The following is a 114,521-nucleotide window of genomic DNA, read 5'->3' on the forward strand; positions in this document are numbered from 1 at the left end:
GAACGCGACCCTCGTGGTAGCGCTCGGTACGGGACATCTCGGCGCCGCCCAGACGACCGGACAAAAGGATCTTAATACCCTTGACCTGCGGCTGGCGCATAGCGGACTGGATAGCCTTGCGCATTGCACGACGGAATGCAACACGGTTAACCAGCTGCTCGGCGACGGACTGAGCAACCAGAGTTGCGTTGGCGTCGACCTGCTTGACCTCGAGGATGTTGAGGGCGACCATCTTGCCGGTGAGCTTCTCGAGCTCGCGGCGGATGCGGTCTGCCTCAGCACCGCGGCGGCCGATCACGATGCCCGGGCGGGCGGTGTGAATGTCGACGCGTACACGGTCACGGGTGCGCTCGATGACGACGTCGGCGATGCCGGCGCGGTCGAGGCCCTTCTCGAGGAACTGACGGATCTTGATGTCTTCGGCTACGTAGTTCGCGTAGTCCTTATCGGCGAACCAGTGGGTCTTCCAGTCGGAAGTGATGCCCAAACGTAGGCCGTGAGGATGGATTTTCTGGCCCATTACTTGGCCCCTTCCTTCTGGCTCTCGACCACCACGGTGATGTGGCTGGTGCGCTTACGAATCATGAATGCACGGCCCTGTGCGCGTGGCTGGAAGCGACGCATGGTCGGGCCCTCGTTGGCGTATGCCTCGGAGATGACCAGGGTGCGTGGGTCCAGACCGAAGTTGTTCTCAGCGTTAGCGGCTGCAGAAGCAACGACCTTAGCGACTGGCTTAGCAGCGCCCTGCGGAGCGTACTTCAGGATTGCAAGTGCCTCGGCTACGGACTTGCCGCGAACCAGATCGATGACACGGCGTGCCTTCATCGGAGTAACGCGGACGTAGCGGGCCGTTGCGGATGCGGAGGTGATGGTTTCACTCATCGCTTATCGACGTCCCTTCTTATCGTCCTTGATGTGACCCTTGAAGGTCTTGGTTGGTGCGAACTCACCGAGCTTGTGGCCGACCATGGAGTCCTCAACGAACACCGGCACGTGCTTACGACCGTCATGGACGGCGAAGGTGTGACCGATGAAGTCAGGCAGAATGGTCGAGCGGCGAGACCAGGTCTTGATGACCTGCTTGGTGCCGGCCTCGTTCTGAGCATCCACCTTGTTGAGGAGGTGCTCATCGACGAACGGGCCTTTCTTAAGGCTGCGTGGCATTGTTTACCTCCTCTTAGCGCTTCTTGTTCGGGCGACGACGGCGCACGATCATGTTGTTCGAGTAACGGTTCGGGTTGCGGGTGCGACCCTCCTTCTTGCCCCATGGGGACACAGGGTGACGACCACCGGAGGTCTTACCCTCACCACCACCGTGTGGGTGGTCAACCGGGTTCATGACGACACCACGGACGGTCGGGCGAACGCCCTTCCAGCGCATACGGCCGGCCTTACCCCAACGGATGTTCATCTGGTCAGCGTTGCCGACCTCACCCACGGTGGCGCGGCAACGGATGTCGACGCGGCGGATCTCGGAGGACGGCATACGCAGGATTGCGTACTTGCCTTCTTTACCCAGCAGCTGGATGGAAGCACCAGCGGAGCGGGCAAGCTTAGCACCTGCGCCCGGCTTGAGCTCCACAGCGTGGATGGTAGTACCGGTTGGGATATTGCGCAGCGGCAGGTTGTTACCAACCTTGATGTCGGCGTTAGCGCCGGCCTCAACGATGGTGCCCTGCTTCAGGCCCTTAGGGGCGATGATGTAGCGCTTCTCGCCATCTGCGTAGTGCAGAAGAGCGATGTTTGCGGTGCGGTTCGGGTCGTACTCGATGTGGGCAACCTTTGCCGGGATACCGTCCTTGTCCGTACGACGGAAGTCGATCAGACGGTAACGACGCTTGTGGCCACCGCCAATGTGGCGGGTGGTGATGCGGCCGTAGTTGTTACGACCACCAGTCTTGCTCAGCGGGCGCAGCAGGGACTTCTCCGGGGTAGAACGAGTGATCTCCTCGAACTCGGACACGGAGGATGCGCGGCGACCCGGAGTTGTCGGCTTGTACTTACGAATAGCCATAATTCTTCCTTTTCCTTTCGGCTCTCCGGTGGCGCTTAAGCGCCGCCGCCGAAGATGTCGATGGAGTCGCTGCCTTCACGAAGCGTCACGTACGCACGCTTGGTGGACTTGCGCTGACCGAAGCCGGTGCGGGTGCGCTTACGCTTACCTGCACGGTTAACGGTGTTCACGGAGTCAACCTTTACGCCGAAGATCTGCTCGATGGCATCTTTGATCTGGGTCTTGTTGGAGTCCGTGGAGACGTAGAACGTGTAAACGTTCTGCTCCATCAGGCCGTAGGATTTCTCGGAAACGACCGGGGCGATGATAATGTCACGCGGGTTAACGAGCTTAGCCATTACTTCTCCTCCTTAACTTCCTCGTTCGCACCCTGAGCGCGAGCGACGAAGGTGTGCAGAGCCTCAACGGAGAACACAACGTCGTCAGAGTAAAGAACGTCGTAGGTGTTCAGCTGGCCTGCATCCAGGATCTGGACGTTAGGCAGGTTGTTGGCGCTGCGGCGAGCGTTGATGTCCTCGCGGCCGACAACGAGCAGCACGTTCTTGCGCTCGGTCAGGCGCTCGATGAAAGCCTTAGCCGCCTTGGTGGACGGGGTCTGGCCCGGGACGAGCTCTTCGATTACGTGGATGCGCTCATTGCGAGCACGGTCAGACAGTGCACCGAAGAGAGCAGCCTTGATCATCTTCTTAGGGGTGCGCTGGGAGTAGTCGCGCGGCACTGGGCCGTGGGAGATACCGCCACCGGTGTAGTGAGGTGCGCGGATCGAGCCCTGGCGTGCACGACCGGTGCCCTTCTGACGGAAAGGCTTACGGCCACCGCCGCGGACCTCGCCGCGGGTCTTGGCCTTGTGGGTGCCCTGACGAGCAGCAGCGAGCTGAGCGTTGACAACCTGGTGCATCAAAGCAATGGATGCCTCGGTGTCAAAGATCTCGGCCGGCAGCTCAACAGAGCCGTTGGTCTTACCTTCAGCGGTTTGGACGTCTAGCTTGAGGTTGCTCATGCGTGTGCACCGCCCTTCACTGCGGTCTTAACGGTGACGAGGCCACCGCGCGCACCAGGGATAGCACCCTTGATGAGCAGCAGGTTGGACTCGGCATCGATCTTCTGAATCTTCAGGTTCTGGGTGGTAACACGGTCCTGGCCCATGCGGCCAGCCATGCGGGTGCCCTTGAAGACGCGAGCCGGGGTAGCGCAGGCGCCGATGCCACCGACGCGGCGGTGAGCAGCCTGGTTACCGTGGGCAGCGCCCTGACCTGCGAAGCCGTGGCGCTTCATTGCGCCTGCGTAGCCGTGGCCCTTGGTGGTGCCGGTAACGTCGACGAAGGTAATGCCCTCGAAGATGTCAGCGGTAACTTCCTGGCCAACCTCGTAAGCAGAGGTGTCATCCATACGGATTTCGGCAACGTGGCGACGTGGGGTTACGCCAGCCTTCTTGAAGTGACCTGCGGCAGGCTTGTTTGCCTTGCGCGGGTCGATCTCGCCAAATGCGATCTGGATGGCGTTGTAGCCATCGGTTTCTGCGGTGCGAATCTGGGTAACAACGCACGGCCCAGCCTCGACGACGGTAACCGGCACAACGCGGTTGTCCTCGTCGAAGATCTGGGTCATGCCGAGCTTCTTGCCCAGAATGCCCTTGATCTCGTTTTCACTCATTGTTAGTTCTCCACCAAATATCTATTCGTCGATCGCTTTACACTACTGAATGTTTACGTCGACGCTGGCCGGAAGGTCGATGCGCATAAGAGCGTCAACGGTCTTCGGGGTCGGGTCGAGAATGTCGATCAGGCGCTTGTGAGTGCGCATCTCGAAGTGCTCGCGAGAGTCCTTGTACTTGTGCGGAGAACGAATAACGGCGTATACGTTCTTCTCGGTTGGGAGCGGCACTGGGCCAACAACACGAGCACCCGTACGGGTTACGGTCTCGACGATCTTCTTTGCAGAAGCGTCGATAGCCTCGTGGTCGTAGGCCTTCAGCCGAATGCGGATCTTTTGTCCCGCCACGCTTATCCTCTTCCTCGCTTCCCCACTTACACATTCCCGGCGTATCCGGGGCGTGAAGCGGTGGGAAATTGCTTCTCGATTTCTCTATAACGTTGTCCGGACTCTAGGGCCTGGGCTCAACGCCAGTTGTCTGACTGTCATGACGACCAAAAGATGCGACCTGGCATAAACCTTGGGGCGCAGTGCTTTCGACGGGGTACAAGACCCGAAGTCAAAGTCAATAGGAAGAGGACGGTTCTTCACGCATTACACGTGCGAGTACATGTCCAATTCGTATACTGCCGCTGTTTATTTGCCATGCCCCTTCTCCGGTCCATTCTCTCGGGATGCCTCTACTAAAACGCGGACCTAGCCCGATTGAATGACCTTCCCAGTGCACGCCTTAAGACGCCCACCAACAAAGGTGTCATGTTCGCTTTACCAGCAACTTTGCCATTGATATTCGACTTAGAGCCGGAAGTCAGTGACGCCGCCATGTTAAAGCAACCCTTGTATTTAAGCATGTAATCACGCGTTTTCCAAACTTCTAACAAAACCGTGCCCAATATCACGTTTTCTAAAAGATCGACTACCGCACCCCACAATGTCCGCATTCAGTTATAGGCTCGGATGGGTAAGTTACTTTTAGCCTTCAAGAGAAGAGGAAATGCTCATGGCTGCTAACACCCCAGAAAACAATTCGACCACCCCAGCTACGGCCGCTACCGAGTCCAGCACCGCTAACTCCCCTGAGGCCGCCGCTACCCCTAAGGTAAACAAGAACCTCGAGACCGAGTTCGGTATCACCACTATTGACGACACCGTCGTATCCAAGATCGCCGGCATCGCTGCCCGCGAAGTGTCCGGCGTTGCTGCTCTCGGTGGCGGCGGCGCCCGCATGATGGGTTCGATCCGTGAATCCTTTGGCGCCTCCGAGGACGTTCGCCAAGGCGTCAGCGTGCAGGTTGCTAACGGTGTTGCCACCATCGAAGTCGCCATCATCGCCGAGTACGGCGTAGCCATCCACGAGCTGGCAGAGGCCATCCGCCGCAACATCATGAATGCCGTTGAGCGTATGACTGGCCTCGGCGTCGATCGCGTCGACGTTGTTGTTCATGATGTCAAGCTCCCGAAGGAAGACCTCGCCGCCGAGCAGTCCGCAAACAATTCCCTGCCGCAGGGCCAGGAATAGGACTAAGCCTTGATGTCTGACTCCGTCGAGTCCCCCACGACGCGCTTTGAGCTCGACGCCCCCGCTGCGCACCGCATAGTTGGAGCCGTGCTGGGGACGCAGGGCGTCGCCAAGCTACATGCCGGCTCCTTCGGTGAGGTGTCGCTGCTCTATCCGGGCGAGCGCATTGCTGGACTCAAGCGTCCGAATCCCCGCGATGATCGCCATCTGGAGGTACACATCGTGTTCGACGTGGCAGAGCAGGTGCCCGTCAAGGACGTCGCCGAAGGTGCTCGCGCGGCAGCGCTCGAGGCATGCTCCGAGCTTTCGCGAGTCGATGTTGTTGTAGCTGACGCTATCAGCAGCGCATTCAATACTAATAAGGAATAAGCATGAAGAATTACTCCACACTCGGCATCGTGGCCGGCCTAGTTTTGGCATTTTTCATCCACCTCGGCCTGTGGCCCACGGTTCTGGCAGTCCTCCTCGCCGCGTTGGGCGGGGTCATTGGTGCTCACTTTGATGGTCGCATCGATCTCTCCGCGGTGTGGAATGGAATCGTTGGCAAGGATAAAGGGCAAGGCTAATGCCCCATGATTCCTCCCTTGCACGCAGCTCAGGCTCTTTAAGATTTTCCATTAAGTCCCTCGAGCGCATCGTTGGCACTGCCATCGCCAGTGTGCCCGGCACCGTAGCCATCGACGCCAAACTCGCGGGCCTTGCCGGGCGCGCGTTTCCACGGCTGCTCATCCAGAGCGACCCAACCAAGGAAGTCGTGGCTGTCGATGCCAACATCGCCGTTACTTGGCCCAGTCCGGTAACAGCTGTCGCCGAGGCCGCACGCGCCGCCATCGAAGAAGCTGTCAGAACCTACACCGGCTACGCCACCACACGTGTCAACGTCACCGTGGGCGCCGCTGTCCCTGGCGAGCGCGTAACAGGGCTAGCAGTGGCATCACGGCGCGCCCCGAGCGTGACCCTGCCACACACGCGGCCGCAGCGCGAGCTCCAAGCGATAGAGACCACGCACCTAGTGCAAATCCGCAGCGTCTCACGCCCTGAGCCACAACCGGTACGGGCAGTTTCACCGCGCACGGCGCCCGTTTCCGTAGTGAGCGCTGCGACGCCGCAGCCGGCTGCGCTCACTCCAGTTCGCTCGCCCAAGTCAGCGGAGCTACGCCCAGTCGCGACTCCCCCAGCGCTCCAACTACGCCGGGTGGACACGCCACAGCCTGCGCCGCTGCGCCCTGTTCGAACGCCACAACCTGCTACGGCGTGGTCGCCGACGCTGCGGCCTAATGCCACAGTCCGGCGGCCCATGGCGCCACGGCCTGAACCACTTCGCGAGATAACCATCCAACCGCTCTTCCGAGGAGGTGCCCATGAGTAAAGAACGCAGCATCTTCCCGCACGGCTTTGGCCAAAAGCCTGCCGCCTCGCCAGCAGCCCGCACGTGGACTGTCATACTCGGGCTCGCCTGTCTTGGAGGCTCGGCATTTCTGGGCCGGGAGACCTGGGCGGTGAGCACGGGTGCAAGGTCATGGCTGCAACCCTTCATCGACGTCATGTCTCAGGACAAAATCGAAACCTGGATGCTAGTCAGCGGCGGGGCAGCTATTTTGGTTGGCCTGCTTTTACTCGTGGCGGCATTCAAGCCGCGAAAATCCACCCACACCCAGGTCGAATCAGAAGTAGCCTCCATGTGGTTACGGCCCGTTGATATAGCACGCGCTGCTTCCGCAGCAGCCCGTCGCGTTCCCGGCGTCGCAGCTGCGCGCAGTCGCGCGGTCATCTCCAAGAAGAGGATTACCGTCGATGTAACGGTCAACGGCGATACTGGGGATGAGGGTCTCATCTCCCGTGTGGAGGACGCAGTCGCGCAGACGCTGCAGCAACTCCACCGTCAGCCCCAGCTCACTGTTGCAGCCGAGAAACTCCCGGAGGTCGACGATCATGTCTAAAGGCTTAGCCGCTTTCGACCGAATGTTGTTATTCATTATTGCGGCCATTCTCATCGTGCTCGGCTTGTGGCCCATCCTCATCCACTTCGAGGTTCCCTTCGCGCTCTACCTTGCGCGGTGGGTCGACCACGACGAATGGGCAGCCCTTCCTCAGCAAGGCTGGTGGGCTGCCGCACTAGGTACGGCGACGGTGGTGCTAGCTGTGTCCGGCTTATGGCTAGTAATTGCTAACCTGCGCCACCACCGCTTTAACAATGTGGCTTCTGAGTCCTCGAACGACAAAGGCAAGATATCAACCAACATGCAGGCAATCGCCGGTGCAGTCGCTGATACCTTGGCTGCGGAAGACGGCGTGGAAAAAGTCACCCGCTTGGTGGCCTACGATCGCGCGCGTCCGACGCTCCAGTACACGGTTGAGGCGAACCCAGATACCGCTTTGTCTGCGCTTGTCGACGCTGTCGAGACCAACGAGCAGGACTTCCGCCTAGCGTTCCCCGACGCCGACCTCGATACCGTGTACAAACTCCACTTTGGAAAAGTGCGAGCGCTAAAGGAATAGGCCGGTTCAGCACTTAGCTTTCGGCAGGGGCGGATTCAGCGAGGAATATCTCGGTGACCGCCCCAAACTCATGCGTCGTGCCACGAGACAAGCCCACGAGCAGCGGCGCGCCCACAGTACATTGCTCGATCACTGTCCACGAATAGTCGGTACGGTCCACACCCCGGTTGGCCGATGTGTAAACGTGCAAGCCGTGGTCCAAGAGAATAACATCATCGGACGTGCGGAGCATCCAGACGCGTTCACCAACGCTGCGTCGCTTCAGCCCTTCAAGACTGCGGTTATCTGGGGTCAGCTGGGTAATCAGCTCCACCACGCCGTAGCGGTGCTCAAAGCCTTCGGCATCAGTCACCGCTAAAGGACGCCCCGGCCCCACTGCCCGTATTGCAGAATACTCCCACGAAACGGGCTGACCGGGTCCCGCCTTAGAGGTCGTACGCACGATGAAGCGCTCGGCGTCGACAGTGACCCGGTTGCTTTCCGTGACGATGAGCCACAAACCTCGGGTCACACGGGCGTCGTCAAGCGGCAGCGTGGGCGGATGAACCCTAGCCATCGACTCAAGCGCGGCACGCAGCTCCTCATCGTCGGCGCCCCAGCCCAAGCCCTGATTAGCGAGCATCGCAAAGATCGTGCCTAACGGCAGCTCCGGCTGTCCCTCCCACGCATCGCGAAGTGCGCGAAGGGTGCGGTCAATGCGGGTGGGATCAAGCATGGATCAAAGCTTAACGGAGACAGCAGGTAGACATACAAAAGCCACCGCCTTCCCAAGTAGGGAAAGCGGTGGCTTAAAAGGCGTTACTTTAAACGCTCAAGCAAGTGCTCTTACTTGATGATCTTGGTAACGCGGCCAGCGCCGACGGTGCGGGAGCCCTCGCGGATAGCGAAGCGCAGGCCCTCGTCCATAGCGACCGGCTGGATCAGCTCGACGGACATCTCGACGTTGTCGCCAGGCATAACCATCTCGGTGCCCTCAGGCAGCTTGATGACGCCGGTAACGTCGGTGGTGCGGAAGTAGAACTGCGGACGGTAGTTGTCCATGAACGGGGTGTGGCGGCCGCCCTCTTCCTTCTTCAGGACGTAGACGGAACCCTCGAATTGGGTGTGAGGAGTGTAAGCGCCCGGCTTGATAACAACCTGGCCGCGCTCAACCTCTTCACGCTTGGTACCACGCAGAAGCAGACCACAGTTGTCGCCAGCCTCGGTGTAGTCCATCATCTTGCGGAACATCTCGATACCGGTAACGGTGGTGGAGATGGACTTGTCCTGGATACCGATGATCTCAACGTCCTCGTTGACGTTCAGGGAGCCACGCTCAACACGGCCAGTAACAACGGTACCGCGGCCGGTGATGGTGAAGATGTCCTCGATTGGCATCAGGAACGGCTTGTCCAGCTCGCGCTCCGGATCCGGGATGGAGTCATCGCAAGCCTGCATCAGGTCAACGATAGCCTGTACCCACTTCTCGTCGCCCTCAAGAGCCTTCAGAGCAGAGATGTGAACGATCGGAGCTTCCTCATCGTAGTCCTGCTCTGCGAGCAGTTCGCGGATCTCCATCTCGACGAGCTCGATAATTTCCTCGTCGTCAACCATGTCGCACTTGTTCAGTGCAACGAGGATGTAAGGAACGCCAACCTGGCGAGCCAGAAGAACGTGCTCGCGGGTCTGCGGCATCGGGCCATCGGTTGCAGCAACAACCAAGATAGCGCCGTCCATCTGAGCAGCACCGGTAATCATGTTCTTGATGTAGTCAGCGTGGCCCGGAGCGTCAACGTGTGCGTAGTGGCGCTTCGGGGTGGAGTACTCAACGTGGGAAATGTTGATGGTAATACCGCGCTCCTTCTCCTCAGGAGCCTTATCGATCATGTCGAATGCGAAAGCGGTGTTCTCATCAGGGTACTGGTCAGCCAGAACCTTGGTGATCGCTGCGGTGGTGGTGGTCTTGCCGTGGTCGACGTGTCCGATGGTGCCGATGTTCACATGCGGCTTCGTACGCTCGAACTTCTCCTTTGCCACTGTTTGTCCTCCTGGACTCTATGGCGGCTGCAATTTCACAGCCACGTGGTTGGTTAATGCCATTGGCACTTGGAACGAAAATATCCCGAAGCGCTAATGACGCTTTCTTTACGTGCCAGTTACACGATCCTAGATTTATGCCGCAGTTTTTTCAAACTGCCTAAATAGGAGGTAACCCCGCGCATGTAGTGCGGACGTTGACCCTCGACAAGAATCTGATTATGGATCCTGGGAGGGTAACGGCCGGCTCAGCCAACACTCTTTGGTGCGAGTTCAGCCGACCGCTACCCCACCCAGTTCCTCACACGGGGTTACCCCGCCTGAGGCTGGCGTCTACTGGCGAAGACTACCAGCCCTTGCCAACGGGGTGGTGTGAGGGGGTTGGTTACAAAGCTTGTTTAAGCCTTGTTACCGGTACGCTCCTCGATGATTGCGGTTGCAACGGAGGAAGGAACCTCAGCGTAGGAATCGAAGACCATGCTGAAGTTTGCGCGGCCTGCGGTGGAGGAACGAAGGTCGCCGATGTAGCCGAACATCTCGGACAGCGGAACCTTAGCCTTGACGACCTTTGCGCCAGAGCGGTCTTCCATCGCGTAAACCTGGCCACGACGGGAGCTGATGTCACCGTTAACGGTGCCCATGTACTCCTCAGGGGTAACAACCTCAACGGCCATAACAGGCTCGAGCAGGACTGGCTTTGCCTTAGCAACAGCTTCCTTCAGCACCTGGGAACCAGCGAGCTTGAAAGCCATCTCGGAGGAGTCGACGTCGTGGTAAGCGCCATCCTCGAGGGTTGCCTTGATGTTAACCAGCGGGAAGCCAGCGAGGTAACCGTACTGCATTGCATCCTGGATACCAGCGTCGACGGAAGGGATGTACTCCTTCGGGACGCGGCCACCGGTGACGGCGTTCTCGAACTTGTAGGTTGCGGACTCGCCCTCCTCCAGCGTCTCTGGGTCCGGGTTGTAAGGCTCGATGGTGACGATGACCTTTGCGAACTGACCAGAACCACCGGTCTGCTTCTTGTGGGTGTAGTCCAGGGACTGAACCGTCTTGCGGATGGTCTCGCGGTAAGCAACCTGTGGGTTACCGATGTTTGCTTCGACCTTGAACTCGCGCTTCATACGGTCAACCAGAACGTCGAGGTGGAGCTCGCCCATGCCGCCGATAACGGTCTGGCCGGTCTCTTCGTCGAGCTCGACGGTGAAGGTTGGGTCCTCAGCAGCGAGCTTCTGGATAGCGGTACCCAGCTTCTCCTGGTCAGCCTTGGTTTTAGGCTCGATGGAGACCTTGATAACCGGATCCGGGAAGTCCATGGACTCGAGGATGATCGGGTTGTCCTTGTCGCACAGGGTGTCACCAGTGGTGGTGTCTTTCAGACCGATAACAGCATAGATGTTACCTGCGTCAGCCTGCTCGACCGGGTTCTCCTTGTTTGCGTGCATCTGGAACAGCTTGCCGATGCGCTCCTTTTTACTCTTAGTGGAGTTGAGCACCTCGGTGCCCGGCACAACCTGACCAGAGTAAACGCGGACGAAGTTGAGCTGGCCGAAGAACGGGTGTGCAGCAATCTTGAAGGACAGCGCAGAGAACGGGGACTCAACGGAAGGCTTACGCGTAACCTTCTCGTCCTCGTTGCCGACAGCGTGGCCGACAACCTCGCCCACATCGAGTGGGTTCGGGAGGAAGTCAACGACAGCGTCGAGAAGCGGCTGGACACCCTTGTTGCGGTAAGCGGTACCACAAAGAACTGGGTAGACCTCGGAGTTGATGGTCATCTTGCGGATGGCTGCCTTGATCTCGTCAAGGGTCAGCTCCTCGCCGCCGAAGTACTTCTCCATGAGCTCTTCGTCAGACTCAGCAACTGCCTCGAGCAGCTTCTCGCGGTACTCTTCAGCCTTCTCCTGCAGGTCAGCAGGGATCTCCTCGATGGTCGGCTCAGCACCGGTCTCCACCTTGCCGCGCCAAGTGATGGCACGCATGTTCAGCAGGTCAACGACGCCGTCGAAGTCGTCCTCAGCGCCGATGGGCAGCTGCAGAACCAGTGGCTTTGCGCCGAGGCGGTCGATGATGGTCTGAACGGTGAAGTAGAAGTCAGCGCCCAGCTTGTCCATCTTGTTGACGAAGCAGATACGCGGAACGTCGTACTTAGCAGCCTGACGCCACACCTGCTCAGACTGTGGCTCAACGCCTTCCTTGCCGTCGAAGACAGCAACTGCGCCGTCGAGAACACGGAGGGAGCGCTCAACCTCAACAGTGAAGTCAACGTGACCCGGGGTGTCGATGATGTTGATCTGGTTGTTGTTCCAGAAACAGGTAACAGCAGCGGAGGTAATGGTGATACCGCGCTCCTTCTCCTGCTCCATCCAGTCAGTGGTGGATGCACCGTCGTGAGTCTCACCGACCTTACGGTTGATGCCGGTGTAGAAAAGAATACGCTCGGTGGTAGTGGTCTTACCAGCATCGATGTGAGCCATGATGCCGATGTTACGGACCTTGTGAAGGTCCTTAAGCACTTGTTGTGCCACGGTTTTACCCCAACTTATTTATCGTGGACGCCTTGTCCTGGGCGCACGCTTCATCTTCACGTACCCCAGTCCATGCCGCCCGCATGGATAGGTCTTGTTTAATTTTGCCACGTCTTGGACTCGTTAGCAGCTTCAGGCCGCTAATTGCCCAGAAAAAAGGTCCGAGCAACGCTATTTAGTTTGTGTTTCCAGCGCTTCTCTAAGTACAAGAAGTACAGAAGCACTGTTAAGCGCGAACTTTTACGTTGCTCGGACCATAGGCATACGCCGGTATTACCAGCGGTAGTGCGCGAAGGCGCGGTTAGCCTCAGCCATCTTGTGAGTGTCTTCACGACGCTTCACGGAAGCACCAAGACCGTTGGAAGCATCCAAAATCTCGTTAGCGAGACGATCGATCATGGTGTTCTCACGACGCTGGCGGGTGAAGGTTACCAACCAACGCAGAGCGAGGGTGTTAGCACGAGCCGGCTTGACCTCAACTGGAACCTGGTAGGTAGCGCCACCGACACGGCGGGAGCGAACCTCGAGGTCCGGGCGGATGTTGCCCAGAGCCTTCTCCAGGGTGCCGACTGGGTCGGTACCGGTCTTCTCACGGCAAGCCTCGAGAGCACCGTAGACGATGCGCTCTGCGGTGGACTTCTTGCCATCGAGGAGGATCTTGTTCACGAGCATGGTGACCTGCTCGGAGTTGTATACCGGGTCCTTAACTACAGGACGCTTCGGAGCAGCATTCTTACGCATTGTTGATTACTGTCCCTTCTTTGCACCGTAGCGGGAACGAGCCTGCTTGCGGTCCTTAACGCCCTGGGTATCCAGTGCGCCACGGATAATCTTGTAACGAACACCCGGGAGGTCCCTAACACGACCGCCGCGGACGAGCACCATGGAGTGCTCCTGCAGGTTGTGGCCCTCACCTGGGATGTAGGCGGAAACCTCGATGCCGGAGGTCAGGCGAACACGAGCAACCTTACGCAGTGCAGAGTTCGGCTTCCTCGGGGTGGTGGTGTAAACACGGGTGCAAACGCCACGACGCTGAGGGGAACCCTTCAGCGCTGCGGTTGCAACCTTGGAGCGCTTATCATGGCGGCCCTTGCGGACCAGCTGCTGAATAGTTGGCATAAATCTAGTCTTTCTGTATGACTTCGGCTGAACTGACCGATGCTGCCCAAACACGCAAAAATAGGGGCTCTTTTCCGGGGCCCTTCCGCATGTCCAGAACATCAATCAGCCATTCAAGCCGATTAATCGATCAGACTTTTCACCCTACATGAAGGCGAAACCTCTTCGAACAATAGCAGCGACACGCAAAACGTCCAAATTTCGCCTACCCGGCTTTTCCTCCCATCACCACAGGCAGTCAATCGCACGACGCTTGACGACGCCGCCCCTCACTCGAGGCAGCTGTGACAAATTCCCCGGAACTTTCCACTCCACCCAAAATCGGGCTTTAAGTTTCACCTATAGAGGCAACAATCACAGGCACTAAATAGGCACATACCCTTTCGAACTTTCACCAAACAGGACACTACATATAGGGTCTCACACTCCAAGACCTCCCATATCTTGTATTTCGTCGACCCACCCCGCCACAAATTACAGCTATGTTATTCCGTGACGCCCAGCGCCGCGCGGTGGCTTTTCTGCCATCTCGGCTTACTGCAGGTTCTCCCAAATGAATGCGGTCGCCATTGCTTTCCCTATATGCGCGCCTGGGCATGCCATCAGAGCTGGAAAGGCAGCGAGCTTTTCGCTGTACCAGCGCTCCATTTTCATAACGAAGGGAAGAACTACATGGGTTCACGGACCATTAACGTCGCAGATTCCATCGAGGAGTACTTGGGCCGGCGTGATTGGCGCATAAACGCCAATGCCAATCAGGATTTCTCGTTGGGAGGATTGATTCTTAACAATGCGGGCAAAGTAACTGCCAATTACTGGCTGGATGAGGTCTTTTCGGAAGCTGCGGGTAATGCCCACCGAGCAGGTGATATTCATATCCACGATCTAGACATGCTCAGCGGCTATTGTGCTGGCTGGTCACTGCGCCGCGTCCTCGAGGAAGGCTTCGGTGGTGTTCCCGGCACGATTTCCTCGGCGCCACCGAAGCACTTCTCCTCCGCGTGCGGTCAGATCGTCAACTTCTTAGGCACGCTGCAGAACGAGTGGGCGGGCGCGCAGGCCTTTTCTAGCTTCGATACATATATGGCGCCTTTCGTGCGGCTGGATAACCTCAGCTACGGCCAAGTACTTCAATACATGCAGGAATTTATCTTCAACCTGAACGTGCCTTCGCGCTGGGGTACGCAGACGCCGTTCACGAATCTCACCTTCGATTGGCACTGCCCCACCGATCTGCGGGATCAAACCCCGCTCATCGGCGGCGAGCCCGCCGACTTCTGTTACGGCGACTTGGAGACGGAGATGGCCATCATCAACCGTGCTTTCATCGAGGTGATGTCGCAAGGTGATGCCGACGGCAGGCCATTTACCTTCCCGATTCCGACCTACAATATCACGCCGGATTTTGACTGGGATAGCAAGAACGCCGAGGCTCTGTTCACCATGACAGCCAAGTACGGTCTGCCCTACTTCCAGAACTTCCTTAACTCCGATCTTGACCCCGGCATGATTCGCTCAATGTGTTGCCGCCTGCAGTTGGACCTGCGCGAGCTATTAAAGCGCGGCAATGGCTTGTTCGGCTCCGCCGAGTTGACCGGCTCCATCGGCGTGGTCACGCTCAACTGCGCACGCCTGGGCTACCTCTACCGCGGCGACGAGGAGGCGCTGTTGACGCGCGTCGCGGAGCTGGTAGATCTCGGCGTCGACACGCTCGAGCGCCGCCGCGCCTTTGTTAACAAGTGCTTGGAGAAAGGTCTTTTCCCCTATACCAAGCGTTGGCTGCCCAGCTTGGATAACCACTTCTCCACTATCGGCGTCAACGGCTGCAACGAGATGATCCGTAACTTCACTGCCGACACCTACGATCTCACCGATCCGCGCGGCCGCGCTCAGGTATTGCGTCTGCTGGAGCGGGTTCGCGCACTGCTTGTCGACGCCCAGGAAAGAACCGGGCACCTTTATAACCTTGAAGCCTCGCCTGCCGAGGGCGCTACCTATCGCTTCGCACGCGAGGACCTGAAGCGCTACCCAGACATCCTGCACGCTGGCAGCGAAGAAGAACCGTATTACACGAATTCCTCGCAGCTTCCCGTCGCGCACACTCCCGATCCCTTTGCCGCACTCCAAGCCCAAGAGGATCTGCAGACCCAATACACCGGCGGCACCGTGCTGCATCTCTACATGGGCTCAGCAATGTCCTCCGGTAAGGCGTGCGCGAACCTCGTGCGCCGCTCGCTGGAGAACTTCCGACTGCCCTATGTCACCATCACGCCGACCTTTTCCATCTGTAACTCCCACGGCTATATCTCCGGCGAGCATCCGCACTGCCCCGACTGCGGTTCCAGCACTGAAATGTGGACGCGCGTGATGGGCTATTTCCGGCCAGTCTCCAGCTTCAACACGGGCAAGAAGGGAGAGTTCCATGAGCGCGAGTACTTCGACGAGAGGCTTGCGGCCGGCGTTTAAGACTGCGCCTTCGTTGCAAGCGCCGAAGCTAAGTTCCAGAACGCAGCTGCCGATTGGCGGGCTTATCCCCTTCTCGGCAACAGATTGGCCAGATCACCTGACCATGACGTTGTTCCTCAACGGCTGCCCGCTGCGGTGTAGCTACTGCCATAACCCGCAGCTGCAGGTCTTTGGGCCGGGAAGCTATAGCTGGCAGGACGCGCTTTCCTTGCTGTGCTCGCGCCGCGGGCTACTCGACGGCGTGGTTTTCTCCGGCGGCGAGCCACTTTCCGCGCCCGGGCTGCCGCAGGCGATAGCCGAGGCCCACGCGGCTGGCTTTAAAGTTGGCCTCCACACGAGCGGCTATCTACCGGGCCGGTTGGACAAGCTCATGGCCCATCCCGAAACACGGCCGGAATGGATAGGCATCGACGTCAAAGCCCTGCCGGAAGACCTGCCGCAGGTCACCGGCTGCAGCCGTGCCCAAGCGCAGCGGATGTGGGAGTCCTTCTATCTTTTGGCAGATTATGCGCGGACAGGGCGGCTATCGCTGCAAGCCCGAACCACATTGTGGCCAGGGTCGGGCATCGAGGCACGGCTTCCCGAACTGGAAGAACGCGTTGCGCAACAGGGGCTTAAGCTGGTGCGCCAGTGGGCGCACGACGTCGACAAGCACGGCGTCTACTGCGGGGCGGAAGCTACTGCCATACCCACGTAAAATCGGCGTCGGCGGCGTGCTCGGAGAAGTAAACCTTCTCCTGCGCCTCCCAGGTCTCGAACCACTCTGCGTAGTGCGGATCACGCTCGATGGCTCGCTCATAGCGCTTTTCGCGCGGGCCGTCGAGGCGCACCGTAATCACGGTGCCGCGCTCCTTAGCCGCAGCAATGTTTTCCGGAGTAACCGCACCGACGCCCTCCACGATGAGATCGTCGCGTGCATCCAAGCTCGCCCACTCACCCGGCGCACCGGCCTCCCAATCCCAGCGCCAATAGCCGGGATTGGTCTCGCGCAGCACCTGCTCGGCAACCATCCGGGAGCCCTGTTCAAGCCCGTGCCAACCGGGATAGAACTCGTCCAGGTGCACCACACGCCAGCCTGCTCTATCGGCGAGGGCGGCGCAGGCCCACGTCTTGCCTGCACCCGATGGCCCATCGATGAGCACCGTCACCGGCTTGAAGGGTTTCTTGCGCGTCGCGGCAGCCTTGATGACATCCTCGATGAGGCGGTCGAGCTGACTGTCGAAGTCCATGCTTCGTGGCCCTTTCGTCTTATAGACCGAAGAATCTCCAGGAATCTGTAACTACCGACGCTACCACCGGCACCGCTGCCAAAAGTGAACCGGCTAACATGATGAGCCAATCTTTCCTACTCACACGCGACTCGCGCGCCCACGTGCGTGACGGCGAGTACAGCGGAGTACGTCCAAAGCCGCGGGCCTCCATCGCCGTGGCCAGCTTGCCTCCGCGGCGCAGCGCAACTACCAAGAGACCGAAGGACATCGTAAGCAAATGCTTAACCTTGCCGCGATCCCCCAATCCCCGCGCCCTCCGAGCACGAGCCATGGAATCCCAGTCGTCTCGAAACAGCGTCGCCATGCGCACACCGGCGACCGCGCCAATAACAAAACGCGAAGGCAGGCGAAGGTTTTGCGCCAGGGCGTCGCCTAAGCGTGTGGGATCAATGTCGCGCGCGAGGACAATCATTGGCAGCGCTACCGCGAGCACACGCAGCATCATTGCCACTGAAAGGGTCACCGAGTTCTCCGAAACCACGATGAGCCAAAGCCGGAAGTAAACCTCTCCGCCCTCGGCGCCATACAGCAGCATCGAAACGCCAGACAGTGCGGCGAGGATAAACAGGAACCATCCGCTTCTTATGAGCTTTCCCCAACTGACTCCACACAGCGGCGCAAATACGAAGGTGATGACCAAAGAAACCGCGGCGGAGACCCAATCCACCGAGAGAAACAACGGCAAGGTCAGCGCCAGCATAAGGTAAACCCGCGTCAATGGGTTTACGTCGGACAAGATATTAGGCACGCGGCACCTCCACGCGGTTGTCGCCGAGAGCCGCGATGAAGAGGGGGTCGTGGGTTACCGAAGCAATGGTCACTCCCTCATCGCTTAACTCGCGCAGCATCCACACCAGTTCCGCGAAGGTCTGCGGATCTTGACCGAACGTCGGCTCATCAAGCAAGAGCACCGCCGGCGCGCTCACCAGTGCTGTTGCCACCGACAGGCGCCGTTTCTCTCCGCCCGAAAGTGTGAAGGGGTTGGCGCCAAGCAGCTGCCCCAAACGCAGGCGCTCCACTAGTTCCGCGATGCGCTTTTCTGGAACCTCCTCGCCCATCACTCGGGGTCCCACGCGTAGCTCATCGGCAACGCTGCGCGCGACGAATTGATGTTCTGGGTTCTGAAACACGTACCCAATGCGATGCGCGAGCTCGCGCGACTTCCACGTTGCCGGGTCTCCTTTGAGGCCGCGGCGCACGTGCTCGGCGACGCCCACCTCACCCGAGGTATAAGGAAGCAGTCCCGCCATGGTTTCCAGCCAGGTAGTCTTGCCAGCACCATTGGGGCCAGTCACCACGGTTGAAGCTCCCGCAGGAAGCTCAAAGGTACGCGGCGGACCAAAGCGGGTAGCCAAATCCTGCGACCACATCGCTGGCTCAAGGCTGGATACGTCTTGCGGAACGCGAGCCTGCGGCAGCGTGGGCATCACCTGGGCGCGGGCTTCTAGGACCTGCTCGATAGGCGCGTCTAATGCAACCTGCCCGTCCTCGATGAGTAGTCCGCGTTGCAGCAGGTGACACCATCTATCTGGCTGGTGCTCAACCACGATGAGCGTGGCCCCGGTGCGCTCCACCAGCTGGGTCACCGCACAAACCACCGAATCGGCGCCCTCTGGGTCAAGGTTCGCCGTGGGCTCGTCCAACAAGATGAGCCCGGCGCCCATCGCCATCACTCCCGCCAAAGCGAGGCGTTGCTTCTGACCACCAGACAGACGTGCGGTGGGATGGTCGTGTGGAAGATCGAGCCCGACCACCGATAAAGACTGATCGACTCGACCCCAAATCTCGGAGCGCTCAAGGCCGAGGTTCTCGCAGCCGAAAGCAACGTCGTCACCCACTCGCGAGGAAATTACCTGGGAATCAGGATCCTGCAGGACCAGCCCCACTGGCATGCCTTCGCCAGGCCACTCACCATTGCTCGCGGTAGCAGCTCCGAAGAGCTGGATCTCTCCTACCTGCTCGCCTTCTTCATCGCCACCGAGCACTCCGGCAAGAGCCGCCAAGAGCGTGGACTTGCCAGAACCGGAGTCGCCGCACAGCAGAATTTTTTCGCCCGGCTCGACGTGGAAAGTAACATCCCGCAGCGCCGGCTCCGCGCGCCCGGCATGGGTCCAGCCGAAGCCTTCTACGCGGATGCCTGTTCCAGAAACCATTCTTGAAAGCGCTTCTTAAGCCTCGCGGCCGGCAGCAAACCGGTCGAGCGCGCCAGTGGCTGCTAGCGCCTTAACCGTGAAGTAGCCCAGAACGCCGGCCAGGATCGCACCAGAAAGGCCGGTGCAGACCAAGTAGATAATGTTGTATTCAACGGAGCGGGCTAGGTGGCCGGACGTGAAGAGCTCCAAAGTCCATGCACCGACGCCGGCGGCAAGGCCAGCGATGGTGGCAACAAGCAGGTTAAAAGAACGGTAGGCAAAGATGGCGAAGACAATCTCCACGCCGATGCCTTGGGCGAAGCCAGAGAGCAAGGTTGCCGCGCCCCACTGGGAACCAAGAGCTGCGGAGACGCAGGCAGCGAGCAGCTCCACGAAGAGCGCCGCTCCCGGCTTGCGGATGATGAGCCCACCGAGCACTCCTCCCAGCAACCAGATGCCAGAGGCCAAACCGCCCAGGCCAGGGGTAAAGGCATCGAGAGCCTGGTAGCCGGCATAACCCGCGGTGTTCCAGAACAAGAAAATCAGGCCACACGCCACGGACAAGACCGCGGCCACGACGATGTCGACGACGCGCCAGCGGCGGTTGGACTTTCCAGCCGTGTGTGCAGTGCGTGCCGAAGATGCAGGTGTAGTAGACATTTTCCTCCCTCGCGCCGGTATTACCCGGATCAGGTGCAACGGTTCCCATATGTGGGGTCTCAGCCTTCTCCCTCGCAAACTACTGCGTTTGTTGTTCCTTAGTTACGGTCTAAAGAGGGAGAAAGCACCCGTGTTCGCTGTGTAATTAGATAATTTCGTCAACTTGGACCCACTAATGCTAGCAAAAGTAGAAAAGCCTCATGTAAATGAACTACGCCCCGCTTTCCGGACTGAGTTAACTCTAAATGGTTTGGGCCGTTGCAAGGGCTTGGTTCCGATATTGCATCGGGGCCAGGCCCTTGAATTGTTCCTGTAGTCGGGTCGTGTTGTACCACAGGATGTAATCATCAATAGCTTGGCAGAACTCCTCGACACTGTTGAAGTAAGCACCGTGGTACATCTCAGATTTCAAGTGACCGAAGAAGTTCTCCATCACTGAGTTGTCATAGCAATTGCCTTTCCAAGACATTGCCTGCACGCCACCAACGGTTGTAATCAAGTCACGACAGCTGGCGTGCTGGTACTGGAAGCCTTGGTCGGTGTGCACAATGAGTCCTTCACCTGGACTAAACAGGGCAATGGCATCCGATAACGATCTTGATGTGAACTTGGTGTTCGGTGATGTAGACAGCGTATGAGCCAAGATGGTTCGGTCAAACAGATCCATAATCGGCGATGAGGTTACCCTCGTTTACCACTATCTGACAATAGAAAACGATCGGCCGTTGGCCCTGGCAATCCTTGCGGACTGTCAGGGCCAACGGTCGATAGTGTTTTCTAATCGGTGGGAAGACTATGCCCTTCCCGTGGCGAGGAAGTGCGGGCCTTCAATCAGCCCCGCACTCACGACTACTTGGAGGAGCTAGAAGAGCCGGAGGAACCAGCGCCTGGAGCACAGGCGTTAACTAGCAAACCCAAAGCGAGTGCGCCAGCCGCGGCAAGTGCAATTGCGCCGCCGATTCGGCCGGCCTCTGGGCTAGCCTTCTTCAGCATCAGGTCGATCTGGCCTAGTTGCTTTGCCAGCGGTTCGTTATAGATTCCCAGCTGCTTCTGAAGCTCGATGTTCTTCTGAGCTAATTGGCGATTGATGCCATTAATCCTTGCAGAAACCTGCTCTACCATTGGGGACAGGCCCGGGATATGCATTTGGGAAGCCAAACCAATAGGCAACAGCAACAACAGTGGCAGGCCAATACCTGCAGCAGCCGGTGCGCAGCGCTGCCAATCAATGTCGGAGGAACCTCCTGGAACCTTGGTATCCGGGGTCTCAGCATCCGGTTTCTCGACTAGGTCAGCAACGCCATTGTTGTTCTTGTCGGTTACACCGGTATCGCCAAGGCCGTCACCGTCTTTATCAGTGACCTTTCCTTCAGGAACATCGGACTCGTCCTTGTTGGACTTGCCGTCACCGTCGGTGTCCTCATCACCATCATTGGTGCCATCACCATCGGTATCCGGGTTCAGCGGATCAAGGCCAGCTGCCTTCTCATCATCATTGGAAACCCCGTCGCCATCTGCATCAGGATCCTCTTCATTGATGATGCCGTCGCCGTCCTTATCGCCCTTCGGACCATCCTGGTCATCCTTATCGATGATATCCGGAATGCCATCACCGTCAGAGTCCTTGGACTTATCAACAGACGGGTCAGACTCCTCCTTGTTGGACTTGCCGTCACCGTCAGCGTCCTCATCACCATCATTGGTACCATCACCATCGGTATCCGGATTGTACGGATCAGTACCGGCAGCCTTCTCATCAGAGTTATTGACACCGTCACCATCGATATCCGGATCAACCGCATCCAGAATACCATCCTTGTCGGTGTCGTTGGTCAACGGACCGTCTGTGATGTCAGCGTTACCGTCCTCAGGATCCTTGTCGGTTACACCGGTATCGCCAAGGCCGTCACCGTCTTTATCGGTGACCTTTCCTTCAGGAACATCGGACTCATCCTTGTTCTTCTTGCCGTCACCATCGGTGTCCTCATCACCATCATTGGTGCCATCACCATCGGTATCCGGGTTCAGCGGATCAAGGCCAGCTGCCTTCTCATCATCATTGGAAACCCCGTCGCCATCTGCATCAGGATCCTCTTCATTGATGATGCCGTCATCATCCTTATCACCCTTCGGGCCATCCTCATCATCCTTATCGATGATATCCGGAATGCCATCACCGTCGGTATCGGTGGTCGCATCCGTGTCCGGGTCAGACTCCTCCTTGTTGGACTTGCCATCACCGTCAGCGTCCTCATCACCATCATTGGTGCCATCACCATCGGTATCCGGATTGTACGGATCAGTACCGGCAGCCTTCTCATCAGAGTTATTGACACCGTCACCATCGATATCCGGATCCTTAGAATCTGGGATTCCGTCACCATCGGTATCCGGATCTGCAATCATGCGCTCAGTCACGGTGAGCTTGAATTCATCCGTGGCATCCTTACCGTTCAAGGACGCCTTCACCTCAACATCATAAGAGGTCAGATCAGCATCCGCAGGAACAGTACCCTCAATGGCCTTGGTCTCCGGGTTGTACTTCAGGAAGTCAGGAAGACCAGTTACAGACACCTCAGAACCGTCAGTCGACTTGACCGGAATAGACACCTTTTCACCGCGCTGAACCTTGGTATCCGGGATTGCATCAATATTAACGTCGACTACGACGGTGACACTTACCTCAACGGTCTCCTTAGAATTATCCGGATAAGTAACCTCAACCGGAACAGTGATCTTGGAACCCGCCTTGGCATCCTTCGGAATCGGAACAGTGATCTTACCAGTGGTCTCATCAACCGTTACACCAACCGGAGCGCCTGCACCCGGAGCGAACTTAGTATCCTTCGGTGCCTCGGTCTCCTTACCTTCCTTGTCAGTAAAGGTCGGAGCAGGAACCGTCACATTATCGCCCGGCTTACCAGAACCATCCTTGTACTTAGGATCGAACTTATCCTTGTCCGCCTCAACAGGAGCATCCGGCTTCTCAACGGTGACAGTTACCTCAACGGTCTCCTTAGAATTATCCGGATAAGTAACCTCAACCGGAACAGTGATCTTGGAACCCGGCTCGGCATCCTTCGGAATCGGAACAGTGATCTTACCAGTGGTCTCATCAACCGTTACACCAACCGGAGCATCCGCACCCGGAGCAAACTTAGTGTCCTTCGGAGCCTCGGTCGCATTACCGTCCTTGCCAGTAAAGGTCGGAGCTGGAACCGTCACATCATCGCCCGGCTTACCAGAGCCATCCTTGTACTTAGGATCGAAAGATTCACTATCCTTCGAACCTGGTGCCTTCAGATCAAACTTCACAGGAACCTCACGCGATACTGGTTGAGCACCCTCAGCAGGGGTCCATGTGGCCTTTACGAGCACCTCGTTTTTACCTTCAACCTGTTTACCCGCAGGCCATGTAACTACGCCTGTCGAAGGATCGATCTTCAAGCCCAGTTTTTCAGCAACAGCAGGATCCGCGAACTCGAAGGTTGCACCTTGCGGCTTTTCTTCGACAACGTCAGTGTTCGGGTTGTCAAAAGACGGCTTGGCTTCAAGATCTTTTTCCTTGGCTGTGCCTGTGGTGTCGTCGTAACGAACGACGGTCGGGTCGGCTAGGAAAGAATCCGCCAGAAGCAGCGTGCCCGTGGGATTGCCCGAAGCATCGGCAGCGAATACCTGAGAAGAGTACACAGTCGGCTTGGAGAGATTCTTCGGGACCGTGAAGTCACAGGACTTCAACGCACCTAGCTCGTCAGCTTGAACAGTGCAAACCGTCTTATCAATTGGCTTACCGTCCGCAAACCACTGAATAGCATACGTCTGGTTAGGAACCAGACCGGCAGTCTTCGACTTGGCGGTATCACCAGGAGCTGCGGTGTGAGAAGCATTGTCGAAGTTGAAGACGTCATGATTTGGGCGCGGAGTCAGCAACGCGAAGTGCTGGACAGAAATGTTCGCTGACGCGAGCTCAATACCGAGGTTTCCGCCATGCGGGGGCTGGAACATGTTGTCCTGGTAATTACCCATCCATAGGTCGCGATTATCACCGACTACCGGATACAAGTACATATACTCCGTGTTGATGTGGCGGTGACGCTGGCCTACGGTGCCGTTCCACTGCATTAGGTTTCCGTGCGCTTCGTCTTCTTTGGAGACGAGCTTGCCCCATTCTTCGTCAGTGGTTCGGCCGCCCTTGTTGTAGCGGCCAATGCCATACAAACCAGCAAATGGAAGGTAGAAAGAACCGTCGTCTTTTACGTAAGCTACGCGAGACTCTGCGATATGGGAGCCTGTACCGTGCTCAGCTTGGTATTTCTCAACGATTTCCCCTTGGGCAACACGGAACTGTTCACGAGTGTAGTTCTTGTGGTCGTCCTTCCACTTGTCAAACTGACGTGCTACCTCATCGTTAACATAAGATCCGACGACTTTGACACCGGTAGCAGCTCGGTCTGAAGAACCCTTGAAGTATTGGTTTGCCAGGGAGCCCATGGACTCATTATTCTCCCACCAGACACTGCCACGAGCCGTGCCATAATTTCCACCTTCGGGCCACTTTTTATCGGTAGTCGGAGCTTCAGTCCAGTCCGCCTCAGGCTTCGCAAGCCAGTTGTCTACGTTCGGACGCTCTTGGAAAACAACCTTTGCCCCCACAATGCGATTAATGCCAGCCGCGAAATCCCAGCTCTCCCATTTACGAGTCAGACGATCATGGAAGCGACCGCTGTACATGTCGCCGCCGGCCGCCAAGGTGTACTTGTCCGGGTCTGGATTTTCTGCCCACGTGCGGACTTGAAACGCTCCATCCCCCGCCAACTGGAATTCAATAGGGTTACCCAGGCCGTCTTTTGGAGGATTAGACAAGTCGAAGACAAACTTGCCTTCAGAATCTGAGGTGGTGTAGTAGATGGGCGAAACTTGGCCCTTGCCATTGATGTACTGCAAGAAAACCTTGACACCAGGCATAGCCTCGTCAGGTTCATTCTGCGCTTCCGGCCCTGAGTCGCGATCCAAATAGACCGTACCCTGGTACCCCCGCTTTTGACCCCAGGTACCATCCGCTTTAATAGCAGTCGCTTCCGAAGTGCCTCGCGGATCAACACTGCGATCCTGCGCAGGTGCTGCGTCCTGAGCAACAGCAACCGGCGTAGCAGCCGGATTCACAACTGGATGGACAAATGGAGCCACGAGAGCCACAGAGAGAGCAGCGGCAGCGATGGAAGTGCCGCGACGGCGAGTCACGCCGCTAAAGCTTTTCATATTCATGAAACGCCTTCCTTATGAAAATTTAGAAACATCAGAGAACAGGTTCTCACCCTATAATCTGCAACTGGACGTACGGGAAGCTTAGTTTTAACTGAGTCCGCACTGTCCCCAACCTGAAACGCTATCGAATATCGCTGGGTAGCGCAACCGCTATCACCATTTAATACTGTTATCACTATCAATGACTAACAGTTTCTACATTCCGAAAGAGGGGGGATCTGCCTAGTCAGTGCACCTTGGTTTTCCACCTAGCTCGTATACGTGGCAAAACAGCTTAAGTTTATTCTTAGAAAGATACGCACCCTCTGTTAGCTTCGTCGTTTTCGCATAGAAAAAGCGTGTCTGGGGCCCAGACACGCTTTTTGTTGGGTCAGAAACTACGACGTTGCTGACCTCGCTTTTACCTAGAAGGTGAAGTCCTCATCCAACGGGACGGATGCGCCGGTGAACTCACCGAAGCCATCGTCGCCGTAGATGGAATCGCCGTAAGTCGGGATAGAGTACGCAGCGTTGCGTGCGGCCTCAGTCGGCTTAACGGAGATGTTGCGGTAACGCGAGATACCGGTACCAGCCGGGATGAGCTTACCGATGATGACGTTCTCCTTCAGACCAATGAGCTGATCGGAGCGCTTGTTGATAGCGGCGTCGGTAAGCACGCGCGTGGTCTCCTGGAAGGAGGCCGCGGACAGCCAGGACTCGGTAGCCAGCGATGCCTTGGTGATACCCATGATCTCGGAGCGCAGCTGAGCTGGCTCGCCGCCCTCGGCAACCTGTGCGGCGTTAACCTGCTTGGCCTCGGAGAGGTCAACCAGAACGCCCGGCAGGTAGTCGGTGGAGCCGGAGTCAATGACGGTGCCGCGACGCAGCATCTGACGGATGATGATCTCGATGTGCTTGTCGTGGATGGCCACACCCTGTGCACGGTAAACAGCCTGAACCTCGTCGATGAGGTGCTTCTCCACGCCACGGCGGCCGAGGACCTCAAGCACGTCGTGCGGGTCAGCCGCACCGCGCATGAGGCGGTCACCGGTGCTGACGTGATCACCATCACGGAGGGAGCGCTCGATCATTGCATCCGGGTTGGACTCCATCGGGCGGCGGACCTGTGCCAGACCCTGACGCTTCGACAGCTTCTCGTAAACCACGTTGTCCGAACCGTCGTCCGGAGTGATGGTCAGGGTCCAGAAGTTGCCCTCATCCGACAGGGACACGGTGCCGTCAACGGAAGCGATCGGCGCACGGTTCTTCGGGTTACGGGCCTCGAAGAGCTCCTGAACACGCGGCAGACCACCGGTAATATCGCCACCGACACCACCCTGGTGGAACGTACGCATGGTCAGCTGGGTACCCGGCTCACCAATGGACTGCGCAGCCACAATGCCGACTGCCTCGCCGATATCGACGAGCTTGCCGGAGGCCATGGACTTGCCGTAGCACTTCGCACAAACGCCGGCTGGGGTCTGGCAGGTCAGCACGGAGCGAACCTTAATCTCGGTAACACCAGCGCGCAGGATCTCTGCGGTGAGCGCCTCGGTCAGGTCGCTGCCAGCCTCAGCAACAACGGTGCCGTCCTCAGCCTTGACGTCAGAAGCGACAACGCGGCCGGAAGCGGAGGTTTCCCACAGCTCATCGAATACCGGGGTGCCGTTAACCAGCTCGCCCAGCGGAACGCGGACGCCCTGGCGGGTGCCACAATCCTCTTCGCGGACGATGACGTCCTGTGCCACGTCGACGAGACGACGGGTGAGGTAGCCGGAGTCCGCGGTACGCAGTGCGGTATCGGCCAGGCCCTTACGGGAACCGTGCGAGTTGTTGAAGTACTCCAAGACCGACAGACCCTCACGGAAGGAGGTCTTAATCGGACGGGTGATGTAGTCACCCTTGGAGTTCACGACCATGCCCTTCATGCCGGCCAGGGTCCAGATCTGACGCATGTTACCTGCTGCACCAGACTTAACGATCATCGGAATCGGGTTGTCATCCGGGTAGAGATCCTCGACTGCCTTACCAACGGTGTCGGTAGCGTCCTTCCAGAGCTCAACCAGGCGGTCGTAACGCTCACGCTCGGTAAGCGCACCCTGCTCCCAGTACTTGCGCTCGATGCGCTGTGCTTCCTTCTCGTAAGACTCGAGAACCTCGGTCTTGTTCGGAAGGACCAGAACGTCGTCCATGGTGATGGTCACGCCCGAGCGGGTTGCCCAGTAGAAACCAGCATCCTTCATCTTGTCCAGAACCTGGGCAACGGTGATCATCGGGTACTTAGCAGCGAGGTCGTTAATGACGTCACCGAGCAGTACGGAGTTCTTAGCCCCGCCCTTACGGACCATGACGCCCTCGAGGTACGGGTAGTTCCAAGGCAGCAAGTCGTTGAACATGATGCGGCCAAGGGTGGTCTCAGCCATCCATGCCTGGCCCTTCTGCCAACCATCAGGGAACTGCTCAGCCTCAACTTCTGCCGGCGGACGCAGGTGGGAGATGCGGACCTTGATCGGGGCCTGCAGGCCTAGAACGCCGCGGTCGCGAGCCATGATTGCTTCAGCGTAGGAGGAGTAAACGCCGGTAGCCGGACCGTTCTCGGTGGCCTCGGTGTAGCGACCCTCGCCGCCGATCTCGCCCTCAGCCTTGTCCATGGTCAGGTAGTAAAGACCGGTAACCATGTCCAGACGCGGCATAGCCAGTGGCTTACCGGATGCCGGGGAAAGAATGTTGTTGGAAGCAAGCATGAGGACACGAGCCTCTGCCTGAGCCTCAGCGGACAGCGGCAGGTGAACTGCCATCTGGTCGCCGTCGAAGTCAGCGTTGAACGCCTCACAAGCCAGCGGGTGCAGCTGAATTGCCTTACCCTCAACGAGCTTCGGCTCGAATGCCTGGATACCCAGACGGTGCAGGGTAGGTGCACGGTTCAGCATCACTGGGTGCTCGGAAATAGCCTCTTCCAGAACGTCCCACACCTCAGGGCGCTGGCGCTCAACCATGCGCTTAGCGGACTTGATGTTCTGTGCGTAGTCGTTTTCCACCAGACGCTTCATGACGAATGGCTTGAACAGCTCGAGAGCCATAAGCTTCGGCAAACCACACTCGTGGAGCTTCAGCTGCGGACCGACGATAATAACGGAACGGCCAGAGTAGTCAACACGCTTACCCAGCAGGTTCTGACGGAAACGACCCTGCTTACCCTTGAGCAAGTCAGACAGGGACTTCAGCGGGCGGTTGCCCGGTCCGGTGACCGGACGGCCGCGACGGCCGTTGTCGAAGAGGGCGTCAACAGACTCCTGCAGCATGCGCTTCTCGTTGTTCACGATGATCTCAGGAGCACCGAGATCGATCATGCGCTTGAGGCGGTTGTTGCGGTTGATAACGCGGCGGTAGAGGTCGTTCAGGTCGGAGGTAGCAAAGCGGCCACCGTCCAGCTGAACCATCGGGCGCAGCTCTGGCGGGATAACCGGAATTGCATCCAGGACCATGCCAGCCGGATCGTTACCGGAGCGTAGGAAGGCTGCAACGACCTTCAGGCGCTTCAGCGCGCGCATCTTCTTCTGGCCCTTGCCATTGTTGATGATTTCCTTGAGCTCTTCAGCCTCAGCCTCGAGATCGAAGCTGCGGATGAGGGTCTGGATAGCCTCGGCACCCATGCCGCCGGTGAAGTAATCCTCGTAGCGGTCGACGAGTTCTTCGTAGATGGTCTCGTCGATGATCATCTGCTTCGGAGCCAGCTTCAGGAAGGTGTTCCAGATTTCATCCAGGCGTGCGACCTCGCGCTCGCCGCGCTCGCGGATGTGCTGCATCTCCTTGTCTGCAGCGTTCTGGACCTTGCGGCGTGCGTCAGCCTTTGCGCCAGCAGCCTCCAGCTCAGCCAGATCCTGCTCGAGCTTTGCAGCGCGCTCTGCGATCTCTGCCTCGGTGTCATCCTCAACGTCCTTCTTCTCCAGAAGCATCTCTGCCTCCAGGGTGGACTGGTCGTTGTGGCGAGCCTCTTCATCAACAGAGGTGATGATGTTGGCAGCGAAGTAGATGATGCGCTCCAGGTCCTTCGGAGCAAGGTCCAGAAGGTAACCCAGGCGGGAAGGAACGCCCTTGAAGTACCAGATGTGGGTTACCGGAGCAGCCAGCTCGATGTGGCCCATGCGCTCACGGCGAACCTTGGACTTGGTGACCTCGACGCCGCAGCGCTCACAGATGATGCCCTTGTAGCGAACGCGCTTGTACTTACCGCAAGCGCACTCCCAGTCACGGGTTGGGCCGAAGATGCGCTCGCAGAACAGGCCGTCCTTTTCCGGCTTCAGGGTGCGGTAGTTGATGGTCTCAGGCTTCTTAACCTCGCCCTTGGACCAACGGCGAATGTCATCGGCAGTGGCCAGACCGATGCGGAGCTCGTCGAAGAGATTTACGTCAAACACGTAATGTCTCCCTTTCATCCCCACGAATAGTGCGGGGAACGTTGATGGCTTTTAAAAATCTTTATGCGGTGTGCCCGCCGCCCCATCGGACGGCGGACCAGAAAGCTTTAGTCTCTTGGCTCTTGAGTCTTAGGCGATGTCAGCGTCAGAACGCTCGTCGCGAGACAGGTTAATGCCCAGCGATGGACTATCCATGTCGTCATCGTCAGAGCCAGACAGCTCCATCGGGGTGCCGTCGGTGGAGAGGACCTCCACGTTCAGACACAGCGACTGCAGCTCCTTGAGGAGAACCTTGAAGGACTCCGGGATGCCTGGATCCGGGATGTTGTCGCCCTTCACGATTGCCTCGTAGACCTTGACACGGCCGACAACGTCGTCGGACTTGATGGTCAGGAGCTCCTGCAGGGTGTAGGCAGCGCCGTATGCCTGCATTGCCCACACCTCCATCTCACCGAAGCGCTGGCCACCAAACTGTGCCTTACCACCCAGCGGCTGCTGGGTAATCATGGAATAAGGACCAGTGGAGCGAGCGTGAATCTTCTCGTCAACCAGGTGGTGCAGCTTAAGCATGTACATGTAGCCGACGGAAACCGGGTACTTGTATGGCTCACCAGAGCGTCCGTCGAAAAGCTGTGCCTTACCGTGCTCGTCAACCATGACGTCGCCGTCGCGGTTCGGGCGAGAGGATGCCAGCAGGCGACCAATCTCTTCGTTGGAAGCACCGTCGAACACCGGGGTTGCGGTCAGGGAACCAGCCGGGACGTCGTAAAGCTCTTCCGGCAGGGTCTTGAGCAACTCAGCGTTCTTTGGATCATCAACGTCGACCTTCCAGCCGGCGTGTGCCAGCCAGCCGAGGTGCACCTCGAGAACCTGGCCGATGTTCATACGACGCGGAACACCGTGGGTGTTCAGGATGACGTCAACTGGGGTGCCGTCAGCCATAAATGGCATGTCCTCTGGAGGCAGGATCTTGCCCACGACGCCCTTGTTACCGTGGCGGCCAGCGAGCTTGTCGCCGTCCTGGATCTTGCGCTTTTGAGCGACGTAAACGCGGATCATCTCGTTGACGCCCGGTGCCAGATCGTCGTCGTCTTCGCGAGAGAAGCGCGCAACGCCGATGACCTTGCCGTTCTCACCGTGAGGAACCTTCATGGAGGTATCGCGAACCTCGCGAGCCTTCTCACCGAAGATGGCGCGCAGCAAGCGCTCCTCCGGGGTCAGTTCGGTCTCACCCTTCGGGGTGACCTTACCGACGAGGATGTCGCCTGCGCGAACGTCAGCACCGATGCGAACGATGCCTCGCTCATCCAGGTCGCGCAGAACATCGTCAGAGACGTTCGGGATCTCGCGGGTAATTTCCTCGGGGCCCAGCTTGGTATCGCGGGCATCGATCTCATGTTCCTCGATGTGGATGGAGGTCAAGATATCCTCTTCCACGATGCGCTGGTTCAGGATGATTGCATCCTCATAGTTGTGGCCCTCCCACGGCATAAACGCAACCAGCAGGTTACGGCCGAGGGACATCTCACCGTTGTGGGTACCTGGGCCGTCAGCCAGAACCTGGCCGGCCTCGACGCGCTGACCAAGCTCAACAAGCGGGGTCTGGTTGTAGTTGGTGCCCTGGTTGGTGCGCTCGAACTTACGCAGCATGTAGGTGTCGCGCTGGCCCTCGTCATCCATGATGGTGATGAGGTCTGCGGTGACATTTTCTACAACACCAGCCTTCGGGGTGATGATGAGGTCGCCGGCGTCGTAAGCCGCGCGCTGCTCCATACCGGTACCAACAAAAGGTGCCTCGGAACGAACCAGCGGCACAGCCTGGCGCTGCATGTTCGCACCCATCAGCGCACGGTTAGCATCGTCGTGCTCCAAGAACGGAATCATGGCGGTTGCCACGGAAACCATCTGGCGCGGGGAAACGTCAACGTAATCGACGCCGGAAGCGTCGGTAACTCCGATGTCGCCGTCCTTCAAACGGACCTCGATACGCTCGCCGATGATGGTGCCATCAGCATCTTTCTCGAGCTCAGCCTGTGCAATAGCGAACTTGTCTTCCTCATCCGCGGTGAGGTACTCGACCTGGTCGGTGACCTTGCCGTCAAGAACCTTGCGGTACGGGGTCTCGATGAAGCCAAAGGCGTTCACGCGAGCGTAGGAAGCCAGGGAGCCGATCAGACCAATGTTCGGACCCTCAGGAGTCTCAATCGGGCACATACGGCCGTAGTGAGAAGCGTGAACGTCTCGGACCTCAATGCCGGCGCGCTCACGGGACAGACCGCCTGGGCCCAGTGCGGACAGGCGGCGCTTGTGGGTCAGACCAGACAGGGAGTTGTTGTGGTCCATGAACTGGGACAGCTGCGAGGTACCAAAGAACTCGCGAATGGCGGCAGAAACCGGACGCACGTTAATCAGCGAGGTCGGGGTGATGGACTCAGCATCCTGGGTGGTCATGCGCTCACGCACAACGCGCTCCATACGGGACAGACCAACGCGGATCTGGTTCTGAATGAGCTCGCCCACGGTACGCAGACGACGGTTACCGAAGTGGTCGATATCGTCAGTATGGATCGCGATGGTCTCACCGTTAGGTGCGATCATCTCGCGCTCGCCGACGTGGAGGCGAACCAGGTACTCGAGGGTGACAGCGATGTCTTCTTCGGTGAGGGTCATGAGACCGTCGTGGTCGCCGCCCAGACCCAGCTTGCGGTTGACCTTGTAGCGGCCCACCTTTGCGAGGTCGTAGCGCTTTGCGCGGAAGAAGGAGTTGTCCAGCAGGGACTGAGCGAGCTCGCGGGTCGGCTGCTCGCCTGGGCGCTGCTTGCGGTAGATCTCCAGCAGAGCCTCGTCGGTGTTTGCAACGCCGTCGGACTCGAGGGTGGACATCATGAGCTCAGAGAAGCCGAAGCGATCCTTGATCTGCTGCTCGGACCAACCAAGGGCCTTGAGCAGAACGGTCACCGGCTGGCGGCGTTTACGGTCGATACGAACGCCGACGGTGTCGCGCTTGTCGACGTCGAATTCCAGCCATGCACCGCGGGAAGGAATGACCTTCACGGAGTGCAGCGGACGCTCGGTGGACTTATCGATGGTCTGATCGAAGTAGACGCCCGGGGAGCGAACCAGCTGGGAAACGACAACACGCTCGGTGCCGTTGACGATGAACGTACCCTTGTCGGTCATCATCGGGAAGTCGCCGATGAAGACGGTCTGAGACTTAATCTCCTGGGTGTCGTTGTTGATGAACTCTGCGGTCACGTACAGCGGCGCGGAGTAGTTAATGTCCTTTTCCTTGCACTCGTCGACGGTGTTCTTCACCGGCTCGAAGCGAGGCTCCGACAGGGACAGGGACATATTGCCCGAGTAGTCCTGAATCGGAGAGAGTTCCTCAAGGATGTCCTCAAGGCCGCTGGTGACGCGAGCCTCTGGACCGCGCTCGGCTTGCTCACGTTCACGCCACTCAGGCGTGCCGATCAGCCATGCGAAGGAATCGAGTTGTAGATCAAGGAGGCCCGGGACGGCGATCGGCTCGCTGATTTTGGCGAACGAGTATCGCTTCGGGGCTCCAGGGATATTGGCCACTGACTTGGTCTGGCGGGAGACTGCCAAGATGGGTCCTTCCAGCACCTCACGCGGATTGCCTCCTCGCCCTGGCCGACGAGGTGCAAAACCGCTGGTAATTTTAGCATTCGGTCTGCTGTGGAATTTCTGGGTTCAGAAAGCACAAAATCACCTTGTCAAGTCGGTTTTGCCATCACCTACTTGAAAGGCTAAATGTGCACTGAAGATCCAGATTCCAGCGCAACGATATAGCTTATATGAAAACTCTCACCATGTAAAGGCTGAATTTTGCGTGTCGTTACCCGCGGCGACGCGAGAAAGCACCCAGCGATCCAATCAGACCGATCAGTGCCAAGAGCGCTCCAAGGCCCAAGCTGCCCCAGCGGACAGCATTACCGACTGCCGGCTTCGGGAACTTTGCGGCCTCCGCTAGGAATGCTGAGCGATCCTCTTCGGAAGTCTTGCCCTCGAACATGAACTGGGTCTCGCGGCCCGCACCAGTGCGGTCGCCCCAATAGTCATCGATGGCCACGTCCATTCCTACCACCAAGCCGGTCGCTTGATCCACGTAGAAGTCGCGTGTCGCCTTGTGAAACAGGTAGCCCTGCTCAGTGGAGTCGTCCTCGTTGCGGAAAATGGTCGTGGTCTGCCCTGGGTACAGAGTTGCGAGATTAGTTGGCTCTACTTCTTGGTGAAAGCGATATACAGTACGGCCGTCGATGTCCATCTCCTCTTCAAAGACGGCGTCGGCCGCCTTGCGCAAGCACGGGTCGAAGACTGGGTAGGTCGTCTGCTCAGTCGAGGCTGGGAACTTCATCCAGTTGCCGTCCACCGTGACCTTCGCCGTGGGGCTGCCGAGGGTGTGCGTAAGGGTGGCGTCGTCAAGCGCCTGCCCGCTTAAGCGATCCATGGGGTAGCTCCACACCCGGGCCATGCTCAAGTCTGCGAGCTCGCCGCTGTCCCCGCGCATGGCGGACTCGCCGATGCGGACAGTGACCTTCTCATCGTCTGAAGGGTCCTGCATTTCCATGTTGAGCTGATAGGTCATGGGCCCTTCGTAGGCGCTGGTCCCCTCTCCGGTGACCACTTGCGACTTGGCAGAGTCATCGGTGAGCGTCCACGTGGTCTTCTCGAGGTCCAGCGGCAGGCGCGGTTCGAAGTCGAGGAACCTCGGTGCCGCGAGTCCGGCGGCGATCAACGCAACGCCGAGGCCGAGCAACAGGACGGAAAAGATACGGGATTTGGGCAGCATGGTGGCTTATTCTACAGGCCGTGGTCGCCTGCTTTGGAATTCGCGCGCGGGTCTGGATGGGTAAAGTGCAAAGCCTCCTAAAACGGGAACAACCCCGCCTCCCAAAAGGGAAACGGGGTCGTAGCAAGCTAAATTACTTGAGCTCGACGGAAGCGCCAGCCTCTTCGAGCTTAGCCTTTGCAGCCTCAGCGTCGTCCTTGGAAGCGCCCTCGAGGATAGCCTTAGGTGCGCCCTCAACGAGCTCCTTAGCTTCCTTCAGGCCCAGGCCGGAAACGATCTCGCGAACAGCCTTGATGACGCCGATCTTCTTTGCGCCAGCGTCGGTCAGAACGACGTCGAACTCGGTCTTCTCTTCCTCAGCAGCGCCACCAGCAGCCGGTGCGCCTGCAGCTGCAACTGCAACCGGAGCAGCAGCCTCAACGTCGAAGACCTCTTCGAATTCCTTAACGAACTCAGAGAGCTCGATGAGGGTCATTTCCTTGAAAGCTTCAATGAGCTCGTCCTTGGTGAGCTTAGCCATGATGGCCATCCTTTCTTTTGGGCCAGTTTCTGACCCAGATTGTGGTGTTTTAATTTGTGCGCCTTATGCGGCGACTTTAAGCTTCGGCAGCCTTCTTGTCCTGCAGGGCCGCAGCGGTGCGGACCATCTTGGTTGCAGGAGCGTTGAATACGGCCGCAGCCTTTGCCATAGAACCCTTCATAGCGCCAGCCAGCTTCGCGAGAGTGGTCTCGCGGTTGTCCAGCTCGGCAATGGCAGCAACCTGCTCTGCGGACAGAGCGTTGCCATCCATGTAGCCGCCCTTAACGACGAATGCCTTGTTGTCATCAGCGAACTTCTTGATGACCTTAGCGGCATCCACTGCCTCGCCCTTGATGAACGCAATAGCGGTCGGGCCAGTCAGCTTGTCGTCAAGACCTTCGATGCCAGCCTCGTTAGCGGCGATCTTGAAGAGGGTGTTCTTGGCGACGGAGTACTCAACGTCAAAGCCGAGGTTGTTACGCAGCTCCTGGAGCTGGGAAACGGTCAGGCCGCGGTACTCGGTCAGCACGATGGACTCAGCGCCAGCGAGCTTCTCCTTGAGCTCCGCGAGATCTGCGGTGTTCTTCGGGTTTGCCATGTTCTACTTCGCCTCCTTTCGAAACATCTCTGTAAATTTCCGTCGAGACATCTTCAATAAAAAATGCCCCGTGCAAGAGCACAGGGCGCGCGGCATAAGAAAATGCCGCGATTAATCGCAAAGTGTCTCCTGCGTGGGCCGCCCCATTGAGTTGGGAACCTTCGATCCGTTTCCGGATGACCGACGGTCTTCGGTGAAACTTGGTCAGACTTCTCGTCTGTTCAAACTTCGTTGGGTACTTTACTTCCGCGCTGCTCAAAAACCAAATCGCAGCCTTCACTTAAGCTTGCCACCATGACCACTCTGTATTGGATTCGCGATGATCTACGCCTGCACGACAACCCCGCGCTCACGTGGGCGGCTTCCCGCGGCGAGGTGATCACCTGCGTCTTAGATGAGCCCGCATACCCGGGCAGCCGCCCACTGGGCAGCGCGACTGCATGGTGGAGGGAGCGTTCTCTTTCCCGTCTAGCAGCTAACCTTGCTTCCTATAACGTGCCGTTGTACAGGCTATACGGCGACGCGCGCTCGGTCCTTCCTGCCTTCGCCGCCACCCACAAGGTCTCGGCGGTGTGCTGGAACCGGCGCTATCATCTACCGACAATCGACGCCACCGCCAAAGACACCCTCCTCGCTCAAGGCCTTGAGGCCCACTCGTTTGCTGCCCATTGCCTGGTAGAGCCACACGCCGTTAAACCCTTTAAGGTCTACAGCGCTTTTGCACGCGCTGCCCGTGCCGTTCTGCAAGACACCATGCAGCCGGCACTCGGGGTCCCAGACCTCCACGGCCCCGGTGCTATCGCCTGGGAGGAGCTCCCCTCGCCCGGCTGAGCCGCGTCTTTGGCGGAATACTGGACGCCCGGCGAAAAAGCCGCCCGCGACAGACTCGCATCGCTTGATCTCTCTGACTACGACAAAGGCCGCGACTTCCCCGCTCGCCCCGCAACCTCTCGACTTTCACCCCACCTGCGTTGGGGCGAGGTTTCCGCGCGGGAAGTCTGGCAATTTGCAAGTGCCCTGCCGACAGACGCCTCGAGCTTTCACTCTGAGCTGCTCTGGCGCGACTTCGCCTGGCACCGCCTCTACCACGTCCCCGACCTCGCAACAGAGCCTGTGCGGGAGAAGTTCCGCAACTTCGATTGGTACTGGGACGGCGGCGGAATCGACACCTCCGGAAAAGACTCGCGCCCGCATCCCCTGCCGGAGCTACAAGCCTGGCGCACGGGCGAAACGGGCATCCCGCTTGTCGACGCCGGCATGCGCGAGCTCTGGCAGACCGGCTACATGCACAACCGCGTGCGCATGGTCGTTGGCTCGTTCCTGACGAAGAACCTCGGCATCCACTGGCGTCACGGCGAGGAGTGGTTTTGGGACACGCTAGTCGACGCCGATCCCGCCTCCAACCCCTTCAACTGGCAATGGGTTGCCGGCTGCGGTGACGACGCCTCGCCCTTCTTCCGCATCTTCAACCCGCAGTTGCAGGCCAGCAAGTTCGACCCCGACGGCACCTACGTGCGCCAGTGGGCACCGCCGCTTAGCCCGCCGCCCATCGTGGACCTCAAGGAGTCGCGGCAGGCCGCCTTGGACGCTTACCAGGAAATCCGTTAGACAGGACTACCGCCCAGGCCCGGTCAGTATCCCATCGCAGCGACGTACACGGGCTCCGCTGCCAGCCAAGCTTTCGCACTCAGCGCAATGCCTATCTCCAATCCGCAGGGAATCTGGTACTGCATCGACAATATCCTGCCCCTGGGTTAGTATTTCGACACGAGTTGCGACATAGGGCACGGCGTCGCGTCGACGGCGGCACCGTCGCAATTTATTCTTCTTCGCGCAGGAACAGGCTGACAATCTCTGCACGCGGAGACGATGACCAGTACCGTTGAAATATGACCTTTTCTCGCGTCTACTCGTCAGCGCAACCGCCCATCGGCAGCACTCCCCTCATGCGGCTCGACCGCATCAATCCCCGCGACGATATCCGCGTCTTCGCGAAACTCGAGCAATTCAACCTCGGCGGCTCTGCCAAAGACCGCACCGCTCAGGCCCTTATCGAAGCAGCTCTCGACGCCGGCGAAATTCGCGCAGGATCCACGCTCATCGAGTCCTCCTCCGGCAATCTCGGAATGGCCCTGGCACGCCAGGCGCATCTGGCTGGCATGCACTTCGTCTGTGTCGTCGATCCACGCGTCAATCGCTCCACGGTGGCCACAATGGAAGCCTACGGAGCTCGCGTGGACATGCTCGAGCACCCTGATCCTGACAACGGTGATTGGCTCACCGCACGCCGGTCGCGCGTGCAGGAGCTCCTGCAGGAGATTCCAGATGCTTTTAATCTCAATCAGTACGCCAATCAGGCTGCATTCCACGCGCATTCCGAGGGCACCATGGCCGAGATCATCGAGCAGCTCGGTGCGCCGCCCAGCCATCTCCTGGTCGCGATGAGCACGACCGGCACGCTCGGCGGCTGCGTGCGCAAACTCACCGAGCTCGGCGCGGACACAGAAACCATCGGCGTCGACGCGGAAGGATCAGTTCTCTACGGCGGCGCGCGCGGTACCCGCCTCCTTCCCGGCTACGGCGCTGGTGTGGTCACGGAACTTTCCCAAAGTTTTGAGCCTTCTCTTATCGCGCGTGTTCCTGACCTCGAGGCGATCATCGGCGCACGTCGTTTGGCACGCTGTGAGGGCGTCCTCGCCGGCGCCTCGAGCGGAGCCGTCGTGGCCGCTTTGCTCGAGCGTGCAGCAGAGCTGCCCTCTGGTTCCACGGTGGCGATGGTGCTCCATGACGGCGGCCAGCCTTACCTCGACACCATCTACAACGATGCCTGGGTCACCGAACGCTTCGACATCTCTGCGGCCGACCTCGCGCGCGGAGTAGACGACTGGGGATCCGAATGACTCCGCCGCTCAAGATCGCCATCATTGGCGGCGGACCGCGTGGCCTCTGGGCCGTAGAGGAACTCAGTGAGCACACCTCGGTGCCCGTCGACATCACTGTCTTTGATCCCTATCCAGCGGGAGCCGGGGCCGTCTATCGCCCTGATCAACCCCGATGTTGGCGGCTCAACGTCACCTCCTCCATCGTCACCACTCAGCGTGACACGTTGGACGCCTGGCGCGCTCGCCACGGTGACCTGGACCTCGACCCGTTCCCGCCGCGCGCCGTGGTTGGCGAGTACCTCATCGATTGTTGGAACGACGCTGTGCGACGCTTTCCTCCGGACAGCTCCGTGCACCATATCGCTCGCCGCGTGGCCTCAGTACACCGCACGGACGCCGGATTCGCGGTCGACGGCGAGACTTTCGATCATGTTCTTCAGTGCACCGGCCATGCGCATGACCATCCCGGTGCGCTCACGCACCAGCGCAGCCGGGTTCCCGTCACGGGGCTGTATTGGGGCGCCACCGTTCCGTCGCAGCCGCGCCTGATCGGCGTCCGCGGTGCGGCCCTCACCTTCATCGATGTCTGCCTACGCTACGGAGACACTGCGGAGACGATTTATCCGGTAAGCCGCAGCGGCCGCTTCATGGAGGTCAAGCCGGATCCTGCGCGTCCTGCACCGACGTTTTCTCCGGCCCTCCATGCGCAGGCCCGCGCGGCACGGGACGCGGATGCGGTGCGGGAAGTTCTCGTCAACGCGGCTCAGTCACTGCGAGATTTCTCAGAAGAATCACTCGCCGAGGTGCTCGTTGGCGAGGATTTCACGGGTGATGCCGTGGCCGAGTTTCGGACTTCCCTGGCCGTGGCGCGTGGCGAGCACGCACTGACTCCGGCTGCTGCCGTCGGCGCCGCGTTTCGGGGATTGTTCCAAGAATTCGTCGACACGCATGCGCAGGCCGGTCCGATTCCTGGCTTCGTCGAACTCGCGCGGACGCTTGAGCGTGTGGCGTTCGGACCGCCGCCGGTGACGGCTGACGCGGTGCTTTCCCTCATCGACTCTAGGATTGTCGACACCACCTACCTGGGCCGCCCTGATGTCATCGACGCGTGGCTCGAGGGGCATGGCCCGCACATAGACGTACTCATCGACGCCACGATTGCGCCGCAGGGCCAACCCGCGCCGTTCCAAGACGTGCCTGGAGTCGTCACCATCGGGCGCATGAACGAGCGTGAGCTTCCGGGGCATGACTCGCTCAATCGCACCGTGCATTCAGATATCCCGCAGTGGGCGGAGAAAGTAGGACACCCATGACAGCCTCGTCGTCGCAGAAGCCAGGTCAGCCCACGGAGCCGCCGCGTCCGCTCGCCGTCCACGGAACGGTGCCGCTCGCGCCCCGTCTCGAGCCGTGGATGCAGGAACTTATCGCAGATCCGCACGCCGTTCGGGCACTTATCGAAAAGCACGGCTCGCCCGTCAACGTTCTTGATCCCCGGCCTTTGGCGCGGAATGCTGCCGAACTCGTCGACGCGGGGACAGCACTCGGCGTCGACACCCGTGTTTTCTTTGCGCGCAAGGCCAACAAAGCGCTCGCCTTCGTCGGCGCGGCGCGGGCTGCTGGCCACGGCGTCGATGTGGCGAGCCTCAACGAACTGCGCCAGGTCCTCGCCGTTGGCGTCCCACCGAAAGATGTCATTCTCAGCGCGGCCATCAAGGATGAGCGGCTGTTGCGCACGGCGGTGAAAGCCGGCGTGGTGATCTCCTGCGATAGCCGCGACGAGCTGGCACGTATCGCCGCCCTCGGTACCCCAGCGCGCATCGCTCCCCGCTTGGCACCGGATCCCACCGTATTGCCGCCAACGCGCTTCGGCGAACGGCTCGACGTCTGGCGCAGCATCGACTGGCCTGACACCGTCGAGGCAGTCGGCGTCCATGTTCATCTCCACGGGTACGCCGAATCCGACCGCCGTCTCGCTCTCGCCGAGGCCATCACGCTCGTGGAGGCGCTGCGCGCGGCCGGTCATCCCGCGAGCTTCATCGACATCGGCGGAGGCGTTCCCATGAGCTATCTCCTCCACGAGACACAATGGGAGCAGTACCGCGACCGCATCGAACGCCAGCGCGCGGGAACGGGCGAACCCTTTACGTGGAAAAATGATCCGCTCACCAACACGTATCCGTTCTGGCAAACGCCCACGCGCGGCGAGTGGTTCACCCAGTTGCTCAAGGGCAAGGTTTCCGGCTACGGCACCGCTGCGACCGCGCTGCGCGAACACTCCATCGCGCTTCACCTCGAGCCGGGACGCAGCCTGCTCGATGGGTGCGGAATGATTCTCGCAGAGGTGTCCTTCCTCAAAGAGCGCTCGGACGGGCTACCCCTCATCGGCCTCGCGATGAACCGCACGCAATGCCGCACGGCCGCCGATGACCTCCTCCTCGATCCCTTCCTCGTCCCCACAGCCGGAGAGGTCGAGCGCGCGCCCCGCACCGGGTTCCTGGTGGGCGCCTACTGCATCGAAGACGAAGTCATCCTGCGGCGTGCCCTGGATTTTCCAGACGGCATCGCCGTGGGAGATACCCTCGCTATTCCGAACACCGCGGGCTACTTCATGCACATCCTCGAGTCTGCCTCGCACCAAATCCCCTTGGCGCGCAACGTCGTGCGCACGGAGGCCGAAGCGTGGGAGCTCGACGCCATCGACCGCGAGTGGATTCGCGTGTGAGCTAGCGCCCCATCCCCGCTAGATAGCGCCGGGTAACGAGGTTCTGCGCGGCGGCCGCGAGGTGCGGAGCCAGCCGCGCGAACCAGCGATCGGGGCGGGAAAACGCGACGCACCTGCCTACGACGCTGCCATCGGCGCGATGCTCGATGAGGAACGCCTCTTCGCCACATTCAACGTGCCCGGGCAGCGTCCCATAGACGAGGACAGTCCGTCGCGGGGCGCGCTCCACATGCAGAATGCGGCACGGCGAGAGCGTCGGGCCCACGCGCAGCCACACCACGTCTGGTTCTGCGCCGTCGCGCCGCACGTGGACGCCGGCATGACGATGTGCACGAAACTCCAGCAGCGCGGCACTCGCACGAATGAAGCCCTCCTCCCCTGTCCCCAGAACGCGCGCTTCGTCGACAATCCGCCACGTAGCGCCAAGTCCTAGTTCCTCACGAGAGGCGCCGTCTGCCAAGGCCAGGCTGGCCAGATGCAGCCTTTTGGGATACGACATCGATGACTTTGCTGCCATACTGCGAGTATCCCATACGAGATTGACACTCCCGAACCGCGTTGTGGCTAACGCAGTAAGACAGTATCGCCGACGCGCATCGACTGTTGTCGCTTACGAAGCTGCATCCGCGCTCAGCGTCAGCTGGCGGATTCCCTGCCCGATGGCGCGCACCGTATTGTCCGAGAAAATGTCAACCACGTTGCCATATTCATCAAACGGTGGCCGCGTTAGCTCTGCTGTCTCAAGAACACCATTGCGCGCAATGTAACCCACCAGCAGATCCACGAATTGAATCTGCACAGAATTCAGCGTGGTATCTGCAAGAATGGCATCAAATTCAGCGCGCACGGTCGGCTCATCCATCCCCACGATTCCGCGCAAGAAGCGTCCGATCGATTCCTCGACATGAGATTCACGTAGCTGTTCAGCGCCTTCAACGTGGCACTCTGCCACCAGACGCTCAAGCTCATCAACATCGTACGTATTAATAGGCTTGCCCGACCGCAATTTACGCAAGGACAGGTTGGTCGCAGCTTCCGCCTCGAGGGCTTGGCGTAGGCGTTCCTCCACGACAGAAGCCTCGATTTCCGTACCGCCTGTCGCGGTCACTTCTACTGCCGTGAGACCGCCAAGCTCGTCCTCGAAGTCGGTGATGACTGCTTTTCGCTTACCACGGTCAATCGTCTTGATAAGTCCACGCAAGGCCCGACGCGCAAGCTCGAGCTCCTCGTAGGTAGCGTTCGTTGACCAATCCGGAGCAGACATTTCCTCCAGCAGCGGGGCCTGCTGCGCGACAGCAGGGATAGTGGTTTTATCGAGCAAGGCCTCAACGAGCACCGCCAGTTTCTTAAAATTCGGTACTTGACGTGGGTCTGGTTCGAACAAGCCAAGTTCGAGAGTCCACAACAACAAGTCGAAGCGTCGCGCCTGTTCTTCCTCACCGGCACGCGCCATGGGCAAATGCGCGAGGTGATCAATGGCAAGGCTGGCTGCGTCACCTCGGATGCCATTCCAGGCACCAGAGACTTTATACCTCGCTAAGTATGGTTTGGAGGCAGGAGGCACGAGCACGCTGTCTTCCGGAACCGAACGGAGGTCCGCAAGAAGGCTCTCCACTACTGCGGCCCGATCTTCTCCCTCGAGATACTGAAGCTGCAAAATACGCTTCGCGAAGCCCCGCTCAACTACTGAGGTTTGCTTTGAGCCTGTAGCTGAGCTGAAATCTTCTGTTCCTTCGAACTGATCGATGTTGTCGCAATAGTCGAAGATGAAGAACTCCTGCTTATCTGCGCCAGGACCAAAGAGGTCAGGACATAGTCGTGTGCCGCGCCCCACCATCTGCCAGAATTTCACCGGCGAATGGACGGGTTTGAAAAAGACCAAGTTGAGCACTTCAGGTACATCGATACCGGTATCGAGCATGTCCACGCTCACCGCGACATCGAGCCCACTCGCAGGGTCTTTAAACCGATCGATGAGTCCCTCGGCGTCCTTGACTCCATGCGTAATGACTTCACAGCGCGTTCCTGCCGCTGGAGGCAAAAGCGTCCTGAAGACTTCGGCGATAAGCTCCGCGTGACGCTGCGTACGCGCAAAGATAATCGTCTTACCCAGGCGATCAGCTCCGCCAACCTTGATTCCACGCTCAATGACCTGAGCGAGAACCTGTCGGATGGTGTCGAGGTTATAGAGCACCCGGTTCATCTCCGCCGACGTGATCTCACCTGGCGCCTCCAGAGGATCTCCTGACTCGTCTGAGCCCCAATCCTTCATATCCCATTCAAGCTGTTCTTCCGAGCTGAGCTCCGAATACTTCACGCCTTGCCGCATGAACAAGCTGTCACCCCGGAATAACTTCGGCGCCACAAGGTAGCCATCTTCGATGGCTTTATCCAAGCCGTAGTACCCGGTCGGCGCACCTGGCTCACACCCGAAAAAGCGGTACGTATTGTGATCCACGTTTGAACGTGGCGTGGCGGTAAGGCCCACAACCGCGGCATCGAAGTATTCGAAGAGACGCCGGTAGCGCTGATAAATCGATCGGTGTGCCTCGTCTACCACGATGAGATCGAAGTCAAAAGAACCGAAACGCTCGGTGGGCCCAACCATGTCAATCATGGTGTTGTAGGTGCTCACGTACACCTGACCCGTCGCCTCTTTGTTGGCAAGCAGATTCACAGGATTGGAGCCCGGCAAATGCTCCACAAAAGCCGAATGCGCCTGGCGTACCAACGCCTAGCGGTCAGCCAGGAAGAGCACATTGCGCACCCAACCGGCCTCCATAAGCATCTTCACCAACGAGATGGATACACGCGTTTTTCCGGTACCCGTGGCCATAACAAGCAGAGCCCTGCGATGCCCCGCCGCGAAGCGCTCGCTCACGGCTCGCAGCATTTGCTGTTGGTACGGCCGCGCCGCAATGTCGGATATCTCCGTTGTCTCCAGAGGCTGACGCTTACCGCGCCGCCGAATGAGCTCCTCCATGGCGGCCGCTGTGGGGTATTCCTCTACCTGCCGCGCTTCGTAACAGTAACCACCGGGCAGTTCCGCGTCCCGGTCCCAGAAACGCACGTCATGCCCATTCGTATAGAAAACCAGCGGGACTCGACCGAATTTGCGACCCAACGCCTCGGCATAGTCCTCAGCTTGAACGCGCCCATCGTTGATGCTGCGTTCCGTCTTCTTCGCCTCGATAATAGCCAGGGGTTGACCATCTGTGCCCCACGCAACGTAGTCAATGTAAAGATCTTCAATCGGGTACTCGACAGTAAGGTTCCCGCCCGCCACACTGAAACCAGCATCTGCGAGCATCGGATCGATGATGTCACGACGGGTATCCGCTTCGCTACGCGCGAGCGGCGGGAGGTCAACCGCGCTAGCTTCCTCAGATGCCCGAACAGCTTCTTGCTGCTCTAGATAGCGTTCGCGCAGCTCAGCTTCCAAGTGCTTGACACGCTCTCGCGCCTCACGTGCTTCTCGTAACGCATCATCTGCAGTCTCTTGCGCAGCGGCCTTCTCACGCGCCTGCTCGGCTAACTCTCTTTCTAACGCCAGCTGAGCAGCTTCTGCTTCAGAGAGCTGCAACCGGAAGCCATCCGACTCTGCCGCCAGGCGATCCAGTTCTCGCTGTAACGCGAGCAGTTGCTGCCGCGACTGTGCCGCCTGCTTGGGTGCTGCGCGCAAAATTGCAACGTCAAAAGGAGCGACGGGCGGCAGGGGCTTCGTACTAAACCTTTTTGCTACCCGCACAAGCACATCGAAGAGATGTCGGACAATACGTTCCGCTTGTTCCGGTGGAACGGGCTTGGAGTCATGCGCAGAGGCGTTACCTGCTTTGCGGATGACATGCATCTTTTCAGCAGATCATCTGGGAACTGACTCGCAAAATCCGGATGGACCATGGCATCGATGACGCGGTCCGTGTTGGGAATACCGAGGACCGTAGCCACGTGCCCCACCACCGATTCAAGCACGAAGCGCGCTTGGAACAGGGAACCGCACGGATTAGTGAGTGCACTTCGTTCCACCAATCGGCAGTCGTTAAGCAGGTTCGGCCACACCACGCCGACGAAGCCAAAGTTGCTGGATTGGGGTGTTCCACCACTCATCGTCGCCATGACGCTGGAGTTCCTCTCTACTAGTCCCGCATCTCATACTGCTTAGTTACAACCATCATGGTGTTTTTCCAGCGCAACGAAAGCAATTTCACCATCTAACTCGATTTACAAAGGTACTGAATTCGTACTGAATTTTCTAGCACAAGATTTCAGTCACATTTCAATCATATTTCAGTACGATTTCCGATCGAACTCGGGTACACTGCTCCCCATGAGCATCATCGACATCCCAGAACTCATTGCGCTCCTCCGCGATACGCAAAACAATACGTGGAATGTCGAGGCCAAAGAAGCCTCTCACCAGATGCCTGAATCAATTGACGAGACTCTCTGTGCCTTCGCCAATATGCCGGATGGCGGCACGCTCATCCTCGGGGTCGCTGAAAATGACGGCGCATTTGATGTCACCGGAGTCTGGGATCCGAAGGCTGCGCAGTCCGCCCTTGCTTCAAAGGCCCGCGAGCGAATCACGCCGCCCCTGCAACTCGGCGCAGTCGAGGCGACCATCGTGGAGGGGAAACCCGTCGTTGCTGCCATTGTTCCTCCCCAGCCCTCAGAGCATCGTCCCTTCCGAGTTGGTAAGTTTGGCAAGGCCTACATTCGTTCCGGCGACGGTGACTACTACTTGTCACCTCAGGAAGAGCTCTTTTTGGTCGGTGAGCGGCAGCAACCACATGCGGATCGCACACCAGTCGAAGGAGCCACGGTTCAACATGATTTGGTAGACGACCTGCTCCAGCAATACCTCAGCGCGAAGAAGCGCGACTCTCGCCGACTACGCGACCTCGATGAGCACACGCTCCACATCCGCACCAACGTTATTGACCCAGACACTGGTTTCGTCACGACTGCTGCACTCTACGCCTTCGGCGAGCAGCCGCAGCAGTTTCTACCCAACCTCGTAGTCAAAGCTCGCGCCATCAATCCTCAGCTCGACACCGCTCAACGGCTCGCCGATCGTCGCGAATTCACGGGACCCGTACCGGACCTCCTTGACTCGGCAATGGAATGGGTCTCTGCGCAGCTACGCGTCGGAGTGACCTTCCGCGATGGCAACGGGATCGATGTACCTGAGCTCCCTCCGGTCGCCATTCGCGAGATCATCGCCAATGCCCTGGTTCACCGCGATCTTTCTGCTGCTAGTTACGGCATGTATACGCAGCTCATCAAGCAGCCCACCAAGCTCATTGTGGAAAGTCCTGGCGGATTGTGGGGCATCACCAAAAATCAACTCGGTTACACCTCCCCTCGCGCCCGTAACGCGATCCTCTATTCCATGTGCGCCTCCCTCACGACGAGCAATGGATACCGCGTTATCGAGGCTCAAGCTACTGGCATTCCTGCAGCTCGGGCCGCCCTTGCGGACGCTTTCCTTCCCGCCCCGCACTTCGATGATCAGATTACGAAGTTCACCGCTATCCTCACGTCTTCGTCGCTCCTCAGCGATACCGACCTCCGTTGGCTTGGGCAACTCCCCGGCACCGATGCCCTCTCCGTGGCTCAAAAGCACGCGCTCATCGCTATGCGTCACGGCGAAGAAATCACCAATAGCATCTATCGAAGCGCCTTCCCCATGGACTCCGTTAATGCCCGTGCCGAACTCCAGCAGCTGGTGCAATACGGGCTTGCCGATGCCACCGGTTCCGGCCGAGGCACCACCTACCGGGCCCCATCCGATGATGACCACACCCCAACCGAAACCGTAGCCGCCAATACCGCTCAGACTGCAGAAACTTCCTTGGCCGACCATGCCAAACGCAGCGCATACCTGTCCGCAGCCGAGAAGGACGAGAGAATCTTAGCAGCGTTACGTGCCGCCGAGCACGGGCTCACGCGCAAAGAACTGGTACAGACAACGGGGCTCAGTCGTGGGCAGCTAAATCCGCGATTGACAGCCTTGAACGAAAACAAAACAATCCAAAGTATTCCAGACGAATCTGATGCCCGCGTTCAGAAATACTTTTTAAATATAGAATATTCCTAACATCGCCGCCGAAATTAATCGGTAGTTCCTCATTCTTCAGCACACAGCGGATCCGCCAAAAAATTCTGTCTTAAGGACACATCACCACTCACCACTTCACCGATCCACTAGGAAGCACTAAAATACCTTTGCTCAAGACCCTTGCCTAAGAGAGCTAGCGCATCATTCCTTTTTTCAAGAAGAGTTAGGATGCGAGTCGCTTCATTCATCTGCGCAACAAATCGTTGACGAATCTCAACAGCTGGCCAGGGTATACGAAAATCGCGAACCAACGAAAGATTCAAGTTGTCTTGGTTTCCGCCTCTCCCCAAAGAACGTAATTGCTCATACGAATTGCGCAATACGTAGAACAGAAAATCGGCATCCACCGCATCTTCGACGCAGATAGCTGCACAAGCTTGGTTCGTTGCCGCTGGCTCAGCTAGCCGGCCCACTTTTCCCGGACCTGACCCCCTTTTTTGGTGGACACCTGATATCCAGCCCGGTTGGGTTGGGAAGAAAGGTAATCTACCACCATGTCCAGGTACTCCGAACAGTTCAAACGTGATGCTGTGGCCCTCTATGAAAACAATGAGGACCTCTCGCTGAACGCAGCATCAACAGAGCTCGGTATCAACCGTGCCTCGCTGCATGCTTGGGTCAAGAAGTACGGCACCGGCAAACGTGCCCGCACGAAGGCCATGCGCGACAACGCCAAGGAGACGACTGATTCCGAGCGAATCCGCCAGCTCGAAAAAGAAGTCCCGAAGCTGCGCGAAGAACGCGATATCCTGCGCAAGGCCGCGAAATATTTTGCTTAAAGAGACACGCTGGTGATCCACTTCCAGTTTGTCTATGACCACCGAACCGAGTACTCGGTCAAGCGGATGTGCCACGTGTTAAAGCTCAATCGCTCCTCGTTCTATAAATGGCTCAACACCCGCGAAAAACGCAGGTTAAAGACGTGTTCCGATGCCCTTATTGGTGCAAGAATCAAGAGCATCTTTGATGATGAGCACGGGCTTTATGGTGCTAAACGCATCGCTGCAAGCCTCAACAGTGATACGGATTTCGGCCCGATAAATCACAAGAAGGTCGCACGCATCATGAAAGCCATGGGACTTAAAGGCTTTACCAAGCGCCGCCGATGTGTCACTACCAGGCGCAAGCCTGGACACCGCGTCATGCCGGACTTAGTAGGCCGTAAATTCACAGCCAACGAGCCGAACCGCGTCTATGTTGGCGACATCACCTACCTGCCCTGTAAGGGTGGCAAGAACATGTATTTGGCCACAGTCATTGACACGTATTCACGGAAACTTGCAGGTTATGCGCTCGCAGACCACATGCGCGTCTCACTGGTCGTCGATGCACTAGCCCACGCGCACGGTGTGCGTGGCAGTCTTGACGGGGCTGTATTCCATTCCGATCACGGCAGTGTGTACACCTCACAAACCTTTAGAAGCTATTGCTCGTCGTTGGGTGTGCGCCAATCCATGGGCGCGGTAGGAACGAGCGCGGATAACGCCCTAGCAGAATCATTTAACGCCACCTTAAAGCGGGAAGTCTTGCGTGATAGGAAAGTCTTTGACAATCCGATCGCCTGCCGGCAGGAAGTCTTCCGGTGGTGCATGCGCTACAACACACGCAGGCGACACTCCTGGTGCAATCTTGTAGCCCCCGATACCTTCGAAGCACTCACATCAGCTACACTGACCAAAGCAGCATAGCTAACCCCCGACGTGTCCACTTTCCGGGGGTCAGGCCCGTTCCTCTGGCGAGTCAATGGCAGCCATCTCGCTGAAGCGAAGGTGGCGATGTTCCGCATCATAGAACATCTGACTTGGATCGGGTTCCCCACCCAGCAGGTTCGCGGCCTTCTCAGCGGTGCGCTGACGGTCATCGAGTTGGCGCATAAACAGCAGGTAGGTGAACTGTTCAATGACGGTAATCGGATTCGAAACGCCACCCGGCCAAAAGGCATTCCAGATGGTGTCTACTTGAGATTTTACAGAGCCAGTAATCATGTTCACGAGTCTAAAACGAGGACCATACATTCTTGGGTTCCCGCTCCGGCGAAGCCTCGAACGGACATGCTAGGTCCTGGTTGGTCCTGGCGGGCGCTGGAACGGGCGGGACTAGTCTGGGCAGTGGGCTAATTGGCGCACCTCGTCACCAGACCGGCTTACAAAACCACGAAAACACCGTGGGCCCCGACCTTCTGGTCGGGGCCCACGGTGTCTCTCTATGCGCTTTGGCTATCGCAACGGTTTCTCAGGCCGTCGCGCCCTGCAAAGCTCAGGGTGTTCTCTCTATCTCTCATGCGCCTCTCTCAAACGCACTACATAAGTATGGGGCATGGAACTTGCTAGACAATAAAATAAACCTGTAAGTCGCCTGAGTGTTCCTGCGAGTTTCCTGGCATCTGGGACTCATAAGGGAAAATAAAGAAGGCTCCGACCAAGAGTCGGAGCCTTCGGCAGTCAGCGTCTCGCACAGTGGCGAGTGCTATTCACGCAAGAATTACTCTGCGTAGTTCTTCTGAACAGAAGCGTCAACCGGGATACCAGGACCAGAGGTGGTGGAGATGGTTACCTTCTTGACGTAAACACCCTTGGAGGAGGACGGCTTCAGACGCAGGATCTCGTCGTACAGAGCGCCGTAGTTCTCAGCGATCTTCTCTGCGTCGAAGGAAGCCTTACCCAGGATTGCGTGCAGGTTGGAAGCCTTGTCAACGCGGAAGGAGATCTTGCCGCCCTTGACGTCGGAAATAGCCTTTGCAACGTCAGCGGTGACGGTGCCGGTCTTCGGGTTCGGCATCAGACCACGCGGGCCGAGGACGCGAGCAACGCGGCCAACCTTAGCCATCTGGTCCGGGGTAGCGATAGCAACGTCAAAGTCGATATTGCCCTCGTTGATAGCAGCGATCAGCTCGTCAGTGCCGACGATGTCAGCGCCTGCAGCCTTAGCGGCCTCAGCCTTTTCGCCCTCAGCGAAAACTGCGACGCGAACGTCCTTACCGGTGCCGTTAGGCAGGGAAACGGTGCCGCGAACCAGCTGGTCAGCCTTACGTGGGTCAACGCCCAGGCGGAAGACGACGTCGACGGTAGCGTCGAAGTTCTTGGAGGAGGTCTCCTTGGCCAGTTTGGAGGCCTCGAGCGGAGTGTACAGACGGGACTTGTCGACGAGCTCTGCTGCTGCCTTGTAAGCCTTAGACTTGGTGCTCATTTAAGCAATTCCTTTTCTTGGATTGATGTGGTGTTGGCGGGCCGTAGCTGGCCCTACCACGAGCGACCACACGAGATGGCCGCTCACTTTTTGATGAAGTTGTTTACTTGGCCGGGATGCCATCAACGGTGATGCCCATGGAGCGAGCAGTACCGGCGATGATGCGTGCACCGTTGTCGATGTCGCGTGCGTTCAGATCCTCGAACTTGGTCTGTGCAATCTCCTTGCACTGTTCCCAGGTCACAGAGCCGACCTTGTCGGTGTGAGGAACGCCGGAGCCCTTCTTGATGCCAGCAGCCTTAAGCAGCAGCTTTGCAGCAGGCGGGGTCTTCAGCTTGAAATCGAAGGAGCGATCCTCGTAAACGGTGATCTCAACAGGCACAACGTTGCCGCGCTGGGACTCAGTCGCAGCGTTGTAAGCCTTGCAGAACTCCATGATGTTGACGCCGTGGGCACCCAGTGCCGGACCAACCGGCGGAGCCGGGTTAGCAGCACCAGCCTCGATCTGCAGCTTGATGAAGCCAGAAACCTTCTTCTTCGGAGCCATCGAATTACCTCTTTCCTGTGTTACCGGTGCGCTGCCACGATGAATAACAGCGCCCGTCCGGATGCTCACCTGCAGTGGGCCACCGGGGAGAAACGTTTAATTGTCCGTCACGCAAAAGGCGCACGGCGTTTTATCTTAGAACACCGTGCGCCCTGCTACCAAATCGCGTAGCATGCCATTTTCCCAGGCTACGCGGCAACTGGTTTTAGGAGATGCGCTCGATCTCGGTCGGGGAAAGCTCTACCGGAGTCTCACGGCCGAAGATGGAAACCAGGCCCTGCATCTTGCCAGTCTCTGGGTCGATCTCGGAGATGGTTGCGGAAACGGATGCGAGCGGGCCAGACAGGATGGTGACTGCCTCGCCGACCTCGAAGTCGTGCGCGTAAGCCTTCGCAGCAGCCTTCTCCGGCATTGCGACGACCTGCTCGCCGTCTTGGTCGCCCGCGGAAGACTTTGCCTCCGGTGCAGCCTCGTTAGGCATGAGGAACTTTGCGACGTCGCGGATCTTGACCGGGGTGGCATTGCCCTCGTTGCCCACGAAGGAGGTAACGCCGGGGGTTTCGCGGACGACGGACCAGGCGGCGTCGTTAAGCTCCATGCGGACCAGGACGTAGCCCGGCAGCAGCTTGCGCTTGACGATCTTCTTCTTGCCGTCCTTGTTTTCCAGGATCTGCTCGACCGGAACAACAACCTCGAAGATGGAGTCCTCAACCTCGAGCGTCTGCGCACGCATGTCGAGGTTGGTCTTCACCTTGTTCTCGTAGCCGGAGTAGCACTGGATGATGTACCACTGGCCCGGCTGCTTCTTCAGCTCGCGGGTGAACTGGCGTAGGCGACGGCGGTAGTCATCGTCCTCGGCAGGAGCGGCCTCGGTGGCCTCAGCAGATGCAGCTTCCTCCGCCGGAGCGGACTGATCCTCAGCCTCTGTGTATGCCTCTTCGGTAGCGGTCTCAGACTCAGCCACTGCTTCTGCTGCCTGCTCCTGGACGCTGCCGATAAGAGCAGCTTCGAGGGAGGTCTCTGGGGTTTCGACGTTGTTCTCGTCGCTCATGGTCTCTACTCCATCTTGTCGCGCGCGAGCTTGAAGCAAGCAGGCGCTCTCAATTTTCTGCGCCCCAGCCTACCTGTGGAATGCCGGCGCGACCGCCAGCACCCCGCAAGCACACAAGGGCAAAAAGTATCCCGCCGTTTCCCTCGCCTTTGCGAGTGAAATCAGCGGGATAAAAGCTTCTGCTAGGCAGGTTACTAAGGAGTGAGGATCTTCTCAACTCCGAGGCCTGTCAGCGTGTCGACGCCCCACACAAGGGCAGTCAGAACGATGAGGAAGGCGAAGGTAATGAGGGTGTACTGCACCATTTCCTTTGTGGTTGGCCAGACAACCTTCTTCATTTCGGATGCGACTTCACCCGGGAAAGCGGCCACGCCGCCGCCAACGGTGGCGTCATCTTTTTTGCCCTCTACGCGTACAACTCGCTTATCGGCATACGACTGGGAAGAGGTGGTAGCTACACCGGAGAGCTGACGCTTACCGGTGGGGCGTGCAGCGCCAGACTTAATCGGCTGCTGTTCATCGCTCACAGCTGGTTCCTCCTTGGAAAAGTTTTGGCAGGGGCGACAGGACTCGAACCTGCAACCTACGGTTTTGGAGACCGTTGCGCTACCAATTGCGCCACGCCCCTATGCATTTGTCTACCAAAGACAGCATGCACAACCCTACCAGAACGGCGATTTACTTAAGAAACCGCCAGCCCTTGGGCCGGAGTCGGTAGTAAAAAAGCACCCGCGCAATCACGGGCGCCTTTCTTTCCCGGTAGCGATGGCGAGAATTGAACTCGCGACACAGCGATTATGAGTCGCTTGCTCTACCACTGAGCTACACCGCCATAATCATGTGCACCAAGGTGCAGAAATGATTGGAGCCCCCTGACAGAATCGAACTGTCGACCTTTTCCTTACCATGGAAACGCTCTGCCGACTGAGCTAAGGGGGCACAGCCTCTTTGAGTAACGAAGTTTTCTTCGCTGCGCTCTCGTTGAAGCCTTGAAAAGATTAACCCGATTTACTCTAGTTACACAAATCGCCAGCTTAATCCACAAAAATGGGGCTTTTTAAAGCTTTAGATTGCACACTTTTCGCGCTTTCCATAGGCCTTGAACGAGCACTACGCTTGACGACGCCGCGACGGAAGAAGGCGCGGTCCCTGGATTCTGCTCCCTGGAATCTGCCCAGCGCTAGCAAAACCACGAAACCCCGTGGTCGAAACCACGGGGTTTATCTGTGCCAGGTAGAAGATTCGAACTTCTGAAGGCAATGCCGGCGGATTTACAGTCCGCTCCCTTTGGCCGCTCGGGCAACCTGGCGTGCACTTGAGGTGCGATTAGGTACTTTACTACGAAGCCCCCGTTGTCGTGCAAATCGGCAGGACACGGGGGCTTTCGTAGCGTTAATGCGAAGGCAGCTAGCCGACGCGGCGCACGGTGTAGTCAGCCAGCTGACGCAAAGCTTCGCTAGCTGCGCATTCCGGCAAGACGGAGAGCTGTTCCTCGACCACTCGCAGGTAACCGTGGACGTCGTTCATAGCCTTCTCACGGCCACCAGACTGACGCAGCAGTTCGATGGCACGCTCGACGGAAGCGTCGTCGCCAAGCGGACCCGTAAGCAGGCCGCGCAGCTCGTCACCCACGGTGCCCTCTTCCTCCAGCGCGTAGAGAACCGGGAGGGTAAAGACGCCCTCGCGCAGGTCAGTCCCCGGAGTCTTTCCCGATTCCTTGGAATCAGAGAAGATGTCGATGATATCGTCGACGATCTGGAAGATCATGCCGATGGCGCCGCCAATCTGGCGCAGAGCCGCGGCCTGCTCCGGCGTAGCACCCGCATGATAGGCCCCCAGGTAACCCGCGGAAGCAATGAGAACCGCAGTCTTCTCACGGATAACCGCCATGTAGTGTTCCACGGCGTTGGCCTCACCCGCACCGATGGTCTCACGCATCTGACCGGTCACGAGTTCCTCGAAGGTTTCAGAGAAATGCTCGACGGTATGTGTGTCCAGCTGGGACATCAAGCGCGAGGCGTGGGCGAGCAGGACGTCGCCAGCCAAGATGGCCACCGAGTTAGTCCAGCGGAAGTTTGCGGATTCCACGCCGCGGCGACGCTCGGCTTCATCCATGACGTCGTCGTGATAGAGGGTTGCAACGTGCACCATCTCCACCACCGTGGCGGCCTTAACCACCTCGGGGGAGCCCGGACGCGCGCCAAATTCCGAGGCAAGCAGCGCCATCATGGGGCGGAAGCGCTTTCCGCCGGCGCTCGAAAGGTGGCTGACCTTCTCTTTGACGAAGTCCTGCCCACGATCGATCTCGTGGTGCAGCAGTTCCTCGACGGCAGCTATTCCAGCACTAATGCGCTCGCTTAGCTGCGGGTCACCCAAGTCCACATGCGTGGCATGAGTTTGGCCGTGAGACATTAACAGCGTTCCTTTAACTCAAAAATGCGAGTGATAATCGATTACTTACCGTAGTCCATACCACGGCCCTAAACACACTTAAGGTGGATAACCCGTGCAATGATAGTGCGTATGTCGGAGCATATCGATAACGCAAAACTCGTAGACGTGGCCATCATCGGCGCAGGGCCAGCAGGTTCCGCGGCCGCTATCCACGCGACTAACGCAGGCTACGACGCCTTGCTTATCGACGCTTCCCCCTTCCCCCGCGACAAAACCTGCGGCGACGGCCTGACCCCGCGCGCTATGCATCAGCTGGATCTATTGGGCTTGGACGTCAATTCGTCTTATCGCAATAAGGGTTTGAAGCTCCATGGCTATGGCGGGTCCGTCACTGCCCCGTGGCCGTCCAGCTACCCCACGACTGTGGGAACGGCACTGCCGCGCCACGAGTTCGACAACCTGCTTTTCGAAGCCGCTCGCACGGCTGGGGCCACGGTATGGACGGGCACCCCCGCGACTGCCCCTGAGCTCGCAGGAAATCGCGTGACGAGTTTCCGCGTGGGCGAGCAGACCGTGCGCGCAAAGTGGGTCATCGTGGCAGACGGCGTACGCTCGACGTTTGGCAAGTTGTTGGGCCGCAAGTGGCATCAGGATGAGGTCTACGGAATCGCGGCGCGCAGCTATGCCACGTCCACCTCTGCGGGCGAGCCGTGGATGCACTCCCACGTAGAGCTCAAGGATCAGGACGGAAGTGTGCAGCCAGGCTATGGCTGGATATTCCCGCTTGGCGAGGAATTGGGTCAGGTCAACATTGGTTTAGGAGCTTTGTCTACCGCACAGCGCCCGGCCCGCATCAATACGAAGAAGCTTCTTACCCACTACGCCGAGAGCCAGCGCGCCGACTGGGGCTTGGGCGACATCGAGAAGGTGGCCTCTGCCCTGCTTCCGATGGGTGGCGCGGTGTCCAACGTGGCCGGCGCCAACTGGATGCTCATTGGCGACGCCGCCGCCTGCGTCAATCCCCTCAACGGCGAGGGCATCGATTATGGCTTGGAGACAGCCCAGCTAGCCGTCTCCCTGCTGGGCACCAAGGACTTCACGCTGGCGTGGCCGGATCTTTTGCGAGCCCACTACGGCGAGGCCTTCGTCCTGGCGCGCACCGCGGCGCGGCTTTTGACCTATCCGCAGTTCCTGCCCTTCGCGGGGCCGGTGGCGCTGCGCGGTCCGGTGGGCCGAATGCTCATGCCTGCCGCGGCGCGACTCATGGGAAACCTAGTCACGGACGAGGACCGCGACGTCATCGCCCGGGCGTGGAAGCTCGCTGGGCGTGGGGTTTCGGCAGCGCGCCGCGATACGCCGCTGTGGAACTCGCTCTAGGCCCGCGCTCCTTTCCAAATGGTCCCTTTGATCGGGTCCGTTTAGGGGGTAAAGAAACCATTTGGCGGCATTTTTAGCGCCTAAAACCGCCAAAGGGACCACCCCAAAGGGACCTTTTGCGGGGGAGCCTGGCGAAAGCTCAGCAGAGGGCTCAGTGAGTGCTCGGCAGAGAGCTCGGCGGGGCCGGAGCCAGCGTTGCTGGGGCCTAGTGCAGCGGCTTCGTGGCCGAGTGCAGGGCCACGATTCCGAGGGTCATATTCTTCCAGCCGGCGCCTTCCCACCCATTGCGGTTGATGGCGGCGGCCAACTCTTCCTGGTCCGGCCAGGCGCGGATCGACTCAGCGAGGTAGACGTACGCCTCTGGGTTGGAGGAAACCAGCTTGGCAATCGGCGGCAGCAAGCGGGTCAGGTATTCCTTGTAGACGGTGCCAAAGACCGGGATGATCGGCTTGGAGAATTCCGCCACTGCCAGGCGGCCGCCCGGCTTGGTCACGCGGGCCATCTCACGCAGGCCGAGCTCAAAGTCGTGAATATTGCGCAGACCATAGGAGATGGTCACCGCGTCAAAGGTATTGTCCGCGAAAGGCAGTTTCATGCCGTCGCCCGCCACCTTGGGCACGTCACGCGCAGCGCCAGCCGCCAGCATTCCACGAGAGAAGTCGCAGGCCACGCACCATGCGCCGGACTTGGACAGCTCTTCGGTGGACACCGCAGTGCCTGCCGCTAGATCGAGGACCTTCTCCCCTGGCTTAAGGTCCAAGCGCTCACGAGTGCGTTTGCGCCAAATCCTATCCTGGCCGAAGGACAACACCGTGTTGGTGATGTCGTACTTGGCACCGACGGCGTCGAACATCTGCGCAACGTCGAACGGCTTCTTATCGAGATCTGCCTTTGACATAAATAGCTAGTTTAGGCTACTCGCGCACCGAGGGCACGCGCCGCCCACCGCGGCAGCTCGGGGCGCTGGCCCAGGATGGTTAGCGGCACGCGGCGGGTGTCTTCCAAGACTTCCTCGTAGTAGCCAACAAGCTGCTCGCACAGTGCCTTCCACGTTTTATTCGAAATGGACTGCCGAGCGTTTTCGCGCAGCTCCGCGTGAATTTCTGGATTCAGCAGCGCATCGACGGCGTTGGGCAGATCCTCGACAAAGGTCGCGACGTCGAGAAGCAGCCCGTTGTAGCCCTCTTCAATGAGATCGACTGGGCCGCCCGCGCGCGGGCCGATGGTCGGAACGCCGGAAGCCTGCGCCTCCTGAATGGCCTGGCAGAAAGTCTCGAACTCACCCGCGTGCACAAAGACGTCGAGGGAAGCATAGGCCGCGGCGAGTTCCTCGCCACCCAGCGCACCGGTGAAAACTGCGCTGGGCAGCTGCACCTCGAGTAGCGGGCGCTCGGGACCATCGCCGACGATGACCAGCTGGATATCTTTTCTGTCGTTGAGCGAAGCCAAGCGGTGCACGCCCTTCTCCGCAGCCAGGCGGCCAACGAAGCCTACGACCAACTTGTCCCCCACTCCCCACTTCTGGCGCAGCGCTGCGGAGCGCTTCGCCGGGTGGAAGCGCTCGGAGTCCACGCCACGACCCCAGTGGCGCACGTTCTTGATGTGGTGATCTTCCAAGTCCTTGATGGTCAGGGAAGACGGAGCCAAGGTCATCTGGCACGCGTTATGAATGGTGCGCAGCCACTCCCATGTGGCATAGGCCAACGCGGAGGCGTGGTACTTGGTGGCAAAACCGGCAACGTCGGTTTGGTAGAGGGCCACAGAAGGAATGCGCAGCTGCCGCGCCGAGAAAGCTCCTGCCGCACCCAGCACGAAGGGGCTGGCCAGGTGGATGATGTCCGGCTTGAACTCGCGCAGGGCCTCATCCACCGCCGTGGTGGGCACGCCGACCGGGAGCGAGTCGATGAGAGGAATGCGCACGGTTGGCACGCGGACGATGGGAAACCCAAGGTAGTCTGCGATTTCTTCCTGGCCTTCACGGGCACCTGGAGCAATGACCAGAGCCTCATGGCCGGTGTCTGCTAAGTGCTCCAACACTCGCAAGACAGAATTTGTCACTCCATTGACGTTTGGAAGAAAAGACTCAGCCACGATCGCAACACGCATGCGTTCCATCATCCCCTATTCCACTGTGGTTTCTGGTGAAGCCTGCGGAAAATCTTGGTTAACATTCTCGTTTATTTGCATCCGGCGCTCAGCTGCACGGGTGCTCACGCCCACCGCCCACCATGCACCGGCGGCGATGAGGCTAGCCACAAACATCGAGGACAGAGCGGGAATCAGTGAAAGCGTCCACTCGCGCCCCTCCACCTTCACTAGGTCGGGGTTCGCGCGGGAGTACAGCACCCACACCTGCTGGCCCTCGCCCAGTCCGGTGGGATACAGCAGCCCCGATTGAGGCGAATGATAGATGCCCTTGTTGTCTTGGAAGTCCACGGAGGTACGCGTGATTCCGACGTCAGTAACCGTGGCCAGCGCGCGCCCTGGGTTTGATTCAATGGAGCGGTCGTTGAGAAACGCGCCCACAATCATTCCAAGCATGCCCACCAGCGAGGCCACATACAAAGCGATGATGAGCTGGTGCAGCCGGCGGCGATACACGGCTGGCGTATATCGCGGGACCACCGCCGCTTTGGGGGTCATCGGCAGCCTTGCTGGTGTAGCGCCCACCTACTTGCCGACCTTCGCGGTGATCTCAGCCTGCAGCTGGCGGCGCGTCTCACGGGTGGTGTGCGCCTCCACCACGGTCACGCCCGCGGAGGTCTCCTTCAGCTCAGCCAGGGTATCCAGCAGCTCCTGCGCGGTATTAGCCTCGCGGTAGTCTGCGCCAAAGGCTTCCGCCAGCTTGGCGACGCCCACCCCATGCGGCGTTCCAAAAGCCTTCTCGAAGGAGGCGCGATAGGGCTCCGCACCCTGCTCGAGCAGCTCGAAGATGCCGCAGCCGTCGTCGTTTGCCACGACGATGGTGAGGTTCTCCGGGCATGCCTCTCCCTGCGGGATGAGGAGGGAGGTGGCGTCGTGGAGGAAGGTGACGTCGCCAAGCAAGGCGACGACGCGCGGGGCACGCCAAGCGTCTGCCTCGCGGGACTGGGTGGCCAGCGCCACGCCCATTGCCTGTGCGACCGTGCCGTCGATGCCGGCGGCGCCGCGGGGCGAGTAGGTGTCCACGCCGTCGAAGGGCAAGCCTACCAGGGAGGCGTCGCGCACCGGATTGGAAGCGCCCAAGACCAGGGTGTCATCGACAGACAACGTGTCTCCCACCGCTGCCGCGACGTGCAGTCCGGTAAAGCCCAGCTCGGGATTTTCGAGGGTCTCGCGGACGGCGTCGGAAGCCATCTGCGCTGCACCCTGGCAGATCTTCAGCCACTCGCGGGAAGGCTCACCGCTAACCTTGACTGTGGTTCCCAGGGTTGCGGCATCACCGCGTGGGTTGGTGAAGTCGGCGGTGCGGGAGAGCACGATGAGGTCGATGTCTGGATCGTTGATAAGGGCCAGCACGCTGCGGTGCAGCGTGGGGTGTCCGACCACGATGACCTGCTCGACCTTGGTGTTGACCACGTAGTCGTTGGCGGAGACCTGGGCGCGGCGGAAGATGTGCGCCGCTGCCGGGTGCACCGGGTGATACGGTGCGGGCGCGGTCGGCTCAGCGATGGTGGGAACGTCCTCGAGGCCTTCGACCTCCCAGGCTTCGTCGCCGGCGATGACGAGGGTGTTCTTGCTCAAGTCCACGGCTACCTCGCCGTGGTTTAGCGGGCGCGGAAGCGGGGCTTTGTGTTGCGTGAAGTCGGTGGGGGTGGCGGGCAGTTCGGCGTCGAGAAGCGGCATGTCAAACGCCACGTTGATGTGAACCTGGTGGTCTTTGGTGAAACGCTCAGCCACCGACGGGATGTCCTCGACCTCGGTGACCTGGGTGGTCTCGGCGTAGACGCCGAAAATGCCCTGCTGCTGAATGGTCTGGGAGGCGCCGGTGCCCACGAGGCGCGCAGGGCGGTCCGCGCTAATTACGGCCAACGGCGTGTGAGAATGCGCGGCCTCGACCATCGCGGGCAGTGCATTGGCAACGGCGGTGCCGGAGGTCATCACCACGCCCACGTGGCGGCGCTGCACGCGGGCCATGCCCAGCGCGGTAAAAGCGGCAGAGCGCTCGTCGAGGCGTGTATGAACGCGAATGTCCTGGCGTGCAAGCAAGGCCAGCGAGAGCGGTGCGTTGCGGGAACCAGGACAGATAATGACGTCAGTAAGGTGGCGCGCGAGTTGAGCGGCCACCGCCTCGGCCAGCTTCATGGAGTCAGTCATGCTGCCCCATAGTACTAGTGGCGTTTAGGCCTTAGGCACCCCGGCTATTGCCGTTGCCGTTGTTACCGGTGGCTCCATTCAAAAGCTCATCCAGAAGACCTTCAAGACCCTGGCCGCCCTGTTCGAGCTGGTCTTGGATATCCGGCGGCAGCTGGGTCGGCAGCTCTTCGATTGGGTTCGACGGCGCTTCCTCGGTGACGGTCTCAGTCACAGTGGTGGGCTTTTCCTCAGTAACAGTGGCCGTGGTGGTCACGGCCTCAGGCTGCGATTCTGCATCCGAGGTGGCGTTGCGCCACATGAAAAACAGCGCGCCAGTTGCGATGACCGCGATTGCTGCAATCGCGGCAAAGACCCCAGTCAGGCCGCTGCCGCCACTCTTGTGGGAGCGCTCCGGCTCCACCTCGTAGCTCGACGGAACCGGGTCATAGTTGTGCTCCGGGCCTGGGTTGTAGCCCGAGTTATAGCCGCTGGGCTGGCCATAGCTGCTCGCAGCTGGCTGCGAGGCACCCGGGAACACCTGGCGCGGGCGGTCATCCGGCGCACCGAACTGGCGAGTGGCGTCGTTGTTGTCAAAGCCTGAGCCGTAGCCCGTCACGCGGCCAATCTGGCGAGTCTCATCGTCAGAGTAGTTGCCGGAATTGTTGCCAAAGTTATTTGCCATGTCCCTAGAACTACCCTATTTCCCTGTGAGTTCGCAGGGAGATACCCGAAAAGTCTCGTTAACTCTTTCGCGCCAAGGCCCGACCAGTAGGCGTAGCCTGCTTAGCCACATCACCCGGCGCGTCCATCGCCACAATTTCTCCGCCCGCGGCGCCTGCCCCGGGGCCTAACTCGATGACGGTGTCTGCCTGCGCGATGACCGAGAGATCGTGCTCGACCACGATGACGGTCTGTCCGGCGTCGACAAGCTTGTGCAACTCTGCGTTAAGCAACGACACGTCCGCCGGATGCAGGCCCGTGGTGGGTTCGTCGAGGAGGTAAACCGTGTGGCCGCGGTGGGAGTTGCGCGAGCGCTGCAGCTCCGTCGCGAGCTTAATGCGCTGGGCCTCGCCTCCGGAAAGCTCCGGCGCGCCCTGTCCGAGGCGCAGGTAGCCAAGACCCACCGCTTGAAGCGTATCCAGTGCGCGGCGGATGGCCGTGACCGCGGAGGAGGTTTCTACCTCTGCGAAAAGCTCGGCAGCCTCGTCCACAGTCAGCTCGAGGACCTCAGCGATGGTGCGGTCTTCCCATGACACCTCGAGGGTCTCCGGGTTGTAGCGCTTGCCCTGGCAATCGGGGCACAGCGTATAAGAACCCGGGAGAAAGACGAGCTCCACCTCGATTTGGCCCGCGCCGCCGCAGGTTGGGCATTGCCCCTGCTTGACGTTGTAGGAAAAACGCGAGACCGTCCACTTCCGTTGTTTGGCTTTTTGCGTGTTGGCAAAAAGCTTGCGCACGTGGTCGAACAGGCCGGTGTAGGTGGCCAAGGTGGAGCGCGGAGTACGCCCGATGGGCTTCTGCGTAATCTGCACTAGGCGCGTGACCTTATCGAGGTTCTCCACTTCTGCCACGCTCCACGGCTTGTCTAGTGACTCCTCCTCCGTTGCTTCGTCGGTAACGGCCGTGACAGATTCCCGAAGCAGGCCGGCCAACACGGTGGAGACCAAGGTGGACTTACCCGAGCCCGAAACGCCCGTGACGGCACTGAAGGTCCCGAGGCCGAAACTCACGTCAAGACCTCGCAGGTTGCGGGCCTGCACCCCGCGCAGGGTGAGCTCGGTGCTCGGGGTGCGTCGAGTGCTGCGGGGCGTGAGCTGCCGCTGAGCCAGCGCGCGGGCGGTGGGAGTATCGGCGAGATAGTCGGCTACTGGGCCCGAATAGATGACCTTGCCGCCGCCCTCGCCGGCGAGGGGGCCGACGTCGACAAGCCAGTCTGCCTGGGCCACCAAGTCCATGTCATGCTCCACCAACAGCACGGAGTTGCCGCCTGCGACGAACCTGCGGCAGATATCCATGACGGCCGCGCGTTCCTCGGGGTGCAAGCCTGCCGACGGCTCGTCAAGCACGTACGCGACACCAAACAGGCCGGAGCGCAGTTGCGCCGCGAGCCGGATTCTTTGTAATTCGCCGGCTGACAGGGTCTCCGTGGGTCGGCCAAGGCTCAGGTGCGCCAGGCCCAGCTCCAGTGCGGACCGCAATGCGGGAAGAATCTGTTTGAGCAGCAGATGCTCGGCGCTGTTTTCCTCGGGCTGCTGTTTGTCGAGCAGTGCGAGGAGTTCGTCGAGGGGCAGCTCGTTGAAGGCATCGATAGGCAGCCCGGCGTAGGTCACCTTCAGCGCGTGGGGGTTGAGGCGGCGGCCGTCGCAGACCTCGCAGGTGTGTGACTCCATGAATTGGAGGGTGCGTTTGCGGAGGGTATCGGACTGGGTTTCGGCAAGCGTCTTATTCAGGTAGCTCGCGACGGAGCGCCACGTGCCCTCGTAGTTGCGCTGAATCTGGTCGGCGCCGCGGAGCGGCTTGACGGTGACCACGGGTCGCTCCTCGGTAAAGAGAATCCAGTCTCGATCCTCTCTCGGCAGCTCCTGCCAGGGCGAGTCGAGGTCATAGCCCAGATTCAAAAGGATGTCGTGGAAGTTCTTGCCCGCCCAGGCTCCCGGCCAGGCGGCGATGGCGCCATCCTCGATGCTGAGGGTGGGATCGGGGACCATCGACTGCTCCGTGGCTACGTGCACGATGCCGGTGCCCTGGCAATTGGGGCACATTCCCTCGGGCGTGTTCGGCGAAAAGGAATCCGAATAAAGGCCCTCTGGGTTGTCCCCGGCGCGCGAATAAAGAAGGCGCACCGAATTTGAGATAGCGGAGATGGTGCCCACCGTGGAACGGGCGCCGCCGCCGGAAGTGGACTGCTCTAGGGCAACAGTGGGCGGCAGGCCCACAACCTGGCTGACCTGCGGATCCACGGCGGAACCGATGAGGCGGCGTGCAAAGGGTGCCACGGATTCGAGGTAGCGGCGCTGGCCCTCGCCGTGGATCGTACCGAAGGCGAGGGAGGACTTGCCCGAGCCCGAAACGCCCGTAACGGCCACGACCTTTCCGCGCGGGATGTCGACATCGACATTCCTTAAGTTGTGGAGGTGGGCATCGCGGACACTGATAAATCCAGTCATGAGTTCCACCGTACCCACGGCGTCTCTGCGGGGTGAAAAGTGCGCATTTTGCCAAATATGACCAGGAATCTTCGAAGAATCCAGCTCCTATTTGGCAAATTGTGCGCTGCTAGCGATAGGGTGCCCCGCTAGCGAGAAGGTGCCCCTCCGCTAGCGCGAAATCTAAAGGTGCTGCCAGCACTCGCGGACGCGCTCAAACCACCAGTCGCGGCGCTCGGGCGCGGCTGCGAGGTCAGCCAGGCGCGCGGGATCTGGGATCGCCGGAGTGGCTTCCAAATGGCCATCGATAAGCGGGCGCGGCTCGGTGACGTCCTCTATAAAGAGCGAGCCGGTGGCCAGGCCCGCGGCGGCGGGAGTGACGTCAATGTCTTCGTCGTCGAGAATCTTCGGCAGCGCTGCGACAGCCGCCAGCCCCATTCCGATACCCACGGATGTATCCAGGGCCGAGGCTACGGTGATGTCCATGTGGCGCGCACGCAGTTGCTTCGCGACATCCAGCACCCTACGCACTCCGCCCAAAGGCGCAGGTTTGACCACCGCGACGTCGGCAGCCTGCAGGTCCGCGACCCGGAAGGGATCCTCGACCTTCCGGATGGACTCGTCGGCGGCGACGCGCACGAAGAGGCCGTTGCGCATTAATTGGCGGCGAACCTCCGCGAGTTCTTCGGCGGTGGCGCACGGCTGCTCAATGTAGTCCAGGGGCATTAGGGCCTTGGCCGCCTCAATGGCTTGTTCCACGCTCCAGCCGCCGTTGGCGTCGACGCGCAGCACCGGAATGCGGCCCTGCGCGGTGATGTACTCACGCACTGCCTGCACACGGGCGACGTCGTCTGCAAGGCTCTGCCCTGGCTCTGCCACTTTGATCTTGAAAGTGCGGCAGCCCGGGTAGCACTCCATTACCTCGGGAACCTGCGCGGCGGGTACGGCGGGGATGGTGCCGTTGACCTCGATGAGGTCGCGCACGGGTTCGGGGAAACCTTCGTAGGCAGCCTCCAGGCCTGCGGCGAGCCAGTGTGCCGACTCCGCAGCTTCGTACTCTAGGAAAGGCGAGAACTCGCCCCAGCCGGCGGGGCCCTCGATGAGCAAGGCTTCGCGGGTGGTAATACCGCGGAACTTCACCGCCAAAGGCAGGGCAACAACATGGGAGCGGGAGAGGACATCATCAATTTCAACCTGGGACATGGAATGTAGCGTACCTGACCCAGTTTTAGCTGCTGCTTAGTTCGCTGCCTGTCACAACAGCTGTTAGAGTAAGAACAGAGGTTATAACAACCGCGGTTAGCCTTTAAGCCCTGCGTAAAGGGCATATTTCTGCATATCTTTTATCCAGCAAAAGGCAGGTCAAACCCGCATGCTTTACCTCATTATTGCCTTGGCGGCCATCGCCGCAGTGATGTGGCTGATTTACAAAAAGGTTCATGCCGCCGCAGCCATCTTCGGTGTCGGCGTCCTCCTCCTCATGATTGCCGCTCTCACTAACCGCGCGGATATGCGCACCGTAGAAATCGAAGCCACAGGCAATGCTTTTTATGACCAACTTTTGGTCGTAGATGCCCTGTTCAAATCCCGCTTTAGCGGTATCGGCATGGCCATCATGGTTTTGTTCGGCTTCGTGTCTTATATGCGGCACATCGGCGCCGATGCCAAGACCGTTGTCGTATTGTCTTCGCCCTTGAAACGCTTCCGCGGTAGCTACTGGCTCGTCCCGGTAGGTTTGCTTATCGGTTCGCTACTCTCACTGGTGATTCCCTCCGCCGCTGCGTTGTCGTTGCTGCTCGTCGCCACTCTCCTACCCGCCCTTATCGCCGCTGGTCTCACGCCTTTGACGGTGGCCGCGCTGGTAGTGACCTCGTCTACCATCATCCCGACGCCCCTTGAGGCAGGTCTGATTCAAGGCGCGGATCTGACAAACATGAGCGTGACCGAGTTTGTGTACGGCTCGGTTGCCCGCGCTACCGTCCCGGCGCTTCTCATTACCGCATTTGTCCATATGTGGTGGCAGAAGCATTGCGACAAAGTAGATGCACGCAAAGCCCACGCTGACGACGCCACCGCAGGCTCCGATACTCTGTCCGAATCCGACCGCGCCACCCGTGAAGCACTTGAGCGAGCAAAGGGACTGCCCGGTTTCTACGCCGTCCTTCCTCTTATGCCACTGTTGCTGATTATTGTTTCGGCAATCTTGAACCGCACCGGCGTCATCCCATTTGAAGCAGATATCCTGCCGGTGACCGTGGTCTCGCTGTTTATCGCCATGTTGATTGAGGCAATCCGCATCCGCTCCATCACAGAGTCGATGGATTCCACCGCGCACTTTTTCAAGGGCATGGGCGAAGGCGCCGCTGGCGTGGTTGCCCTGCTGGTTGCGGCAGCGGTCTTGGTCGAAGGCATCACCCAGATGGGCGTCATCGACATGCTCGTCAATGCTGCCGAGGGCTCTACTGGCGCCGCCGTAATTATTGTTCTCATCTTCGTCGGCGCTACGGCACTGATGGCAGCGTTGACAGGTTCCGGCACAGCCCCTTACTTTGCCTTCTCTGAGGTTGTTCCTGGCCTGGCCGCCCAGACCTCGATTAATGCACCACAAATGCTTACTGCCATTTGGGGCACCTCGAACCTCATACGTCAGGTCTCGCCGGTCAACGCCGCAGTTCTGATCGTTTCGGGTGCAATCAACGTCAACCCCATCCGCCTGGTCAAACGCACCTGCGTTCCGATGATCGCCGCAGCTGTGCTCAACGTGGTTTTTTCCTTCTTGTTCATCGGCTAAAAGCTAACCCGCTCTCTACCAACCGCCGTGGCTAATCGCTGCGGCAGTTATTGTGTACCTATGACTTCCCAGGCAAAGGCAACTTCTAAATACAGCACCGACAACCCTTTCAAGGCCGAACTGTGGGCCCCAGTGGAAGGCTTCTCGGATCTCACCGACATCACCTACCACAGGCTAATCGGAGACAAGCGCGAAGATGGCATCGTCCGCATCGCGTTTGACCGCCCGGAGGTGCGCAACGCGTTCCGCCCGCACACGGTGGATGAGCTCTACCGCGCGCTCGACCATACACGTCGCACTCCTGATGTCGGCACGGTGTTGCTCACCGGCAACGGCCCCAGTGAGAAGGACGGAGGCTGGGCATTTTGCTCTGGCGGCGACCAGCGAATTCGCGGCCACTCCGGTTACCGCTACGCCACCTCGCACGAGCACAACGACGCCGAGGCAGATGCCTCCACCGTGGACGAGGCACGCGAGAAGGTCGAGGGTGGACGCCTACACATCCTCGAGGTCCAACGCCTCATCCGCACCATGCCCAAGGTGGTCATAGCCGTGGTCAACGGCTGGGCGGCTGGCGGTGGGCATTCGTTGCACGTGGTCTGCGACATGACCATTGCGTCCCGCCAGGAGGCCCGTTTCAAGCAGACCGACGCCGACGTCGGATCCTTCGACGCCGGCTATGGCTCGGCCTACCTGGCCAAGATGGTGGGCCAGAAGTACGCCCGCGAAATCTTCTTCCTGGGCCGCACTTACGACGCCCAGCGCATGTACGAGATGGGCGCCGTCAACGAGGTTGTGGATCACGCCGATCTTGAGGACGCCGCCATCCAGATGGGTCACGAAATCAACGGCAAGTCCCCGACCGCGCAGCGCATGCTGAAGTTCGCGTTCAACCTCACCGACGACGGACTCATGGGCCAGCAGGTCTTCGCCGGCGAGGCAACGCGCTTGGCTTACATGACCGACGAGGCCGTCGAGGGCAAGGAGGCGTTCCTGGAAAAGCGCGACCCAAACTGGGAGCAGTTCCCGTATTACTACTAGTCAGGAGTTAGCACGATGTGGGTTTTCGCCATCGGCTTGGCCACACTTGCACTGGCGGGCGTCATCGGCTCGCGAGTGTGGATGCTCAAGCACATCAAGAATGCGCAGGACCGCGGGGAGCGGCCTTTCGACCAAGAAGATGAGCTGCGAAACCCGTACATCTAGGGCAAACATGACACAAAACACTTAAACTTTTAAGTGAGGCATCACCGGCAATCGCGGACACATAAACACTTCATGTGTAAAGCGTCCAGCATGAAACCTGCCAACTCATTCGCCATACTCGCAGCCCGCGTCGTCCTGGGCGTAATCCTCATCGCCCACGGTTGACAGAAGTTCTCCGAATGGACCATCGACGGCACCACTCAGTCCTTCGAGAGCATGGGCGTCCCAGCCGCTTCCATCGCAGCGCCAGCTGCAGCCATCATTGAGCTCGTCGGCGTCATCGCCGCAGCGGGCCTCATGCTCGTCGCAGCTGGCCCCGGAATACACTCCCTCGACCAACTCTTCTTCAGCAAGAAGGCAAAAGTAGCTAAGTAAGACCACCACCTCCCTGCCTCTCACTTCACCCATTGGAGTGAGAGGCATTTTTAAATTTCAGCGACTTAAAGAGGAGATAGGACTACCTAAGTTCATAGTATTGAACAATCTAGTTCGGGGGTGCTAGTGTTTGTTGAGTTCACTTCTCCTAATGCAAAGGAAGTTCATGATGAGCTCAAATCTCAGCACCCCACGCCGCCCCCTACAGCGCATTCTCGCAGGCACCTGCGCCCTCGCGCTCGGCGCCAGCCTCGCCGCTTGCAGCGCCTCGAATGAATCCACCGACGCTGCAAAGCCGAAGGACGGCAACACCGTCAAGGCCGTGGCCACGACTACCCAGATCTGCGACTACCTCACCCAGATAGCCGCCGGCGGCGTCAAGCTCCACAAGGTCGACTCCCAGGGTGCGGAGACCACCTCCGGCGAGGGCCCAGTGACCCTCGACCTCACCTGTTTGCTCGCCCCTAACGCCAGCGCCCACGAGCACGAGATGACCCCACAGCAGATGCAGGCGCTCTCCCAGGCCGACTACATGTTCGTCAACGGAGTCGACCTCGAGCACTTCCTCGACCAAGCCGTGGACTCCTCCGGCTTCCACGGCGTCATGGCCGTAACCTCGGGCGTCAAGAGCGAAGGCATGGGCGATGGCAACGGCAAGTACACCATCGACGAGGGCATCGAGCACGTGAACCCGCGCCCGTGGCCTTTCCCGGGGGAGGACGGCGAGGCCCCAGAATTCAAGTACGACCCGCACGTGTGGACCTCCCCGAAGCAGGCCAAGATTCAGGTCGACAACATCGTCAACACGTTGTCCCAGGCCTCCCCGCAGGCCAAGGACGCCTTCACCGCCGCCGGCAAGAAGTACACCGACCAGCTGGAGGACCTCGACAAGTGGGCCAGCGATTCCATGTCCGCAGTTCCTGAGCAAGACCGCGTGCTCTTCTCTTCCCACGACGCCTTCGGCTACTTCTCTAACGAGTACGGCGTGAAGTTCATCGGCTCCGCACTGTCTGACTTCAACCACCAGCAGGACGCCACCTCGAGCCACATCGATGAGCAGGTAAAGAAGGTCCGCGAGTCCGGCGCCAAGGCCATCTTTGCGGAGAATTCCAACAACTCGAAGTCCATCGAGGCCATCGCCCGCGCCGCAGGCGTCAAGGCGGTTACATCCGACGACGCTTTGTACGGCGACTCGCTAGGTGTGCCAGGCAGTGAGGGCGAGACCTACATCGGATCCATCGTCCACAACATCAACACCTTGGTCAGCGCCTGGGGCTCCGAGCAGCAACCGTTGCCGGAATCGCTGCAGGCATTCGACTTTGCCAAGCGCAAGTAGCTCTATATGTCTTCCCCATTAGTCACTCTGCGTAATGCCACCTGCGGCTATGGTGCCCGGGATATCCTCACCGACGTTGATCTTGAGATCCGCGCGGGCGAGGCCGTGGCGCTCCTGGGTGCCAACGGTGCGGGCAAGTCTACTCTGCTCAAGGCAATCACTGGCCTGGCTGCCTTGCGCGGCATGGCCACCATCGACGCCTCGCTCGGATACGTCCCGCAGTACCAAGACTCCGACCTGAGCTTTCCCGTCACGGCTTACAAGGTCGTGGAAATGGGGCTTTTGCCCTCAGTGAGCTGGTGGCACAGGTGCACGAGCATGCGTAGCTACCGCGACCGCGTACTCAATGCCCTGCGACAAGTGGGGATGGAGCACCTCGCCGAGACGCGGTTTGGCCAGCTCTCGGGTGGGCAGCGCCAGCGCGTACTCATCGCGCGCGCGTTGGTTTCGGCCCCGGAGCTGGTGCTTCTCGACGAACCCTTCAACGGGCTTGATCAAGAAAGTCGCCGAATCCTGATTCAGATCATTGCGGATCTCAAGGAAGCAGGAATCGCCCTGCTCGTCTCCACTCACGATCCCATCTTGGCGCAGCACACCTGCGACTGGGCGGCGTTTGTGCTCGACGGCAAGGTCCAGACCATGGGAACCGAGGAAGCAGTGGAAACCTATATGGAGCAAGGCGCGCGACTGTGATAGAGCAGATTCTCTTCGCCCCGTACCTGCGCAATGCCTTTCTCTTCCTGCTGTGTCTATCGATTGCGGGAGCTGCCATTAGCGTCCTCGTTAATCTTCGCCGCATGGAATTTACGGTGGAAGCCCTCGTGCACTCGGTTTTTCCGGGCATCGTGGTAGGGCTCATCGTGGGCGGCATCCCGGGCATCGTGCCGGGTGCGGCCGCGGTGGCCACGGTGACGGTGCTGGTGCTGGCTTCTCTGGGTTCTGGGCGGGGCCAGTCAGCGCGGAAGCTGGATATGGAAGCCGGAACGGCCGTGGTGCTGACCTTCATGTACGGCATCGGCGTGGTCATCAGTTTGGCCTATGGCGACAAGTCCGGGCAGCTGGAGGCCCTCATGTTTGGCCGGCTTCTCGACGTCACGCAGTCCAGGCTGGCAACCTCCGTCACGCTCTGCGTGATTGCGGCACTGCTCATCCTGACAACCTGGCGCATGCAGATTCTCGTCGCTTTCGATACCACAGCGGCCCGCGCCATGGGCATCAACGTGGCGGCTTATGAGCTCATTGCGAATATCGCGGTTGGCCTAATCGTGGTGGCGGCTAGCTCGGCAGTGGGTGTGTTACTGGTTATCGGTTTTATTGTCATTCCAGGCCTCTCGGCGCGCTTGATCGCTAGATCCCCGCGCAGCATGTGCTTCTGGGCTGCGGGTTTGTCCACACTGGCAGTGGTGGTGGGATTTGCCATCATGTTGTCCCAAACCACGCATCAGATTTCGCCGCAGGCAATCGTCAGCTTGATGCTGGTTGCCACCGTGCCGCTAGCGGGCTTGAAGGGGGTATTTAGCTGATGGGACTATCTCATCTTGATCCAGAGATCCTGCGGTTGCCCCTCCTTGAGGCCATCGCTGTGGGATGTTTATCTGGCTTGGTTGGAACCTTGATGGTCATGGGCAAGCGCGTCTTTTTCGCTGAGAGCCTGTCACACGGAATCTTCCCCGGCGCGGTGCTCGGTGTAGTGGTGGCCAACCTTCTGAGCTTGGATCTCTCCACGGGTTTGATGGTGGGCGCGGCACTGTTCTGCCTGCCTTTGGCCTGGCTTATGCGGTGGCTGAGTACCGTCGAGGGCATTTCTTCGACTGCTGCCGCCGGCGTGACGCTCACCCTGGGGTTTTCCCTGGGCATCTTGTTGCTGCGCTGGTTCCAACCGCTACCTATCCACGTGGATAGCTTTCTCGTGGGCTCGCTGACCACTGTCAATGCGCAGGATGTCTGGTTTGTCGGCGCCCTGGTGGTGGTCAGCCTTGGCGTGCTGGTGGCATTTCGCCGGACGTTGGTCTCCTTCTACTTCGACCAAACGTTCTTCCGCGCACAAGGCGGAAAGCCCGGCCGCTACGACTTGCTTACCCTCACGCTTATCAGCGTGACCATGGTGGTTGTGATTCCCGCGGTGGGAACTATCTTGTCCCTGGCGCTGCTGGTAGCCCCGGCGGCGGCGTTGCAGCCGTGGATCAAGCGCCCCACCCAGCTCATGCTCGGTGCCGGTATCGCGGGCATTGCGCTGGCATGCGGCGGGCTCTGGCTGGCGGCCGCACTCAGTTTGTCGGCGGGCGGCTGCATCGCGGTGCTGGCGGGTGTGTTCTATTTGCTCAGCATGGGGCTACGCGCCTTGCTCTAAACGCCCGGCGCGCCGCCTCCCGGGACGAGCGATATGCCCGGGTAACCTGATTATTCGTGACTCATATCCTCGCCCCACTCCCAGTCGATCCCCGCAATCCCGCAGCTATTTTGGATGAGCTCGAGAGGGCCATCGCTGGGCAGACCACGCTCTTGCCCCTTCCCGCAGCGGACCGCACGCGGGCGGAATTGCTGCGCAACCACATGCGCGCGGGCGAATCGATTGCTGAGGACATTGTTTTGGTGGTGGCCACCTCGGGTTCCACGGGCACACCGAAAGGTGCGCAGCTAAGCCCGCTTAACCTGGTGGCGAGTGCGGATGCCACCCATTCTTTCCTGGGTGGGCCCGGCCAATGGCTACTGGCCATGCCCGCCCACCACATAGCGGGCATCCAAGTGCTCGTGCGTTCGTTGGTGGCGGGTGTGGAGCCACTGTGCCTCGACCTGTCCCAAGGCTTTAACATCGCCGAGTTCGCCCGCGCAGCAGAAGAACTCGCCCACACCGAGGACCGCATGTACACCGCGCTCACGCCGATGCAGCTGCACAAGGCACTCGATTCGCTGGACGGCATCCAAGCGCTACGCCATTTCAACTCCATCCTGGTGGGTGGAGCAGCGCCGCATCCCCAGCTATTAGAATCTGCGCGCAAGCTCGACATCACCGTGGTAACCACCTATGGCTCCTCGGAGACTGCGGGCGGATGCGTCTACAACGGCACTCCCCTGCCCGGCACTGAGGTGCGCATCGGGGAGGATAACCGCATTTTCTTGGGCGGGCCGACCATTGCGCAGGGCTACCGCAATGTGGAATCGCGCGACTTCGTCGATGGCTGGTTCGCCACTTCCGACGCCGGGGAGCTCGACGCCCACGATCAACTCACCGTCACTGGGCGTCTGGACAACATCATCAACTCGGGGGGCCTGAAGTTGCACCCAGAACAGCTGGAACAGCTCTTGTTGCAGGTACCGGGCGTCGACAGTGCATGCGTGGTGGGCATCCCCGATCCACGCCTTGGCCAGATGATCGCCGCAGCTTACACCGGCTGGGCCTCGCGTACCGACATCCTCGAAGCGTTCGATGACCTGCCTCGGTGGCAGATTCCGCGCGAGATTATCCGCATTGCTGAGATGCCGCTGACCGGTCCCGGCAAGGTGGACCGGCGTGGTGTCGCAGGGCTCTTTAAGTACTAATTAGGCTTCGTTAGCGCGCACCGTCACGTCGGCGGCCGCGACTTCCGCAAGGGAGAACTCCTTGTCCCCTGCGTGCAGGTTAAGCAGGCCCGCAACGCGGGAATCGACTACGACCTCGACGCCTAGGCCGACGCCGTGGCTGTCGAGGTAGCGCAACAGCTCGGTGTCCCCGTCACATACCCGCTCGATGGTGACAGGGGTGTGAAGGGGGACGTCGTCAAGCGTGAGCGTGCCAAGGTCCTCGATGCTGCCCTGCGCGTCGGGGATGGGATCGCCGTGGGGATCGCGCTGAGGATGGCCCAGGTGCTGATCGAGGCGATCGATGAAGCGATCGGAGCATGCATGCTCGAGGAGATCGGCGTCCTCGTGAACCTCGTCCCACGTGTAGCCCAGCTCTTTGACCAGGAAGGTCTCGAGGAGACGATGGCGGCGGACCATGCCCATGGACAGTGCCTGGCCCTCGGGGGTCAGTGAAACTCCAGCGTAGCGCTCGTGTTCCACCAGCCCTTGGGCAACGAGACGCTTTACGGCTTCCGACGCCGTGGGCACCTTTTGGTTCAATCGCCCCGCCAGCTCCTTGAGCGCGATGGGTGCGCCGCCGGAGTGCTCGGAGAGGTCCCACAGGGCTTTGAGGTAGTCCTGGGTGCGTTCAGGGAGATCGCTTAAGTGCATGACATTCATCGTAGTAAAGGCCTTGCCCTGCGAGCGATTCACATGATAACTTTTAAGAAAGTTCAACGCATTGAACTTTTGCCACGGGTGTGGCCCACAGCCGTCCTTTCTTGGGTACGTACGACGCGCTTTTGGCATACCCGTGGCTTTTATATGCCCGCCGTGTGCGTCCCTTGTGCACAACATGCCCGCGGTGGCGTGGCACAATAACTGACATGCCACTTTCTGCCTATCCCGCAACTGCCCAAGACTGGTTCCAAGGCGCTCGCCCGCACACATGGGCAAATGCTTTCGCCCCGGTTATCGCTGGTACTGGCGCCGCAGCCGCGCTCAATGGCGCGCACTGGGGCCGTGCTTTTCTCGCACTCATTGTGGCGTGGGCGCTCATCATCGGTGTCAACTACGCCAATGACTACTCCGATGGCATCCGCGGCACCGACGACGACCGTACTGGCCCGCAGCGCCTGACCGGCGGTGGGCTGGCGAAGCCGCAGCACGTGAAGTGGGCGGCCTTTGCTTCGTTCGCAGTTGCCGCCGTGGCTGGCATTGCGTTGTCTTTGGTAGCGAACGCCGCGTGGTTCATCTTGGTAGGCGCGCTTTGTATTGCCGGCGCATGGTTTTATACCGGAGGCAAGAATCCCTACGGCTACCGTGGCCTCGGCGAGGTCGCCATCTTCATCTTCTTCGGTTTGGTGGCCGTACTGGGCACGCAGTTCACGCAGGCTGGCCGCATCAGCCTGACGGGTCTTGCGCTGGCGATAGGCATTGGTGGCATGAGCTCCGCAGTCAACTTGGCCAACAACATTCGCGACATCCCCTCCGACACTGAGGCCGGCAAGATCACCTTGGCCGTGCGCTTGGGCGATAAAAAGTCGCGCAACCTATTCATGTGGCTGCTACTTCTTCCGGTCCTGCTAACCATCGTCATCGCCTTCGACTCCTGGCTGGCATTGGCTGCCTTGGCGTACTTCCCGTTCGCACTCCAAGCCGTCCACACCGTCAACCGCGGCGCCCGCGGCCCCCAGCTCATCCCGGTGCTCGGGATCACTGGCCGCGCAATGCTGGTATGGGCGCTGGTCAGCGCGATTGCTCTTTTTCTCGTCTAAAAATTCTTACTGTCAGCCTTCCCCGTAGGGAAAACGTACGTCGAAGGGCAAGACCTCCAAGCGAAGTTAAAAGTTGCCGATTCAAAATTATACGAAATTTAAGTCACAACCACCGTTTGGGGTGATACACTTCACTTAATTCGTTTTATCTGTCCGCATAGAAAGGTCGAAAGTTGTTTATTTTCGATGAGATTCCAAAAATCGAATCGGTTGGGGGTCTACCCCATCACGAGTAAGAGGGCGAGAGGCTGTGGCCGAGAGTAAGGTCACAATCCAACTGCCCAATGCCGTAAGTCTGGAAAAGTGTCTCCGACAGCTTGAAATTTCTGACCAAAGACTTGCAAAAATGGGCCCGAATAGACCAGGCGCCCCCTACGATTGGCAATTCGTTTTAAGCGAGTCATTCAACGACGGCAGCGCATGTGTTCACTTTGGCGTTGTTTGGTATGACTTGGAATTTTTCTTAGAAAAGAAAGACAGTTTCCGCGACAACCGGCATAACTCAATACTGCAAAATATAGGAATCGATCCTTCGAGAATGTCCGTAGACCACTGGGTGAGGACCAAATAGAGTGTTGAAAACTCCACTAGGTAATGATGGGTCAAAAGGCAAAGTCTTTAGTCTCGTCATTGCCTACTTTTTTATGTCTCTGTGCGGAGCGATGACTTCAATCGCAATCTCACTCAACTTCGCCACTCGGCCAAACGGTGAAGCACTTGTGGCCACAGTTCTAGTAACAGGGGCCTGCGCTCAGGTATTTGTGTCCCCTCTTTTGACACCATTCTTTGATCGAGCAAATCCTTTTACGGTGGCAAAGCTTGGAACAATATTTGAGTGCCTTACTCTCATTTTCTTGTGCGGCTTTCCATCAACGCTCACTCTCATCGCAGGAAATATCGTAGTAGCTACGTTGAGTGGGATTACCATTCCAGCCTATTACGCAATTGCAGATTCAAGCCTAGATGCCTCGGACCAAGCGCGGGCTTTTTCCTACTTGGACACGGCTCGGCTATGTGGCAGCTTCGTAGGCCCTGTACTCGGCGGCGGATTCCTAGACATCGCCCCACTACGCACAGTATTTGCATTGGAGGCCCTAGCCGTCGGGAGCTCAATTATTGTGGTGCAGCGATTGCAAAGACAAGATTGGCCCCTAGTTCCATCAACTTCCCCCCACACTCTCAAGGCCGAGGCCCCAAGTCCTCTGCACAGCATTGTTGAAGCTCCAAAAATACTTCTTAACAATCCACGTTCGCGTCAGGCGCTGACAAGCATCTGGGCCGCGATTATCTTCACATCGATTTTTAACGTGGCTCTCGTGTTCTTCGCCACTCAGTCCCTGAATACCAGCGGGTTTTTATATGCAATAGTCGCCCAGTGTTTTGTCGTGGGACGGATTTTAGGCGCAAGATTTTCAGCAAGACTTACGAAGGCAAACGCCCTAGCGACCTTGATCAAAAGTGGAATAGGAATGGGGATCTGCATCTCGATCCCAGGCTTTGTGCCCGCGTTATTTCTCTGTATTCCGCTTTTCGCATTGGCTGGAATGTTTAATGGACTCCAAGTGTCTGCTCTAAGAATAGTGGTCGTCAGCGCCGTCGATCCAAAGATTAAGCCCAAAGCGTTAGTAACGATGGGGACGATTAACAATTCGGCAATGCTGGTTGGATACATTGTGGGTGCACCGACGGTATCTGCCGCTGGACCGAACGCTGCATTAATCATCGCCGGCCTCGGCACAGCACTGTTTACTGCGCTTCCTTCGTTATGGAACAAGCTCACAAAGCCGTTCCTCCGAAGTAATTGAATGCCACGATGTGAAAGCTAGCGGCCTGCCAACTCCGCTTGGACCCAGGCCTTATGAGCCTTGCGCTGAGCGGAATACTCAGCCAAGGTCTCGGTGGCTTCTACGCGCCATTTCTTAAACACGAGCATCGACAGCGGCAGCGCCACGAATAGGGCAAGCAGCGCTGCAAGCAGTACGGGAATGGGGAAACCTGCCAGGATGGCGATGAGCTCGATGACCACCGTGAGAAGGATAAAAAGCACCACGCGGGCCAAGCCGTACCTCCAAAGCGCGGCGCGGGAGCGACGGCGCAGCTCAGGGTCCGGCGTCGGCGGCTCTGGGTGGGATGCGGAAGAAGTATCAGTCATGTGGCTAAAGTCTACGCTTTCGATTCCGTAGGATATAACGCATGGGTCGTTTGATTTTACTTGTCTTGGTTGTCCTTGCCGTCTACTTGGTGTGGAAGGCGTTTGGCCCTTCCAGCTGGAAGAAGCCGGAACAGGTCGAGCAGCGCCCAGCCATCAAGGGCCCAGACGACGATGAAGAGTTCCTGTGGAACCTCGAGAAAGAGCGCTTCAAGGAACGCCGCGCCCGCGAGTTGCAGGCCGAGCGGGAAGCCGAGGAGCGCCGCCGTCAACAGCGCCGCGAGAGCCACCGCGACGAGCCTCCGCGCGACGAAACGGACGAGAAGTAGGGTGCATTCTCCGCCGGCGCGGAATGGTCTCCCTCTAAAGGTCCCTCTCTACGGGTAGCTTTACGAGTAACGGCAACCCTGAAAACGCGCTTCATGGTCCCATTGCCCCACAAAGGGACCTAAGCAATGGGACCATGAAGAAAGTGATGGAAAGCTACGCCGCTAAGTGCGCGGCTGGAAGCTCATCTCTAAACCGAGGGCCTCGGCCACCGCGGTGACCTTCTCCCAGCGCACGCCGGTGCCGCCGTGCTCGATGGTGTGCAGAGTGGAGCGAGATACGCCTGCGGCATCGGCCAGTTGCTGCTGCAGGATGCCCAACTCGCGGCGGCGAGCCGCGAACTCCGCTCCGATGGCGAGCAGCTGCGGGTTATCACCCGCCGGTTTGCCCTGTTTATTACGCGGCTTGTGAGTATCCGGCATTAGTTCAGCCCTGCGTAGGAGTGCAGGCCGGAGACAACCATGTTAATGAAGAACAGGTTGAAGATCATGAGCGACGTCGCCGCAATGTTGATCCACGGCGAGAACTTACGCCAGGACGGCGTCGCGCGAGCGTGCAGGTAAGCGGCGTAAAGAATCCAGGTGGCGAAGGAGACGGTCTCCTTCGGGTCCCAACCCCAGAAGCGGCCCCAAGCGGACTCAGCCCAGATGGCACCGAGGACGATACCCAGGCCCAAGGTCGGCAGCGTCACGATGCCCAGACGGTATGCCAGCTGGTCCAGCTTCTTAGCCGAAGGCAGTGGCTTTGCCACCGTTCCAAAGAAGCCATGCTCCTTGCCCTTCGGCTGCCACACGCGCAGCATGCTCAGCAGCGAAGCGATACCGGAGATGATGCCGATAGAAGCACCAAGGGAAACCACGGTCACGTGGATGGGCAACCAGTGCGACTGCAGCGCCGGAACCACCGGTGCCGACTCCGCATACAACTTGGTGGAGCCGTAGAACATCAGCGCCAAGATCGGGGTCAACATCCATGGCCACAGTGTGCGCCACTCTTTACGCTGCATCGCGATGTTAGCCACGATCAGGACACCGGCCGTGACCATCAAGACGTACTCGTAGAGGTTGCCGAATGGGAAGCGGTGCGTTGCCAGACCGCGCAGCACAATCGCGGTTACGTGCAAGACAATGCCGAGCCAGATGAGCATCTGGGTCATGCCGCCGAGCTTGTCAGCCTTTTCCTCACGCACGCGGGCTTCATCAGCGTGGAAAACGGAATCGGAGGTGTCGGCAGGGGTGGCGTCGGCAAGCGCGGCGTCGTCCTCAGGCGCATAAGCGCTGCCGCCCGCAAGCACTGCCTGCTTGGACTCCGCCTTCTTGGCGGCTGCGGCGCGGCGGGCATCGATGACTCCCTGCATGCGACCGTAGTACACCAGCGAAATGAATAGCGCGATGGCGTAAATGACGAAGGCCGTTTGCACGGCAATGTCGGAGAAATTCGACAGATTCTGATCAATCAGCATGTAAAACCTTGCGCTTTAGCTCTCAATAGTTCCTGCATACAATACTCTCGTACGCTATCCACCTCAAACTTTTGGCGGATAGCTTTAATCCTCTACCCAGATCTCGTCTTCTTCGACCTCGTCTGGATCCGGCAGCTCCAGCAGTGCTCGGTGGACTGCGTAGAACTCCTCGGACCAACCAGCACGGTCGGTGCGCGCCAATCCACCCATCTGGATATCGGTGCCGCCGTCAGCGGCAGGGCTGATGCGCACCCAGATGCGGCGGCGCTTGATCACCAGCGAGCCCACCAAGGAGACAAGCATCAAAAGGGCCGAGACCAAGACCCACTTCTGGAATGGGTCATAAGAAATCTGGTAATTCGCAAACTGGGAGGCACCGTTGAAGGTGACCTTGGTGCCGTCGTCCAACGTCACGGACTCGTTCTGGCTCAGGTTCACGCGGTCAATCTTCTGCAGCTGGCCCGAGTGCACCAGGGAGGAGTCCAGATCGAAGATGGACTGCGCGGTACCGGTATCCAGGCCGGCGTCGCCGCGGTAGATGTCAATGGCCAGCGCCGGATCGGTCAGGCCCGGGTAAGCAGAGGTGAGCAACTGGCCGTTCTCACCGGACCACTGTGCGGTCGGCGCGAAGAGACCCTGGATGGCGATCTGGTTCTGGCGGCGCTCAAACAAGTCCGGGTACATGCCGGCCGGCGGGTCGAAACGCATGACGCCAGAAGAAAGGAAACGAACCATGTCATCGGGGCGGAACTGGATGGTCTGGGTGCGCTTCTCACCGTTGGGCCACTCCACCGTCACGGTCGGCGCGTAGCCGTGGCCCTGCAGGTAGACGCGGTTATGGGAAAGGCGCAGCGGGTGATTCACCCTGAGCTCATAGTCCTTCCAGGAGGAATGATCCGTGTAGATGTCATCGCCCTCCGCGTAGGACACGTTGGAGGTAAACATCTCGGCTTGGCCGTTATCCAGGTAATCCGCGGTGAAGTCATGCGCCACGAAGCAGAACGGGTGGAGCCCCGTGCCGTCAAAAAGCGAGCCTGCGCGGAAGGAGTCATAGTTCGAGGTCGAGGTATTGCAAAACTCAGTGGACTGCTCGAGGCTGGCTTCCTTGCCCTGGGAGCCCGACTCGGTCACCACAATGACCTGGCCTTCATAGTTGACCAAGCGGCCCGCGGCCACGGTCACCAGGATTGCCACGAGAGCGACGTGGAAGATGAGGTTGCACAGCTCGCGGGCGTATCCGCGCTCCGCGGAGAAGGATTTGAGGCCGGCGCGGTCATCTTCGGCGCTCGTCTCCGAAACGCGCCACTTTTTCAGCAGCTTGCGGGTGGCCTCTTCGATCTCTTCCGGGGAATGCTCAGAGTGGCCTTCTGCATGCAGCGGCATCTTGTCCAGGTACTTCGGCGCACGGGTAGGCGGAGTCTTCCATGCCTTGTAGTGCTCCCAGGAACGCGGGATGATGCAGCCCACCAGGGAAATCATCAGGAGGATGAAAATGGCCTGGAACCAGATGGAAGAGAAGACGTCGAAAAGCTGCAGCTTGTCGTAGATCTCCGCTACCTTGCCGTGGGACTCGATAAAGTCCGTGACGTTGGATTCGTTAAGGTCACGCTGCGGCAGCAGCGAACCGGGGATTGCGGCTAGGGCCAACAGGAACAACAGCGCCAGCGCGGTTCGCATGCTGGTCAGCCAATGCCATGCTTTACGCAGATAGCTCACTATAAGTTTCATATCTCTCTGTGCCTTCTAAGCCTTATATGCCTTCTAGATCAGCGTCGCGCCGTACTCGACAGTCCACTGAACAGTCCACTGACGAATGAAGTTGATGAAATTACCCCACATGCCGGTAACCAGCGCGAGGCCCACGAGAATCATGGCGATGCCGCCGATGATCTGAATGGTACGAGAGTGCTTGCGCATCCACGAAATGGTGCGCATAGCGCGGGCGGAGCCCAAAGCAACGAGGAGAAAGGGCAAGCCAAGGCCCAAGCAATAACCAATGATGAGCAGGGTGCCGCGCACCGCGGTCATGCCCTGCGTGCCGACGGAAACGGAGATGATAGCCCCCAGAGTAGGGCCCAAGCACGGGGTCCAGCCAAGCGCGAATACGCCGCCCAGCAGCGGTGCGCCGAGCCACGTGGTCCAGCGGCGCGGAGCCATGCGGGTATCCTTCTGCAGCACTGGAACCACGCCCATGAACACCACGCCCATGAGGACGGTGATCACGCCACCGACGCGCATGAGCATCTCCGAATTCAGCGTGAACGCGGAGATCGCACCAAAGACAGAAACGGTAGCGAGCACAAAGACCACCGTGAAGCCCAGGATGAACAGCAAAGCTGCTGCCACCACGGCCCATTGCCTGCGCTTTCCGACGCCCACCCCCAGCTCCGCGTCGTAGCTCACCTCACCACCGACCACGCTGGCCAGGTAAGAGATGTAGCCCGGAACCAAGGGCACCACGCAGGGGCTAGCAAAACTGACCAAACCCGCTGCTGCTGCGGCAAGAATTCCCAGCAGAAGCGGGCCGGCTGCGACGGTATCCGCAAAGGCCTCACCGACACCGGCGGCGAGAATGTGCTCCATTTATTCCTTCTCCAATGAGTCCACGACTGCGAGGACGTCCTTATCGGTGATTTCCCTCAAGAAAACTGCGGCTGGGCGATGCTGCTTGTCCAGCACGATGGTGGTGGGCACCACCGAGGTGGGCACACCACCGAGAGCCGCCGCGGTCTTGAATGGCGGGTCATAGATGGACGGGTACTCAAGGCCGTTGTCCTCGAGGAAGTCACGCGAGATTTCCGGGTTGAAGTCGCGCACGTTGATTCCCAAGACCGTTCCAGTGCCGCGCTTGGTCAGCTCGGCATGGACGTTCTGGAGGTCATCGGACTCGGAGCGGCACGGCGCGCACCACTGTCCCCACGAGTTGAGCACGACGATCTGATCCGAAAAGTCATCCAGGGAAATTGTCTTGCCCTCGTTGCGGAGATCTTCACCGGTGAAAGACTTCAGCGGCTTGCGCTGATCCGGCGCGTACGTGATTTCCTTCTGACCGCCTGGGGCAAAGAACTCGAAAGTACCGCCGGTAGCTACGGCATTCTGCGCGTTATCGGCATCTTGACCGCAGCCCGCAAGAGTGGTCGCTGCAACGAGTACAGCTGCCGCCACGGGGAGGAATGTGTTTTTCAAAGCTCTGCCTTAAATCGCCTGTGCAGGTGAAGAATAGAAGATGTCGATCAGCTGGTCGTCCTGGAACACCAGGGAGGTGACCGAAGCCAGATCGCATTCGCGATCCCACGGGGCGTGCGCGAGGCGCTTGCCCAGTGCGGTGCGCTGCACCATCACGATGGGCAGCTGGTGGGAGACGATGATGGCCTCGTGGCCTTCTGCCTTCTGACGTGCGCGCTCGACGGCGTTCATCATGCGCGCGGCAATCTCTTCGAAGGGCTCGGCCCAAGAAGGCTGCAGCGGGTTACGCAGCAGCGGCCAGCGCTGTGGGTTCCACAGCTGGGAGTTCCAGCCCTTGGTGCGCAGGCCCTCGAAGCGATTGCCGGACTCAATGACGCTCTTGTCGACGTCCACGTCAAGGCCGGTCACCTTCGAAATCGGCTGGGCGGTTTCCTGCGTGCGCTGCAGCGGGGAGGCCACCAGGTAGGTGACGTCGTGGCCGCGGAATGCCTCTGCCGTGCGCGCCGCCATGGAGTGTCCACGGGAAGACAGGTGGTAGCCCGGAATGCGCCCGTAGAGGATCTTGTCTGGGTTGTAGACCTCACCGTGGCGAACCAGATGGACGATGGTTGTCGACATAAATGTTCCTTTCGCTCTTTACGTGAGCTGCTGCGCTAGTGCGCAAGTAGACTAGCGCACTACTGCGGGCGAACTGCCGCTGCTGCCGCCTGCGCTGCCGGAGCAAGCGCCTTTTCGATTACCTCAAAATCATTGTCGGTCAGGGCGTCCGAAACAAACCAAGTCTCAAAAGCTGACGGCGGAACGTAGACGCCGCCCTGCAAAAGCTCGTGGAAGAACGGCGCAAAGCGCCAGGTATCGGCAGCCTTCATGTCGTCAAAGTTATTGCCCTGCCCCTCTGCGAAGCGGATGGAGAACATCGACGAGGCACGCTGGATGTTGTGGGCCACACCTTCCTTATCCAGGGCAGCGGAGATAAGGCCGGTGAGGCGGTCTGCGTTAGCAGCCAGACGTGGGTAAAGCTCTTCGTTTGCCAGCTCGAGGGACTTCAGGCCAGAAGCCATTGCCACCGGGTTACCGGAGAGCGTGCCCGCCTGGTACACCGGGCCAGCCGGTGCGAGATAAGCCATGACGTCGACGCGGCCACCGAAAGCAGCAGCCGGCAGGCCGCCAGATACAACCTTGCCGAAAGTGACCAAGTCTCCCGCCACATTGTCGACGCCGAACCACCCCTTGTGGGAGGTGCGGAAACCAGTCATGACCTCGTCGAGGATGAGCAGCGCGCCGTCGGCATGCGCGATGTCCTTCAGCGCTGCGTTAAAGCCTTCTACCGGGGCGACGGTGCCCATGTTGCCGGGCGCTGCCTCAGCGATGATGCAGGCGATTTCGCCTGGGTGCGCGGCAAAAGCCTCGCGCACGGCAGCGAGGTCGTTGTAAGGGACCACGATGGTGTCGGCAGCGGAAGCGCCGGTGACACCCGGGGAGTCAGGAAGGGCGAAGGTGGCCACACCAGAACCAGCAGAGGCCAACAGGGCGTCGACGTGGCCGTGGTAGCAACCGTCGAACTTCAGCACCTTGGCGCGGCCGGTGTAACCGCGGGCTAGGCGCACTGCGGACATGGTGGCCTCCGTGCCGGAGTTGACCAGGCGGACCTGCTCTACTGCGGTGCGCTCCACAATGCGCTCTGCCAGCAGGGTTTCCGCCTCGGTCGGCGCGCCAAAGGAGAGACCGTCGACTGCTGCCTTCTGAACAGCCTCCACGATTGCCGGGTGGGCGTTGCCGTGGATCATCGGGCCATAGGAGCTAACCAGGTCGACGTACTCGTTGCCGTCGACGTCCCACAGTCGGGAAGCTTCGCCGCGGGCGATGACGCGGGCCTGGCCGCCGACCGAGCCGAAGGCACGGACCGGGGAGTTCACACCACCTGGGGTGACCTTGGTGGCGCGCTCGAACCACTGGGTGGACTGGGAAACTGGCTGCTGACTCGTATTAGGCATAGCCAACATTGTAACTGTTTTAGCACTATACAAAAGTTGGAGTCTCCTGCGCGTCTTGCAGCACGTTCGCACACTCGCCGTGCGGGCTGTCCACAATGCGGTTACACTGACGGCACCACAAGTTCAGCGCAGGGGGTTGCGCTGGCAAACGTCACAACTTCGGGGGAAGAATTATGCGTTCGCGCTTGCTTATCTGCGTATTGGGTTTGGGCACTACACTGTGCGTTTCCTGCGCAACACACGAGACCACTCCAGTAGCCGTGCAAGAGGACAAGACGGCTCGACCAACCACCTCAAGCGCCACTGTGTGGGATCCCGGCGCGGCTCCGCAACCCATCACCCGCTTGGAACCAGAGGCTTCCACCGCAACGGCACCGGAAGGAGCGGCACCAAACCAGGAGCTGCAATCTGCCGAAAATGCACTCGGCCAAGGCCAACTAGACCAGGAGCACCTGCCTCAAACTCACACTGTCACCGTCCGCGCGCCGGCCCCTGCGCCGCGGCCGGCTCCACGTCCAGCGCCTGCGCCGGGACCTGCCTTTCCGCAAATGCCCAAGCTGCCAGAATTTCCCGTGCCGGCTCTCCCACCGCCGCCAAAGATTCCAACAGCAATCCCGATACCGCCCGAGGTACAGGGCGGTATCGATCAGATCCCTAAGCCACCACCGCTGCCTCGCCCTGAGGACATCTACATTCCGTTGCCTCACTAACCGCATTAGCGAACTTCGCTAATGCGGTTAGTGATGTGGTGCGTTTTAATGCACCACATTCAGGCCCACGATGCTTAATGCACCACTTTCAGGCCCACGATGCCGCCGATGATCATTGCGAGGAAAAGGACCTTCCACACGGTAGCGGCTTCGTGGCCGGCCAGGATTGAATAGCTGACAGTGACCACGGCACCGAAGCCGGCCCACACCGCATAGGCGGTGCCCACGGGGATGGTTTTCATGGCCCAGGCCAAGCCACCCATAGAGATGAAACACGCGACGACAAAAATGACTGACGGCCACAAACGGGAGAATCCCTCGGATTTGTCGAGGGCCGCCGCCCATACGGCTTCGAAAGCACCGGAGGCGATCAGAATGAACCAAGCCATGACTTTTCCTTCTGGCCGTCTTGTCGCGCTACCGGGTACGGCTCCCTCGTCCGGAACGCACAGGCTGCGCGCCTGCGCCTAATCATGGCACACCTGCGCCGGGTAATGGCACACTGGCAGCCATGAAGATTGCATTCCTTGGAACCGGCCGCATGGGCAGCGAGCTTGCCCGCCACCTCATCCCTAACCACGACGTCACCGTGTGGAACCGCACTGCCGAGCGCGCGCAACCGCTTGTCGACGAAGGCGCTACTCTCGCCGCCACCCCGGAGGATGCGGTAAAAGATGCTGAGGTCATCATCACTTCGCTGTTCGGCCCGGATGACATCCGAGAGCGTGTTATCGACACCAACCTCATTCCGGAGGGCGTGACCTGGATTGATACCACAACCGTCTCCCCGGAGGCCGCCCGCGAGTTCGCCGCGGCGGTGGAGTCCTACGTCCATGCCCCGGTAGTGGGCTCCCTCGGCCCGGCGCGAAATGGTGAGTTAGGCGTTTACGTGGGCACGCCTGACGACGACCGTCGCGAACAGGCCATGGACCTGGTTGAGCCGTGGGCTGGTAAGGACAAGCTCATCGGTGTGGAATCGGCAGCCACCGCGGCAATTGGCAAGCTGCTTGCCAACTTGGCGCTCGCTGTTACCGCTGAGGGCCTGCTCGAGGCTCTGCAGCTCGGCGAGTCCGAGGGCCTCGACTCTGAAGTCGTTCTGGAGATGCTCGACATCACCGGCTTGGCATTCATCAAGAACATGAAGGGCCCGTTCATCACGGGTGAGCGCAACACCACTCCGGGCGACTTCACTGTCGACGCCCTGTGCAAGGACGCCAAGCTCATGGAGGCTACCTCTTCTAAGCCGCTGCCAGCAGTGCACGCCGCCATCGAACGCTTTGAGGAACAGCAGTCCATGGGCCACGGCGACCAGGACTTCTCTTCCATCTTTGTATTCCGCAACAAGGGCTAGTACGAGCTAGCGGTTGCCGACGATTTCGCGCAGCACCCGCGCCAGCTGCGCGTTATCGCCTGTGTCCTGGCTATGAAAAATCTTGTTCACGGCCTTGGGCAGCTCTGGCCCCACTAATTTCCCCTGCTTACTTAAATGCCGTCCGGCGAACTTGGACTATTGCGTCCTCAGCAAACACCGTGCCAGCGGCTACGCGGCGGGCCAAGTCACGGACTTCCGGGTCACTAACGTCATGGCCTGCCAAACGCATTGCCGCGTCTCCCAAGGCCAACTTGTTATCCCTTGGTTTATCAATTTCGGTGTTTATGAACTCATTAGCGGGTTGTGGATTAACCATTCTTTTTCTCCCGCAAGATAGCTGTTTGACGCTCAATTTTAGCAGTTCAAGGCACCAAAACCAAGGTCTTGAAAGCCTGCGAGCAGCAGAATTGATAGCTTTGCCGCATGCTGAACATCGATGCCACTTACGGACATACCGCAGCCCTCGGCCATCTTGCCCGCGAGTTTGCCCCGAGCCGCATGTACGGCCTAAAGGGAGCTAACGGCTCAGGTAAGTCGACGTTGCTCGCCTCTCTCGGTGGCGAGCTCGCAACTCTCGAGGGCACCGTTGAGCTTTAGGTAACTAGTTTCAGCCCAAGTTTGCATCATTGACACTAATACAATCTGTGCTATATTTACTAATACAACGTTGTATTAGTAAGAACAACACAGAAAGTGAGGGTGCATGTTCATCACCCTTAGCCCGGACTCTGACGTCCCACTGTTTAAACAAATCCACGACGAGATAGTTGCGGCCATCGCTCACGGGCAGCTCCGTGACGGCGACAAGCTTGATCCAGTTCGCCGTCTCGCAGCCGACTTCGGCATCAACCCCGCCACTATCAAGAAGGCTTATGACAAACTCGTCGCCGAAGGCCTAGCCGAAACCGCTGGACGCTCCGGCACCGTGGTCCGCCCAGGTGCCCGCACTGCAGCCCAATCCCAGCAACTCGACGAGGGCCTCACCCGCGTCGCCTGGCTTGCACGCGCACAGGGCTTCACCGTTTCCGAAATCCGTGACCATCTCGACGCCATCCTGAAGGAACTACCATGATTTTCGCATTATCAATGGCCGCGGTCATCTTAGCCGTGACGTGGGCCCTGGCGGCAGCACCGGCGATAGCCGTCTTGCCCCTTGGTGTTTCAGTACCCCACGACAAACGCGCTGAGCCTGCAGTAACTGATGCGATTAAGCACTACCGCTGCCTCGTGTGGGCGTTTGGTATCGCCGCCACCCTAATTTCAGTGGCCACATGGAAGTGGCCAGCAATCGCAGCGCTTCCTTCCCTTATCGTCATCTTTGGAGCACTCTTTGCTTACGTTAAATCGCGTCGCCGCATCATCGAGGCCAAAGCCGCGGGCGGCTGGTATGACGATGTCGAAACAGCCATTTCCGCACAGATAACTGCCACGCCGCTGAACAACAGCGCGCTGGCCAACCTCACCGCCCAGCCCCGCTTTCCCTGGATTTGGGTCCTCGGCTCACTGCTCATGACCGCAGCTTCCGCGGGAATCGTTGCCCAAGGCTGGGACACGATTCCCGAGACCATCCCTACGCACTGGGGCGCCTCCATGCAGCCCGACGCCTGGAGCGACAAAGGCATCGGCACTGTATTCGGGTTGACCTTCGTTAACCTCGGAATGATCGCACTATTCGCGCTCATTTTTTGGTTCGTCTGCACCTCATCGGTCCATTCACGTTCGGACCGCTCCATCAAGGGTCAGCTGCGAAACCGCGCGGTAATGGACGCTACAAACCAGGCAACAGGTTTCTTGCTCTTTGCAATCTGCCTACCCATGTCGCAGATTCAGGTTGCCTCCGCATTGCCTCGCTACGCCGGCTGGCTGCCTGTGGGATTCATCGGCGTTATCGTCATGAGCCTGGTCGGGGTCATCGCCCTCATCATGATGATCCTGCGCGCACAAACGCGCATCGATGATGCCCTGCGGGGCGTGAATTTCCCTGACGACGGCAAAGACTCCCCCGATAATGACAAGTTCTACAAGTGGGGCATGTTCTATTACAACCCTGACGACCCAGCCATCATGGTGGACAAGCGCTTCGGCGCCGGCATGGACTTCAACTACGCGCGCTGGCAGGCGAAGGTTTTCATGGCCGCCGTTCTGCTACTGCTCATAGGTTCCATCGCTTTGCCAATTTTGCTCTAGCAGCTTGTCGGTGGAGGTTTTTCGTAGGCGGCCTGGCTGGCGAAGGGCGAGGGGTTTCCTGCTCTCTAGCTACGCGAGCAGACGCTGCGCAGCCGCGCGGGCATCAGCGATGACGGCTGGCACACCCACGCCGCCGGACCAGGCGCCGGTGGCTTCTATGCCAGGGACGTCGGCAAGCGCGGCGTGCGCCGCGGCAACCGTGGCCAGATGGGTCTCGTCGTAACGCGGGATGCCACCGAACCAGCGCTGGGTGAAGATTTCAGAAACGCCCGCCGCGCGGCCGTCGAAACCAGTGATGTGCTGGAGGTCGTCCAAGGCGTAATCCACCAGCTGATCTTCCTCAGCGCGCAGCAGTGCGTCGTCGCCATAACGGCCGAAGGAAGCGCGGACCAGGGCACCGCCGCGCTCAGCTAGGTGTGGCCACTTTCTCGAAGACAGCGTAAACGCTTTAGCGTTTACGCCCTCTTGATCCGTGCCCACCAGGATTCCGGTGTTATCGGGCAAGCGGTTGCCTTCCGGATCAGTATCCGAGTCGAACTTGAAGCCCACAACTACGGAGCCGGCCAGCTTCACCTTCTTCAGCGCGGCAGCAGCCGCAGGAGAAAGAGCCGGCAGAAGACGCGCGGTAGTGGGCGCAGGGGTGGCAAACAGCACACGGTCATAAAGGCCGGCCTCGTTCGGTGCGCCCTTGACGCGGAAGCCCTCGGACTCACGGGTCACACCAGAAATGAAGGAATCGAGGTGGATATCGGCGCCGGACTGTTCCGCGAGTGCCTCGTAAACCTCAGCGTAGCCGCCGCGGAAAGTTTGGAACGGTGCTCCCTTGCCAGGCGTGCGAGGTCGGGCCTCCTCCATCGCCTTGACTGCGGCGGAAAGGGTCACGGGCCCCTCTGCGGCGAGCTTGTCCAAGGTCGCTGCCAACGCCGGGATGGTGGCGCGCAGCCCCAGGTCGTCCGCGGTGCATGAGTACACGCCGCCCAATAGAGCGGAGACCACGTGGTCCACCACGTCGTCGCCGAACTGCTGGCGCACCAGCTTGCCCACGGACACGTCGCCGCCGATTTCCCATTCAAAGGGCTCCTCGTTGTCGATGCGCTTCGCCGTCTCTTCGGAGACCAAAGGTGCAATGGTGGCCGAGGAAGACGGGATGCCCATCATGCCGCCGGAGGGCAGGGACTGCAGCTTCGAATCCACGTAGACCAGCGGGGAAAGGCCCGATGGGGAGACGAAGGAGTCCGCCAAGCCCAGCTGGGTGAAGAAGTCCACGACCTCAGCGTTGCGGGCAAGGAAGGCCTCAGCGCCCATATCGGTGGGGCCGTCGTTGAAAGGCACGGTGTAGAGCTTGCCGCCAATACGGCCCTCTGCCTCATAGACGTCGATCTCGTGGCCCTCGTTGCGGGAAGCGATCTCCCACGCTGCCGTAAGGCCCGCCAAGCCTGCACCAATAATTGCGATCTTCATTAGCCCTCCTCGTGGATGATGGCGACGGCGCGGGTGACAGCGTCGGCGTCGGTGGTAGGTAGCACTCCGTGGCCCAAGTTCCAGATATGTGTATCGATGTCGCCGGCTGCTTGGGCTGCCGCGACCTCGTCCTTGATGGTGCGCACTGCGCCGCGGATGGCGTCGTCGCCAGCGAACAAGAGCGCAGGATCCAGGTTGCCCTGCAAAGTGCGGGCGCTCACGCGCTTGGCTGCGACATCCATGGAGACGCGGTAGTCCACGCCCATGACTTCAGAGCCGGCCTCGGACATCGCGCCGAGCAGCTCGCCGGTTCCCACACCAAAGTGGATGCGTGGCACGCGGCCCTCAGCAGCCGCGAGGATGCGCGTGGAATACGGCAGCACGAACTCGCGGTAATCACGCTCGTTGAGGTAGCCCGCCCAGGAGTCGAAGAGCTGCATCGCGTCGATGCCCGCCTCCATCTGCAGCTCCAAGAAGGAGATGATGGTGGGTGTCAGGCGCTCCATCAACGCGTGCCAAGTCTCCGGCTCCGCGTGCATGAGGGCCTTGGTTTTCTCGTGGTTCTTGGACGGGCCGCCCTCCACGAGGTAGCTGGCCAGAGTGAAAGGCGCACCAACGAAACCAATGAGCGCCTGCTGCGGGTTCAGCTCGTCCAGGATGATGCGGATGCCTTCGCGGACCTCGGGAACGTCCTGGTCCAGGATGGGCAGGTTCTCCACGTCCTGACGGGTGCGGATGGGCGCGTCCATGACTGGGCCGCGGCCGGGAACGATGTTCACGCCTACTCCTGCTGCTTTGAGCGGAACGACGATATCGCTGAACAGGATGGCGCCGTCGACGTCGTGGCGGCGGACCGGCTGCAGGGTGATTTCGGCGAGCAGCTCCGGCATGAAGCAGGAGTCGAGCATGTCGATGCCCTCGCGTACTTTGCGGTACTCAGGCAGCGAACGTCCAGCTTGGCGCATGAACCATACCGGCAGACGAGAGGGGGTGCGGCCAGTGGCAGCGTCGATAAGCGGGGCGTTGTTGAGTCGTGACATGGTCCTCATTATGAATCAAAAGTTGGATACGAATCTAGTTAGCCACACCTTCGCTAGCGGGCCCGCGCATGCGATCCCACGCAAAAGCTAGAAGCGCGGGTTGTGCTCGCGAATGAACTGGTTGGAATCAGGGCGATAAAGCAAGAGCAAAGCCACCGCCAGAACCACTGGAATAACGATGAGGATGAGTCCACCCACACCCAGCGCCATCGCGGCGACGTTGACGAACAGCGTCACCGCAATCGCGATGGTGATGATGCGGCGCGACCACTTGGAACCGTGCGCTAGCTGCGCGGAGCAAACAGCCATGATGATGGCGCACACGATGTTGGAAATAGCTACGAAGTTGCGGTTGCGGGAAAGGTACTCAGCCACTTCCGGGGAGGCAGCGACTTCCTCAGCGCCGGAGTCGCCGAAGAGGCCCACCATGCCAGAGACCAGCATGATGACTGCAGCAATGACGAGAACCCAGTAGGAAAAGCGCAGCGAACGCGGCCACCAGTTTGCATGGTTCGCTGCCGCAGCAGAGTCTTCCGCGCCCTTCTTCTTGCGTCCTGCACGGTTGTAATCAACCGGCCCCGGCCGGGATGGGTCACCTTTGGGTTGGCCGTTTCCTTGGCCCGGGAACATACTTGTCATCGCCGTGGCTCCTGGTCATAGCGACTGGAGTCGCGCGGGGCATCGTGTTCTGAAGTTTTCTGCTGCTTTTCCAACAGCTCTTTGCGTTCCTGTTCTCGGCGCTCGCGTTCTTTGTCGCGGCGTTCTTGCGCTAGTTCCTGCTCCAGCTTGCGCATTTCCTCGAGCTCGCCGGTGTAGTCCAGGGTTTCTTCCTTCACGGAGAATATTAGACCCATTACTGCGGCCACGCCGACCAAGATCTGCACGGTGCCATCGACCATGATGAGCCAGTCCGGCGCCTCGTTGCCCGCCGGGCTCGAGAGGAAGACGAGCAGCGTGCGAAAAGCAAAGAACAAGGAGAACGCGAACCACAGGCGACGTCCCGTGCCCGCAGACTTCTTGTTCTTGTTCAGCAAGTGCAGCATCACCGCAAGGACCACGATGATGACCAAAGAAATCAGGCTGGAGAAGGCCACCGAGCCATAACCGATGATGCTGATCAAGGAGTCGGAGATTTCCTGCCCCGAATCCTTCGCGGCTTCCTCAGCAGTCTTGCGAGCCTCGGCAAACAGCACCGAGCGGTTGAGGAGCGTCATCACCACATTCAGTATCTGGTGAATGACCTCAAAGCCCAAGGCGCCGGCCCACAGCTTGAGCATGAGGCTTACTGCCTCAGGGCGCTCCTTTTCCGGTTGCGGAGCTTGTGGGGCTTGCGGGGCCTGGGCAGCAGTTGGAGCCTGCGGGGTCTGCTGAGGGGACTGAGGAGCCGGGAATGTCACAGATATCCTTTTGAAGGTTCGGTCGCTGTTTGAAGCTGGTGGGCCAAAATCACTTCTGAACTTAGTTCAGAAACTACTTCAGAAGTCGCGCTGCGTCGGTGGCGAAGTAGGTCAGAATCTGATCCGCACCTGCACGCTTGAATGCAGTCAAGGACTCCAGCATAACGGCCTCACCGTTAATCCAGCCATTCTGCGCAGCCGCCTTAATCATGGCGTACTCGCCAGAGACCTGGTACACGGCCACCGGCACGCAGGAGCGCTCCACCGCTGCCGCCAGCACATCGAGGTAAGGCAGGCCCGGCTTGACCATGACGAAGTCCGCGCCCTCTTCGATGTCGAGGTCGATCTCCAGCAGGGACTCGCGGAGGTTGCGCGGATCCTGCTGGTAGGTGCGGCGGTCGCCCTCCAGAGAGGAGCCCACGGCATCGCGGAACGGGCCAAAGAACGCAGAGGCGTACTTGGCCGAGTAGGCCATGATGGCGACGTCCTCGTGGCCGGCCTCGTCAAGGGCCTCGCGGATGGCGGCGATCTGGCCATCCATCATTCCAGATGGGCTAACCATGTGCGCGCCAGCGCGGGCTTGGGAGCGAGCCATGTCCTGGTAGAGCTTCACCGTCTCATCATTCTTGACGCGGCCCTTGTCATCCACCACGCCACAGTGTCCGTGGGAGGTGAACTCGTCCAGGCAGGTGTCCGCCATGACGATGAGGTCATCGCCGAATTCACGGCGCAGCTCCTCGATGCCGCGGTTCAGGATTCCCTGCGGATCCCATGCCACGGAACCGGTCTCATCCTTATCCTCGTCCAGCGGCACGCCGAAGAGGTCCACGCACTTGACGCCCGCATCGAGCGCCTCATGCGCGGCGCGCTTCAAGGAATCGAAGGTGTGCTGATAAACCCCCGGCATGGAGGGGATCTCGTGGGGCTCGTCAATACCGTCAACGATGAACATCGGCAGAATCAGATCTGCCGGACGCAGTGTAGTTTCCGCAACAAGCTCGCGGAAAGCTGGGGACTGGCGCAGACGGCGGGGGCGACGAATAAGATCCATAATGACTTCTCCTTTGGGCTCACCCTGTCACAGGCGAGCACGCGTGAAGGCTTTTTCTTGTGCCCCGCTAGTCTACTCAGCCGCAGCGTCTATGCAGACTTGGCGCTCGTCTTACGCTTGCGACGCTTCTTACGCGGCGCAGGCAGGTTGCCAGCGGCGCGCAGTGCGGCGACGTGCTCAGCGAGGGCGTCGATAAGCGCAGGCACCTCAGCGACCTCCGGAACCACATCAACGCGCAGGCCCAACTCCTCAGCCGCGGCCTTCGTGGACGGTCCGATGCAAGCAATGATGGTGCGAGCGTGCGGCTTGCCAGCGATACCCACCAAGTTGCGCACGGTCGAGCCAGAGGTAAACGCCACGGCGTCAAAACCGCCCGACTTGATCATGTCGCGCACCTCAGCCGCAGGCGGTGCCGCACGCACGGTGCGGTAAGCCACGACGTCGTCGACCTCCCAGCCTAGCTCCTCTAGGCCGGTCACCAAGGCGTCGCCAGCAATGTCAGCGCGCGGCAACAGCACGCGGCCCACAGCATCGATGTCCTCGACGTAGTTGGGGAAGACCTCAACCAGACCCTCGGCGTTCTGCTTGCGCTTGTTCGGCAACAGCTCCGGGACCATGCCCTTGGCGCGGATGGCGTCGGCGGTCTTGCTGCCCACCGCTGCCAGGTGCACGCCTGCGAAGTCGCGGGCATCCAGGCCCAGATCGGCGATCTTCTCCCACACGGCAGAGACTGCGTTGACAGAGGTAAACACGATCCACTTGTAGCGGCCTTCCACGATGCCCTTGATGGCGCGGTCCATCTGCGCCGGGTTACGCGGCGGCTCCACCGAGATGGTGGGCACAGACTGCGGGATAGCGCCGTAGCCAGCCAGACGCGCGGACATGGCAGCCGCCTGCTCCTTGGTGCGCGGCACGAGCACGCGCCAGCCGTACAGCGGGCGATTTTCCCACCAGGAGTACTTAGAACGATCGTCGAAGCTGCGGCCCAGGGTCACCACGAGGTCGCCCGGCAGCTCGGCGTCGAGCTTGCCCAAGGTGCCCAAGGTGGTCTCGTGGGTGCGCTGCAGGCGGGTGGTGCCATGCACGGTGACGTAGGCTTCCATGTCCGCGGACATGCCACGGTCGATGAGCTCGCGAGAAATCAGCGGCAGGTCCTCAGCAGTAGCCTGCAGTACGAGCGGCTGCGTCGCACTTGCCAGGGAGTCCCAATCAGCGCCTTCGGTAATGTCCGCCTCGGTGTAGGTCGCGCCCAGCGCCAGACCTGCAAAGGAGGGGACGGTGGAAGGCAAGGACATGCCCGGAACAACCTGGAACTCCAGGCCTGCCGCGGCCACGGCGGAAATCTCCGCTTTGATGGACTCGCGGTTGAGCGGGTTGCCGCTTACCAGGCGGATGACATCGAGGCCATCGGCTTCAACCAGCGCTTCACGCATTTGCTTGACGACGTCTTCCCTCTCCGGGGCATAAAAGACAGCTGCGGTAGGCGCGGCAGGACGCGGCGGCTTGCGGCGTGCGCCAGCCTCCTTGGCCTCGGCGCAGATGCGTGCGTACTCGGCCTCGGCGGCGTCGAGAAGCTCCTGCGGCACGGGGACCGCACGGGCGACAACGTCGCGCACTCCGGAGGAAACCTCGGCGTCGACAATAGCGATGGCGTTCGCCTCGAGAACCTCGCGGGCGCGGACGGTCAACAGCTCAGGGTTGCCTGGGCCGGCGCCCACAAATACGACTTTGCCCAGTTCAGACTGGATGTCCGGCACAGCGTTGCTCATAAGGTTCTTTTCTACGTTTGGGTCTCAGGCGCCCCGCACGGACATGATCGTGCGCAGCGTTTTCCCTGCTACCAGCGGGCGGTGTTCTTCACAGCGTATTAACGGCCAAAATCCCAGGCCAGAAGTCCTGGGATCTGTTTAAGGGGGGCCAAATCATTGGAGGCCAATGATCGTGTGCTAGATACACCTTAAATTATCAAGGCCTAAACAAAAAATTAGTTGCCCAGCAGCTCGGCTGCACCGCGGGAGAAAAGCTCCTCGGAGACAGCGCTGCCCAGCTGGGCTGCATCGCTCAAAGGTCCCGTTGCGGAAGCCAAAAGCTGACGCGATCCGTCCAGGGCGAAGACGCCACCGCGCACGGTCAGCTGACCGTTCTCTATGGTGGAGGTTGCAGCCACGGGCGCGGTGCAGCCTGCCTCCAGGCGGGAGAGGACAGTGCGCTCGCCGAGGGAGGCGGCGGAAGCCTGCTCGTCAATCAAGGTCTCGATGGCACGGGCTGCGGCGGAGTCCTTGACTGCCTCAATGGCCAGCGCGCCCTGCGCTGGGGCCGGCATGAAGGTGTCCGGGGCAAAGACCTCGCTGGCCATGTCCTGGTAATCGGCACGGACTAGGCCCGCGTAAGCCAAGACCACGGCATCGAGTTCACCGGAGGTCACCTTGCCCATACGGGTGTCGATGTTGCCGCGCAGCGGCTGAATGTCGAGGTCTGGGCGCATCGCCTTGAGCTGGCTAATACGGCGCGGCGCCGAGGTACCCACGCGGGCCCCCTCGGGCAGCTGCGCCAAGGTCAGGCCGTCGCGTGCCACGAGGGCTTCGCGCACGTCCTGGCGCTCCGGCACGACGAGGAGGAAACGCTCGTCGGCCGCGGTGGGAAGGTCCTTGAAGGAGTGGACCGCGATGTCGCACTCGCCACCGTAAAGCGCCTCGCGCAGGGCCTGCGTAAACACGCCCACACCGATGCGCTCGACGGGCGCCATGTTGACGTCACCATGGGTGGTGACGATGTGCAGCTCTGACTCAAAGCCGTTGGCTTTCAGCCATTCGCGCACGTGGCCCGACTGCGTGGTGGCCAGCTTGGAACCGCGAGTACCGATCTTGAACATAAAAAGTTTTTCCTCTTACTTGGCGTTGTTCTCTTGGCTCTTTTTGACTTCACTCAAGTCGGGCAGCTGGTCGACGTCGACCGCCACACCTGTGCCTTCAATCTGCAGGCCAAAGAGTTCCTGCAGGGCCGTCTCGTGGCTGACTGTACCGGAGTTAGCAGCCAGTTGCTTCGCACGAACGGTCGGCTCGTGCAGGAGCTTGTCCACCACGCGCTTCAAGGCGCGGTTGACGTCATCCATCTGCTTATCATCGAGCTCCGGGTGCTTCTGGGTCAGGCGCGCAACCTCGCACTCGACGAGGTCGGCGGCGCGGCGTCGCAAAGCAGAAACCGCGGGCACCACGTCGCGCACGCGTTGTGCGGAAGCGTAGGCCTCGAGCTCCTCGTTCACGATGCGGCGTGCCTGCGCGTGCGGGCTCGTACCAGCAGCGATGTCGGTATCCGCAGCGCTCAGGGAGCGGCTCAGGCGCTCAATGTTGACCAGATCCACACCTTCAGCCTCCGCAGCTGCGTCCTCGATGTCACGCGGCAGGGACAGGTCAATGAGCATGAGGGTGCGGCCGGTGACGCCATGCTTGGCGACGTCGTCTGCCTCAATGGTGAAGTTCTGTGCACCGGTAGCGGAGATGGCAAGGTCTACCCGGCCGAGCACGCGGGCGCGGTCTTCAAAGTCGATGACCTCGGCGTGAACCCCAGCCTCATGGGCATGGGAAGCCAGGCGCTCTGCGCGCTCGCGGGTGCGGTTAGCGATAATGAGCTCCGCGCCCAAGCGGCCCGCATGCGTTGCCGCGAGGGAAGCCATGGCCCCTGCCCCCAGAATGAGCGCGGTCTTGCCGTGGAGATCCTCTACGCCCATGCGCTGGGTGGCCTGGTCGAAGGCGAAAGACACCATGGAGGAACCGGCCTCGTCGATCTCGGTTTCGGTGTGTACTCGCTTGCCAGTGTGCAGCGCGGACTGAGCCAAGGCGTGGATACGCGGGCCCACAGTTCCCTGCTCAGCCGCAGACTGGTAGGCGGTGCGCACCTGGCCGATAATCTGCTGCTCGCCCATCACCATGGAGTCAAGACCGGAGGTAACCGTCATGAGGTGCTCAGCGGCCGCGTCGGCATAACGCACATACAGATAACCGCGCAGCTCATCTTCCGGGACACCAGAAACCTCGGTCAGGACGTGCACGACGTCTTGGACTCCGGTGTGGAAGGAGTTGGTGACCGTGTATACCTCCATGCGATTGCACGTGGAGATAATCATGGCCTCGGACAGAGATTGTGCAGAAACCAGCTCCCCGCAAGCGGTCGTTTGCACCGCGGCATCCATGCTTAGCTTCTCCAGCAGCGCTACTGGTGCCGACTGGTGGGACATGCCCACGACGAGCACACTCATGCACAATCCTCCACTTTCAGATCAACCCTTTGATTGATGCAAATCAACCAAAAGACTACTAGTTGGTTCGGAAAAATCCGAACTAAGGCAGTACTAATTCGCCTGAATCAATTAAGAAGCGAGCTCCGCGGCCAGCTCGTCATTGTCGACTTCCCAGCAAGAGAACTCCTCGCCGTCAATAACCACAACGGGCACGCGGTCGCCATATTCCATGGCCAGCTCTTGATCCTCATCGACGTTGCGCACATTAAATTCGGCGTCAGCAGCCTCCACGACCGGAGTGATTTGTTCCCGGACTCGCTTGCAGGAACCGCAGGTAGTACGGACCATCAACTCGACGACGCGGCGCGACATATAACTATTTTCTCCTGACTTAGACGCTCGAAAAGACGCCATTGGCCTAAAGGTTTACTATGGACACGATAGTCTGCCACACCGTCGAAAGCTGCATGCGTGTCCGCATCCTCTAGTTCCCCTGGGGCCTCCCAGCCCCCTACCCCACCCATAATGCCCAATTCTCCGCGCGACTTCCTTGCAAACTGGACAGCCAGCCGCGGCAATCTCCGCAACTTCTTGGAGAACCAAGCCTTTGCTCCGCTTGATGATGAGGCGCAAAAGGCAGCAGGTGAGGCCGCTGCCAGCGCGGCGGTGGACAGCATCTTCGGGCTGGACCTTAAGTCCTACCACTCGGGCGTGGACTCTGTGCAGGGCTCTTTCGAATCCGCTGGGGCAAAGAAGATCACCCAGCCGGACCCCGACATCCCGCAGGACGCCGGCGCGGCCGCCTTCTTCGACGTGGACAACACGCTCATTCAAGGCTCCTCGCTCGTGGCCTTTGCCTTTGGTTTGTACCGCAAGCGTTACTTCAAGCTGCGGGAGATCCTGCCAATTGCGTGGAAACAGCTGAAATACCGCGTCTCCGGCAGTGAGAACGCCGACGATATCGCCGCCGGCCGCGTTCAGGCCTTGGAGTTTGTCAAAGGCCGCACAGTGGAAGACATGGTGGCACTGTGCGAGGAAATCGTGGACGCCTCGCTGGCTCGCCGCGCCTACCCGGGCACCAACCAGCTGGCGCAGATGCACATCGCGGCCGGCCAGCAAGTGTGGCTGGTGACCGCGACCCCGGTTCAGCTAGCCCAGGTTCTGGCAAAGCGCTTTGGCTTCACTGGCGCTCTGGGTACGGTCCCTGAGGTTGTCGATGGCAAATTCACCGGCCGTCTCGTGGGCGATATCCTCCACGGCCCCGGCAAGACCCACGCAGTCGCGGCATTGGCCACGATAGAGAACCTCGACTTGGAGCGCTGCACGGCCTACTCTGACTCCGTAAACGACGTTCCCATGCTCTCGATGGTGGGGACCCCCGTGGCCATTAACCCGGACTCCAAGCTGCGCGACGTGGCTGAGGACAACGGCTGGCTCATCCGCGACTACCGCTCGGTGCGCAAGGCAGTACGCACCTACGGCCTGCCTGCCATGGCCACAGCTGCCTTCTCCTACGGCAGCTGGCGTTTGATGCGCAAGTAAGGAATCAGTCAACTCCCGGGCTAAGTAGCAAGAAGGCCCTGACTCCCAAAGGAGCCAGGGCCTTAATGTTTACTTGCCAAGCTTACGACGCTGAACGCGGGTACGGCGCAGCATCTTGCGGTGCTTCTTCTTGGACATGCGCTTACGGCGCTTCTTGATGACAGAACCCATAGTAGGTTTCCTCACTTTCGAGATCAGTACGTACTAAACCTGCCAGCAACAGCCTGGAAATGGCCGCTAAGGTGCACTTCTCAGCAACCCCGCACTCTCCTAGGAATGCTCCTCGAAAAACGCGGAAGACGCAGGACCGCTGGCACGAATGGTCACTATCTTACCCAGAGTGCACCTGAGCACCAAAAAGGCAGCGCCCACCACCGCAGACCAAGCTGGTCAACAGAGGTGGGCGCTGCAAAGGCGCGAGTAAATTCAAGCTCCGTAAACGGAAGCCTCAAGGTACTCGTTAACAGCAGACTCGTGAACACGGAAAGAGCGTCCAACGCGAACTGCCGGCATCTCGCCTGCGTGAACCAAACGGTAGACAGTCATCTTGGAGACTCGCATGATCTCTGCGACCTCGGCGATGGTCAAAAAGGTTCCCTTATCTTCATTAGCCATAGTTAATCTAACCCTTCAGCCCGTGACGCGCTGTAGGCTTCCCCTCCCACAGGACATTCACGCACGTGCTTGTACTAGCCTAGCGTGAAACCTGTGACTAATGCGACCCAAGAGCCAAATTTTTTCTCAGGTGTCCCCCAGCTAACCTCAAACTCCCCGCACAACTGGTGTCACACCAGGATCACGCTATGAAGAATTTGGTCCACTCAAGGGGACACCCGCATAACAACGATGTCGTTTAAGGCCACAAAAGTCGGGTTCTAGCCAAGCTCCTTGGCGCGCTGCGCGCAGGCCTCAGCCGCGCGGTAGAAAGCACCGCGAATACCCGACTCTTCGAGCTCGCGGATCGCAGCAGCCGTAGTGCCACCAGGAGAGGTCACTCCAGCGCGCAACGCCAGCGGTTCGCGGCCTGAGCCCACGAGCATCGCTCCCGCGCCCGCTGCGGTCTGCGTGGCGAGCTTGGTAGCGACGTCGCGTGTAAGGCCCAGCTGCACACCCGCATCAATCAGAGACTCCACCACGAGGAAGAAGTACGCCGGTGCCGAACCCGCCAGCGCGGCAGCAGCGTCGATGTCCTTCTCGGCCACCACAGCCACTTCACCGACGGCCTCCAAGAGCTTGACGACGCCCTCAAACTGCTCATCGCTCACGTGGGTACCCTTAGTTGCCGTACTCATGCCCTTTCCCACGAGCATCGGGGTATTTGGCATAACACGCACCACCGGTACGCCCTCACCAGCCGCGGTCTCCAGCTTTTCGAGCTGAACGCCTGCCGCAAGTGACACAGCGACGGCGGTCTTGGGCAGTTCGGCCTCCGCAAAGACTTCTTCGATGGCATAAGGCTTGACGCAGCCGAACACGAAGTCCGCATCCTGGGCGGCTTCCTTGTTATCACTGGCCGTCTTCACGCCATAGGTCTTCTCCATCTCGGCGCGACGCTCCTCGCGACGATTAGTCACCACGATGTCTGCGCCGTCGTAGCCCGCATTCACGAGTCCAGAAACGAGCGCCTCACCGATTTGTCCTCCACCTAGTACTGCAATCTTTGTCATGGACACCACAGTGCCAGAAAGCCCGAAGTCTGGCCAAAGCCCACTGTTGGCAAACAAAAAGCGCGCCCCCGTTCTAGTGAACGATGGGGCGCGCTGTGCGTTAAGCGTGGCCGCTCAACCTTGGCGATGAGCGCGGTGGTGCTACATCACGATGAGCAGCGGGCCGAAGGTCAGCACGAGGCCAACGAATGCAGCCAGCGTCATCGAAATGCCGTCCCGGTTGGTGCGCAGTACGTGTACGAGCGCCACCATGAGAGCAGTAACCGCAATGGCGAGGATTGCCACAACAGTGCGGGAGAAGCTATCCCACAGGATTTCAAAGCCCTTGAAGACGACCGCACCAAGAACGATGCCGATGAGTGCAAGGAGAAGTACGGAGAACGGGTTGAGCTTCTCGTCCTCTTCCTCGAAGTCCTCCTCGGTCTCGACAACGTCAGTCTGGTCCTTCTTGTCCAGCTCCTTCTCACTTACCTGTACCGAGACACTAGCTTCGGTTGCGCCATCGGCGGGCGGGGTCAGGGCGTCGTCAAGCTTGGCGTCGGATTCCTTCTCCGCAAGCTTGGCCTCAGCCTTGTCCCCCTTCACCGCGTCGCCCTTGGCGACGCCGCTCTTAGCGACGCCGCTCTTGTCAGCAACGGCCGAAGCGGACTGCTTAGGCGCGGACTTCTCGTCCACGCGCTTGATGACGTGAGTGTCCTCAGTGGAAGGCTGGAATGCACTCTCCGTCTTAGCGTCCTTGACCTTGTCGCTCTCCGGCGCTTCAGCCTTCTTGGAGTCTTCTTCCTGCTTCGGTGCAGGAATGACCGGTGCGGTCTCGTCGATGGAAACGCTGGAGTGCTTCGACTGGGCCGGGGTGGCCGTTACCTTCTCAAGGTTGCCGGTAAGTTCGGCAACGGACACGCCACCGTCTTCCAAGCTACGGCGGCGGCGACGACGGCGCGAGCCGCCCTCAGATTCAGCACCAGCGTGCTCCTTCGCATTACGTGCGAGGAGCTCCGCTACTGTCAACTGTTTTTCATCAGCCACGTCTAATTCCTATTCCAGTCCCTTATCGGTGCGTCGCAGAATCACGCCTTCACGGAGTGCCCACGGGCAGATCTCCAGCTTCTCAATGCCCAAGGCGCGCATGCTTGCCTCGGCCACCAATGCGCCTGCGACGATTTGATGCGATCGGTTAGAACTTACTCCTTCAAGGTCCGCTCTGTCTGCTGCAGTCATGCGGGAGATGAAGGAAATGAGCTGTCGCAGACCCGGTGCAGTCAGCGTACGCTTCACATACGGACCCGCCGAAGAAGGCGCAGCACCCGTCAATCGGGCCAGCGTACGGAAGGTTTTCGAGGTACCCACCGCAAGGCCAGCTTCGCCCATGGCACGCATCTGCGAAGTCGCACTTACCAATTCAGCATCGATATAGTCACGGAGCATATTGACCTTAGCCTTTTCAGGCGGATCGGTATCAAACCAGTTGTGGGTCAAGCGGCCTGCCCCCAAGTCAAGGGAAAAGGCCAAGTCAGGGTGTTCATCGGCACCCGTGGACAGCTCCAGGGAGCCACCACCGATATCGAGGTTAGTGATGCGGCCAGCCGACCAGCCATACCAACGGCGAACCGCGAGAAACGTCAGGCGCGCTTCTTCCTCACCAGAGAGGATTTCCAGGCGTACGCCGGTTTCCTTCTCCACCGCGTCGAGCACGTGCTCCGAGTTCGGGGCAGAGCGAACCGCCGAGGTAGCAAAAGCCATGAACTCATCACAGCCCAGCTTCCTTCCCAGCTCATTCGCTTCACCGACGGCAGAAATCAGCTTCTTCAAGCCTTTTTCATGGATGTTGCCATCCTTGTCCAGCTGCTCCACAAGGCGCAGTGGGGTCTTCCAATCGCTCATCGGGCTCGGGCGTCCGCCCGTTGCGGCGTCTACCGCAACGAGATGAACAGTGTTGCTTCCGACGTCTAATACACCTAATCGCACACTCCTAGAGTAGTAGGTCTACCGTGGGTAGGTGTGAATCGCCCGAAATCTAAAGAGGTCTACCTCGGTTTTCCAGCCACCTCCCCCGCCGCCGCATCCATCCTCGCGGGCCGCGAAGAGGCTCCTGATTTTCCGCGCGAATGGTTCGAATTCACCAACCCAGCGGACCCGCTCCACGTCTTCTCCATCGATCTGACGTGGGTGGAATCGCACTACACGTGCCAATTTGGGACCTCAGCCTGCCACGGCATCGACAAGCAGCAGCCCGACGTCGGGTGCTGCGTCCATGGCGCCTACATGGCCGACGAGACCGATAGGGAGCAGCTATACGACGCCGTCGAGCGCATGCCCGCCAAGTATTGGCAGCTGCGCCCGGCGGGGGTAGATAAATACCTCGCCGAAGAAGATCCCACCGAATTAGAACCATGGCTGGTGTGGGACGAGCTCGATGGTGATGACGGCGAACCAGAACCCGCGCTCAAGACCCCCATCGTGGATGGCGCGTGCATCTTTGCCAACCGCGCGGGCTGGGCCACCGGCGCCGGCTGCGCGCTCCATCAGTGGGCCATGGCGGAAGGCGAAGAGCTGACCGTGGTCAAACCGGAGGTGTGCTGGCAGCTGCCGCTGCGCCGCCACGAGGAATACGAGGAGCGCCCAGACGGCCAAGAAATCCTCCGCACCACCATTGGTGAGTATGACCGCCGCGGCTGGGGTGGCGGCGGCGAGGACTTCGACTGGTACTGCTCCACGGATGCAGCCTGCCACACCTCACCAGAGCCGATGTGGTGCTCTCAAAAGACCGAGCTCATCGCTCTTATGGGCGAAGAATGCTACGCCATCTTGGCAGATCACTGCGCGGCCCGAGCGCAGGCCGCAGCGGCAGGCGTAAAACTCACCCGCCACCCAGCAAGCGTGAAAGCCGACGCTTACTAAAGCTCAAACTTGTAGCCGAGCCCACGCACCGTAACTAGGTGCTGCGGGCGAGAGGGCTCAGCCTCAATCTTGGAGCGCAGGCGCTTGACGTGGACGTCGAGAGTCTTGGTGTCGCCAACGTAATCGGCACCCCAAATGCGATCGATGAGCTGCCCGCGGGTCAGCACGCGGCCCGCATTGCGCAGCAGGTACTCCAGCAGATCAAACTCTTTGAGCGGCATAGATACTTCCTCGCCGTCCACCATGACGATGTGACGCTCCACGTCCATACGCACGCGGCCGCCTTCCAGAATCTGCTCCTCGAGCCCTTCTTCTTGGGACTCAGCCGAAACGTCATGGCCGCGGCGCAAGACAGCGCGAATGCGCGCGATGAGTTCGCGGGAAGAATAAGGCTTGGTCACGTAGTCGTCAGCGCCCAGCTCGAGGCCAACGACCTTGTCGATCTCCGAGTCACGAGCCGTCACCATGATAACGGGAACCGAGGAGGTGGCACGCAGTTGCTTGCACACATCGGTGCCGGACATTCCCGGCAGCATGAGGTCCAAAAGCACAATGTCAACGGTGTTGTTGGCGAACTGCTCCAGGGCGGTGGGTCCGTCCGAGGCGAGGATTACGTCGAAGCCTTCCTTCCGGAGGAGGAACGCTAACGGGTCCGCCAGCGACTCTTCATCTTCAACGATGAGGATGTTGGTCATTGTGCTTTGTCCTTTCGACGTGCGGCTACGCGAGCGACGGCACGAGGAAGCCCAGGCGCAGCTGAGCCGATGGCACCATCTACTTCATTATCCTGATTCTCTACGTTATCCGCTGCAGTTTCGTCTTTATAAATAGGCAGCTCGATCGTGAAGGTCGAACCCGTGCCCGGCCGCGACCACAGCTTAATATTTCCGCCGTGGTTGGCCACCACGTGCTTGACGATGGCCAAACCTAAGCCCGTTCCGCCAGTCTGGCGGGAGCGGGCCTTATCCACGCGGAAGAAGCGCTCGAAGACTCGCTTTTGGTCCTCCGGGGCGATACCGATTCCGCGGTCAGTCACGCGTACGAGCACGATGTCGGTACCGACGATCTTGAGAGTCACCGACACCGGCATCTCATCCGGCGAGTAGTGGATGGCATTGGAGATGAGGTTGGAAATAGCGGTGATAAGCAGAGCCTTATCGCCTTTGACCTGCACTCCCACCGGCTTGCCGCGGGTAAGTTCAATCTGATGTGAATCGGCTGCCAGCTGGTTGCGAGAGATTGCCTCATCAACTAGTTCATCTAGATTCAGCGGCTCCATCTCCGGCAGCGCCTCTGCGCCTTGCAACTTAGATAGGGAAATAAGCTCGTTGACCATATCCGCCATGCGGCTGGCTTCATTTTGTAGTTTGCCACCGAAGTACTCCACGGTTTCAACGTCAGTCGGGTCATTGAGCAGAGCCTCCGCCAGCAATGCGATACCACCGACCGGCGTCTTGAGCTCATGCGAGACGTTGGCCACAAAGTCGCGACGTGCCGCCTCCATGCGCACGGACTCCGATTCGTCGGTGCCGTACACGATGACAAAGCGGTCGTCGTTAAGCGTCAGCGGTTTGACCACCGCCAACACCTGCGTGACGCGGTTTCCCGTGCGGCGCTTGGGGATGGAGAGGTCCAGCGAGCGAGTTTCCTTGTCCTCAAAGACCTCTTCAGCGACCTTCCAGATGTCAGGATTAACAGACCTGTCATGGACCAGCGACATCTCATGCGCAGAGGGATTAGAAAGAATGACTTCCTTTGCCCGGGAGAGCACGGTGATGCCGGTCGGTGCGCCTTGGATTGCGAGGTGCAGCACCTGGCTCACGGTGGTGACCTGGTTTGCATCGGCTTCGTTGGACTTGCGGTAACGCTCCCAGCGCCCGCGGAACCACGTGATCACCGGTAGGGCGAGGCCGCACACGACCACGCCGGCAAAGAAAGCTAAAACTAGTTCCACGAGTCCACTAAAAAGTTAAATATTTAAAACGCAACAATCCCCAGGGAGTATAAACCCCCTGGGAACTCTATGGAGTCTTAAAGGTACTTACTTGGCACCCTGTGCGGCAACAGCGGCTGCGCCCGCTGCGGCTGCTTCCAGATCCAAGTAGGTGCCGCCTGGGTTGACTACGTTGCCGTCTTCCGCAATCTCGTAGACCAGCGGAATACCGGTAGGAATGTTCAGGCCAGCAATGTCCTCGTCAGAGATGCTGTCGAGGTGCTTGACCAGTGCGCGCAGGGAGTTACCGTGGGCAGCGATGAGGACAACCTCGCCCTTCTTGGCGCGCGGAAGGATCTCTTCCTCGAAGTAAGGAACGAAGCGCTCGACGACGTCCTTCAGGCACTCGGTGCGTGGGACCTGGTCGAGGTCTGCGTAGCGCGGATCATCGGACTGGGAGTACTCGGAGGAGTCCTCAAGCTCTGGTGGCGGGGTGCCGTAGGAGCGGCGCCATGCCATGAACTGCTCATCGCCGTACTTCTCCTTGGTCTCAGCCTTGTTGAGGCCCTGCAGAGCGCCGTAGTGACGCTCGTTAAGACGCCAGTCGCGTACGACCGGAATCCAGTGGCGGTCAGCAGCATTAAGAGCGATGTTTGCGGTGCGGATAGCACGGCGCAAGAGGGAGGTGTAGAGAACATCTGGCAGGATGCCCTGCTCCTTGAGCAGCTCGCCGCCGCGCTTTGCCTCTGCCTCGCCCTTTGCGGTGAGGTCAACATCTACCCAACCGGTGAACTGGTTGGATTCGTTCCACTGGGATTGTCCGTGTCGAAGAAGAATGAGCTTTCCGTTAGTCATGCCTACAAGCATGCCAGTTTTTAATAGTCCGCGCTGCAACTTTTAGCCTTCGGAGGTAACCGAAAACTCCCTACAATGGGCTTTTATTGCTCAAGAAATCTAAATCACAATTAAATGGAAAACACTCACCGAGAGCAGAAGCTGCCATGCACGTAATTCAGATAGCCCCACCCCACTTGGAAACTAACGATTCCCCTTCCCTGGCACTGCGCGTGTGCCACGAGGCGGACAGTGCACTGGTGGGTTATCTCGCGGGCAACGGTGAAATCCTCTCAATTGCTGACCTCGACGTCCCCACCGCCGAAGGCCCCATCGAACGCGAGTGGACCGAAGAGATGCTGCAAGCTGCCGCCGCGCCCGTGGCCGCGGCTGGGGCATGCTGGTCAAGCAGGCGCTCTGGGGCGAAGTTCTGGTGGACTTCTTGGACGAAGTCACTCGCGGGTTAAGAATCCGAGCTCCCGACCATGGGAGCCTTCTTCTGCCAGCAGAAACAAAGAGATGCGAGCGCTACCACCACCACGGGTATCGCTACTGTCATTCGGCCGATATTCGTGACCGTCTCCGGCCAAGCGTTAAAGGCTACAGTCCACAATGGAGTATTCGCGAGGACATCTCCGCCCAACGTAAGCGAAATGATCGCAAACACGATGCTCAGAGCAAGCGTGAACGTGCTCCCGAATCGGGCATTGAATAACAAGCTTGCCAAAGCGATAATGGTGCCCACTGCAATGCTGAGCACGAGTCGGCGAAGCTCATCGCCCAGCGCACCGCCAGCAATGAGCCCAGCAAGCAAGCTGCATGCTGACATTACAGCGACCACGCTGATTAACCAGTAGATAAAGGTGCTTCGGCACCCTCGATATTCGAGCAACATCAACGGCCAACTATCGCGCAGTGCAGCCCATCCCAACACGGGTGCAAGCCCCGATCCGATGGGCAAAATGCCGAACACGAACAGGCCATGGACATAAGAGGCCGGGTAGAGCAAAGCGGTAAACACCATCAGCATTGCGCTGAGAACCATGCAGGCCACTAGCGCTGGTGTCGTAGCCGCAAAGCAAAGCGCTAAAAATGGCCATGGCCGTTGTGCGCAATCCCTTTTAACCACAGCGGGCTTCCATCCCACCCCAGGTTCATTTGCTGCCACTTTCGAGCGTCGGACTAGCCGTGGGTGCCAGCTATCTGGTGCCCAGAGCGCTACTGCCATTCCCACCAGAGCAAGAAGAACGCACAAAGCTAATGCGTTCCATGGTTTCTCAGCTGCCAAAGGCACACCCGGCTCAAGTGGAACGGAGTTTCGGTGAATGCCCATTATCGGCAGTACAGCTCGCACCGGCCACGCTGGCGGGCAAATCCACCAATTGTCGGCTTCCACGACGGGATTTAGGGCAAAGAATAGTTGCCAGATAACAAACACTACGAGTGTCACTACCAAGTTGGTCAGGCGTGCTACTGCTGCTGCCAATCCAGCAATGCCAATCGAGCCGACAAAGCACAGCACACCGACAGCGAGAATGCGTGAGCTATTCTCGCGCGAATAGACGGCCAACCAACTTCCGCCGAAATTAATTACATGAAATACAGCGATGCTGAGGAGGACAACGAGGAGGCGGGCCAACCTTTCGGCATTCAAGAATCGCGTCCTTCGCACCTTCGGAAGCCCCGCCAAACGCATATGCGTCCCGCCAAACCGAGCACGCTTCTCCCGTGCCTCCGCAGCCGCAGCAAACATTGCAACAAGTGGAGCCGCCATCCCAGTGACATACATTGATTGCCACATGAGTACGCCCGTCGCATCGGTGGCAGGAGATGCAAGGCGAGAAAGGTTATATGTCAGAAGGACCAAAGGCACGGCTATCAAAGGCAGCCACACCAACGAAGTACCGCGAGCGCGCAGCAGCTCTGCGCAAAGTTGACGCCTAAACATTGCGTCCCCCTGCGGTGAGGCGGAAGAACTCCTCTTCCAAGTTTCCTACCGGAGCCAAATCACGCAGAGGCCCCGAATAAACGATTTCACCTTGTGCCAGCACAGAAATGTCATCTGCGAGATGAAGTACTTCCCCCAGTTGGTGAGAACTAACTAGAACCGTGCCGCCTCGCGCAGCCCAGTCACGCAGCAGCTCGCGTAGCTCGCTGATTCCTTGCGGGTCAAGGCCATTTTGCGGCTCATCAAGTACGAGCACTTCGGGGTCTCCGAGAATCGCTTGTCCTAGGGCCAACCTAGCTTTCATTCCGGTGGAAAAACTCTTGGCTTTCTTGCCGCCGACGTCCACCAGCCCAACCACAGCAAGAGCCCGATCTGCCTCCTCCGCGGGCAGACCAAGCAATCTTGTGTGCACAAGGAGGTTATTCCGTGCGCTGAGGTGGCCGTAGAAAGCTGGTCCGTTCAAGGACGCACCGACCGTAGGCAGCTCACCGATGGTTCCAGAATCTGCAGATGAAAGTCCCAACAAAATCGACATCAGGGTGGACTTTCCCGCGCCGTTTCGCCCAAGCAAAGCATGTACTCGTCCAGGAGTTACTGAAAGCGAGACGTCGTTGAGGACTCGCTGGTTCCCGAACGACTTGGTGACACGTGACAAGCTAAGTGATGAGGACATGAAAGAAGTATGTCGCCGTAGCTTCTTTCCTGTATCCCCCAGCAGAACCAACCTTGGCCTGAAGTTCTCCTACTGCAGTAGGACTTTTTGGCCTAGCAACACCAAAGCCACGCGGTCCCTAGCTTGCAGCTTCGACATGAGCGAGGAAACGTGCGTCTTTACGGTGGTCTCAGCGAGGACGAGTTCTTGGGCAATTTCCCGGTTAGTCGCGCCACTAGTGATCAGCCGCAGCACTTCCAACTCGCGTCGAGTCACCAACGCAAGCCCCTGCCTTTGCGCTGCTGATAGTTCGGCTCGTCCAGCAATCGCTGCGCGATACCCCTCCAAAACGGTTCCGGTCACTCCGCTTGCTAGGACGGCTTCTCCTGCATAAACCGCACGAACAGCCCCAACGAGCACCTCCGGATCAGAGTCCTTGAGGAGGAAACCATGAACTCCCGCGAGCAATGCAGAACGAACCAGCTCCTCTTCATTGAACGTCGTAAGCATGATTACTCGGAGTGAGGCGTTCCTCGCCAAAAGCGCGTTTGCCGCAGCAATTCCATCCATTCCCGGCATCCGAATATCAAGAATCGCAATATCGAGCGAATGCGCAGCTGCAGCCTCGACGGCTGCTTGCCCATCACTAACCGCGGCAACGACCTGAATGTCCCCTGCGGCATTAAGAATGGTTTCCAACGCACTGCGCAGCAGCGGCTGGTCATCAGCAAGAAGTACTCGAATCATTATGTTGTCCTCTGCGGAAATTGTGCTTCAACTAGGAAATGCCGAGCGTCTCCGGAGGTACGCACCCAGCCACCCAATGCTGTAGCTCTTTCGGCGATTCCAACCAAACCTACACCGGCGCCAGCAGTCTCCCCTTGTGATCTGCCCCAAGACTCAACACTAAGGGCAGCAGAATCAGACAGGTTCAAATGAACTTTCGCGCCTGTTCCTTGGTGGCGAAGCACGTTAGTCAGTGCCTCCGTGATGATCCGGACCAAAGCCAATTGGGTTAGCGCAGGAAAGGCTACAGAGGAAACGGGAAGCTCTGCGCTGATTTCCAAACCTGCAGCACGAAAACCTTCCACGACCTTGGGAATATCGGATAGCTGGCGAGATGGCTCCCGGGTTGTCGGCGCCCGCAATGAATACACAATTGAACGAACCTCAGCAAGCGCCCTGTCCGCTTCAGTTCGGATTGTCCGCAACGCTTCCTCCGACGTCCCCGACGCAACCAAACCAGCATTTGCTTGCACCTTAATGAGCGTCAACGAATGAGCTAATACGTCATGCAGCTCACGAGCAATTAGAAGCCGCTCTTCTTCCTGAGCTTCACGCTGCCGTGCCTGCCGCTCCAGCTCTTTGTCCCGCAAACGCACCGCAACTACATAGACGAGGAGCAGAAGTAGCCAGTGGAACAGGAACGTGAATAGAAAATCCGTTCCGCTTCGGTATCGCTCGGTCAGGTCTGGTTGCAGCTTCCACATGAACGGCGAAGCGAAGGTGCCAGCGAACGTTGCGCCGAGAATCACCTTTGGAATCCACCGTTCTTCACATAAACGCGCAGAAGAATAAACAGCTAAAGGCGCAGCGACCAACCACGGAGAGAATCCAGAGTTAACGGGAAGCGCCCAAAACCAAGTGATTGCCCATACAGCGAGGCAGAAAATCATGCCTGCCGAAGCCAAAGCAGGACGCGAGCGCCAAATCAGAAAGAAAGGGACGAAAGCCCACGAAACCACAGCTTGCGCGATGTAAATCCCCATGGGCAGCGGCCCCGGTACCAGGGTGTACAAGAGCGCCAGTAGCACGGCCAAGCCCGCAAGCAGCACATCGCCTAAGCGGAGAGTGCGCAAAAAAGTCATGCCTTTAAACCTAAGTCTTATGTCCCGCTACTTAGTAACCAATTGCCCGGCGCGCATGGCAGTCTGGGACTTCGATGGCGAGAGCTTCCTCGTAGATGTCTTTGAGTACGCGGGCCGACTCGGCCCAGCTGAACTTCGCCGCATGCCCCACGGCGGCTTCGCCCATGCTGATGCGCAGCGGGTCGTCGTCAAGCAAGTGCTCCAAGGCATCCGCCCAGGCCTCCGGCGAGTGACCATCGACTAGCTCACCCGTCTCCCCATCCGCCACGGCGATGGGCAGGCCGCCGACGCGGGAGGCGATGACCGGGGTGCCCGAGGCCTGAGCCTCCAGTGCTACCAGGCCAAAGGACTCATTGTAGCTGGGCACCGCCACAACGTCGGCCGCGCGGTAAATAGAGACCAACTCCTCCGGCGGACGCGGACTAAGAAAGCGCACGTGCTTGGAAAGCCCCAGCTTGTGCACCAGGTTCTGGTAGTACTCCGGCGTCGAGTTCGCACCCGATGGGCCGCCGCAGAACAGCACGCGGATATTGCGATAAGGATCGCGCTCAATGAGCTCAGCGGTTGCACGAATGAGAACCTCCGGGCCCTTGAACTTCTGCAGTCGGCCCACGAAGGCCACGACCTTGGTGTGGATAGGAATGCCCAACTCACGGCGCGAGCGCTCGGTGTTGCGGTCGGTGCCAGGTGTAAACAGCTCGGTGTCGGCGCCCGGCGAGACCACCTTGATGCGAGAAGGCTCGGCGTCGTAATGCTCGACGAGATCGCGAGTCTCCTGCTCTGTATTCACCACGAGGAGATCCGCGTTATCCACCAGCTGCTGCTCGCAGATGCGACGGGCTTCCGATTCCCGGGTGTCATCGGCGGTGCGGTGCGCATTCTTCACAGCAGCCAGGGTGTGCGCGGTATGGACGAGCGGGACGCCCCAGAGATCGCGCAGCAGCCAGCCCACTTGGCCGGAGAGCCAGTAGTGCGTGTGGATGAGGTCGTAATCAAGATTGAAGCACTTGACGAACTGCACGAGCCCACCCGCGAATGCTGCCAGCTGCGTGGGGAGGTCTTCCTTATCAAGACCCTCGTAAGGCCCCGCAACGATGTTGATGACGCGCAGGTGCTCCTCGACCTCGACGACCTCGCCTTGGCTGGGACGCGTGGCTCGCGTGAAAATGTCGACGTCGACGCCCTGCCGGGCAAGTTGGCGAGCAATGTTGATGACGTAGACGTTCATTCCACCTGCATCACCGGACCCCGGCTGCTCGATGGGCGAGGTGTGGAGTGAAATCATTGCGATGCGCATAGGTAAACAGTCTAGTCGTGCGGATTCGAGGCTATACTGGCCCATGCTAAAACTTACGCAACCGAAAGGTGCTGAACCCCATGTCGGCATTCGACACCAAGGAATGGCTCCAGTTCTACCCAGAATGGACCCCGCATAACCTTGACTACGGAGATACCACTCTCCTCGATATTTACGACAACAACCTGGCAATCAACCCTGACAAGCCAGCGACTTACTTCTTTGGCAAGACCCAGACCTTCGCGGAGATGGACAAGCAGGTCCGTCGCGCCGCCGCCGGCCTGCGTGCATTCGGCGTGCGCCCGGGTGACAAGGTGGCCATCGTGGCGCCGAACTGCCCGCAGTACGTAGTTGCTTTTTACGCAATCTTGAAGCTGGGTGCCATCGCGGTCCTCCACAACCCGCTCTACACTGCGCACGAGCTGGAAGGTCTGTTCAAGGATCACGGCGCCCGCATCGCTATTGCCTGGGACAAGACGGCTTCTACCCTGGAGAAGCTGCGCGGCACCACCAATCTGGAGACGGTCATCTCCGTCAACATGATTGATGCGATGCCTACCGCCCAGAAGCTCGCCCTCAAGTACCTGCCTTTCTTGAAGTCCAAGCGCGGGCAGCTATCGGCGCATGCCAAAAACACCGTCACCTGGGACAGCCTGGTGGGCAATGCCATCGGCGGCGACGGGCGCGACGTCGAGCCTCCGGCGGACATCACCAAGGACACCATTGCCGTCATCATGTACACCTCCGGCACTACGGGGCAGCCGAAGGGCGCGCAGCTTTCGCACGGCAACTTCTTCGCCGTCATTCTGCAGGGCAAGCACTGGGTACCTGGCCTGGGCGACAAGCCGGAGCGCATGCTTTGCGCGCTGCCTTTCTTCCACGCTTATGGCCTGGTTATGAACGTGGTCCTGCAACCACTTATCGGCGGCGAGCTGGTCATCATTCCAAAGCCGGACATTGCGCTCATCATGGACTTGATGAAGAAGCACACTCCGACGTGGGTTCCAGGTGTGCCAACCCTCTACGAGCGCATCGTCGAGTCTGCTGAGGAACAGAACATCGACATCAAGGGCGTGCGTGCGGCATTCTCCGGCGCCTCGACCTTGCCGGTGGACACCGTAGAGAAGTGGGAAGAATACACCGGCGGCTTGCTGGTTGAGGGCTACGGCCTGACCGAGTGCTCCCCCATCATCGTGGGTAACCCGATGAGCACAGACCGCCGCCCGGGCTACGTGGGAATCCCATTCCCGGACACCGAGGTGCGCATTGCGAACCCGGACAACCTGGATGAGACCCAGCCGGACGGCGTCGAGGGCGAGGTCCTCGCACGCGGCCACCAGGTGTTCAAGGGCTACCTCAACAACCCGAAGGCCACCGAAGCCGCCTTCCACAACGGCTGGTTCCGCACCGGTGACATGGGCATCATGGAGGAAGATGGTTTCATCCGCTTGGTCTCCCGCATCAAGGAAATCATCATCACCGGCGGCTTCAACGTCTACCCAGGTGAGGTCGAAGAGGTACTGCGTACGCACCCTGCCATTGACGACGTCGCCGTGGTCGGCCGCCCGCGCTCCGACGGCTCTGAGGACGTCGTGGCCTGCATCGACCTGGCCGACGGCGTGGCGCTCGACCCTGAAGGCTTGAAGGAATTCTGCCGCGAGCGTCTGACCCGCTACAAGGTCCCGCGTACCTTCTACCACTTCGAGGAACTGGCCAAGGACCAGATGGGCAAGATTCGCCGCCGCGAAGTCCAGGCCGACCTGCTCGAGCGCTTGGAAAAGGAGAAGGCCGGCAAGTAGCCGCTGCCGCCTCCTCCGGCCGGGCCTTCGGCCGCACTTCCCGGCCCCGACCAGGACGATTTCCTGACCCAATTCCCGGCCCCTTCCAAAAGCTCCTTTTGCTCAGCCCCCATCACTGGGTAAAAGGAGCTTTTGGCCGTTTTCTGACGAGCTTCTACTCGACATACAACCATTTGAAAGGGAGCTTTTGCACGGGACCAAAAAGAGCAGTAACAGCCTGAAACGACTAATCCCTCAACCGCGTCATAACGCGGATCTGCAATAGGACCGGGTAAACATGGCCAATTATCCCGATCATTAGGAGGACTACCGCTGCCAGCCAGCCGTCGGCGGTAACTACCCAAATCGCGCTTTCGCATTGCTACTATGTGCTTGTTCCAACCGATTCGCCAGAGAAAGGCGTTGAAGCAATCCACGCCCCAACGTCGGCTGGCAGCACGTGAAAGAGAAAAACGGCGCCACACCGAGGCCGGAAGATAGCGCTCCAGTGAGCCACCGACGAACAGCGCAAAGCCAAACCCTATGAGCGTTACCGTGACAACAAACCCCACGGAATCAGCACCAACCGCGCCCGCCACTACAACGAGACCGTAAATTCCCGCAGCCGTGAAAAGTAAAGCAACCACGGAACACTCACCGCTTCCCCGTCTCGGTTCCTGCAAGAACCATGAGTACAAATGTGAATTCTAGCGGCCCACAAACACGGTGAGCCAAGGAGAGACGGCAACTACCCCATCACAAAAATTTGGCAGGCAGAAGGGTTTAGTTCACAAAATGGATATACTGTCCGAAACAAAACTGTTTGCCACCCAAAGGAGTGACGTCATGTCGGATACCCAGCCATCTGCATACGAGTCCAAAGCCTGGCTTGCCAGCTACGCCGAGTGGACCGACCACTCCCTCGAGTACGGTGAACTCACGCTGCTTGATATCTACAATGAGAACTTGGAAAAGCGCGGCAATAGGCCAGCCACCTGGTTCTTTGGTAGGCAGCAGAACTACCACGAGCTCGACGCCCAAGTGCGTGCCGCTGCCGCCGGCCTCAAGGCCTTCGGTATCCGCCCGGGCGACCGCGTGGCCATGGCACTGCCCAACTGTCCGCAGCACATCGCGGCGTTCTACGCGGTGCTCAAGTTAGGTGCGACTGTGGTCGAGCACAATCCGCTCTACACCGCACACGAGCTGGAGGGACTGTTCCAAGACCACGCGGCCCGCGTAGCCATCGTGTGGGACAAGGTGACACCGACCTTCGAGCAGCTGCGTGAGACCACCCCGCTGGAGACCATCGTCTCCGTCAACATGACCGAAGCAATGCC

At 59.5% G+C, this 114,521-nt stretch carries 109 protein-coding genes, 4 tRNA genes, 3 pseudogenes and 1 riboswitch (2 of these 117 running past the window's edge); of the genes and pseudogenes, 38 read left to right on the top strand and 78 right to left on the bottom strand.

Annotated elements, in window-relative coordinates; all coding sequences use genetic code 11:
• The 8 genes in view from rpsC to rpsJ are tightly spaced (at most 42 nt apart) and all read right to left on the bottom strand, a layout consistent with a single transcriptional unit that may run on beyond the window.
• Positions 1-520 carry the 5' portion of a 30S ribosomal protein S3 gene (gene rpsC, locus I6I72_RS04820; RefSeq protein ID WP_005527738.1) on the bottom strand. 227 nt of this gene lie to the left of the window's left edge, so 520 of the gene's 747 nt are visible here — the first part of the coding sequence; the start codon lies at positions 518-520; the stop codon falls past the left edge of the window.
• Positions 520-882: a 50S ribosomal protein L22 gene (gene rplV / locus I6I72_RS04825; protein ID WP_005527740.1), complete on the bottom strand. Its 363-nt coding sequence runs from the start codon at positions 880-882 to the stop codon at positions 520-522. The genes rpsC and rplV overlap by 1 nt, the downstream gene beginning before the upstream one ends.
• Before the next feature lie 3 nt (positions 883-885).
• A complete protein-coding gene (gene rpsS, locus I6I72_RS04830; protein ID WP_005527741.1) occupies positions 886-1,164 on the bottom strand; it encodes a 30S ribosomal protein S19 in 279 nt (92 codons plus the stop codon).
• A gap of 13 nt (positions 1,165-1,177) precedes the next feature.
• Positions 1,178-2,014, bottom strand: coding sequence for a 50S ribosomal protein L2 (gene rplB / locus I6I72_RS04835; RefSeq protein WP_005527743.1), 837 nt, complete (start codon positions 2,012-2,014; stop codon positions 1,178-1,180).
• Between the two features lie 35 nt (positions 2,015-2,049).
• Positions 2,050-2,352, bottom strand: coding sequence for a 50S ribosomal protein L23 (gene rplW, locus I6I72_RS04840; RefSeq protein ID WP_005527745.1), 303 nt, complete (start codon positions 2,350-2,352; stop codon positions 2,050-2,052).
• Complete coding sequence (gene rplD / locus I6I72_RS04845; protein WP_005527746.1) at positions 2,352-3,014, bottom strand: 50S ribosomal protein L4; 663 nt, start codon at positions 3,012-3,014, stop codon at positions 2,352-2,354. The genes rplW and rplD overlap by 1 nt, the downstream gene beginning before the upstream one ends.
• Positions 3,011-3,667, bottom strand: a complete 657-nt coding sequence (rplC, locus tag I6I72_RS04850) for a 50S ribosomal protein L3 (RefSeq protein WP_005527748.1) — start codon at positions 3,665-3,667, stop codon at positions 3,011-3,013. Before rplC ends, rplD begins: the two co-directional genes overlap by 4 nt.
• Before the next feature lie 42 nt (positions 3,668-3,709).
• On the bottom strand, positions 3,710-4,015 hold the full coding sequence (gene rpsJ, locus I6I72_RS04855) for a 30S ribosomal protein S10 (protein ID WP_003848085.1): 306 nt from the start codon (positions 4,013-4,015) through the stop codon (positions 3,710-3,712).
• A gap of 646 nt (positions 4,016-4,661) precedes the next feature.
• Between rpsJ and I6I72_RS04860 the strand changes: the two genes are divergently transcribed.
• From I6I72_RS04860 to I6I72_RS04885, 6 genes are read left to right on the top strand one after another with little or no spacing between them, the layout of a single operon-like run.
• On the top strand, positions 4,662-5,186 hold the full coding sequence (locus I6I72_RS04860) for an Asp23/Gls24 family envelope stress response protein (RefSeq protein WP_188311692.1): 525 nt from the start codon (positions 4,662-4,664) through the stop codon (positions 5,184-5,186).
• 12 nt (positions 5,187-5,198) lie between these two features.
• Positions 5,199-5,555 carry a hypothetical protein gene (locus I6I72_RS04865; RefSeq protein WP_005527757.1) on the top strand — a complete coding sequence of 119 codons (357 nt, stop codon included), beginning with the start codon at positions 5,199-5,201 and terminating at the stop codon, positions 5,553-5,555.
• A 2-nt stretch (positions 5,556-5,557) separates the two neighbouring features.
• Positions 5,558-5,752 carry a DUF2273 domain-containing protein gene (locus I6I72_RS04870; protein ID WP_005527759.1) on the top strand — a complete coding sequence of 65 codons (195 nt, stop codon included), beginning with the start codon at positions 5,558-5,560 and terminating at the stop codon, positions 5,750-5,752.
• Entirely contained in the window at positions 5,752-6,555 is an 804-nt protein-coding gene (locus I6I72_RS04875) for an Asp23/Gls24 family envelope stress response protein (RefSeq protein WP_049146985.1), read from the top strand. Before I6I72_RS04870 ends, I6I72_RS04875 begins: the two co-directional genes overlap by 1 nt.
• Positions 6,548-7,126: a DUF6286 domain-containing protein gene (locus I6I72_RS04880; RefSeq protein ID WP_201807587.1), complete on the top strand. Its 579-nt coding sequence runs from the start codon at positions 6,548-6,550 to the stop codon at positions 7,124-7,126. The genes I6I72_RS04875 and I6I72_RS04880 overlap by 8 nt, the downstream gene beginning before the upstream one ends.
• Positions 7,119-7,685: an Asp23/Gls24 family envelope stress response protein gene (locus I6I72_RS04885; protein WP_049146991.1), complete on the top strand. Its 567-nt coding sequence runs from the start codon at positions 7,119-7,121 to the stop codon at positions 7,683-7,685. Before I6I72_RS04880 ends, I6I72_RS04885 begins: the two co-directional genes overlap by 8 nt.
• Before the next feature lie 13 nt (positions 7,686-7,698).
• Here the strand turns inward: I6I72_RS04885 and I6I72_RS04890 are convergent, their stop codons facing one another.
• The 5 genes from I6I72_RS04890 to rpsL form a co-directional block, all read right to left on the bottom strand.
• Positions 7,699-8,400 (bottom strand): hypothetical protein, encoded by a 702-nt coding sequence (locus I6I72_RS04890; protein ID WP_201807589.1) that lies wholly within the window; start codon positions 8,398-8,400, stop codon positions 7,699-7,701.
• 110 nt (positions 8,401-8,510) lie between these two features.
• The gene (gene tuf, locus I6I72_RS04895; protein ID WP_005527719.1) at positions 8,511-9,701 is read right to left on the bottom strand and encodes an elongation factor Tu; all 1,191 of its coding nucleotides are present in this window, start codon (positions 9,699-9,701) and stop codon (positions 8,511-8,513) included.
• 398 nt (positions 9,702-10,099) lie between these two features.
• Entirely contained in the window at positions 10,100-12,229 is a 2,130-nt protein-coding gene (fusA, locus tag I6I72_RS04900; protein WP_034656509.1) for an elongation factor G, read from the bottom strand.
• A gap of 273 nt (positions 12,230-12,502) precedes the next feature.
• Positions 12,503-12,970 (bottom strand): 30S ribosomal protein S7, encoded by a 468-nt coding sequence (gene rpsG / locus I6I72_RS04905; protein WP_005527716.1) that lies wholly within the window; start codon positions 12,968-12,970, stop codon positions 12,503-12,505.
• A gap of 6 nt (positions 12,971-12,976) precedes the next feature.
• Positions 12,977-13,348: a 30S ribosomal protein S12 gene (rpsL, locus tag I6I72_RS04910; protein ID WP_131771903.1), complete on the bottom strand. Its 372-nt coding sequence runs from the start codon at positions 13,346-13,348 to the stop codon at positions 12,977-12,979.
• A 672-nt stretch (positions 13,349-14,020) separates the two neighbouring features.
• Between rpsL and I6I72_RS04915 the strand changes: the two genes are divergently transcribed.
• Positions 14,021-15,814: a ribonucleoside triphosphate reductase gene (locus I6I72_RS04915; protein WP_100087759.1), complete on the top strand. Its 1,794-nt coding sequence runs from the start codon at positions 14,021-14,023 to the stop codon at positions 15,812-15,814.
• The gene (locus I6I72_RS04920) at positions 15,771-16,511 is read left to right on the top strand and encodes an anaerobic ribonucleoside-triphosphate reductase activating protein (RefSeq protein WP_080970019.1); all 741 of its coding nucleotides are present in this window, start codon (positions 15,771-15,773) and stop codon (positions 16,509-16,511) included. The genes I6I72_RS04915 and I6I72_RS04920 overlap by 44 nt, the downstream gene beginning before the upstream one ends.
• Here the strand turns inward: I6I72_RS04920 and I6I72_RS04925 are convergent.
• The 11 genes and pseudogenes from I6I72_RS04925 to rplJ all read right to left on the bottom strand — a co-directional run bounded on the left by I6I72_RS04925 (position 16,492) and on the right by rplJ (position 35,467).
• Positions 16,492-17,043 carry a nucleoside/nucleotide kinase family protein gene (locus I6I72_RS04925; protein WP_005527710.1) on the bottom strand — a complete coding sequence of 184 codons (552 nt, stop codon included), beginning with the start codon at positions 17,041-17,043 and terminating at the stop codon, positions 16,492-16,494. The genes I6I72_RS04920 and I6I72_RS04925 overlap by 20 nt on opposite strands.
• Positions 17,044-17,062: 19 nt before the next feature.
• On the bottom strand, positions 17,063-17,833 hold the full coding sequence (locus I6I72_RS04930) for an energy-coupling factor transporter transmembrane component T family protein (protein ID WP_034656507.1): 771 nt from the start codon (positions 17,831-17,833) through the stop codon (positions 17,063-17,065).
• Positions 17,826-19,238, bottom strand: coding sequence for an ABC transporter ATP-binding protein (locus tag I6I72_RS04935; RefSeq protein WP_070509096.1), 1,413 nt, complete (start codon positions 19,236-19,238; stop codon positions 17,826-17,828). Before I6I72_RS04935 ends, I6I72_RS04930 begins: the two co-directional genes overlap by 8 nt.
• Positions 19,239-19,253: 15 nt before the next feature.
• On the bottom strand, positions 19,254-19,877 hold the full coding sequence (locus I6I72_RS04940; protein WP_034656506.1) for an ECF transporter S component: 624 nt from the start codon (positions 19,875-19,877) through the stop codon (positions 19,254-19,256).
• A gap of 241 nt (positions 19,878-20,118) precedes the next feature.
• Positions 20,119-20,568 (bottom strand): annotated as a pseudogene (locus tag I6I72_RS04945) (transposase); the annotation flags it as partial.
• Between the two features lie 158 nt (positions 20,569-20,726).
• Positions 20,727-25,142 carry a YPDG domain-containing protein gene (locus I6I72_RS04950; RefSeq protein ID WP_201807598.1) on the bottom strand — a complete coding sequence of 1,472 codons (4,416 nt, stop codon included), beginning with the start codon at positions 25,140-25,142 and terminating at the stop codon, positions 20,727-20,729.
• A 404-nt stretch (positions 25,143-25,546) separates the two neighbouring features.
• A complete protein-coding gene (locus I6I72_RS04955; RefSeq protein WP_201807600.1) occupies positions 25,547-29,539 on the bottom strand; it encodes a DNA-directed RNA polymerase subunit beta' in 3,993 nt (1,330 codons plus the stop codon).
• Between the two features lie 129 nt (positions 29,540-29,668).
• Entirely contained in the window at positions 29,669-33,163 is a 3,495-nt protein-coding gene (gene rpoB, locus I6I72_RS04960; protein WP_201807617.1) for a DNA-directed RNA polymerase subunit beta, read from the bottom strand.
• A 232-nt stretch (positions 33,164-33,395) separates the two neighbouring features.
• The gene (locus I6I72_RS04965) at positions 33,396-34,349 is read right to left on the bottom strand and encodes a DUF3068 domain-containing protein (protein ID WP_049151615.1); all 954 of its coding nucleotides are present in this window, start codon (positions 34,347-34,349) and stop codon (positions 33,396-33,398) included.
• A gap of 133 nt (positions 34,350-34,482) precedes the next feature.
• A complete protein-coding gene (gene rplL, locus I6I72_RS04970; protein ID WP_034656606.1) occupies positions 34,483-34,869 on the bottom strand; it encodes a 50S ribosomal protein L7/L12 in 387 nt (128 codons plus the stop codon).
• A gap of 76 nt (positions 34,870-34,945) precedes the next feature.
• A complete protein-coding gene (rplJ, locus tag I6I72_RS04975) occupies positions 34,946-35,467 on the bottom strand; it encodes a 50S ribosomal protein L10 (protein ID WP_049151616.1) in 522 nt (173 codons plus the stop codon).
• 294 nt (positions 35,468-35,761) lie between these two features.
• Here rplJ and I6I72_RS13885 point away from each other — a divergent pair, with 294 nt between their 5' ends.
• From I6I72_RS13885 to I6I72_RS04995, 5 genes are all read left to right on the top strand, one after another.
• A complete protein-coding gene (locus I6I72_RS13885) occupies positions 35,762-36,298 on the top strand; it encodes a deoxyribodipyrimidine photo-lyase (RefSeq protein ID WP_322090680.1) in 537 nt (178 codons plus the stop codon).
• Between the two features lie 9 nt (positions 36,299-36,307).
• Complete coding sequence (locus tag I6I72_RS13890; protein ID WP_272706996.1) at positions 36,308-37,075, top strand: cryptochrome/photolyase family protein; 768 nt, start codon at positions 36,308-36,310, stop codon at positions 37,073-37,075.
• A gap of 338 nt (positions 37,076-37,413) precedes the next feature.
• Positions 37,414-38,367 carry a pyridoxal-phosphate dependent enzyme gene (locus tag I6I72_RS04985; RefSeq protein ID WP_053084994.1) on the top strand — a complete coding sequence of 318 codons (954 nt, stop codon included), beginning with the start codon at positions 37,414-37,416 and terminating at the stop codon, positions 38,365-38,367.
• On the top strand, positions 38,364-39,662 hold the full coding sequence (locus I6I72_RS04990) for an FAD/NAD(P)-binding protein (protein WP_049064204.1): 1,299 nt from the start codon (positions 38,364-38,366) through the stop codon (positions 39,660-39,662). Before I6I72_RS04985 ends, I6I72_RS04990 begins: the two co-directional genes overlap by 4 nt.
• Complete coding sequence (locus tag I6I72_RS04995; RefSeq protein WP_049145277.1) at positions 39,659-41,071, top strand: type III PLP-dependent enzyme domain-containing protein; 1,413 nt, start codon at positions 39,659-39,661, stop codon at positions 41,069-41,071. The genes I6I72_RS04990 and I6I72_RS04995 overlap by 4 nt, the downstream gene beginning before the upstream one ends.
• A 1-nt stretch (position 41,072) precedes the next feature.
• On the opposite strand, the gene I6I72_RS05000 is transcribed toward I6I72_RS04995, so the two are convergent.
• The 4 genes and pseudogenes from I6I72_RS05000 to I6I72_RS05015 form a co-directional block, all read right to left on the bottom strand.
• Positions 41,073-41,588, bottom strand: a complete 516-nt coding sequence (locus tag I6I72_RS05000) for a DUF1990 domain-containing protein (protein WP_236592672.1) — start codon at positions 41,586-41,588, stop codon at positions 41,073-41,075.
• Between the two features lie 93 nt (positions 41,589-41,681).
• Entirely contained in the window at positions 41,682-43,400 is a 1,719-nt protein-coding gene (locus I6I72_RS05005) for a type I restriction-modification enzyme R subunit C-terminal domain-containing protein (RefSeq protein ID WP_322090681.1), read from the bottom strand.
• A 93-nt stretch (positions 43,401-43,493) separates the two neighbouring features.
• Positions 43,494-44,921 (bottom strand): annotated as a pseudogene (locus tag I6I72_RS13895) (DEAD/DEAH box helicase family protein); the annotation flags it as partial.
• Positions 44,810-45,187 carry a hypothetical protein gene (locus I6I72_RS05015; RefSeq protein ID WP_049064212.1) on the bottom strand — a complete coding sequence of 126 codons (378 nt, stop codon included), beginning with the start codon at positions 45,185-45,187 and terminating at the stop codon, positions 44,810-44,812. The pseudogene I6I72_RS13895 and the gene I6I72_RS05015, both read right to left, overlap by 112 nt.
• A 211-nt stretch (positions 45,188-45,398) precedes the next feature.
• Here I6I72_RS05015 and I6I72_RS05020 point away from each other — a divergent pair, with 211 nt between their 5' ends.
• Positions 45,399-47,171, top strand: coding sequence for an RNA-binding domain-containing protein (locus tag I6I72_RS05020; protein WP_049064213.1), 1,773 nt, complete (start codon positions 45,399-45,401; stop codon positions 47,169-47,171).
• Between the two features lie 107 nt (positions 47,172-47,278).
• Here I6I72_RS05020 and I6I72_RS13990 read toward each other — a convergent pair whose 3' ends face one another.
• Positions 47,279-47,605 carry a restriction endonuclease subunit S gene (locus I6I72_RS13990; RefSeq protein ID WP_168163010.1) on the bottom strand — a complete coding sequence of 109 codons (327 nt, stop codon included), beginning with the start codon at positions 47,603-47,605 and terminating at the stop codon, positions 47,279-47,281.
• Positions 47,606-47,686: 81 nt separating this feature from the next.
• Between I6I72_RS13990 and I6I72_RS05030 the strand changes: the two are divergent.
• Positions 47,687-48,880 (top strand): annotated as a pseudogene (locus I6I72_RS05030) (IS3 family transposase).
• Positions 48,881-48,910: 30 nt separating this feature from the next.
• On the opposite strand, the gene I6I72_RS05035 reads toward I6I72_RS05030, so the two are convergent.
• From I6I72_RS05035 to I6I72_RS05080, 10 genes are all read right to left on the bottom strand, one after another.
• Positions 48,911-49,177: a type I restriction-modification system subunit M N-terminal domain-containing protein gene (locus tag I6I72_RS05035; RefSeq protein WP_046646470.1), complete on the bottom strand. Its 267-nt coding sequence runs from the start codon at positions 49,175-49,177 to the stop codon at positions 48,911-48,913.
• A gap of 496 nt (positions 49,178-49,673) precedes the next feature.
• The gene (gene rplA / locus I6I72_RS05040; RefSeq protein ID WP_005527671.1) at positions 49,674-50,378 is read right to left on the bottom strand and encodes a 50S ribosomal protein L1; all 705 of its coding nucleotides are present in this window, start codon (positions 50,376-50,378) and stop codon (positions 49,674-49,676) included.
• A gap of 103 nt (positions 50,379-50,481) precedes the next feature.
• The gene (gene rplK / locus I6I72_RS05045; RefSeq protein ID WP_005527670.1) at positions 50,482-50,925 is read right to left on the bottom strand and encodes a 50S ribosomal protein L11; all 444 of its coding nucleotides are present in this window, start codon (positions 50,923-50,925) and stop codon (positions 50,482-50,484) included.
• Between the two features lie 205 nt (positions 50,926-51,130).
• Positions 51,131-51,976, bottom strand: a complete 846-nt coding sequence (gene nusG, locus I6I72_RS05050) for a transcription termination/antitermination protein NusG (protein ID WP_005527669.1) — start codon at positions 51,974-51,976, stop codon at positions 51,131-51,133.
• 194 nt (positions 51,977-52,170) lie between these two features.
• Complete coding sequence (secE, locus tag I6I72_RS05055) at positions 52,171-52,503, bottom strand: preprotein translocase subunit SecE (RefSeq protein WP_005527668.1); 333 nt, start codon at positions 52,501-52,503, stop codon at positions 52,171-52,173.
• A gap of 25 nt (positions 52,504-52,528) precedes the next feature.
• Positions 52,529-52,604: transfer RNA gene (locus I6I72_RS05060), tRNA-Trp, on the bottom strand.
• A gap of 132 nt (positions 52,605-52,736) precedes the next feature.
• Positions 52,737-52,808, bottom strand: a tRNA-Met gene (locus I6I72_RS05065).
• Between the two features lie 31 nt (positions 52,809-52,839).
• Positions 52,840-52,915 (bottom strand) — tRNA-Thr (locus I6I72_RS05070).
• Positions 52,916-53,203: 288 nt separating this feature from the next.
• Positions 53,204-53,285, bottom strand: a tRNA-Tyr gene (locus I6I72_RS05075).
• 98 nt (positions 53,286-53,383) lie between these two features.
• Positions 53,384-54,388: a polyprenyl synthetase family protein gene (locus tag I6I72_RS05080; protein ID WP_005527667.1), complete on the bottom strand. Its 1,005-nt coding sequence runs from the start codon at positions 54,386-54,388 to the stop codon at positions 53,384-53,386.
• 99 nt (positions 54,389-54,487) lie between these two features.
• On the opposite strand from I6I72_RS05080, the gene I6I72_RS05085 reads away from it, so the two are divergent.
• Positions 54,488-55,747 (top strand): geranylgeranyl reductase family protein, encoded by a 1,260-nt coding sequence (locus I6I72_RS05085; protein ID WP_049146016.1) that lies wholly within the window; start codon positions 54,488-54,490, stop codon positions 55,745-55,747.
• 205 nt (positions 55,748-55,952) lie between these two features.
• On the opposite strand, the gene I6I72_RS05090 is transcribed toward I6I72_RS05085, so the two are convergent.
• From I6I72_RS05090 to I6I72_RS05120, 7 genes are all read right to left on the bottom strand, one after another.
• Complete coding sequence (locus I6I72_RS05090) at positions 55,953-56,645, bottom strand: demethylmenaquinone methyltransferase (protein WP_005527665.1); 693 nt, start codon at positions 56,643-56,645, stop codon at positions 55,953-55,955.
• 11 nt (positions 56,646-56,656) lie between these two features.
• The gene (locus I6I72_RS05095) at positions 56,657-57,853 is read right to left on the bottom strand and encodes a glycosyltransferase family 4 protein (RefSeq protein WP_049062517.1); all 1,197 of its coding nucleotides are present in this window, start codon (positions 57,851-57,853) and stop codon (positions 56,657-56,659) included.
• A 15-nt stretch (positions 57,854-57,868) separates the two neighbouring features.
• Complete coding sequence (locus I6I72_RS05100) at positions 57,869-58,390, bottom strand: DUF3592 domain-containing protein (RefSeq protein WP_049062505.1); 522 nt, start codon at positions 58,388-58,390, stop codon at positions 57,869-57,871.
• Between the two features lie 27 nt (positions 58,391-58,417).
• A complete protein-coding gene (menD, locus tag I6I72_RS05105; protein WP_049062506.1) occupies positions 58,418-60,043 on the bottom strand; it encodes a 2-succinyl-5-enolpyruvyl-6-hydroxy-3-cyclohexene-1-carboxylic-acid synthase in 1,626 nt (541 codons plus the stop codon).
• Between the two features lie 31 nt (positions 60,044-60,074).
• Positions 60,075-60,704 (bottom strand): hypothetical protein, encoded by a 630-nt coding sequence (locus I6I72_RS05110; RefSeq protein WP_049151528.1) that lies wholly within the window; start codon positions 60,702-60,704, stop codon positions 60,075-60,077.
• A gap of 58 nt (positions 60,705-60,762) precedes the next feature.
• Positions 60,763-63,189: an excinuclease ABC subunit UvrA gene (locus I6I72_RS05115; protein WP_201807619.1), complete on the bottom strand. Its 2,427-nt coding sequence runs from the start codon at positions 63,187-63,189 to the stop codon at positions 60,763-60,765.
• 162 nt (positions 63,190-63,351) lie between these two features.
• Positions 63,352-64,371 (bottom strand): o-succinylbenzoate synthase, encoded by a 1,020-nt coding sequence (locus tag I6I72_RS05120; protein ID WP_005527657.1) that lies wholly within the window; start codon positions 64,369-64,371, stop codon positions 63,352-63,354.
• Between the two features lie 169 nt (positions 64,372-64,540).
• Between I6I72_RS05120 and dcuC the strand changes: the two genes are divergently transcribed.
• The 9 genes from dcuC to menE all read left to right on the top strand — a co-directional run bounded on the left by dcuC (position 64,541) and on the right by menE (position 72,416).
• Positions 64,541-65,959, top strand: a complete 1,419-nt coding sequence (gene dcuC / locus I6I72_RS05125) for a C4-dicarboxylate transporter DcuC (RefSeq protein WP_049062509.1) — start codon at positions 64,541-64,543, stop codon at positions 65,957-65,959.
• A 60-nt stretch (positions 65,960-66,019) separates the two neighbouring features.
• On the top strand, positions 66,020-67,000 hold the full coding sequence (locus I6I72_RS05130; RefSeq protein WP_049062510.1) for a 1,4-dihydroxy-2-naphthoyl-CoA synthase: 981 nt from the start codon (positions 66,020-66,022) through the stop codon (positions 66,998-67,000).
• A 15-nt stretch (positions 67,001-67,015) separates the two neighbouring features.
• Entirely contained in the window at positions 67,016-67,165 is a 150-nt protein-coding gene (locus I6I72_RS05135; RefSeq protein ID WP_005527653.1) for a hypothetical protein, read from the top strand.
• 216 nt (positions 67,166-67,381) lie between these two features.
• On the top strand, positions 67,382-67,540 hold the full coding sequence (locus I6I72_RS13900) for a hypothetical protein (RefSeq protein WP_301337141.1): 159 nt from the start codon (positions 67,382-67,384) through the stop codon (positions 67,538-67,540).
• 169 nt (positions 67,541-67,709) lie between these two features.
• A complete protein-coding gene (locus I6I72_RS05145) occupies positions 67,710-68,876 on the top strand; it encodes a metal ABC transporter substrate-binding protein (protein ID WP_049062511.1) in 1,167 nt (388 codons plus the stop codon).
• 6 nt (positions 68,877-68,882) lie between these two features.
• Positions 68,883-69,569, top strand: a complete 687-nt coding sequence (locus I6I72_RS05150) for a metal ABC transporter ATP-binding protein (protein WP_049062512.1) — start codon at positions 68,883-68,885, stop codon at positions 69,567-69,569.
• Positions 69,566-70,399: a metal ABC transporter permease gene (locus I6I72_RS05155; RefSeq protein ID WP_235429996.1), complete on the top strand. Its 834-nt coding sequence runs from the start codon at positions 69,566-69,568 to the stop codon at positions 70,397-70,399. Before I6I72_RS05150 ends, I6I72_RS05155 begins: the two co-directional genes overlap by 4 nt.
• Positions 70,399-71,226 (top strand): metal ABC transporter permease, encoded by an 828-nt coding sequence (locus I6I72_RS05160; RefSeq protein ID WP_049062513.1) that lies wholly within the window; start codon positions 70,399-70,401, stop codon positions 71,224-71,226. The genes I6I72_RS05155 and I6I72_RS05160 overlap by 1 nt, the downstream gene beginning before the upstream one ends.
• Positions 71,227-71,282: 56 nt before the next feature.
• A complete protein-coding gene (gene menE / locus I6I72_RS05165; RefSeq protein ID WP_201807621.1) occupies positions 71,283-72,416 on the top strand; it encodes an o-succinylbenzoate--CoA ligase in 1,134 nt (377 codons plus the stop codon).
• Here menE and I6I72_RS05170 read toward each other — a convergent pair whose 3' ends face one another.
• Positions 72,417-73,088: a metal-dependent transcriptional regulator gene (locus I6I72_RS05170; protein WP_034656592.1), complete on the bottom strand. Its 672-nt coding sequence runs from the start codon at positions 73,086-73,088 to the stop codon at positions 72,417-72,419.
• A gap of 215 nt (positions 73,089-73,303) precedes the next feature.
• On the opposite strand from I6I72_RS05170, the gene I6I72_RS05175 reads away from it, so the two are divergent.
• Together I6I72_RS05175 and I6I72_RS05180 are read left to right on the top strand one after the other, a co-directional pair.
• On the top strand, positions 73,304-74,194 hold the full coding sequence (locus tag I6I72_RS05175) for a 1,4-dihydroxy-2-naphthoate polyprenyltransferase (RefSeq protein ID WP_201807623.1): 891 nt from the start codon (positions 73,304-73,306) through the stop codon (positions 74,192-74,194).
• A 572-nt stretch (positions 74,195-74,766) separates the two neighbouring features.
• Positions 74,767-75,999 (top strand): MFS transporter, encoded by a 1,233-nt coding sequence (locus tag I6I72_RS05180; RefSeq protein WP_236592673.1) that lies wholly within the window; start codon positions 74,767-74,769, stop codon positions 75,997-75,999.
• 17 nt (positions 76,000-76,016) lie between these two features.
• Here I6I72_RS05180 and I6I72_RS05185 read toward each other — a convergent pair whose 3' ends face one another.
• Positions 76,017-76,346 (bottom strand): DUF4229 domain-containing protein, encoded by a 330-nt coding sequence (locus I6I72_RS05185; protein ID WP_005527641.1) that lies wholly within the window; start codon positions 76,344-76,346, stop codon positions 76,017-76,019.
• 41 nt (positions 76,347-76,387) lie between these two features.
• On the opposite strand from I6I72_RS05185, the gene I6I72_RS05190 reads away from it, so the two are divergent.
• Positions 76,388-76,672, top strand: a complete 285-nt coding sequence (locus I6I72_RS05190; protein WP_005527640.1) for a hypothetical protein — start codon at positions 76,388-76,390, stop codon at positions 76,670-76,672.
• A gap of 162 nt (positions 76,673-76,834) precedes the next feature.
• On the opposite strand, the gene I6I72_RS05195 is transcribed toward I6I72_RS05190, so the two are convergent.
• The 7 genes from I6I72_RS05195 to hemL all read right to left on the bottom strand — a co-directional run bounded on the left by I6I72_RS05195 (position 76,835) and on the right by hemL (position 83,321).
• Positions 76,835-77,092, bottom strand: a complete 258-nt coding sequence (locus I6I72_RS05195) for a helix-turn-helix domain-containing protein (protein WP_005527639.1) — start codon at positions 77,090-77,092, stop codon at positions 76,835-76,837.
• Complete coding sequence (gene ccsB / locus I6I72_RS05200) at positions 77,092-78,132, bottom strand: c-type cytochrome biogenesis protein CcsB (protein ID WP_005527638.1); 1,041 nt, start codon at positions 78,130-78,132, stop codon at positions 77,092-77,094. The genes I6I72_RS05195 and ccsB overlap by 1 nt, the downstream gene beginning before the upstream one ends.
• An 84-nt stretch (positions 78,133-78,216) precedes the next feature.
• Positions 78,217-79,860, bottom strand: a complete 1,644-nt coding sequence (locus I6I72_RS05205; RefSeq protein ID WP_201807626.1) for a cytochrome c biogenesis protein ResB — start codon at positions 79,858-79,860, stop codon at positions 78,217-78,219.
• A gap of 33 nt (positions 79,861-79,893) precedes the next feature.
• Positions 79,894-80,715 carry a cytochrome c biogenesis CcdA family protein gene (locus tag I6I72_RS05210; protein ID WP_201807628.1) on the bottom strand — a complete coding sequence of 274 codons (822 nt, stop codon included), beginning with the start codon at positions 80,713-80,715 and terminating at the stop codon, positions 79,894-79,896.
• A complete protein-coding gene (locus I6I72_RS05215) occupies positions 80,716-81,318 on the bottom strand; it encodes a TlpA disulfide reductase family protein (RefSeq protein ID WP_046646490.1) in 603 nt (200 codons plus the stop codon).
• 9 nt (positions 81,319-81,327) lie between these two features.
• Positions 81,328-81,936, bottom strand: a complete 609-nt coding sequence (locus I6I72_RS05220) for a histidine phosphatase family protein (RefSeq protein ID WP_166683373.1) — start codon at positions 81,934-81,936, stop codon at positions 81,328-81,330.
• Positions 81,937-81,995: 59 nt separating this feature from the next.
• A complete protein-coding gene (gene hemL, locus I6I72_RS05225; protein WP_166683374.1) occupies positions 81,996-83,321 on the bottom strand; it encodes a glutamate-1-semialdehyde 2,1-aminomutase in 1,326 nt (441 codons plus the stop codon).
• A gap of 164 nt (positions 83,322-83,485) precedes the next feature.
• Here hemL and I6I72_RS05230 point away from each other — a divergent pair, with 164 nt between their 5' ends.
• Positions 83,486-84,022, top strand: a complete 537-nt coding sequence (locus I6I72_RS05230; RefSeq protein WP_049146046.1) for a cell envelope integrity protein TolA — start codon at positions 83,486-83,488, stop codon at positions 84,020-84,022.
• Between the two features lie 74 nt (positions 84,023-84,096).
• Here the strand turns inward: I6I72_RS05230 and I6I72_RS05235 are convergent, their stop codons facing one another.
• The gene (locus I6I72_RS05235) at positions 84,097-84,411 is read right to left on the bottom strand and encodes a DMT family transporter (protein ID WP_049146047.1); all 315 of its coding nucleotides are present in this window, start codon (positions 84,409-84,411) and stop codon (positions 84,097-84,099) included.
• A 10-nt stretch (positions 84,412-84,421) separates the two neighbouring features.
• Positions 84,422-84,487: riboswitch (guanidine-III (ykkC-III) riboswitch) on the bottom strand.
• Between the two features lie 46 nt (positions 84,488-84,533).
• Between I6I72_RS05235 and I6I72_RS05240 the strand changes: the two genes are divergently transcribed.
• From I6I72_RS05240 to I6I72_RS05255, 4 genes are all read left to right on the top strand, one after another.
• Positions 84,534-85,373 carry an NAD(P)-dependent oxidoreductase gene (locus tag I6I72_RS05240; RefSeq protein ID WP_049146051.1) on the top strand — a complete coding sequence of 280 codons (840 nt, stop codon included), beginning with the start codon at positions 84,534-84,536 and terminating at the stop codon, positions 85,371-85,373.
• A 444-nt stretch (positions 85,374-85,817) separates the two neighbouring features.
• Positions 85,818-85,991, top strand: coding sequence for an ATP-binding cassette domain-containing protein (locus tag I6I72_RS05245; RefSeq protein WP_236592674.1), 174 nt, complete (start codon positions 85,818-85,820; stop codon positions 85,989-85,991).
• Between the two features lie 106 nt (positions 85,992-86,097).
• Positions 86,098-86,466, top strand: a complete 369-nt coding sequence (locus tag I6I72_RS05250; protein ID WP_201807631.1) for a GntR family transcriptional regulator — start codon at positions 86,098-86,100, stop codon at positions 86,464-86,466.
• On the top strand, positions 86,463-87,581 hold the full coding sequence (locus tag I6I72_RS05255; RefSeq protein ID WP_201807634.1) for a DUF5808 domain-containing protein: 1,119 nt from the start codon (positions 86,463-86,465) through the stop codon (positions 87,579-87,581). Before I6I72_RS05250 ends, I6I72_RS05255 begins: the two co-directional genes overlap by 4 nt.
• A 69-nt stretch (positions 87,582-87,650) precedes the next feature.
• Here the strand turns inward: I6I72_RS05255 and I6I72_RS05260 are convergent, their stop codons facing one another.
• The 9 genes from I6I72_RS05260 to I6I72_RS05300 form a co-directional block, all read right to left on the bottom strand.
• Positions 87,651-89,042 (bottom strand): protoporphyrinogen oxidase, encoded by a 1,392-nt coding sequence (locus I6I72_RS05260; RefSeq protein ID WP_114975896.1) that lies wholly within the window; start codon positions 89,040-89,042, stop codon positions 87,651-87,653.
• Positions 89,042-90,082, bottom strand: coding sequence for a uroporphyrinogen decarboxylase (hemE, locus tag I6I72_RS05265; RefSeq protein ID WP_070508676.1), 1,041 nt, complete (start codon positions 90,080-90,082; stop codon positions 89,042-89,044). Before hemE ends, I6I72_RS05260 begins: the two co-directional genes overlap by 1 nt.
• A gap of 87 nt (positions 90,083-90,169) precedes the next feature.
• Positions 90,170-90,721, bottom strand: coding sequence for a TerC family integral membrane protein (locus tag I6I72_RS05270; RefSeq protein ID WP_049146058.1), 552 nt, complete (start codon positions 90,719-90,721; stop codon positions 90,170-90,172).
• On the bottom strand, positions 90,718-91,479 hold the full coding sequence (locus I6I72_RS05275) for an MFS transporter (protein WP_049192232.1): 762 nt from the start codon (positions 91,477-91,479) through the stop codon (positions 90,718-90,720). Before I6I72_RS05275 ends, I6I72_RS05270 begins: the two co-directional genes overlap by 4 nt.
• A 73-nt stretch (positions 91,480-91,552) precedes the next feature.
• Positions 91,553-92,530, bottom strand: coding sequence for a porphobilinogen synthase (hemB, locus tag I6I72_RS05280; RefSeq protein WP_049063769.1), 978 nt, complete (start codon positions 92,528-92,530; stop codon positions 91,553-91,555).
• An 89-nt stretch (positions 92,531-92,619) separates the two neighbouring features.
• Complete coding sequence (locus I6I72_RS05285; protein ID WP_049151541.1) at positions 92,620-94,299, bottom strand: bifunctional uroporphyrinogen-III C-methyltransferase/uroporphyrinogen-III synthase; 1,680 nt, start codon at positions 94,297-94,299, stop codon at positions 92,620-92,622.
• Between the two features lie 215 nt (positions 94,300-94,514).
• A complete protein-coding gene (gene hemC / locus I6I72_RS05290; protein ID WP_005527606.1) occupies positions 94,515-95,402 on the bottom strand; it encodes a hydroxymethylbilane synthase in 888 nt (295 codons plus the stop codon).
• A 15-nt stretch (positions 95,403-95,417) separates the two neighbouring features.
• Positions 95,418-96,785, bottom strand: coding sequence for a glutamyl-tRNA reductase (locus I6I72_RS05295; RefSeq protein ID WP_049063217.1), 1,368 nt, complete (start codon positions 96,783-96,785; stop codon positions 95,418-95,420).
• A 111-nt stretch (positions 96,786-96,896) separates the two neighbouring features.
• Entirely contained in the window at positions 96,897-97,139 is a 243-nt protein-coding gene (locus I6I72_RS05300; protein ID WP_005527603.1) for a glutaredoxin family protein, read from the bottom strand.
• Positions 97,140-97,292: 153 nt separating this feature from the next.
• Here I6I72_RS05300 and I6I72_RS05305 point away from each other — a divergent pair, with 153 nt between their 5' ends.
• Positions 97,293-98,309 (top strand): HAD-IB family hydrolase, encoded by a 1,017-nt coding sequence (locus tag I6I72_RS05305; RefSeq protein ID WP_005527602.1) that lies wholly within the window; start codon positions 97,293-97,295, stop codon positions 98,307-98,309.
• 69 nt (positions 98,310-98,378) lie between these two features.
• Here the strand turns inward: I6I72_RS05305 and I6I72_RS05310 are convergent, their stop codons facing one another.
• From I6I72_RS05310 to I6I72_RS05330, 5 genes are all read right to left on the bottom strand, one after another.
• Positions 98,379-98,480, bottom strand: coding sequence for a 30S ribosomal protein bS22 (locus I6I72_RS05310; protein ID WP_003855542.1), 102 nt, complete (start codon positions 98,478-98,480; stop codon positions 98,379-98,381).
• A gap of 255 nt (positions 98,481-98,735) precedes the next feature.
• Complete coding sequence (locus I6I72_RS05315; RefSeq protein ID WP_005527601.1) at positions 98,736-98,924, bottom strand: helix-turn-helix domain-containing protein; 189 nt, start codon at positions 98,922-98,924, stop codon at positions 98,736-98,738.
• A gap of 260 nt (positions 98,925-99,184) precedes the next feature.
• On the bottom strand, positions 99,185-99,976 hold the full coding sequence (proC, locus tag I6I72_RS05320; protein ID WP_005527600.1) for a pyrroline-5-carboxylate reductase: 792 nt from the start codon (positions 99,974-99,976) through the stop codon (positions 99,185-99,187).
• Between the two features lie 141 nt (positions 99,977-100,117).
• Positions 100,118-101,002: a hypothetical protein gene (locus tag I6I72_RS05325; RefSeq protein ID WP_049063218.1), complete on the bottom strand. Its 885-nt coding sequence runs from the start codon at positions 101,000-101,002 to the stop codon at positions 100,118-100,120.
• 9 nt (positions 101,003-101,011) lie between these two features.
• Complete coding sequence (locus I6I72_RS05330) at positions 101,012-101,941, bottom strand: Ppx/GppA phosphatase family protein (RefSeq protein WP_080548581.1); 930 nt, start codon at positions 101,939-101,941, stop codon at positions 101,012-101,014.
• Between the two features lie 33 nt (positions 101,942-101,974).
• Between I6I72_RS05330 and I6I72_RS05335 the strand changes: the two genes are divergently transcribed.
• Positions 101,975-102,874: a hypothetical protein gene (locus I6I72_RS05335; protein ID WP_005527596.1), complete on the top strand. Its 900-nt coding sequence runs from the start codon at positions 101,975-101,977 to the stop codon at positions 102,872-102,874.
• Here the strand turns inward: I6I72_RS05335 and I6I72_RS05340 are convergent.
• The 3 genes from I6I72_RS05340 to I6I72_RS05350 all read right to left on the bottom strand — a co-directional run bounded on the left by I6I72_RS05340 (position 102,871) and on the right by I6I72_RS05350 (position 105,662).
• Positions 102,871-103,569, bottom strand: a complete 699-nt coding sequence (locus I6I72_RS05340) for a response regulator transcription factor (RefSeq protein ID WP_049063219.1) — start codon at positions 103,567-103,569, stop codon at positions 102,871-102,873. The genes I6I72_RS05335 and I6I72_RS05340 overlap by 4 nt on opposite strands.
• Entirely contained in the window at positions 103,566-104,828 is a 1,263-nt protein-coding gene (locus tag I6I72_RS05345; RefSeq protein WP_005527593.1) for a sensor histidine kinase, read from the bottom strand. The genes I6I72_RS05340 and I6I72_RS05345 overlap by 4 nt, the downstream gene beginning before the upstream one ends.
• Positions 104,829-104,915: 87 nt before the next feature.
• Positions 104,916-105,662 carry a phosphoglyceromutase gene (locus tag I6I72_RS05350; protein ID WP_049146073.1) on the bottom strand — a complete coding sequence of 249 codons (747 nt, stop codon included), beginning with the start codon at positions 105,660-105,662 and terminating at the stop codon, positions 104,916-104,918.
• Positions 105,663-105,838: 176 nt separating this feature from the next.
• Here I6I72_RS05350 and I6I72_RS05355 point away from each other — a divergent pair, with 176 nt between their 5' ends.
• On the top strand, positions 105,839-106,108 hold the full coding sequence (locus I6I72_RS05355; RefSeq protein WP_146213169.1) for a hypothetical protein: 270 nt from the start codon (positions 105,839-105,841) through the stop codon (positions 106,106-106,108).
• Here the strand turns inward: I6I72_RS05355 and I6I72_RS05360 are convergent.
• From I6I72_RS05360 to mshA, 5 genes are all read right to left on the bottom strand, one after another.
• Complete coding sequence (locus I6I72_RS05360) at positions 106,105-107,295, bottom strand: ABC-2 family transporter permease (protein WP_152908282.1); 1,191 nt, start codon at positions 107,293-107,295, stop codon at positions 106,105-106,107. The two genes, I6I72_RS05355 and I6I72_RS05360, sit on opposite strands and share 4 nt — an antisense overlap.
• 286 nt (positions 107,296-107,581) lie before the next feature.
• A complete protein-coding gene (locus I6I72_RS05365) occupies positions 107,582-108,262 on the bottom strand; it encodes an ATP-binding cassette domain-containing protein (protein WP_034656496.1) in 681 nt (226 codons plus the stop codon).
• Positions 108,263-108,331: 69 nt separating this feature from the next.
• Positions 108,332-108,988, bottom strand: coding sequence for a response regulator (locus tag I6I72_RS05370; protein WP_005527588.1), 657 nt, complete (start codon positions 108,986-108,988; stop codon positions 108,332-108,334).
• Positions 108,988-110,109 (bottom strand): sensor histidine kinase, encoded by a 1,122-nt coding sequence (locus I6I72_RS05375; protein ID WP_049145105.1) that lies wholly within the window; start codon positions 110,107-110,109, stop codon positions 108,988-108,990. Before I6I72_RS05375 ends, I6I72_RS05370 begins: the two co-directional genes overlap by 1 nt.
• Before the next feature lie 31 nt (positions 110,110-110,140).
• Positions 110,141-111,406, bottom strand: a complete 1,266-nt coding sequence (gene mshA / locus I6I72_RS05380; protein WP_005527584.1) for a D-inositol-3-phosphate glycosyltransferase — start codon at positions 111,404-111,406, stop codon at positions 110,141-110,143.
• 80 nt (positions 111,407-111,486) lie between these two features.
• Here mshA and I6I72_RS05385 point away from each other — a divergent pair, with 80 nt between their 5' ends.
• Entirely contained in the window at positions 111,487-113,205 is a 1,719-nt protein-coding gene (locus I6I72_RS05385; RefSeq protein ID WP_049063224.1) for a long-chain-fatty-acid--CoA ligase, read from the top strand.
• Positions 113,206-114,030: 825 nt separating this feature from the next.
• A protein-coding gene (locus tag I6I72_RS05390) for a long-chain-fatty-acid--CoA ligase (protein ID WP_049145107.1) crosses the window boundary here: on the top strand, positions 114,031-114,521 show its 5' portion. Its footprint extends 1,243 nt past the window's final position; only the first 491 of its 1,734 coding nucleotides appear in the window; the start codon lies at positions 114,031-114,033; the stop codon falls past the right edge of the window.

This window comes from Corynebacterium striatum (assembly GCF_016728105.1).
Lineage (GTDB): Bacteria > Actinomycetota > Actinomycetes > Mycobacteriales > Mycobacteriaceae > Corynebacterium > Corynebacterium striatum.

Bases quoted from the DNA above. Each gene is read 5' to 3' on its own strand.
- I6I72_RS05370 (WP_005527588.1), bottom strand. From the start codon at position 108,988: ATGATTCGAGTACTTCTTGCTGATGACCAGCCGCTGCTGCGCAGTGCG.
- I6I72_RS04925 (WP_005527710.1), bottom strand. From the start codon at position 17,043: ATGGACTTCGACAGTCAGCTCGACCGCCTCATCGAGGATGTCATCAAG.
- I6I72_RS05170 (WP_034656592.1), bottom strand. From the start codon at position 73,088: ATGCACTTAAGCGATCTCCCTGAACGCACCCAGGACTACCTCAAAGCC.
- I6I72_RS05160 (WP_049062513.1), top strand. From the start codon at position 70,399: ATGGGACTATCTCATCTTGATCCAGAGATCCTGCGGTTGCCCCTCCTT.
- I6I72_RS05305 (WP_005527602.1), top strand. From the start codon at position 97,293: ATGCCCAATTCTCCGCGCGACTTCCTTGCAAACTGGACAGCCAGCCGC.
- I6I72_RS04870 (WP_005527759.1), top strand. From the start codon at position 5,558: ATGAAGAATTACTCCACACTCGGCATCGTGGCCGGCCTAGTTTTGGCA.
- rplC (WP_005527748.1), bottom strand. From the start codon at position 3,667: ATGAGTGAAAACGAGATCAAGGGCATTCTGGGCAAGAAGCTCGGCATG.
- rpsG (WP_005527716.1), bottom strand. From the start codon at position 12,970: ATGCGTAAGAATGCTGCTCCGAAGCGTCCTGTAGTTAAGGACCCGGTA.
- rplA (WP_005527671.1), bottom strand. From the start codon at position 50,378: ATGAGCACCAAGTCTAAGGCTTACAAGGCAGCAGCAGAGCTCGTCGAC.
- nusG (WP_005527669.1), bottom strand. From the start codon at position 51,976: ATGAGCGACGAGAACAACGTCGAAACCCCAGAGACCTCCCTCGAAGCT.
- I6I72_RS04920 (WP_080970019.1), top strand. From the start codon at position 15,771: ATGAGCGCGAGTACTTCGACGAGAGGCTTGCGGCCGGCGTTTAAGACT.
- rpsL (WP_131771903.1), bottom strand. From the start codon at position 13,348: ATGCCAACTATTCAGCAGCTGGTCCGCAAGGGCCGCCATGATAAGCGC.
- rplV (WP_005527740.1), bottom strand. From the start codon at position 882: ATGAGTGAAACCATCACCTCCGCATCCGCAACGGCCCGCTACGTCCGC.
- I6I72_RS05210 (WP_201807628.1), bottom strand. From the start codon at position 80,715: ATGGAGCACATTCTCGCCGCCGGTGTCGGTGAGGCCTTTGCGGATACC.
- I6I72_RS05175 (WP_201807623.1), top strand. From the start codon at position 73,304: ATGCCACTTTCTGCCTATCCCGCAACTGCCCAAGACTGGTTCCAAGGC.
- I6I72_RS13885 (WP_322090680.1), top strand. From the start codon at position 35,762: ATGACCACTCTGTATTGGATTCGCGATGATCTACGCCTGCACGACAAC.
- I6I72_RS05185 (WP_005527641.1), bottom strand. From the start codon at position 76,346: ATGACTGATACTTCTTCCGCATCCCACCCAGAGCCGCCGACGCCGGAC.
- mshA (WP_005527584.1), bottom strand. From the start codon at position 111,406: ATGCGCATCGCAATGATTTCACTCCACACCTCGCCCATCGAGCAGCCG.
- rplB (WP_005527743.1), bottom strand. From the start codon at position 2,014: ATGGCTATTCGTAAGTACAAGCCGACAACTCCGGGTCGCCGCGCATCC.
- I6I72_RS04985 (WP_053084994.1), top strand. From the start codon at position 37,414: ATGCGGCTCGACCGCATCAATCCCCGCGACGATATCCGCGTCTTCGCG.
- I6I72_RS04885 (WP_049146991.1), top strand. From the start codon at position 7,119: ATGTCTAAAGGCTTAGCCGCTTTCGACCGAATGTTGTTATTCATTATT.
- I6I72_RS04860 (WP_188311692.1), top strand. From the start codon at position 4,662: ATGCTCATGGCTGCTAACACCCCAGAAAACAATTCGACCACCCCAGCT.
- I6I72_RS05120 (WP_005527657.1), bottom strand. From the start codon at position 64,371: ATGTCCCAGGTTGAAATTGATGATGTCCTCTCCCGCTCCCATGTTGTT.
- I6I72_RS05015 (WP_049064212.1), bottom strand. From the start codon at position 45,187: ATGGCGACGATGAGTGGTGGAACACCCCAATCCAGCAACTTTGGCTTC.
- menD (WP_049062506.1), bottom strand. From the start codon at position 60,043: ATGACTGACTCCATGAAGCTGGCCGAGGCGGTGGCCGCTCAACTCGCG.
- proC (WP_005527600.1), bottom strand. From the start codon at position 99,976: ATGACAAAGATTGCAGTACTAGGTGGAGGACAAATCGGTGAGGCGCTC.
- rpsS (WP_005527741.1), bottom strand. From the start codon at position 1,164: ATGCCACGCAGCCTTAAGAAAGGCCCGTTCGTCGATGAGCACCTCCTC.
- I6I72_RS04995 (WP_049145277.1), top strand. From the start codon at position 39,659: ATGACAGCCTCGTCGTCGCAGAAGCCAGGTCAGCCCACGGAGCCGCCG.
- I6I72_RS04865 (WP_005527757.1), top strand. From the start codon at position 5,199: ATGTCTGACTCCGTCGAGTCCCCCACGACGCGCTTTGAGCTCGACGCC.
- I6I72_RS05285 (WP_049151541.1), bottom strand. From the start codon at position 94,299: ATGAGCAACGCTGTGCCGGACATCCAGTCTGAACTGGGCAAAGTCGTA.
- I6I72_RS05195 (WP_005527639.1), bottom strand. From the start codon at position 77,092: ATGCCGGATACTCACAAGCCGCGTAATAAACAGGGCAAACCGGCGGGT.
- I6I72_RS05300 (WP_005527603.1), bottom strand. From the start codon at position 97,139: ATGTCGCGCCGCGTCGTCGAGTTGATGGTCCGTACTACCTGCGGTTCC.
- hemE (WP_070508676.1), bottom strand. From the start codon at position 90,082: ATGTCACGACTCAACAACGCCCCGCTTATCGACGCTGCCACTGGCCGC.
- ccsB (WP_005527638.1), bottom strand. From the start codon at position 78,132: ATGCTGATTGATCAGAATCTGTCGAATTTCTCCGACATTGCCGTGCAA.
- I6I72_RS05365 (WP_034656496.1), bottom strand. From the start codon at position 108,262: ATGTCCTCATCACTTAGCTTGTCACGTGTCACCAAGTCGTTCGGGAAC.
- I6I72_RS05310 (WP_003855542.1), bottom strand. From the start codon at position 98,480: ATGGGTTCTGTCATCAAGAAGCGCCGTAAGCGCATGTCCAAGAAGAAG.
- I6I72_RS04880 (WP_201807587.1), top strand. From the start codon at position 6,548: ATGAGTAAAGAACGCAGCATCTTCCCGCACGGCTTTGGCCAAAAGCCT.
- rplJ (WP_049151616.1), bottom strand. From the start codon at position 35,467: ATGGCAAACCCGAAGAACACCGCAGATCTCGCGGAGCTCAAGGAGAAG.
- I6I72_RS04950 (WP_201807598.1), bottom strand. From the start codon at position 25,142: ATGAATATGAAAAGCTTTAGCGGCGTGACTCGCCGTCGCGGCACTTCC.
- I6I72_RS05295 (WP_049063217.1), bottom strand. From the start codon at position 96,785: ATGAGTGTGCTCGTCGTGGGCATGTCCCACCAGTCGGCACCAGTAGCG.
- I6I72_RS05115 (WP_201807619.1), bottom strand. From the start codon at position 63,189: ATGACTGGATTTATCAGTGTCCGCGATGCCCACCTCCACAACTTAAGG.
- I6I72_RS05130 (WP_049062510.1), top strand. From the start codon at position 66,020: ATGACTTCCCAGGCAAAGGCAACTTCTAAATACAGCACCGACAACCCT.
- I6I72_RS05000 (WP_236592672.1), bottom strand. From the start codon at position 41,588: ATGGCAGCAAAGTCATCGATGTCGTATCCCAAAAGGCTGCATCTGGCC.
- hemB (WP_049063769.1), bottom strand. From the start codon at position 92,530: ATGGATCTTATTCGTCGCCCCCGCCGTCTGCGCCAGTCCCCAGCTTTC.
- I6I72_RS04965 (WP_049151615.1), bottom strand. From the start codon at position 34,349: ATGCTGCCCAAATCCCGTATCTTTTCCGTCCTGTTGCTCGGCCTCGGC.
- I6I72_RS04875 (WP_049146985.1), top strand. From the start codon at position 5,752: ATGCCCCATGATTCCTCCCTTGCACGCAGCTCAGGCTCTTTAAGATTT.
- rplD (WP_005527746.1), bottom strand. From the start codon at position 3,014: ATGAGCAACCTCAAGCTAGACGTCCAAACCGCTGAAGGTAAGACCAAC.
- I6I72_RS05255 (WP_201807634.1), top strand. From the start codon at position 86,463: ATGATTTTCGCATTATCAATGGCCGCGGTCATCTTAGCCGTGACGTGG.
- hemC (WP_005527606.1), bottom strand. From the start codon at position 95,402: ATGTTCAAGATCGGTACTCGCGGTTCCAAGCTGGCCACCACGCAGTCG.
- rplW (WP_005527745.1), bottom strand. From the start codon at position 2,352: ATGGCTAAGCTCGTTAACCCGCGTGACATTATCATCGCCCCGGTCGTT.
- I6I72_RS05270 (WP_049146058.1), bottom strand. From the start codon at position 90,721: ATGACAAGTATGTTCCCGGGCCAAGGAAACGGCCAACCCAAAGGTGAC.
- I6I72_RS04915 (WP_100087759.1), top strand. From the start codon at position 14,021: ATGGGTTCACGGACCATTAACGTCGCAGATTCCATCGAGGAGTACTTG.
- I6I72_RS05085 (WP_049146016.1), top strand. From the start codon at position 54,488: ATGATAGTGCGTATGTCGGAGCATATCGATAACGCAAAACTCGTAGAC.
- I6I72_RS05110 (WP_049151528.1), bottom strand. From the start codon at position 60,704: ATGGCAAATAACTTTGGCAACAATTCCGGCAACTACTCTGACGATGAG.
- I6I72_RS05230 (WP_049146046.1), top strand. From the start codon at position 83,486: ATGCGTTCGCGCTTGCTTATCTGCGTATTGGGTTTGGGCACTACACTG.
- I6I72_RS05220 (WP_166683373.1), bottom strand. From the start codon at position 81,936: ATGTCGACAACCATCGTCCATCTGGTTCGCCACGGTGAGGTCTACAAC.
- I6I72_RS05150 (WP_049062512.1), top strand. From the start codon at position 68,883: ATGTCTTCCCCATTAGTCACTCTGCGTAATGCCACCTGCGGCTATGGT.
- I6I72_RS13900 (WP_301337141.1), top strand. From the start codon at position 67,382: ATGGGCGTCCCAGCCGCTTCCATCGCAGCGCCAGCTGCAGCCATCATT.
- I6I72_RS05205 (WP_201807626.1), bottom strand. From the start codon at position 79,860: ATGAAACTTATAGTGAGCTATCTGCGTAAAGCATGGCATTGGCTGACC.
- I6I72_RS05245 (WP_236592674.1), top strand. From the start codon at position 85,818: ATGCTGAACATCGATGCCACTTACGGACATACCGCAGCCCTCGGCCAT.
- I6I72_RS05090 (WP_005527665.1), bottom strand. From the start codon at position 56,645: ATGTCAAAGGCAGATCTCGATAAGAAGCCGTTCGACGTTGCGCAGATG.
- hemL (WP_166683374.1), bottom strand. From the start codon at position 83,321: ATGTTGGCTATGCCTAATACGAGTCAGCAGCCAGTTTCCCAGTCCACC.
- I6I72_RS05240 (WP_049146051.1), top strand. From the start codon at position 84,534: ATGAAGATTGCATTCCTTGGAACCGGCCGCATGGGCAGCGAGCTTGCC.
- I6I72_RS05145 (WP_049062511.1), top strand. From the start codon at position 67,710: ATGAGCTCAAATCTCAGCACCCCACGCCGCCCCCTACAGCGCATTCTC.
- I6I72_RS05250 (WP_201807631.1), top strand. From the start codon at position 86,098: ATGTTCATCACCCTTAGCCCGGACTCTGACGTCCCACTGTTTAAACAA.
- I6I72_RS05095 (WP_049062517.1), bottom strand. From the start codon at position 57,853: ATGCGTGTTGCGATCGTGGCTGAGTCTTTTCTTCCAAACGTCAATGGA.
- I6I72_RS05020 (WP_049064213.1), top strand. From the start codon at position 45,399: ATGAGCATCATCGACATCCCAGAACTCATTGCGCTCCTCCGCGATACG.
- I6I72_RS05235 (WP_049146047.1), bottom strand. From the start codon at position 84,411: ATGGCTTGGTTCATTCTGATCGCCTCCGGTGCTTTCGAAGCCGTATGG.
- I6I72_RS04935 (WP_070509096.1), bottom strand. From the start codon at position 19,238: ATGGTTTCTGGAACAGGCATCCGCGTAGAAGGCTTCGGCTGGACCCAT.
- rplK (WP_005527670.1), bottom strand. From the start codon at position 50,925: ATGGCTCCGAAGAAGAAGGTTTCTGGCTTCATCAAGCTGCAGATCGAG.
- I6I72_RS05385 (WP_049063224.1), top strand. From the start codon at position 111,487: ATGTCGGCATTCGACACCAAGGAATGGCTCCAGTTCTACCCAGAATGG.
- I6I72_RS05260 (WP_114975896.1), bottom strand. From the start codon at position 89,042: ATGAAGATCGCAATTATTGGTGCAGGCTTGGCGGGCCTTACGGCAGCG.
- I6I72_RS05100 (WP_049062505.1), bottom strand. From the start codon at position 58,390: ATGACCCCCAAAGCGGCGGTGGTCCCGCGATATACGCCAGCCGTGTAT.
- I6I72_RS05005 (WP_322090681.1), bottom strand. From the start codon at position 43,400: ATGCGGCAAGGCGTGAAGTATTCGGAGCTCAGCTCGGAAGAACAGCTT.
- dcuC (WP_049062509.1), top strand. From the start codon at position 64,541: ATGCTTTACCTCATTATTGCCTTGGCGGCCATCGCCGCAGTGATGTGG.
- I6I72_RS05350 (WP_049146073.1), bottom strand. From the start codon at position 105,662: ATGACTAACGGAAAGCTCATTCTTCTTCGACACGGACAATCCCAGTGG.
- rplL (WP_034656606.1), bottom strand. From the start codon at position 34,869: ATGGCTAAGCTCACCAAGGACGAGCTCATTGAAGCTTTCAAGGAAATG.
- I6I72_RS05315 (WP_005527601.1), bottom strand. From the start codon at position 98,924: ATGGCTAATGAAGATAAGGGAACCTTTTTGACCATCGCCGAGGTCGCA.
- I6I72_RS04940 (WP_034656506.1), bottom strand. From the start codon at position 19,877: ATGTCTACTACACCTGCATCTTCGGCACGCACTGCACACACGGCTGGA.
- I6I72_RS04990 (WP_049064204.1), top strand. From the start codon at position 38,364: ATGACTCCGCCGCTCAAGATCGCCATCATTGGCGGCGGACCGCGTGGC.
- I6I72_RS05190 (WP_005527640.1), top strand. From the start codon at position 76,388: ATGGGTCGTTTGATTTTACTTGTCTTGGTTGTCCTTGCCGTCTACTTG.
- I6I72_RS05340 (WP_049063219.1), bottom strand. From the start codon at position 103,569: ATGACCAACATCCTCATCGTTGAAGATGAAGAGTCGCTGGCGGACCCG.
- I6I72_RS05375 (WP_049145105.1), bottom strand. From the start codon at position 110,109: ATGACTTTTTTGCGCACTCTCCGCTTAGGCGATGTGCTGCTTGCGGGC.
- I6I72_RS04890 (WP_201807589.1), bottom strand. From the start codon at position 8,400: ATGCTTGATCCCACCCGCATTGACCGCACCCTTCGCGCACTTCGCGAT.
- I6I72_RS05035 (WP_046646470.1), bottom strand. From the start codon at position 49,177: ATGATTACTGGCTCTGTAAAATCTCAAGTAGACACCATCTGGAATGCC.
- I6I72_RS05080 (WP_005527667.1), bottom strand. From the start codon at position 54,388: ATGTCTCACGGCCAAACTCATGCCACGCATGTGGACTTGGGTGACCCG.
- I6I72_RS05135 (WP_005527653.1), top strand. From the start codon at position 67,016: ATGTGGGTTTTCGCCATCGGCTTGGCCACACTTGCACTGGCGGGCGTC.